A 114,690-nucleotide genomic window follows, 5' to 3' on the forward strand; every position below is an offset into this window, starting at 1 on the left:
TACGTGGCACGGCAGACTGCCGCCGGCCGCACCAAGAAGGAGACCATCCGGCTGCTGAAACGGGCCATCGCCCGGGAGATGTTCCGCTGCCTGACCACCACGGTCACCATCCCAGACATCGCCGACCTGCGCCCCCTGCGACAGTCGAAGAACATCACCCTCACCACAGCGGCCCGCCACTTCGGCGTCTGGCCCGCCACGATCTCCACCCTCGAACGAGGAATCCGCCGTGACGACCACCTCGCCAACACCTACCGCGACTGGCTCACCGGCGCTTGACAGCCAATAGGAGCATCATCGGTCCTGCCAATTTCCGCCGGGCCGGACCCTCTGCCGACGGCGGCGGTCGTACCCCGGGTCAACCGGTCGTACGCCGGGTCAACCGATCGGCTGATGCGCCGTCGAGCGTGACGGCGGATACCGCCCGCGCCCCTCCGCCGGAACCCTGGTGGACATGGCAATCATCGAAGTCAACGGGGTACGCAAGACCTATGCGGGCCGTGCCGTGGTCGACGGCGTCTCCTTCTCCGTCGAGGAGGGGGAGATCTTCGGCATCCTCGGCCCCAACGGGGCGGGCAAGACCACCACCGTCGAATGTGTGGAGGGCCTGCGCATCCCCGACGCGGGCACCATCAAGGTCGCCGGGCTCGACCCCGTCGCCGACCACGACCGGGTCACGCGGCTGCTCGGCGCCCAGCTCCAGGAGAGCGAGCTCCAGGCCAAACTGACCGTACGGGAGGCCCTGGAGCTGTACAGCGCGTTCTACCCGACCCCGGCCGACTGGCGTCCGCTCGCGGACCGGCTCGGCCTGGCGGACCGGCTCACCACCCGCTTCGCCAAGCTCTCCGGCGGCCAGAAGCAGCGCCTGTTCATCGCCCTCGCCCTGATCGGCAACCCGAAGGTCGTCGTGCTCGACGAGCTGACCACCGGCCTCGACCCACGAGCCCGCCGCGACACCTGGAAGCTCATCGAGGAGATCCGCGACGGCGGGGTGACCGTCCTGCTCGTCACCCACTTCATGGAGGAGGCCCAGCGCCTCTGCGACCGGATCGCCGTCATCGACCGGGGCAAGGTCGTCGCCCTGGACACCCCGACTGGGCTGATCCGGCGGGCCACGGGCTCCACCGTCGTCTCCTTCGTGCCCTCCCGGGCGCTCACCGGCCCCGACCTCACCCGGCTCACCGCGCTCCCCGGCGTCGAGACCGTGACCCCGCCCGACCGCGAGGGGGCGCTCACGCTGCACGGCACCGACGAGACGGTCACCCCGTTCGTCGCCCTGCTCGCCGAACTCGGCGTCACCGCCCAGCGGCTGCGGATCACCGAGACCAGCCTCGACGAAGCCTTCCTCGACCTCACCGGACAGGACATCTGACATGCCGACCGAGACCACCACCGCACCGGCCACCGCCCCCGGGCCCCGCGGCACCCGGCGACGCGGTCCCGCGGCCGCCGTCCTGATCGCCGAGACCCGACTCTTCCTCCGCGAACCGGGCAATCTGTTCTGGATCTTCGCCTTCCCCTCCGTTCTTCTGGTGATCCTCGGCTTCATCCCCGCCTTCAAGGAGACGCAGGACGACCTCGGCGGACGGCGCGTCATCGACCTGTACGTCCCCATCGCGATCCTGCTCGCCATGATCACGGCGGCGGTCCAGGCGATGCCGCCGGTCCTCACCGCCTACCGCGAGCGCGGAATCCTGCGCCGGATGTCCGCCACCCCGGTGCGGCCCGCCGCCCTGCTCGGTGCCCAGATCATGCTGCACGGCGCGGCCTGCCTCGCCTCCGCGCTCCTCGTCACCGTCGTCGGCCGGATCGCCTACGGGGTCGCGCTGCCCGAACAGCTCCCCGGCTACCTGCTGGCGCTGCTGCTCGCCGTCGCCGCCGTACTGTCCCTGGGCTCCATGATCTGCGCCCTGTCCCGGACGACGAAGGCGGCCACCGCGTTCGGCACGGGCGCCTACCTCGTGATGATGTTCAGCGCCGGGGTGTGGCTGCCCGTCCAGACGATGCCCGACACCCTGCGCCGCATCGTGGAGATCACCCCGTTGGGGGCCGCCTCCCAGGCGCTGGAGCAGGCCGCGTCCGGGAGCTGGCCGGGCTGGATCCACCTCCTGGTCCTCGCCCTGTGGACTGCGGCACTGGGCCTCGCGGCCGCTCGACTCTTCCGGTGGCAGTGACGGAGACTGCCGGAATGACGATGCCGCCCCACTCCTCGTACCCGTCGGGGGCGACCGGGCCCCGCACCATCGAGGACCGCTGGGAGCAGTTCTACCGGTACGGTCCCTACTCCGTCCTCACCCTGTCCGCCCTCGTCGGGGGCGTCGCCGCCGACCTGATCATGACCCGTACCGAGATGTACGTCGCCGGGGCCCTCGTCGTGGCGGCGTACGGGCTCCAGGGCTGGTGGGGCCGGGCCCGTCCGCGTACCGCTCCGGGCGCCCCGGCCGGGGTGGCCTACTACGCCGTGAGGACCGTCCTCGCCTTCGCCCTGTCGTGGCTCAACCCGTTCTTCGCGATCTACGCGGCGCTCAGCTACTTCGACGTCGAGCCCCTGCTGCCCAAGCGCTTCGTCCGCGTCGGGCTGCTCACCACCGCCGTGACCCTGGCCGGATCGCAGAGCGGAGGCCTGCCGCCCGCCTCGTTGATGAACTGGGTCGCCTTCTGCGTGCTCTACATCGTCAACGCCACCCTCGCCCTCTTCTTCTGGCACGTCGGGATGCGGGAGGAGGAGAAGGCCCGCGTCCAGGCCGCGACCATCGCCGAGCTGGAGCGCACCAACCTCCGGCTGGAGGAGGCCATGTCGGAGAACGCGGCCCTGCACGCCCAACTCCTCGTCCAGGCCCGCGAGGCAGGGGTCGACGACGAGCGGCGCCGGCTCGCCGCCGAGATCCACGACACCCTCGCCCAGGGACTCACCGGGATCATCGCCCAGCTCCAGGTCGTCACCTCCCTGACGGACCGCGATCCGGAGACCGCCCGCGTCCACCTGGAGCGGGCCGCCGCGCTCGCCCGCCACAGCCTCGGCGAGGCCCGCCGCTCCGTGCACAACCTCGCCCCCGTCGCCCTGGAGCACGACGAGCTGGCCGGAGCGCTGCAGAAGACCGTCGCCGACTGGGCCGAACAGCACCGCGTCCGGGTTGACTTCACCGTCACCGGCACCGTGGAGCCGGTCCACGACGAGATCGCCGCCACCCTGCTGCGCATCGCGGGCGAGGCCCTCGCCAACGCCGGGCGGCACTCCGGGGCCTCCCGGGTCGGGGTGACGCTGTCCTTCATGGACGACGAACTGACCCTGGACGTACGGGACGACGGGCGCGGCTTTGACCCCGCCGCCGCCACCCCGGCCGACAGCGCCGGCGGCTTCGGCCTCGGCGGGATGCGGGCCCGCGCCGAGCGCATCGCGGGCGCGGTCGAGGTGGAGTCGGAACCGGGCGGCGGCACGGCGGTGTCGGCCAGGGTCCCCCTGGTCAGGCACCCCGTGAACAGCACCGCGGCGGCCCCTGGCCAGACACCTCCGGCTCGCCGTACGGTGCGGTCATGACCGAGACCGCCGCCCGCACCATCAGTTTCGTCGTCGTCGACGACCACCCGGTCGTCCGGGACGGGCTGCGGGGCATGTTCGCCGCCGCTCCCGGATTCGAGGTCCTCGGCGAGGCGGCGAACGGCGTGGACGCCCTCGCGGTCGTCGAGGCCCTCGACCCCGACGTCGTCCTGATGGACCTGCGGATGCCGGGCGGCGGGGGAGTGGCGGCCATCGCGGAGCTGACCCGGCGCGGCGCCCGCTCGAAGGTCCTGGTGCTGACCACGTACGACACCGACTCCGACACCCTGCCCGCGATCGAGGCGGGCGCGACGGGCTACCTCCTCAAGGACGCCCCGCGCGAGGAGCTGTTCGCGGCCGTCCGGGCCGCCGCCGACGGGCGCAGCGTCCTGTCGCCCGCGGTCGCCTCCCGGCTGATGACCCGGGTCCGCACCCCCGCCGCCGATCCCGCCGGGGCCGCCCTGTCGGCCCGCGAGCGCGAGGTGCTGGTCCTGGTGGCGCGGGGCACCACCAACCGGGAGATCGCCACCGAACTGTTCATCAGCGAGGCGACCGTGAAGACCCACCTCACCCATGTCTTCGCCAAGCTGGGCGCCAAGGACCGGGCCGCGGCCGTCGCCGTCGGCTACGACCGGGGCATCCTCGGCTGACCCGGCCCCTTCCCTCCTACGCCGTCACCCGCAGCAGCAGTACCGAACGGGCCGGCACCGCCATCTCCGCACCGCCGTCCAGGACCGTGCCGGGAGCCTCGGCCTGTTCCTCCCGCGAGGTGTCCAGGACCAGTTCGTAGCGGGCCGCCCACGGTGCTCCCGGCAGCGCGAAGACCGTCGGCTCCGCGCCCGCGTGCAGGACCGCCAGGAAACTGTCGTCGGTGACCGGTTCGCCCCGCGCGTCCCGCCCCGGGATGTCCCGGCCCGAGAGGTACAGCCCGAGCGTGGCCGCTGGCGCGTACCAGTCGCCCTCCGTCATCTCCCGGCCGTCCCGGGCGAACCACGCCAGGTCCCGCAGCCCGTCCGGGGCCTGCGCCCGGCCGGAGAAGAACGCGCGGCGCCGCAGCACCGGATGGGTCCGGCGCAGCGTCAGCACCCGGGCCGTCAGCTCGGTCAGCTCCCGCCACGCGGGGTCCTCCAGGAGCGACCAGTCCAGCCAGCCGGTCTCGTTGTCCTGGCAGTAGGCGTTGTTGTTGCCGCCCTGCGTCCGGCCCATCTCGTCGCCCGCCACCAGCATCGGCACCCCGGTGGAGAGCAGCAGGGTGGTCAGCAGGTTACGGAGCTGACGGCGGCGCAGCGCGTTGATCCCCGGATCGTCACTCTCCCCCTCCGCCCCGCAGTTCCACGCCCGGTTGTCGTTCGTCCCGTCCCGGTTGCCCTCCCCGTTGGCCTCGTTGTGCTTCTGCTCGTAACTGACCAGGTCGCGGAGGGTGAAGCCGTCGTGCGCGGTGACGAAGTTGACCGAGGCGTACGGGCGGCGGCCGCCCCAGGCGTACAGATCGCTGGAGCCGGTCAGCCGGTAGCCGAGATCCCGTACGTCGGGGAGCGCGCCGCGCCAGAAGTCGCGCACCGCGTCGCGGTAGCGGTCGTTCCACTCGGTCCACAGAGGGGGGAAGGCCCCCACCTGATAGCCGCCGTTGCCGACGTCCCACGGTTCGGCGATGAGCTTGACCCGGCGCAGCACCGGGTCCTGGGCGATCACCGCGAGGAACGGCGAGAGCATGTCGACGTCGTGCATCGAGCGGGCCAGCGCCGCCGCCAGATCGAAGCGGAAGCCGTCGACGCCCATCTCGGTGACCCAGTAGCGCAGCGAGTCGGTGATGAGCCGCAGCACCTGCGGCTGCACCACGTGCAGGGTGTTGCCGCAGCCCGTGTAGTCGGCGTAGCGGCGCGGGTCGTCCCTCAGCCGGTAGTAGCCCCGGTTGTCGATGCCGCGCAGCGACAGCATCGGGCCCAGCTCGCCCGCCTCCGCCGTGTGGTTGTAGACGACGTCGAGGATCACCTCGATCCCGGCCTCGTGCAGCGCGTGCACCATCCGCTTGAACTCGCCGACCTGCTGGCCCGCCGTCCCGGAGGCGGAGTAGCCGGCGTGCGGGGCGAAGTAGCCGATGGAGTTGTAGCCCCAGTGGTTGCGCAGCCCGCGCCGCAGCAGATGGTCCTCGTGGGCGAACTGGTGGACCGGCAGCAGCTCGACGGCGCTCACCCCGAGCCGCGTCAGGTGCTCGATCGCGGCCGGGTGCGCGAGCCCCGCGTACGTGCCGCGCAGCTCGGGCGGGATGTCCGGGTGCAGTTTGGTGAAGCCGCGCACGTGCAGCTCGTAGATGACGGAGTCCGCCCACGGGGTCTTGGGGCGGCGGTCCTCCACCCAGTCGTCGTCGTCGCGGACGACCACGCCCTTGGGCACGAAGGGCGCCGAGTCCCGGTCGTCCCGCACGGTGTCGGCCACGTGCTGGTCCGGCCAGTCCCGTACGTGCCCGTAGACCTCGGGCGGCAGGGCGAAGGTCCCGTCGACCGCACGGGCGTACGGGTCCAGGAGCAGCTTCGCCGCGTTCCAGCGGGCGCCCGTCCACGGGTCCCAGCGGCCGTGCACCCGGTAGCCGTAACGCTGACCCGGCCGCACCCCGGGGACGAAGCCGTGCCAGATCTCATGGGTCAGCTCGGTCAGCGGACAGCGGGTCTCCGCGCCCCGCTCGTCGAACAGGCACAGCTCGACCGCCTCCGCCCCGCCCGCCCACAGCGCGAAGTTGGTCCCCGCCACCCCGTCCGGGCCGACCCGGAAGCGGGCCCCCAGCGGCATCGGGGCCCCGGGCCAGACGGCGGGGGACGGTGCGCCGTCCCGGGCGGCGTCGGCGCGGTGGGCCTCCGCGATCCCCGTACCGGCGCCGGCCACCGCTGCCGGGTCCTGTACTGCCTCCTGCTCTGCTGCGCTGGACACCGTGTCGCCTCCCGCGGCTCGTGGGACGGGCACCTACGAGTGGCGCGCGGCGTCCCGGCCACGGCCTCTTCGGGTAGTCCTCCCCTCTGTTCTGCCCACCGGACGGCCCGCACTCACGTTTCCCCCGACCGGCCCTTGTCGTTGGGGGGAGCGTGAACCAGACAGCGAAGAGCGCACGGGCCGGCTCGGCCGCCGTGCTGACATGGGCAGGACTGCTGACCGTGCTGGCCCTTCTGGCCGGCTGCACCGAGGCCCGGGAGGCCGTGTTCAACGGCAAGGGGCGATCCTCCGGCGACGCGATCAGCGTCTTCCCCGAGGACGGCGCCGAGGACGTCGACGAGAAGACCCGCATCGAGGTGAAGGTCCCCGACGGGCGGCTGGAGAGCGTGCAGGTCAGACGGATCGAGGACGCGCAGCAGCAGACGGTGGCCGGGCGCATCACCGACGACGGGAGGTCCTGGAAGCCGGAGCCCGCCGCGGGGCGGCTCGCCCTCGCCGCGAAGTACAGCATCGACGCGGTGGCCGTGGACGGGGCGGGCCGCCGCTCCGCCCGGCACTCCACGTTCACCACGCTCGTCCCCGACCACCGCTTCATCGGGTACTTCAAACCGGAGAACCGTTCCACCGTCGGCACCGGCATGATCGTCTCCTTCTCCTTCAACCGCCCGATCGCCGACCGGGCCGCGGTGGAGAAGGCCATCCGGGTGACGTCCGATCCGGTGGTGGAGGTCGCCGGCCACTGGTTCGGCAAGGACCGGCTCGACTTCCGCCCCAAGGCGTACTGGAAGCCCGGCACTGAAGTCACCGTCGACATCGGGCTGCGCGACGTCGAGGGCGCCCCGGGGGTCTACGGCAGCCAGGACAAGACCGTCGTCTTCACGGTCGGCCGCTCCCAGGTCTCCCGGGTCGACGCGGAGGAGAAGACCATGGAGGTGCGCCGGGACGGAGAGCTCGTGGACACGATCCCGATCACCGCGGGGGCCCCGAAGACGACCACGTACAACGGGAAGATGGTCGTCACCGAGATGCACGAGGTGACCCGGATGAACGGGGCCACGGTCGGCTTCACGGACAAGAAGGGCAGGGGCGAGTACGACATCAAGGACGTGCCGCACGCGATCCGGCTCACCGAGTCCGGCACCTTCCTCCACGGCAACTACTGGGCCGACGACTCCGTCTTCGGTGCGGAGAACGTCAGCCACGGCTGCGTCGGGCTGCGTGACGCCAAGGGCGGCAGCGGCGCCACGCCCGGCGGCTGGTTCTTCGACCGGACCCTGATCGGCGACGTGGTCGAGGTGGTCAACTCGAAGGACAAGAAGGTCGCCCCGGACAACGGGCTCAGCGGCTGGAACCTCGGCTGGAAGAAGTGGAAGGCCGGCTCGGCCCTGCGCTGAGCCCCCGGGCCCCGTCGCACTCTGCCCGGTGCTGAGACCCCGGCCCCCGTCACGGTTGCCCGCACCCCGCCGCTCCGCCGCGGCACCCCGCGCCACCTGCACGACTCCCCGGACCACTGGTACGGAACGGTGACATTCCGGAGGGAGTTCACCCCGCTCGCGATGTGATTATCTTGCGGCGGCGCGCATGTTCGGCGCGCGGGGGTGCGGGCCATGGCGGGAGCCGGGCCCTGCGAGGGGAGACGACCACAGTGAACGGGCAGCCGATATCGGGGGCATCGGCCGGGGCGAGCGGGAAGCGGCGCGGCGGACCGGGGCTTCTGGCCCTGGTTCTGGGAGCGCTGCTGTTGCTGGTGACGGCGTGCGGCGGCGGTGACACCGGCGCGGGGGACAAGAAGGGGCCGGCGGGCAGCGCGAAGAAGGAGGACACGACCGCCTCGCAGGCGGTGGTGACCATCGCGCCCGAGGACGGCGCGGAGTCCGTGGCGACCAGCGGCGCGCTGAAGATCGGCGCCACGCGGGGCAAGCTGGCCACGGTGAAGGTCTCCGACCCCAAGGGCAACGAGATCGAGGGCGAGATCGCGGCCGACGGCGCGAGCTGGACGCCCGAACGGCACCTCGCCGCCGCCACGAAGTACGCGGTGCACGCGGTGGCGAAGGACGCGGAGGGACGTGAGTCGGCGAAGGACACCACCTTCACCACGCTCGTCCCGGCGAACACCTTCATCGGCCACTACACGCCGGAGGACGGCTCGACCGTCGGGGTCGGCATGCCGGTCTCCATCAACTTCACCCGGGGCATCACCGACCCCGACGCGGTGGAGCGGGCGATCAAGGTGACGGCCGAGCCGGCCGTCGAGATCGAGGGCCACTGGTTCGGCAACGACCGTCTCGACTTCCGCCCGGAGAAGTACTGGGCGGCGGGCACCAAGGTGACCGTCGACCTCAACCTCGACGGTGTCGAGGGCCGCCCGGGCGTCTACGGCAAGCAGGCCAAGAAGGTGTCGTTCACCATCGGCCGCAGCCAGGTCTCCACCGTCGACGCGACCGCGAAGCGGATGAAGGTGGTCCGCGACGGCAAGCAGATCAAGGACATCCCGATCTCCGCGGGCGCCCCGGCGACGACCACGTACAACGGGCAGATGGTCATCAGCGAGAAGCTCAAGGTGACCCGGATGAACGGCGACACCGTCGGCTTCGGCGGCGAGTACGACATCAAGGACGTGCCGCACGCCATGCGGCTGTCCACGTCGGGCACCTTCCTGCACGGCAACTACTGGGGCGCGTCCTCCATCTTCGGCAACAGCAACACCAGCCACGGCTGCGTCGGTCTCCGGGATGTGCGGGGCGGCTACGACAACCAGACGCCCGCGGCCTGGTTCTACGACAAGTCGCTGATCGGCGACGTGGTCATCGTGAAGAACTCCCACGACAAGACCATCCAGCCCGACAACGGCCTCAACGGCTGGAACATGGACTGGGAGGCGTGGAAGAAGTAGCACTTCTCCTTCCGTTCCCCGATCGACCCAGCGGGCCTGGTGCTGTGACCAACGGCACCGGGCCCGCCGGCGTTAGCAGTGGTTGAGACCCCCCGGAAATTGGGGGGCGGCGTCGCGGGGCTGGGCACGCGCATCTGCCGCGTTGTCGTCAATCACCATGGCTCCTTCCCCAAGCTCTCGGCTCCGCTCGACCAGGGGAGACCCCATCTGCCTCAATCCTCCGCCTTGCAGCTGCACGCACCCAGCCCCGCTCCTTCTCCCACCCCCCAATTTCCGGGGGGTCTAACCTGCCTCCATGACTGTGACCCTCGAAGTACGCGACGGAGTCGGCACGATCCTCCTGGACCGGCCGCCCATGAACGCCCTGGACGTGGCGATCCAGGACCGGCTGCGGGAGCTGGCCGAGGAGGCGACCCGGCGCGAGGACGTGCGGTCGGTGATCCTCTACGGCGGCGAGAAGGTGTTCGCGGCGGGCGCGGACATCAAGGAGATGCAGGCGATGGACCACACGGCGATGGTCCTGAGGTCCAAGGACCTCCAGGACGCCTTCACCGCCGTCGCCCGCATCCCCAAGCCGGTCGTCGCCGCCGTCACCGGCTACGCGCTCGGCGGCGGCTGCGAACTGGCGCTCTGCGCCGACTTCCGGATCGCCGCGGACAACGCCAGGCTCGGCCAGCCGGAGATCCTCCTCGGCCTGATCCCGGGTGCGGGCGGCACCCAGCGCCTCGCCCGGCTGATCGGCCCCTCCCGGGCCAAGGACCTCATCTTCACCGGCCGTATGGTCAAGGCCGAGGAGGCCCTGACGCTGGGTCTGGTCGACCGGGTGGTCCCGGCCGCCGAGGTCCACGAGCAGGCGCACGCCTGGGCCGCCAAGCTGGCCAAGGGGCCCGCGCTGGCGCTGCGCGCGGCCAAGGAGTCGATCGACGCCGGGCTGGAGACGGACATCGACACCGGGCTCACGATCGAGCGGAACTGGTTCTCCGGTCTGTTCGCCACCGAGGACCGCGAGCGGGGCATGCGCAGCTTCGTCGAGGAAGGTCCGGGGAAGGCCACGTTCGGCTGACCGGTAGTCAGAACGGGTGGCCCGGTAGTCGGGTCGGGCGGTCCCGCGCGGGGAGTTCATCCGTCAGAGCGGATTATCCGGGCCTTAAGGCAACCTTAAGGCCCGGAGTCGCCCTCGGTCGGGCATTCCTCGTCGGGCTGGGCGTCGTCGCAGCTCAGCGGGGCTGTGCGGGGAATCGTTCTGCCAGAGGCATATGCCAAGTGCCTTCTGTGTCATGGGCTGTTCCGGGGTGCGGATTCCCCCGGAACGGCCCCGGAGGGCGATGCGTGCGGCCATGATGGTGGGCATGGCGGGCCTGGAGGGTGTGGATCAGCCGCGACCGCGCAGCAGCGCGACCGCGGCACGCTGGACGTCGACCATGGATGACGAACAGGCGTTCAAGGCGCTGGAGTTGTTCGGAAATCCGACCGAGGGGGAGGTTCGGCTGCCGTCCCGCCCGGAGTCGGCGGCGACGGCCCGGCGCATCACTTCCTGCGTCGTGCTCCGCCAGTGGGGCCTCTCGCCCCAGACCGCCGAGTACGCGGTGCTCCTCGTCTCCGAGCTCGTGGGGAACGCGGTACGCCACACCGGGGCCCGGGTCTTCGGGTTACGGATGGTCCGCCGCCGGGGCTGGATCCGCATCGAGGTGCGCGACCCCTCGCGCGGGCTGCCGTGTCTGATGCCGGTGCGCGAGACGGACATCAGCGGCCGCGGGCTCTTCCTCGTCGACAAGCTCTCCGACCGCTGGGGTGTGGATCTGCTGCCGCGCGGCAAGACCACCTGGTTCGAGATGCGCATCTCCGACCGCTGACCGCGCGGACCTCTGTCGCTCCGGATACGCAGAAGCCCCCGGTCGGCCGTGGTGCGGCGCTGCGGGGGCTTCTGGCGGGGGCCGTGGCATGGGGGGTGTGTCCACGGCCGCTCATGACGACCTGGGCCCGGGTCGATGGGGGTCGTGGCTCCGACTATGGCAGACGGGCGACCTCGGCGCCAAAGCGACTTGTCGAGATATTTATGGAACAAACGGGCATTCATCGGTTGAATCGCAGGTGTGCTCGATCACTCGCCTGGCATTCCATGCATCTTTATGGCGAGGCCTGAATGATTCATTGATCATCTGATGAATTGCTCAATCAGCTCATTTCGCCCATCGCGCCTCTACTGTGTCCCGGTAACCGAGGGAACCCGTGGAACGCGAGGTGGTCGGGCATGGATGGACACAGGGCCCCCATGGGCCGCCGGAACGCCCTGGGAGCGGGGGCCGGGGCGCTGGCCGCCGTCCTCACCGCGGGCTGCGCCCGGAGCGACGGGGCGGGCGGAGCCGCCGGGCCCGCCGCCATCACGCGCCCTCCCGGCACGGCCCCCGCCGCCTCCGGCACCCCGGCCCCCGACGCCACCGTGACTCCGCGCCCCGCCGCCTCCCGGGCCGCCGCCCCCGCCCCGCACCGTTTCCCCGGCATGCCCTTCCGGATCGCGCACGGTCCCCGCGACCGGCCCCGCGTCGCCCTCACCTTCGACGGGCGCGGCGACCCGGACCTCGCCCACGCCGCACTCGCCCGGTGCGAACAGGCCGGCGCACACGTCACGGTGCTCGCGGTCGGCGCCTGGCTCGCCGAACACCCCGGCCTGGCCCGCCGGATCCTCGACGGGGGCCACGAGATCGGCAACCACACCGAGCACCACCTCGACCTCGCGTCCCTGGACGAGCGCGCCGCGTACGAGGAGATCACCGCCTGCGCCCGGCGGCTGCGCCGGCTCACCGGGTCCATCGGCACCTGGTTCCGCCCCTCGCCCACCGCGTACGCCTCCCCGCTCCTCCAGCGCCTCGCGCAGCGGGCCGGCTACCCCCATGTCCTCGGCTGCGACGTGGAGTCGCTCGACCACGCGGCCACCCGCGTCGCCGCCGTCACCCGGAAGGTCGCGGGGGAGCTGCGCAACGGATCGGTGGTGGAGCTGAGCCTCGGCCGGCCGGTCACCGTCGACGCGTTGCCGCTGCTTCTCGCCGAGATCGGCCGCCGCGGGCTGCGCGCGGTGACGGCCACGGAGCTGCTGGGCCGACCGGCCGCCGAGGTCACCCGGACGGCCCGATAATCTGACCCCTGACATTCGGCATCACGAAGGGGCGGAACTGTGGCGGACATCGAGTCGGCGCGGACGGCATTCGAGCGGTTCGACAAAAACGGCGACGGGCTCATCACGGCCAACGAGTACAAGAGCGCGATGGCCCAGCTGGGCGACCCCTTCGTCACCGAGACGGTGGCGCAGGCGATCATCAACGCCCACGACGCCAACGGCGACGGCCTGCTCACCTTCGACGAGTTCTGGGCCTCGCAGAACAAGGCCTGATCCGCCGCGGCGGCCGGTCCCGCGTCCACCGGGGCCCGGCCGCCGCCGGACACGTCCGAAGAGCCCCCTTCCGGCCCTTTCCGGGCGCCTTCCGGCGGTCCAACCCACCGTGCGCGGCTTGCTGTGTCTTTGTCCACGGGCGAGGATCGGGCCGTGATGTTCTCCGGACCCCCCGCCGACCCGGCCGCGCCGACCGGGCCCGGCCTCCCGCCCGCGGCGGCGGCCGTACCGGCGCGGACGGACGACGCGCCCTTCGCCGACGGGATACCCGGGGGGCCGCCGGCCCGGCCGGCCGGACGCTCCTGGACCACCCCTCTCCTGCTGTGCGCCGCCGGCACCCTCGCGCTCCTGGTGGCCCTGCTCGGCCCCGGCCTCGTGGCCCGCGGCACCGGGGAGCTCCGGATACCCGGCGCGGGGCTCACCACCGTGCTCCGCACCGTCCTGTTCGCCGCGCTCGCCCTCCACCTCGGCGAGCTCATCGCCCCGCAGCTCATCCGGCCCGTGCGGGGCCGCCCCCGTACCGCCGTACGGAGCTGGGCGGTGTACGCCTCGCTCGCCGGGGCGGCCGCCGCGGCCGGGCAGATCGTCCGCCTCGCCGCCGTCAGCGATCTCGGGATCACCGAGACCTACGGCACCCGCGAGGGCGGACTGCTCCTCCTCATCGCCAACGGCCTGCTCCTCGCCGCCTTCTGCGCCGCGAGCCGGCGCCCGGCCCTCGCCCTCGCCCCGCTCGCCCTCGTCATCGGCGCGGAGGCCCTGCGCGCCCACCCGGAGGCGTACAGCCCCGAGTTCGGCGCCGCCCTCACCGTCGTCCACCTGACCGCCGCGTCGCTGTGGACCGGCGGCCTGCTGTACGTTCTGCGCACCATGTGGCTCTGGCGCGGCTCACCCGTCGCGGCCCGTGCCCTGCTCGGCCGGTACGCGCGCCTGGCGATCTGGCTGTACGTCGCCCTCGCCGCCACCGGCACGGCGTCGACCCTGCGCCGGCTGCCGCTGGACGTGGTGTTCACCTCCGCCTACGGGCGCACCCTGCTGGTCAAGCTGGCGCTGATGGCCGTGGTCAGCGTGCTGGCGGTGGCGGCCCGGCGGCGGATGCTCCGGGACACCGACCCGTCGGTCGCCCACCTGCTGGCCCGCCGGGAACAGGCCGTGCTGGGCCTGGTCGTGGTGGTCTCGGCGATCCTCACCGTGGTCCCCGACCCGCACTGGATCTCCCTGCGGCCCTGAGAAGGACGGATGCCTGACATCCGGCCGCGTACCGGGAGCGTGTCGCTGTGCCCCCGGGTAGCGTCGGACACGACCGAGGGAGGCGTCACGGCGATGCAGGAGCACGGGGAGAGCGGAGACCGCGGGGAGCAGGTGGTCCGGCGGCTCGTCGAGGCCGCCGGAGTCGTGATCGACCGGGCCGGGTACGCCGGAGCGTCGACCCCGGAGATCCTGCGCCGGGCCGGAGTCTCCCGCGGCGCCTTCTCCCACCATTTCGAGGGCAAGGAACAGCTCGGCAACGCGATCCTGGACCGCCAGCACGCGTTCTTCCGGCAGATTTCCGAGCGGGCGGATGAGGGCCCGGCGCCCAAGGTCTGGCTCCAGGCGCTGATCGACATCAGCCACCTCTACACCGCCGGCATCCTGGAGGACCCCGTCCTGCGGGCCGCCGTGCGCCTGTCGATCGAACCGGGCCCCTACCTGACCGCCGAGAGCTACGCGGGCCCGCTCGGGGCCGTGGCCGCCGTCCTCGAATCCGCCCGTGCCGCCGACGAGCTCCAGGACCACGTCACCCCGGAGGAGGCGTCCCGGACCATCGTCGGCTGCTACAGCGGAGTGCAGCTCCTGGCTCTCGCCCTCGACGAGCGCGACGCCCTGCACCAGCAGGTCAGCGCCATGTGGGCCCTGATCATGCCCGGCCTCGCCCGCCCCGCCGTCCTCACCCGCCTGCGCCTGAGCGCACCGCCCGCGGGCACGGCGCGGCAGCGCTGACCCCCCGCCCGATCCGTACGGGACCTCCGTGCGGCCTCAGCGCCCGTACGGCTGCCAGCCGCGCAACTCGTCGTCGCGCGGGGCCAGGACCAGCTCCGGTGCGCCCGGGCCGAAGACGGTCACGGGCCGCCGGGCGTCCCAGGACGGCCACCCCGGGTCCCCGTCCGTCGCGAAATCCACCCAGGCCCGGTGCATCGCGTCCGCCAGCTCCTGCGGGGCGTCCGGGCCGGTCAGGGCCATCGTGTCGGGGTGGGCGAGCGTGTCGAAGACGAAGCCCAGCTCCAGCGCGTGACAGGCGCCGAGGCGCTGTACGGGGGTGGGCCAGCCGAACTCGTACACGTACGTGGCGCCCGGCGCGTCCGTCCGGGCGTCGGCCAGCCGGTTGAGCGGGACCCGCAGCAGCCGGTCCGTCGCGAGCGCGCCGAGGATCTCACCGGGGGTGGCGTCCGGGCGGTTGGCGCGGTAGACGCGGGCCGTGGCGCCCGGCACCCTGAACTTCAGCAGGGCGAGGCGGAGCCGCAGCGCGCTGATCCTCTCGGTGAGCCCGCCGGGCACGAACCAGAGCCGGTACTCCTCGGTGTTCGTCCCCAGCAGCAGGTCGATCCCGGCGGACGCGCCCGCGTGCAGTGCCGCCACGGGGTCGTGCGGCAGCAGTTCGCCGTCCACGACCAGCTGGAAGGAGTCGCGGCCGGTCAGCGGGTCCCCGCCGCCGGTGACCTCGGTCTGCGCGGTGAGCAGCGCCTCCGGGTCCACCGCGGCCAGCGCGGCGGCCGTCGCGGGGACCCCGAGCCGCTTCGCGATCCGCTCGGTCGTCCCGCGCGCTGCGGCGGGCGGCAGCGCGGCGGGCGCCCCGCTCTGGAGCACCGCCCGCCGCAGCAGCCCCGCGGACCGGGGCGAGGCCAGCAGGGCGGCGATGCCGACCGCCCCCGCCGACTCCCCGGCCACCGTCACCCGGTCCGGGTCGCCGCCGAACGCCGCGATGTTGTCGCGCACCCACTCCAGGGCGGCCAGCTGGTCCAGGAGCCCCAGGTTGGCGGGCGCGTCCGGGAAGACGCCGAAGCCCTCGACGCCCAGGCGGTAGTTGGCCGAGACGAGGACCACCCCGTCCCGGGCGAACGCGGATCCGTCGTACACCGGCACCGCCGAGGAGCCGTGCAGCAGCGAGCCCCCGTGGATCCACACGAGCACCGGCAGCCCGGCCGTGCCCCGCTCCGGCGACGGCGTCCACACGTTCAGGTTCAGACAGTCGTCGCCCGGCACCGCCGGATCCGGCAGCAGCCGGTCCAGCGGCGGGGCGTAGGGCCGCTTCGGGGCCGTCGGACCGTACGCCACGGTCTCGCGCACCCCCGTCCACGGTTCGGGGGGACCGGGCGCGCGGAACCTGCGCGCGCCCACCGGCGGAGCCGCGTACGGGATGCCGCGGAAGACCGCGACGCCCCGCTCCACCGCACCGCGCACGGTGCCGTGCACGGTCCTCACCTGCGGGGGAGTCCCCGCCACGCTGTCGGACATGATGCGTGCCCACCCCTCTCGCGGTGCGGTGGTCCGGGCGGCTACCTCAGGTAGACCAACCCGTCCGTGGTCAGCGTCGGGCGGCCCTTCGTGCCGACGACCACGATCTTGACCGTGTGCTTGGCACTGGAGGACCAGGACTTCGTCCAGATCGCCTGCCGGTACTTGGTGGCCGAGGACTTCAGGTCCACCGTGGCGGCCTTCTTCCCGTCGACGTAGACGTATGCCTGCCCCGAAGTGGCGGCCCGCGACACCACCCAGGCGGCCGACCGGCCGGTGAACGTCCAGGTCAGACTCGCGCCCTTGGCGCTGCTGGAGTACGACTTGCCGCCCAGGTAGCTGCCGGAGGACTTCGTGGTCCACTTGCCGCCCTTCTTGGCGGCGGACTCCTTGAGGATCACCGGGGTGCCGGAGACCGAGGCGGCGGCCGTGTTGCCCGCCCGGTCGTATGCCGTCAGCTTCCAGGCGGTGGCCCTGGCGGGCTTCGCGGTGTGCGAGGCGCTGCTCGTGGTCGGGCCGTACGTCTTCGCGACGGGGGCGGTCAGCCGGACCTCCTTGAGGGAGGCGGCGTCGGTGGCCTTCCACTTCAGGGTGAGCGGGACCGAGGTGGCGTTCACCGTGCCGGTGCGCAGGGTGAGGGCCGGCTTGGTGGAGAAGACCGGCGGTGCGATGTCGGCGACCACGGTCGCGACCGGCGACAGGGAGGTCTTCCCCGACTGGTGGACGGCCCGGACCTGCACGAAGTGCTTGCCGGCGGCGAGGGTGGCCGTCGCAGAGGTGACGTTGCCCTTGACCGAGGCCACCGGCTTTCCGTCGACGAGCAGCTCGTATCCCTTGACGAAGGAGGAGGGAGTGGCCGCCTTCCAGCCGACGGTGATCTTCGACCGGGTGTAGTACGTGGAGCCGGAGGCGCTCGCCCCGGTCACCGAGGAGATGGTGAGACCGGTGACGGGTCCGGCGGCCAGGGAACGGATGGCCGGGAGCTGTTGGTAGAGGGAGAGTCCGGGGCACTCGGTGGCGAACCCGTCCCGGTGCCCGGAGATCCGGGGGAAGGCGTACTGCCGGTCGGCGACGAAGTTCTTGTGGGCCATGTTCTTGCCGTTCGCCCCCGCGGTGAGCTGGACGGAACCGGCCGGGTCGCCCTGGTACTGGCCGAGCTTCCACGCGGCGACGCGGGCGACGGAGGTGGTCGCGGCGGCGGCGGCCTTGGTGTCGGTGTACATGCCGATCACGGCGATACCGGTGGTGTCCCGGTTGAACCCGTAGGTGTGGGCTCCCATGACGGGCCGGTCCACACCGCCCTTGCGGCCCTCGAAGACCGTGCCGCACTTGTCGACGATGAAGTTGTAGCCGAGGTCCTTCCAGCCGTTCGACTTCACGTGGTACGTGTGCAGACCGCGCACGATGGCCGCAGAGTCGGCGCAGGAGTACGCGTTCGTCTGCGCCGTGTGGTGGACGAAGACGGCCTTGACCCGGTCCAGGTAGTCGGGCGCCTCGGTGCTGAGCGACTCGTCGGCCTTCCAGGCCGCCCGGGAGACGATCGGCGGCTGGGGAACGGTGGACGGCGGGACGGGCGGGAGCGTCGGGGACGGGGAGCCGGGGGGCGGCGTCGGCGAAGCGGACGGCGTCGGGGGCTCGGTGCTCGGGCTCGGCGTGGGGCTCGGCGGCGCCGGCGTCTGGGTGGTCGGGGTGGGCGAAGGCGCGTCCGTGGGCTCCTCGACCGGCTCCTCCGTGGGCGGGGTGACCGGAGGCTCCTCGCCGGGCGTGGGCTCCTCGGAGGGGGTCTCCTCGACGCTGAACGCGGCCGGTTCGGCGGCGAGCGAGGTGGTGTCGCCGCCCGGGTCGACCGTGTCGAGCCGCAGCCCGTCGGGCAGTCCGGCCCGGGCGCCGTCACCGGCGCGGACGCGGACCTCGACGCCGTTGGAGGGGCCGACCCAGCGGGGTTCGGTGGTGCCGCGGACGCCGGACCGGCCGGTCTCGGTGCGGCCGTCGATCTCGGTGTCCAGGGGCAGCCAGCCGGTCCATTCGCCGGTGGCGGCGGAGCGGGTACGGGCCTCGACGGTCCCGGTCACCCGGGCGGCGGGATCGGTCCAGGTGACGCCGAGCAGACTGAACGGTTCGGCGTCGCGCCGCGCGAGCGACGCCGAGCCGCCGTCGGGCGAGGTCTTCAGCGCGGTCCTGTGCACATCGGACTTCACCGGGGCGGACTTGGCGTCCGCCGCCCGCCCGTCGCGGTCGGCGTCGGAGCTGCCGGTCACGCCCTGGAAGACCAGGACGCCCGCCACGGCCGCCGTCGTGACGGCGGCCGTGGTCCAGATTCTTCGCTGTGCTCTCACGTGTGATTCCCCGGGGACGACGCTGGCTGGAAGGCAGGGCATTCCGGCCGGTCAGTCGCTGACCGGGGGCACGGCGTCTCCGTCGGCCCGGCCGGTGGGGCGACCCGGGACATGCTTGCGGGCCTCAGTCTTCCATGCGGTCGAACCGCGCCCCGCCCCGCCCCGCCGCCGTCCGGCGGGAGACGTCCGGGCCCCGTCCGGCGGGAGACGTCCGGGCCGTCCGGCGGGGCGGAGGCGGTCGTCGCGGGCCGGGGCGCTCAGGCGGCGAAGTGCTGGGACAGCGAGTCCCGTTCGTCCCGTTCCACCAGATCCGGGCGGGTGTAGCGCTCGGCGCGCGCGTGGTAGTCGAAGTCGCCCCGCACGAGTCCCCGGTAGTCCTGGACACAGCGCTCCAGAGCCGCCCGGGTCGGGCCGCCGATGCCCGCCGCCTCGATTTCCTCGGTCAGTTCCCTTTCCGCCCGCTGCACCCGCTCGGCGATCCGGGCCAGTTGGACACCGGCCTCGTCGACCGCTTCCTGGAGGGTGCAGCCCCGGTCGCGCTGAATCAGCCGTACGGCGTTGTGCTCGTACCCGAGAGCGGCTTCCTTCTCGAAGGAACAGATGTCGTTGCAGAGACCGGAATGATCGGTGACCGCGTTCCGCAGGGCGATATACGCGGGCAGACTCCGGGCGGAATCCGGGAGGTCGATTCCGGCGGTGATCTCGTGCAGGCAGAGAAAGGGCTGCATGGCGACCGAATCCCGCCGGTGTTTGGCGAATTCTGCCCGGCTCGGCACCTGCCCGGCCGCGCGCTCGACGGCCTCGGCGTAGTACGTCCACAGCCAGGCGGCCGTATCCCGCCGGAACTGCCGGTTCCACTGCGGCGACCGGCCACGGCAGGTGCGGTCCCGCAGCCCGGCGAGCGCCCGCTCCATCGGCCCGCTCGGCGCGGCCCCGTCGAGGACGTCCACCAGGCGGGTGATCGCCGTCTCGCACATCAGCGGATCGCGTCCGGCCGGGCCGTCGTCGAACTCGTCGTCCACGAGGAAGGCCCAGAAGAGCCATTGACAGAAGAGGTCGAGATGTTCCTGTGTGGCCTGCGGGAAAATGAGCGAAATCCATAGTTCCGGGCGCGTCCGGATCATTTTCTTCCGGGCCGGCAGGGACAGGTGGAGACCTTCGGATTCGGCCCATTCCCAGGCTGCCTCGCGGGTTTCCACCAGGCCTGGATGGCATCCAGCACTCTGGAACGGCATGTGAAACGCCGGTAACGTGATATGGCTCATTGCAGCCCCTCGACTGATGAATGCGGGCGGACGATGTGAACGACGCATTCCGGGTGATCGGGCAGGGGACGGGCCTGCCCGGAGGCGGCTGCCGCGAGCCCGGCGGCCGGGCGGCGGGGCGACATGCGAGGTCGGAGTGCCATTGCAGGCTTCCTTCCTCCGCCGGGAGCCCGGGGCGTCGGGGCAGGGGCGGCGAGCCGATGGGCGGGCGCGTCACCATGGGTGATGCCCAGTCAACCCCGGGTGGGGGTGCGGAGGGAAGCCATTTGTGACCGAAAATGTTTGATCGTCAATAACTCTCTGATCGCTACTGGGTAGTTGATGACCTCGCGGGGTCCTCGGTGCGGCCGTGTCGGGAGTGGGACCGGGAGTGTCATGCGATGGGCGGAGTGATGGATTCCGGGTCGGGGCGCGCCTGCTTCCGGCCCGGGCGCGCCTGCTCAGATGCGCTTGAAGAACTCGACCTCGCCGACCGCGATCGGCCGTCCCTCGCCCTGGCCGGCGGCCTCCCGCAGCACCAGCTCCACGGAGACGACGTCGCTGATGCCCATCCGTGTCTCCTGCTTGCCGGGCTTGTCGTTGAGGGTCACCGTCTTCTTGTGCACCTTGTCGTCCTTCGTGGTGACGATCAGCTCCGCCCGGGTCGGCCGCGCGCCCCGCCGGAACTCCTGCGGCTCCTTCGACACACCGGTGTACACCACGACGCCGACCAGCCGGAACGGCGTCCGGAACGAGGCGGTCAGCGACGCGCCGAGCGCGGGGGCGCCCCAGTACTTGTTCGTCAGGGTGTCGATCGCCGCGCTCGCCGGGTGACCGGGAGCCGAGGCGCTGGCGGTCACCCCGGTGGGGCTGATCTCCCGTGTGCCGCCGAGCTTGTCCCGGACGTCCTCGTAGACGTAGCGCCCGAGCGGGAAGAACAGGAAGCCCGCCACCAGCAGTCCGGCCACGACGAGGACCAGCAGCGTCCGCCGCAGCGCCCGGCCCGAACCGCCGCGTACCCGGCGGCGGAACGGCCACACGGTGCGCCACCACGGCAGGGCGGCGGGCTGTTCCCGGGTCCGGAGCGGAGCGGCGCACCGCCGGCAGAACTGCCGCCCCGGCAGGTTCGGCGTGCCGCAGGCCGGGCAGGGCGGCCCGTCCGGCGTCTCGTCCGCCTCCACCGGCCGCACGACGGGCCGCCGGGCCACGGGCTTGGCCGGCCGCACCGCCCCGATGGGTTCGTCTTCCCCGTCCCCATCGGGCGTGCTCCTGGAAGCCGGGGCGGCGACCGGTGCGGATGCCGGGATTCCGGGACGTACGGGGGCGGGGGCTGGCCGGACCGGAGGCACGCGGGGAGTCGCCGGAACGGGGTTCGCCGGGGGCGTGGCGGGCTGCGGCGGTACGGGGGTGGGCGCGGGAGCCGGAGGCGTCGCGGGAGGCCCTGGCGCGGGAGCGGACCGGGGTGGCGCCGGCGGTTGTTCGGGGCGCGCGGGGGCGGGGCGCGCGGGCGCCTCGGGGCGTTCCGAGGGCGCCGGTTCGGGGCGCGGCGGCCGTTCGGGCCGCTCCGGGGCGTCGGGGGCGGGCGAGGGGGAGGGCGGGCCCGGGTCCGTTGCGGGCGGCGGCGGCGTCGGCCCGGCCGGGGTAGGGGTCGTGGCCGGGATCGGCGCGGGGCCGGGGCGGGCCTCCGCCTCCGCCGCTTCCGCTTCCGCTTCCGCTTCCGCAGCCGCAGCCGCAGCCGCAGCCGCAGCCGCCGCAGCACCAGCCGGCTCCGGCTTCGGCTTCGGCTTCGGTTCCGGCTCAGGGTCCGGTTCCGGAGCCGCCGCTCGCTTCGGCCGCGCCGGCTGCGAGGACCAGCCCAGGTATCCGCCGCAGTTGCCGCAGAAGTCGTCACTCTCGCCGTTGGCCGTACCGCACGCCGGGCACGAACGCATCACGTCAGCTTCCTGTCTGTTCGGGCTCGCCGGGCGGGCCCGGCAGGACCTCCACCCGGCAGGTGAGGTGGACGGGGCACGAGGCGGTGGCGACGTCCAGGACGCGGCGGGCGTCCACCGCGACACCCTCGCGCACCGGCCAGACCCGGACGAGCAGTTCACCGGTGGGCGGCGGCGGGAGAGCCGCGCCCGGCTCGGCCGACCAGGAGGCGCCCCCGCCGTCCCGGACATCCGCGTGCACCCCGCAGCAGAGCCGCAGCCGCTCGACGAGACCCCGCCGCGTGCCGCGCCACCGGTGCAGCTCCACGGCGCGGGCGACGACCGCCCGGCGCAGCTCGACCGGCCACGCCGGATCGGCCTCGACGCCCACCCAGGAAGCCAGCCAGGGCAGGAAGTCGGCCGGGGCCAGCGACGGGTCGAAGTAGGCGGGCAGGTTGTCCAGGGTGGACAGGACCGGGGCCAGCACCGTGTCCAGGCCCGCCGTGAACCGCTGGGCCAGGTCGTCGTCCGCGTACAGGGCGGGCAGCAGTTCGCCGATCGGGTACCGGCTGGGCAGCCCGGGTATCGCGGCCCGCGTCATACGCCCTCACCGGCCCCGTTCGCGGTGACCACCACCTGGTGCTGGTGCGAGAAGACCAACGCCCCCGGCGCCACGTCGACATGGTCCACCGCCGCCCCGCGCCGCCCGGTGATCGGGTCCGCCGGGAAGAGCCGGACGTCCTCCACCAGACCGGCCCCCTCCACACGCTGGAGCACGGCGAAGACCTCCCCGTACTGCACGGGCCTGCCGAACGGCCACCCCTGGCCGTCCGCCCCGCCCCGCAACGGGTCGATGTGCCGAAACAGCGCCTCCAGCGCCTCCACCCGGACCCGGTCCACATCGCCGGGCGCGGCCACCAGCCGGGCGACGACCGTGACGCCCTGGTAGGCGGGGGGTTCCACGAGCAGCCGGGTGCCGACAAGACGCCGCTCGTCGAGCCGCTCGGTGACCGCCGCGAGCACCGGGTCCGAGGGGATCAGCTGCTCGAACCGCAGCCGGCCGTCCTCGTCGGGGGTCGCGTCGGGCACCACCAGCACCCGTACCGCACCGGCCTCGCCCGCCACGGCCGGCAGACACCGCACCCGGCGCAGCGACGGCGCGGCCTCCCGGGCGATGACCTCGTAGTCCTCGGCCGTCACCGCCCGCTCCTGCACCCGCAGGATGTTGGGCGCGCGGACCTTCGCGTTCTCCACGGTCTCCCCGTCGACGCCGCCGGTCGCCGCCTCACGGTTGTGCACGCCCGCGACGTACGGCACCGAACTGCGCAGCACGGAGATCGCACCCCGGGCGACGTTGCCCGCCGCGCCACCGCCGGTCCGGTAGCGCGGGACGCGGAGCTGGGCGCCCTTCTCCGGCACCGCGCCGTACGCGCGCATCGTGCCGTCCGGCTCCCGCACCTCCGGCGGGAACGCGAACTCCCCGGCGACGGCGTCGATCCGCACGTGCCGGTCACCGGGGCCGGACGCGCCGAAGTGCTCGACCGGGGTCCACACCTGCCAGCCCTCGTCCGTCGACACCTGGACGACCGGCGGCTCCCCGTCCAGCAGCAGCGGCGCCCGGCCCACCGAGAACCGCTGCCCGGCGACGCCCTCGGACACCCCGAGGGGCACGTCGAGGACGGTCTCCGCGTGCTCGGCCGCCGCCGTGCCGCCGACCGTGAACACCTCGGCCTCCCGGATCGTCGGCGACTCCGAGTAGAACGGCTGGCCCGGCTCCGGGGCGGTGACCCGGCAGCGCAGCCACCCCGCCCGGGTCCCCGCCACGACGGAGGGGGTGTGCCCGGCCGGGACGAACACGATGACCTCGCCGGGCCTGTTCAGCCCGCCGGTGCTGTCGGTGCCGGTCGCACACGTCACCCAGCGGGCTCCGTCCCACGCCTCCCACACCAGCGGCGGCTGACGCGGGTCCACGCCCACGCCCTCCACCCGGCTGTCGAGGCGGACGGCGACGATGCACCGGGGCACGGCCGTCGGCAGGCCGAACAGCAGGGCGTCGCCGGGTTCGGGCCGGGCCTGGAAGCACGGGATGTCCTTGCCCGCCCCGAGCGGTCCCGTCCGGTCCGTCTGTTCGCCGGACACCGGTGCGGTGACCAGCCGGACCAGCGAACTCGGCACGATCGGCAGGTCGTCGGAGGTGGAGAACACCACCGGCTCCTCGGCCTCCCCCCGCGCGGTGGCGACCTCGGTGCCCGCGAGGAGGTGCACGGTCTCCGGCTGCGGCGCGGACAGCCAGAAGTCGATCTCGGCCCGCGCCACGGCCGGCGGGAACAGGGTCACGCCCAGCAGGTCGAGGAAGGCCGCGTAGTTCTTGTCCGGCACCCGGTTCAGCCGGTACAGCAACTGGTCGACCAGGTAGGCGAACGTCTCGATCAGCGTGACTCCGGGGTCCGACACGTTGTGGTCGGTCCACTCGGGGGAGCGCTGCTGGACGTACCGTTTGGCCTCGTCGACGAGCTGCTGGAAGCGCCGGTCGTCCAGATTGGGCGAAGGCAGGGGCATCAGCGAACTCCCGCTTCCCGAGCGGCCCCGGACGAGCTCTCGGCAGAGCCTTCCGACGACGGGATCGTGTAGAAGGGAAAGACGAGGTTGCGCAGGTCGTTGGTGGCCCGCACGGTGTAGTGCACGTCGATGTAGAGCGTGCCGTCCTCGATGGCGTCGAACGCGATCACCACGTCCGTCACCTCGATGCGCGGCTCCCACCGCTCCAGCGAGGTGCGGACCTCCTGCGCGATCCGCCCGGCCGTCGCCCCGTCGCCGGGCGCGAAGACGTAGTCGTGGATGCCGCAGCCGAACTCCGGGCGCATCGGCCGCTCGCCCGGCGCGGTGCCGAGGACCAGGCGGATCGCCTCCTCGATCTCGCGGTCCCGCTCGACCAGCGCGATCCCGCCCGTCGGCCCGACCCGCAGCGGGAAGCCCCAGCCGCGCCCGATGAATCCGCCGCCGCTCACATCGGGCCCCCGATCAGGACGTTCGGCGCACCGCTGATGATGGGCGCGCCGCAGCTGGTCTTATCCATCATCCGGGCGGCGGGCAGCCCGCCGATGAGCACCTGACCGGTGAGCGCGCCGGCCGGGTTGGGCATGATCACGTTGCCCGGCCCGAGCAGGGCGTGCGGGGGGATGACGCACACATGGAGGCTCCCGGTGACGGCCGCCGGCCGGCCGCCGATGAACACGGTGGCCACGGCCACCGCACCCGGGGGCGGGGTGCCGATGAGACCGCCGTGGGCGGTGCTGTCGCCCGTGCGGGCTGCGGGGGGCATGGCCGGGGTTCTCCTAGCGGTGAAAGGGACTGCGGGGCAATCGGACGTCGGGACGGTAGGGGTTCGTGGCGGACGGATGGACGGACGGCCGGTCAGGTGTGGTGGGCGCGCGGGGGACGGACGGGCGCGCGGTGGGCGGGCGGTCAGTTGATCCTGATGAGCTTGGCCTTGAGGACCGCGAGCAGCCCGCCGTCGACCGTGACCCCCGTCCTGCCGTTGACGGTCACCGAGCGGCCCGTGATGTTCACGTCACCCGTGGCCCCCGCGTCGAGCGTGATGCCCGAGGCGGACAGCGTCACCGAGCTGAGGTCCCGGGTGCCGCCGCGCGCCTTCACCGTCAGCGTGATCTCGCCCTTCTTCTCGTCGAGCATCACGTCGAGCCGCTTGTCACCGCTGGCGATGCGCACCCCGGAAGGGCCGCGCGGAGCGTCGAGCAGCTCCAGCCGGTTGCCCGAACGGGACACCAGGGAACGGCGGTTGACCTTCCCGCTCGTCGGGTCGACCAGCGGGACGTCGTGCGGCGAGGGCTTGTCGACCCCGTTGTACAGACCGCCGAGCACGTACGGGCTGTCCAGCAGCCCCTGCTCGAACCCGACCAGCACCTCGTCGTTGACCTCGGGGCTGAACACCCCGCCGCCGCCCTGGCCGCCCCACTGCACCGTACGGACCCAGTCGGTGACGTACGTGTCGTCGAGCCACGGGAACTTCAGCCGCACCCAGCCGCGTTGGCCCCGGCCCTCCTCGCGGATGTCGGTGACCACCCCGATCGCCAGGCCCGGCATGCGGGGGCCGCGCGAGGGGGCGTTGCCGCCGGAGGCCAGGCCGGAGAGCGACCGGTCCGGCGAGGCGCTGACGATCACCGTCGTGCGGTAGCCGGTGTCCGGTTCGAGTACGTGGTGCGCGGCGGTCGCGGTGTAGCGGCCGGAGAAGGCGGGTCCCACGTTGCCGAGGGCCACCGGCATGCCCGCCCGCAGCTGCGGGTTCCCGTTGGCGACCGCCTCGATCTCCCCGAAGCCGGCGCTGACCGAGGCGGCGAGCGCACCGGCCACGGCACGGGTCTCCGCCTGGGTGCGGTACGGGGTGTCGGCGATCGTCGTCCGGGAGCCCGAGCCGAACATCTTGGCCGCCGTCGACGGGCTCATCCCCGGGGTGACGGTGGCGCTGCGGACGGACTGCTGCCGGGCCACCAGCCGGGTCTTGGTCTCCACGTTCCAGCCGCGCACCTCGACGCTGTCCGACCCGTCCGCACCCGTCAGCACCGCACGCAGGGCCAGCAGGTTGTTCCCGTACTCCAGGACCATCGGGTCGCGCGTGGCGGAGGTCGAGGGGGAGGGGGCCGAGGAGGCGGGGTCCGGCTTGGTGAACTGCAGCCGGCCCTTCTCGTCCACCCGTACGGTGGCCCCGCTCTCGGCCGCGAGGTGCTGGAGGAACTCCCAGTCCGACACGTTCGGCTGGGTCACCTGCTTGTACGTGACCGGCGCGGCCTCGACCCGCCCGCAGACCAGACCGGCGCCGGCGGCGACCTTGCGGACGATGTCCGCCGTCTTCATGTTCCGGTACGCCACGACCTTCCGGCCGCGCTGGAGCCGGTGTGCCTTGGAGAACGCCCGCACGACGGTGAACGAGCCGGTGGTGTCGGTGTCCAGCTCGACCGCTGTGACCTCCCCGGTGAACAGCCGCTCGCGCGCCCGGTCCCGCGCGGTGACGACCGAGACCTTCAGCGGGGTGCCCATGCCGATGCCGGTCTTGGCGAGGAAGGTGTGGTCGGGGTCCCGGTACATCAGTACGGCGGTGTCCGGCAGGCCCACGTTCTCGTCGACCACACAGCTCACCAGCTGGGTGGCCCAGGCGGCGGGCAGCTCGGCGGGCGCCTCGACGATCGGGTCGGCGGCGAAGGAGCGGCCGGGAGCTTCCTTCCCGCTCATCGGCTCTCCTCCGCCAGGTGGTCTTCCCGTCCGGGCACGAGGAGTTCCCTGCCCGGGGTCAACTGCATGGGGTCGTCGATGTCGTTGGCGTGCGCGATGGTCCGCCAGGCGGTGGCGTCGCCGTACTCCCGCCAGGCCAGCAGCGGCAGGCTGTCCCCGGCCACGACCCGGTGGGTGCGCCGTGCCTCCTTCGAACCCGAGGTGGGGTTCTGTCCGGCCGGGTCGACGCTCGCCTCCTCGATCGACAGGGAGCAGGTGGCGCGCAGCGGCTTCCCGTCGACGTCGAACAGGGTGTAGGACACCGAGAGGTTGGAGAGCACCCCGTCGAACGAGGTCGTCTTGGACGTCCCCCAGTCGAAGCGCACCCAGGGGCTGGCGGGCGTCTTGCGGGCCAGGCTCTTGGGGGTGGGGACACACGCGGTCATCAACTTCTCCACCGCCTTCTCCACGGAGTTGTCGTGCGTGGCGGTGGCGTCCAGGAAGACCTCCAGCGACAGGGCCCGCGGCCCGCTGCCGACGAACTCGGGCAGCGCGGACTGCCCGGCCATCCGGGACGGAGTGCGCCGCCACTCGGTGGTCTTGCTCAGCGACAGCTTCGACGGGTTGAACTGCAACGTGAGACGGGCGAGCGCCCCGCCGGGCTTGGCGCCGACCGTCGACGGCGGCTCCATGATGGTCAGCTGGGCGCGAGCGCGGCTCGCGCGGAGAGCGGGTGACATTGCGTTCCTCCTTCCTTCGTCCGGTTCCTGGCGGATGCGTTGGTGGCGTCGGTGCCGTTCAGGAGGGCTCCAGGCCCTCGTGCGCGATCTCCAGCGTCTCGATCGCAGCCTCGGAGTTGGCCGGATCGAAGGAGGGCCCCTGCCAGCGCACCGGCACGATGCCGTGCACCTGCCAGCTGATGATCCGGCTGAGGTCGGGCCGCAGCGCCACGATCTCGCCGTCCTTGGGCTCGACCCGCTGGATCGTCTCGTTCAGCCAGCGTGCGATCTTGAGGGTGTCGGCGGTCACCGGACGGGTCAGCGTGATGTTCGTCCAGCTGATCCGCCCCGGCAGCTGCCAGGTGAATCCGTTGTTCCCGCCCTCGGCGTACGTCTCCATCTCCACCTCGGCGCCCAGACCTGAGCAGGTGTGGAACGCGCCCAGGTCGCTGCCGCCGATCGCGAGCTTGAAGAACACGCTCGTCGCGAAGATGTTGTCCGTCATGCGTCTCTCGTCTTCTCTGCTGTCTCTCGTACGGGTCGTGCGGGGCGGTGCGGTTCTTCCCGGTGCGCCGGGCGGGCGCCGGGGCGGTCGGGCGGTCAGCGACGGCCGTCGTGCAGCCGCCCGCTGCGTTCCCTGCCCCGGCGCAGATCGGCGCGGATGAGCCGGCTCACCGGGTCGAGGAGCCGGCGGGCCAGCTCCTCGATCTCCGTTCCGCTCAACCGGTTCGCCGACGGAGCGTCGGAAGCGTCGTCGGAGCCGGTGGCCGCGCCCGTCGCCCCGGCCGCGGGCTTCGGCGGGGCGGCCTGCACCGGAACCCCGGTGATCCCGGCCTTCGCCGCCGCACGCTGGACCGCCTGCGCCCTGCTCTCCGGGCGGCCCGCTCCGGCGGCCTGTGCGGGCGCGCGGGGCGGGACCCGTACGGAGAGTCCGGGCGACGCGCCGGGAGCGGCGTCGCCCGCGGGGGCAGGCCCGGTGAGCGGCGGACCGGCGCCGTCCGGCGTCACCGGCATGGCCAGCCGCTGTACGGGTACGGCGGCTTCCGGACGCGCCGCTTCGGGCGGATGCGGCCGGACGACGGGAACGGGACGCGTGGCGGCGGCGGTGACGGACACCGGAGGCATCGGCGCGGCACCCTGCGTCCCCGGCCGGGAGGGCAGGGTGTGCGGGAGCGGTGCGGCGCGTTGAACAACAGGGGCGGCGGCGGGGGCAGGGGCAGGGGCAGGGGGAGTGACCGCCGGGACGGCGGCCCGGTCCGGGGCCGGGGCGGCGTGCCGTGCGGAAGCCCGCTGCGGACTCCGGGGGGACGCCGGCTCGGAAACCCGCTGCGGAGCCTGGCGGGGCGTCGGCCCGGAAGCCTGCGGCGGTGTGGCCGTGCCGGGCGGCGTCGGCGAGAGCGTTGACGCCCGCCCGGACCGTCGTACGAGTCGCTGGAGTACGCCACCGGCGGACGGACCGCGCCCGGCGTGGGCGGTCGTGGTCTCCGGCGCGCGACCCGGCGCGCTTCTGTCGTGGCGGTCGGCGGGTACGGCGCTCGGGTTCGCGGTGCCCCGGGCCCGGCCGGGGGAGGCGTCACCACCCCGGTGCGCCGTGCTCGCGGTCGCCGAGCGCTGGACCAGGGGCCCCGAAGCCGTACCGGAGGACGCAGGCCGCTGGGGGCCGGCGTTCGGCCCGCCACCGGTCCGCCCGTCGGTGGGGCTCGGTGAGGGAGCGTCGGCGCCCGGCTGCCGCACGTCGCGCCGCCAGGTGGCCGCCACGACCGGGCGCGCGGTGCCGCCGCCCGGCGTCGCCGTCGTCGGAGGCGCCGAAAACCCCTCGGTGGAACCGGTGTTCACCGTCAGGGCGCGGCCGGAAAGCAGCGTTCGTGACCGCTGGACCACGGGCGACGGCGTCGCGCCGGCGGAGCCCTGCGCCGTACGGCCCCGAGCGATCGGCCGGACGCGTACGGGCGGCGGGGGAGCCGTGGAGGCCGGACCGGTCCGGGCCCGGGCGGGGTCCGCCGCGCGCTGGACGGCCGCGGTTCCGGACGACGACCCGGCGGGTGTTGAGGATACGGCGGGCGGGACGGAAGCCGTCCGCACCGGCATCGCGGAGGGCGCGCCCGGCGGCCCCGGAGCGGGGGCGGGAACAGCGGGCCCGGTGTTCCGGGGCCGACCCGGATCCGGCCGCGCCCCGGCGGGTGCGCGGTCACCGAGCAGCGGCGCGTCGCCGCCGAGCCGGGCTGTGGGCGGCAACGAGGTGAGCGGCGTGCCGATCCCGCCCCGCGCACGGGCCCGTGCGCTGCCGGAAGCGTCGGCCCGCGGTGCCGGCTGCACCGAAGGGGAGGGCCCCGAGGCCGTCGGCGAACCGGACGGCCGGGTGCCCTGGGACGACTGAGGTGACGGGGACGACCGGGGCGACTGGGGCGTACGGGAACGGTTCTCCGGTGACGACGGCTGCTGCTGCGGTGCCGGCGACGGCGAAGGCGACGGCGCAGGTGTCGCTGCCTTGGCCGACCCGGTCGATCCGGTCGGACGGCGCGTGGGTGTCGCGGGTGTCGGGGCCGTCGTGGCCGGAAGGCTCTGCGGGCTCTGCGGGCTCTGCGGGTCCGAAGCCTGGCGCTGGAGCACCGGCATCTCCGCCGCGTGGGCCGCCGCCGGGGCGGACGGCACGACGCCCGCCGGTCCGTCGGCACCGGCCGGCCTGGCTCCGGCGGGCATCTCGCGCAGAGGCCGGCCCAGGGCCGGACGCACCACATCGGCGGCGGGCCGACCGGAGTCAGGGCCGGGAGACGGGGCGTCGCCTTCCGGAACCGCACGGTCCGGACCGCTGCGCCGCTCGGTCCCGGCCCGCTGGACGGCGGGGGCGGCGGCTTCGGCTGACGGCGCGGCTGCCGAGGAAGAAGCGGAGGACGCGGGGGATGCGGAGGAAGCGGATGAGGGGGAAGGGGCGGCGGGCGTGGCGGGCACGAGCCCGGCGATCTGCCGCAGTGGCATCGCCGGACCCCGGGCGACGATCAGCGGCGGGGCGATCCGCTGCGGACGTACGGCGGCGGGAGGGCGCGCACCGGAGGACACGGACGACCTGGATGGAGCCGTGGAGTCGGACGGGGCCGTGGAGGAGGACGGGTGGGACGCCCCCGGCGCAGCCGACGTACCCGACGTACCCGACGTACGGGAGATCCCCGACCCGCCCGACGTACTCGACCCGCCCGACGTACTCGACCCGCCCGACGTACTCGACCCGCCCGATGTACGCGACCCGGCCGCCGGCGACCGGTTGGCGGCGGACACGGACGGCGCCGGGGCGCGTGCCGCGCTCGCCCGCTGGACCTTCGGCGATCCGGGGCCCGGCTTCCCCGTCCCCGTACCGCCGTTCGTCCCGCTGTCCCTGGCCGCCGCCCGGGTCACCGAGGCGGGCGGCAGGTCCGTCGTGGAAGCGGCGGGGTCGTCGGCGCCCGGGGGCCGGACCGCGCGCAGCAGCAGCGGCCCCCCGGGGGACGTGGTCCTTGCGGCGCCCGGGCGGGCCACGCCGTGGATGAGGCCGACCGGGGCCGACGGCAGGACGGAGTGGCCGAGTTCCCCGCCGAGCGCCGGGTTCTGCCAGGAGGCCAGCCGCGAACGGAACCGCAGCCCGTCGCTCACGCCGATCGAGGACCGGGCGACGGTCACCGTCGGCGGGGCCACCCGCCGCCAGCCGCCGTCCCAGCCACCACCGTCCCCGCCGGAAGCCGCCGAGGAACCGGAATCCGAGCCGGAATCCGAGCCGGAAGCCGAACCGGAATCGGTTGCGGGGCCATGGTCCGGGCCGGAGTCCTGGACGGGTGTGGGTACGGCGGACACGCCGATGCGCCCGGCGTCCTCTCGCGAGGGTGCGCCGGAGCGCTGCCGGTCCGCCCGGCGCAGCCAGTCCCCGAGCCCCACACGATCACCCGCCTTCGTTGACGCGGGTGTTGATCCGCGCTATCTCCCGCACCCACTGCTGACGTTCGCCGTGGGTGAGGTCGAGAATGTCCTCACGCTGCCAATGGAAGTGGTAGGCGACGTACGCGATCTCCTCCCGCAGCCGGGGAAGCGCGTACGTCACGATTCCCCCAGGCGCCCACCCGAGAGGTCCACCTCGAACGACCCGTGGCACAGCGGGCAGGTCACCGCGGCATGCGTGTGGCCCTCGCTGTTGATCCGGCGGTAGAAGTCCTGGAGGAACGCCACGTCGGTCGCGTACATCCGCTCGACGACCCCGGCGTGCACATCGGTGACCGTGCCGAGCTGGGTGATCACCTGGCTCAGCAGCACCACGGACAGATACGCCGGGTTCTCCTTCACCCGCAGGTCGATCTGCGGGCGCAGCTCGTCCCGGGCCGTCGCGAGCCGCATGGTGCCGCTGCGGTGAACCCGGCCCTCGTCGTCGACGTACCCGCGCGGCAGCTCGAAGGCGAACTCCGTCTGGAGCGTGTCCCGTTCCCGTTCCCGTTCCCGGGGGCGGGCGGGGGCGGGAACGGCGGCCTCCTCGCGTGCGGCGGGCGCCGTGGCGAGGTTGTCCAGGACCTCTTCGAGGCCGCCGCCCGGCGTAACGGTCCGGCGCCTCATTCGACCACGATCTCCTCGAAGGTGATGGTCACCGTCTCGGTCGCCGCGCTGGACTCGCCGGCCTTGAGGGAGGGGCCCTCCCACTTGGAGGCCCAGCCCTGCATCAGCTGGATGCGGCGGACGGTCGCACCGGTCGAGTCCTTGATCTCGATCGTGAGGTTCTGCCGCGCGGTGTCGACGGCCCCGTTGTTGAGGGTCTCCTTGATCCAGGTGGTGAACTCGCTGCTCTGGTCGAGCCCGCGGGTGATCGTCACCTCGCCCGCCTGCCGGGCGCCCGGCTGCTTGCGGATGATCTGCTTGCCATCGGCCGTCACCTGACGGACCTCGACGACTTCTTCCTCGACGGTCATGCCGCTGATCTCCTGGATGGACTCCACGAGATAGCCACCGAGCTGTACGCCGAAGATATGGGTGGAAAGAGCGTCGCCCTCTGCCATGACTCTGTGTCACCTGTTCTGATCGATGGAGAAAGTGAAGGGGTGGGGGAGGACCGCGAGGGTCACTCGTCGACGAGGCTGGTGCTGTCGGAGAACTGCGAGAGACGGAAGATCACGAACTCCGCGGGCTTCACCGGGGCCACCCCGATCTCGCAGACGACCTGACCGAGGTCGATCGACTCCTGCGGGTTGTTGCTCCGGTCGCACCGGACGTAGAACGCCTCCTCGGCCGTGCGGCCGAACAGCGCCCCGCGGCGCCACTCCTCGGTGAGGAACGAGGTGACGTTGCGCCGGATGCTCGACCAGAGGCGGTCGTCGTTCGGCTCGAACACCACCCACTGGGTGCCCAGGAGGATGGACTCCTCCAGGTAGTTGAAGAGGCGGCGCACGTTGAGGTAGCGCCAGGCCGGGTCGGACGAGAGGGTGCGCGCGCCCCAGATACGGATGCCGCGGCCGGGGAAGGCGCGTACGCAGTTCACGCCGATCGGGTTGAGGAGGTCCTGCTCGCCCTTGCTGAGGCGGATCTCCAGGTCCACCGCACCCCGGATGACCTCGTTGGCGGGGGCCTTGTGGACACCGCGCTCGTTGTCGCTGCGCGCCCAGACGCCGGCCACGTGACCGCTCGGCGGGACCAGGGTGTTGCGGCCGCTCGCCGGGTCGAAGACCTTGACCCACGGGTAGTAGAGAGTCGCGTAGCGCGAGTCGTAACCGGCGTCCTCGTTGCGCCAGGTGCGCACCCGCTGGGCGTTCATGCCCGGCGGGGTGTCGAGGACGGCGACCCGGTCGCCCATCTGCTCGCAGTGCGAGATGACCGCCAGCTGCACGGTCTTGACGCCCTCGGCGTCGATGTCGCCGCGCTGGAAGGCGCTCATCAGGTCCGGGACGGCGACCATCGTGATCTCGTCGATCGCTTCGAGGCCGGAGAATCCGGTACGCGCGGAGGCGTCGCCCACGTACTCCGAGGCGTCGAGCCGTGCCACACCGGAGCCGGGGGCGCCCGCCGCGGCGGGGGCGAGGGCGACGGTCTGCTTCTCGGGGCGGCTCTGCGCCGTGCCGGGCTGCTCGGTGACCTGGACGAGCTTGGAGTCGCGGGCCTGGGTGACCAGGTAGCCCTTGACGTTCTTGCGGGTGGAGACGTCGTACGTCTCCACGGCCTTGCCGCCCTGGCGCACCAGCAGCCGGAAGCGGTCCTCCGGGGGGTTCTCGCCCTCGGCGTCGGCGATCTCCACGGAGAGGTCGGCACCCGTGCCGGGCTTCGCGGAGACCAGGAACCCGCCGAGCGCGACCGGGGCGGGGGTCTGGGCGACCGAGCCCTGAGCGGTGGCCTCCGCGCCCTGGGCGGGACCGCCGATGCGGACGACGTAGGCCGCGCCGCCGCCGTTGGCGAAGAAGCCGTAGACGGCGTGCGCCAGATAGGTGTCGGCGGTGAAGGCGCCGAACGTCTGCACGTACTGGTCCCAGTTGGTCACCAGCGTCGGCTGGTGGAAGGGGCCCGTCCCGGCGAAGCCGACGAAGGCTGCGACCGCGGTGCCGACACCTTCGATGGGCCGCGCTCCGGACTGCACCTCCTCCACGTAAACACCGGGGGTGAGGTACGACGGCATGCTCGCTCCTTCTGGACGGTCACTCGATCACTGGCCAGTCTTGACCGTCCGGCCGGGCGGGGAGTAGGCCCCAGAGTCCTGGACACGGGGCAATGCGGCTGCCTTTCCGGGCCCCCGTACGCCGGGTAACACTGCCCTTGGCGGGCCGGGCGGGTTGGTAGCCGTATTCGCGGAGCCGGCCCGCATTCCCCGGGCGACGTGAAGAGAACGAGAACATTGTGTTACGGAACGGCCCGAATCCGCCGCCCCTCGCTGGGGGGTGAGCGAAAAGGCGGACGCCGCGCCAGGGACCTGATGTGTTTGGTATCTCTTTTTCCCGGTAAACCCCGGAAGGCCGAGCGCCGTCCGGGGTCGCCGGGCGAGCCGACCGAGGTGACGCGATTCGGCCAGAATGCGCCGAGAAGGTGGGGGGATGCGGGCGTATACAGGAGCGGAAACCGGGCACGGGAACGCTCCGAACGGGCATCCGCCGTTCATCGCCGGGCCGTCAGAAACGTTTCTGAGCAGGCACGTTCGTGCCCGCGGCCATCGGGTGCGGATATTCTTCCGGTGCTGTCGTCGCCGCGGGCGACCGAACTGGCCGAGACCTCTGGTGTGCCGGGGAGGGCTAATCCGCCACCCCCCGGCACGCCGGGTTTCCTCTCGACCGGGTTTCTGCTGTTGTCTCGTCGACAGGCGAAGCAGAACGCCCGGCGTGGCTGTTTCTATCGTGCGAGATCGCTCAGTTCGCCGCTGACATTCAGAACCTGATGGCACCTGGAAGCCTGCGTACCGGTTGCCGGAGTGCCGGGCTTGGCACAGGTGACGGAGGCGGTGACGGTGGCGTTCTCCGGTACCTGAATGGGGGTGACCCAGTGATAGTCCTGGTTGCGGAAGGTTTCCAGCGCGATCGTCGTGATCTTGTTCTCTCCGAAGGAGATCGTCACGATGCCCTCGTCCCCCTGGAAGTTCGCCACCACGATGTCGGTGACGCCGAACACCTTCCCGGCAGGCACCTTGTAGACGCCCTCTGCCGAGCGTCCCGCCGAGGTCTTCACATCGATGGTCTTGGAGTGCTGCGCACCGCCACCGCCACCGCTCCCGCCGGTGCCCCCGCCTCCGCCGGAGCCGCCCGGGCCGGAACCACCCGGGCCGGAACCGCCCGTACCGGGGCCCGTTCCGTCCGGACCGGCGCCCTCTCCCTGACCGCCTGCCGGGTTCTCCGCGCCGCCGGGCGGCACCGACCCCTGCTCCTTGCCCCGCTCGGCCTCCTTCTGCGCGGCCTTCGTCCCCGCCTGCTCGGCCGTGCTCTTCACCGCGGGCCGCACCAGCGCGAACCACGCGAGCAGCAGGGCCAGCAGTGCCGCCAGCACGATCAGCAGCCACTTGGGCAGCACCGGTATCTGGGCGAACTCCCCGGGCAGCGGCTCGGGTGCACCAGGCTGCTCGTCCTCGGCCGCGCCCTCGGCGCCCTCGGTCGCCCGGACCTCGAACGGCCAGGTGACGGGCTCCCCGAACCAGATCAGCGTCCGGGCCCGGACCTTCAGCCTGACCTCCGCGGACTCTCCCGGCTCCAGTCGCTTCTTGTCCGGCGTGAAGGTGAGCCGCAGATCCTCTCCGGCCTGCTTGCCCGCGAGGGCCACATCGACCGGGGTGTTCCCCTTGTTCTGCACCGCGGCACCGAAGCGGGCGCCCAGCCAGCCCCGGCGGCGGCGCGGTTCCAGCTCCGTGCGCAGCTCGTGGAAGGGCTCCACGGTCACCGTGCCCTCGGGGACCACCACCGACTCGGGCCGCTCCACGGGCAGGACCCGTACGGCCAGGGGGGTTTCACCCGCCAGGACCTCGTGGGAGCGCGGCGGGGCGAAGGTCAGGGCCACCGTCTCGGAGGTGCCCGGGTACAGCGACACACGCGCCGGCTCGACGGTACTCCAGGCGGCGCAGTCGCCGACCACCTCAAGTGTGTAGGCCTCGACGATGTCGCCGTCGTTGCGCACGGTCAGGGTGGTCGTCGCGGTACCGCCAGGCGACACCGTCACCGTGGGGCTTTCGAGTTCGGCAGATGTGGTCACTCTGCGACGTTAGGCCGCCCGCACCGCTCGGCAGCAGAGACGCGAGGGCAACGAGCGGGCAGGGGTGGTGCCCCGCGGGCCCCTCGGCACAGTGTCCCCGCGCCCCCTCCGCGCGCCCGCGGGCCGTGTCCTGGGCCGGCGGGGGGCGACGTGAGGACGAGCAGGCATATCGGGCTGAAGTACCTGAGGAAGACGGGCACGGAACGATGACGACGATCACGGACACGACGAACAGCACGGTGAGCGCGACCGCGAACGGCGCGGCGGCGCGCGGGCACTACCGCAGGCCCGACGCGGCGCACCGCCGCACGGCCGGCCCCGGGGGAGCGCCCGGGGGCAGGGTCTCCGTGGCGGTGTACGCGGAGGATCTGATCCTGCAGACCGGCATGATCCACCAACTGCGCGTGCGGCCCGAGATAGAACTGCTGCCGGAGGCCGAGGCGGACCGGGCCCAGGTCTCGCTGGTCGTGGTGGACATGGTCGACGACCCCACCGTCCAGCTCCTGCACCGCCTCCAGCGCAACACCTCCACCCGCACAGGACTGGTCGTGGGGTTCTTCGAGTCGGGCGCCCTCCAGACCATGATCGAGTGCGGGGTCGCCGCCGTGCTCCGGCGCGGCGAGGCTGACCAGGACCGGCTCGTCCACCTGGTCCGGGCGATGGCCAACGGCGAGGGCGTCCTGCCCGGCGATCTGCTCGGCAAGCTCCTCGACCACGTCAGCTCCCTCCAGCGGACGGTCCTCGACCCCCGGGGGCTCACGCTCTCCACCCTCACCGCGCGCGAGGCGGAGATGATCCGGCTGGTCTCGGAGGGCTGCGACACCGCGGAGATCGCGCAGAAGACCTCGTACTCCGAACGCACCGTCAAGAACGTGCTGCACGAGGTCGCGACCCGGCTCGAACTGCGCAACCGGGCCCACGCGGTCGGATACGCGATGCGGCACGGGTTGATCTGAGGACCGTCGCCCCGCGTCCGGCCAGGTGTCCCGGCCGGGCGCGGGCGGGCACGGCGCCGGGAGGGCCGGGCGCCGGGAGGGACGACTCTGCTCGCGGAGACGGGAAACCCGGGCCCGGCGCCGGCTCGGCCGCTCCCGGCACCAGCTCGGCTGCTCCCGGCACACGGCGGGCGAGAGGAAACGAGGAGACCATGCAGGCCGTGCGAGAGACCGCCGCCGAGGCCCGCGCGCACCGGGACACGACGGAGCAGACCATCGCGGACATCGCGCGCTTCCTGCAGGACAACTTCAGCCAGCGCGTGACCGCGCACGTCGCCGGCATCGAGGACGCCAAGCAGGTCGGTAAATGGTGCAGGGCGCTCAACGCCCCGCGCCATGCAGCGGAGGTACGTCTGCGCACCGCCTACCGGATCGGCCGACCCCGTCCACCCCTGGGCCGACTCGGGCCCCACCGGCCGACTGCGGCCCCCACCGGCCGGATCCGCCACTCCGCCGGCCGGATCCGGCCCCTCACCGGCCCGGTGCACCGGGCGCGGTGCCCCCACCGCCGCAAAGGGCAGCGATCGCTTCCCCCGTCCCGGGTACTCGCGGCCTGTCCTTCGCCCCCGCGCGGGGGCGAAGCTGGCCGGTGGAGAGTCATCGACAGACTGTGAGGTGGGCCGTGACCGGCACCGCTGGCCCGGCAAAGCATTCCCGGCTGGGCCGACTGACCGGTGCGGTGGTGCTGTTGGCACCGCTGCTGCTGGTCGGCTCGGCCGCCGCCCCGCACGCGGCCGCCGAGGCCGTCGCCGCCGTGGCGGACGCGGAACCGCTCCAGGCGGGGCGCGTCGCCTTCGCCGGCACCGAACACCGCAGCCTTGGGTTGGCCAACGACAAGGACACCACCGACCCGCTGTTCGGCGACGGCCCCACCCACTATGACCAGGACCCCTCCGCCCGGGGAGACGTCCTGGTCTTCACCAGCCTGCGTGACAGCGCCCGGCCCCAGGTGTACCTGCGCGGCGCGGACGGATCGGTGCGCAGGCTCACCACCGACCGGGACGCGGCCCACCCCGAGCTCTCCCCGGACGGCCGGACCGTCGTCTTCGACTCGGCGGAGCGCGGACCGGGCGGCACGGTCCAGCGCGACCTGTGGTCGGTCGGCGTCGACGGCAAGGGCCTGCGCCGACTCAGTAACACCCCGGAGAACGAGGAGTCCCCGACCTGGTCCCCGGACGGCAAGCAGATCGCGTACGCCTGCGACGCCCTGGGCAGGTGGCACATATTCGAGCGGGACGTCGCCGGCGGCCCGCGCACCCGGATCAGCGACGCGCCGGCCGGTGACGCCACCGAGCCGTCCTGGAACCCGGTGGAGGACGACGCCCGCCGGGGCCTCGTCGCGTACACCCTCACCACGAACCCCGACCCGACCGTCGACGACGGCAGGAAACTGTGGGCCACCCGAGGCATCGGGACCGACCGGCAGCTGTTGGCCGGGGCGCAGGCCGAGTGGGGCACCCGCTCGGCCTCCTGGCTGCCCGACGGCAAGGACGTCGTCTTCCTCAGCCCGTACCACACCTGCGGCTGCGACAAGTTCGACCACGCCTACCGGGTGACCGCGTTCCAGGGCGACGTGCCGCCGGACCAACTGGTCAACGAGAACCGCGAGTTGGGTCCGCCCACCTGGTTCGCCCCGGCCGGGACCGTCGTCGTGCCCCGGATCACCCCGGAACCGGAGACCGTCAAGAAGCCTGACGAGCCGGGCAAGCCGGACAAGGACGAGCCGCTGCCCGCCGCGCAGGTCGTGACGCTCCAGGACGTCCGCCAGGACGGCTCCGACCCCCGCGACCTGGGCCTCACCATCCTGAAGGAGGACCCGGAGGCCCGCACCAGCACGGACCACACCCCCGCGAAGGACCCTCTCTTCAAACCGGGCACCGGCTACGACCCGTGGACCGAGCGGCAGACCTACACGCCCGACGGCCGGCGCATCGCCGTCACCCGTTTCGAGGACGGCGAGGCCGGGCGGATCGAACGGATCTGGATGGCCGACGCCGACGGCAGGAACGCGAAGGTGCTGGAGCTCGACGGGCGCGCCCCCACGGACTGGGACACCGACCCCACCTTCTCGCCCGACGGCACCAAGCTCGCGTTCACCCGCACCTCGCCCGGCGGTGTCGAGGGCGCGCCGGGCCGGAGCCGCATCCTCATCGCCGACGCCGCCACCGGCGCGATCCTCGACCGGATCCGGCCGCCCGAGGGCCGGCAGACGGACGACGACGCCCAGCCGACCTGGTCCTCCGACGGCGTGAACCTCGCCTTCACCCGCAGCCAGGTCATCAACGGCAACGGCGGCAACAAGCACATCTGGGTCGTGCCGGTGGCGGACCTCGACCGCCAGCGGGATCTGAGCGACACCATCTGCCCCGGCGACTGCGAGGTCATCGACGACAGCCCCGCGTTCTCCCCGGACGGCAAGAAGGTGGCCTTCAACCGCAAGGACGGCGGCGGCCGGAACAACCAGCAGGCCGGGGTCCTCATCAAGCCGCTGCGCGGCGGCGGCTGCCGGGTCGTGCTGCCCTCCGTCCAGAAGGACAATCCCGACGGCTGCGACCTGCCGATCCCCGACACCTCCGTGACCGGCCCCCACCAGCCCCGTGACGTGGCCTGGTCCCCCGACGGCAGCAAGCTTCTGTTCACCTCGCGCCGGGATCTCCCGCTGAACTCCATGGAGCAACTCGCCGTACTCGACATCGCCTCCGGCGACGTGGCCCCCCTCGACAACACGCACGACGGACGGCAGAAGGAGCCCGCCTTCCAGCAGTCGGTCGACCTGTCGCTGACCGCGCCGCCCACCGGAGACCCGGTGGAGGTCGGCTCGTCCACCGAAGTGGCGATCACCGTCTCCAACCAGGGTCCCTCACCCTCGCCCGGCACCCTCGTCACCGTCGACGCCCCGCCCGGCGTCCGGCTGGAGGAGCTGACCACCGACGCCGGGGCCTGTGCCGCCGGTACGCCCCAGTGCGACCTCGGTATCGTCCCGCCCGGGACCGACGTGACGATCACGGCCCGGTTGACCGGCGTGACCACCGGCGACCAGCGGATCAACTGGTCCGTCACCGGGGCGGTCCTCGACGCCAACCCCACGGACAACGCCGGCGGAACGATCGTCCCGGTCGAGGACGTCCCGCCGCCGACCCCGACCCCGACCCCGACGCCCACGCCCTCTCCCACTCCCACGACGCCGTCCCCGACCCCCACGACGCCGTCCCCGACCCCGACGACGCCCACCCCCGCCCCGCCGCCGACGACCACGCCGCCCCCGCCGCCGGCCCCCGCGCCGCCGCCGCCCGCGCCCGAGGCCGGGCCCGGCGTCACCGTGCGGGCCCAGCCCAGCCCCGGCTACGTCGGCGGCAAGGTCGTGGTGACGTACACCGTGCGCAACGGCAGGAACGCGCTCGCCACCGGACTCCGGCTGAAGTTGGGACTGCCCGGACGCATCCCCGCCGGACCGCTCCCCGCGGGCTGCACCGGCGGCGGCACGTGCACGCTCCCCGACCTCGCACCCGGCGCGTCCACGGTCCTCAGCGTCGTCCTGTCGCCCGACAAGGCCCTCCGTACGACGATCACGGCATCGCTCACCACCACGGGCACCGACTCCAGCCTCCGCGACAACGTCTCCCGGATCCCGCTGCGCATCCTCCAGCCCCGCATCGTCTCGGTGCCCGCCGTCGGCAAGCCCGGCTTCGTCACCTCCGTACGGGGCAAGGACTTCCCGCCCGGGGCGCCCGTCACCCTCGGCTGGAAGCCCGGGATCACCGCCGCCGCGGTCCCGACCCGGCCGCTGGGCGACGGCACGTTCATCGCCCAGCTCCTCATCGTGGCCAAGGACCGGACCGGGCCGCGCACGATCACCGCGAAGGGCCCCGGCTTCAGCCCGGTGAAGACCGACTTCCTCGTGGTGCTCGGCACCATCACCCCGCCGGACGAGGTGATCCGCCGATGATCCACGAGGTCGACGAGGGGCTGCGGCTGCTGCTGGCCGAGTCCGGGCTGGAGGACAGCGGCGTCGACCTGGTCTTCGACGCCCCGACCAAGGACTGGTCCGCCCGCCGCAACGCCCCGACCATCAGCGTCTTCCTGCACGGCATCCGCGAGGACGCGGGCAGGCGGCGCAGCGGCACGGCCGAGACGCACGACGAGGAGGGCATGGTCACCGGCTGGCGGACCCCGCCCCGCTGGTTCGAGCTGACCTATCTGGTCACCGCCTGGACCAACCGCCCGCAGGACGAACACCGGCTGCTCTCCGAGGTGTTGCGCACCCTCGTCCGCTCCGAGGTGCTGCCCGCCCGGATGCACACCGGAAGCCTCGCCGAACTCGGCCTGACCGTGGAGCTGGAGGCGGCGGGGCCGGGAGCCGGCGGCCCCTCCGCCTCGGACGTCTGGTCCGCGCTCGGCGGCGAGCTGAAGGCCGCGATCGATCTGCGGGTCGTCGCACCGCTGGCCGGCGAACGCACCCCCGCCGGCCCGCCCGTCACCGAAGGACTCGTGATGAAGACCGCACCCCGCCTGGACGGCGGCGACGACGGCCCCGGCCGGCGCCTGCGCTACGAGGGGGCGTCCGACCCCGGCGGGCAGGGCTTCGCCGCGCCTCGCGAGCGGCGGCTGCCGCCCGGCCGACGCAAGCGGGGGAACGCCGCCCGATGACCCTGGCACCACAACAGCTCCACGGCCGCGCCCCCCTGACCGGCGTCGAGGAACTCTGGGAGCGGCTCGGCCGCGTCGAGCAGCGGGTCCGGGAGGCCGTGGCGGCTCGCCGGGCCGTCGATCCGGACCCCGACGACCCCTACCGGGGGCAGTACCTCACCCCCGAGGGGGCGGCGCGGGTCCTGGAGACCCGCGACGCGTTCACGCCCGTACCGGCGTACGAGGACGGAGTCCTGCCGGACGCCGCCCCGGCCGGGAGCCGGCTCGGCCGACTGGCGGACCGCTTCGGCCTCGCCCCGCTGGACGTCGAACTCCTGCTGGTCGCCGTGGCCCCGGACATCGACACCCGGTTCGAGCGGCTGTACGGCTACCTCAACGACGACCTCACCCGCCGCCGGCCCACCATCGGCCTGGCCCTGGAACTCTGCGGGCTGCCCACCGCCGGGCCCGGCCGCTTCCGGTTCACGCCGTCCGCCCCGCTCGTCGCGGGCGGGCTGCTGGAGATCACGGACGGCGAGCGCCCCCTGCTCTCCCGGATCCTGCGGGTACCGGACCGGGTCACCGCGCATCTCCTCGGCGACGACGGGACCGACGGCCGGCTGCGCGGGGTCGTCCAGGAGGCCACGCCCTCCCGGGAGCCGGACGGGCGCCCCGAGGTCTCCCGGATCGCGGCGGCCCTCGGCACGGGCAGCGGCCTGGTGCACCTCCTCGACCGGGGCGGCGACCCGTGCGGCCTCGCGGTCGAGGCGCTGGCGGAGGCGGGTCGCCGCCCGCTGGTCGTCGACGTCGCGGCGCTCACCATCACCGCCGAACCGGCCCCGCTCGTACGGGCCCTGGCGACCGAGGCCCGCCTCGGCCGCGCCGGGGTCATCCTCGGCCCGCTCGAAACACTCGCCCCCGAACGCCCCGAAGGGGCCCGGCTGCTCGGCTCCCTGTGCGCGGCGCTCGGCTCCACGCCCCTGATCGCGTACGGGAAGAAGAACTGGGACCCGCTGTGGACGGCGGAGAGCCCGGTGCCCGTCACCGTCCCGCCCCCCGGCCCCGGTGGTGCCGGGCGCCAGTGGGCGCGCGCGCTCGCCGAAGCGGGCCGGTCGGTCGGCCTGCCCGCCGCGCCCGCGTCCGCCGACGAGGCTCTCATCGAGTCCGCCGCCGCCTACCGGCTCGACTCCGGCCAACTGCGCCGGGCGGCGACCGTCGCGTCCCGGCTGGCAGTCATCGGGCAGCGGCCGATGACCCCGGAGGACCTGCGGACGGCGGTCCGCGCCCAGAACGGCGCGGGCCTGGAACGGCTCGCCCGCCGTATCGACCCCGCGGTCGGCTGGGACGACCTGGTGCTGCCCCCGGCGACCCGCACCCAGCTCGGCGAACTCGCCCTGCGCGCCCGCCACCGCGAGACGGTCCTCGGAACGTGGCGGATGCGGCCGGGCGGCGGCCGGGGGAGGGGCGTCATCGCCCTGTTCGCCGGGGAGTCCGGCACCGGCAAGACCATGTCCGCCGAGGTGATCGCCGCCGAACTGGGCATGGAGCTCTACGTCGTGGACCTGTCCACGGTGGTCGACAAGTACATCGGGGAGACAGAGAAGAACCTGGAGCGGATCTTCGTCGAGGCGTCCGACGTCAACGGCATCCTCCTCTTCGACGAGGCCGACGCGATCTTCGGCAAGCGGTCCCAGGTCAAGGACGCGCACGACAAGCACGCCAACGTGGAGTCCGCCTACCTCTTGCAGCGCATGGAGTCCTTCGACGGCATCGCCGTGCTCACCACCAACCTCCGGGCCAACCTCGACGAGGCGTTCACCCGCCGCCTCGACGTGATCGCCGAGTTCCCGATGCCCGACGCCCGCCAGCGCCTGGCCCTGTGGGACCGCTGTCTGGGCCCCGCGATCCCGCGCGACGCCGCGCTCGACCTGGACTTCTGCGCGGACCGGTTCGAGCTGGCCGGCGGTTCGATCCGGGCCTGCGCGGTGACCGCCGCCTACCTCGCGGCCGAGTCGGGGAAGCCGCTGGACATGGACCAGCTCGTCACGGCGGTGCTCCAGGAGTACCGCAAGCTCGGACGGCTGGTCCTGGAGAGCGAGTTCGGGCCGTGGCTGGCGAAGGAACGGGGGCGCGGCCTGCGGTAGTGGACCTGGACCCGGCCGCGACTGGCAGGACGGTCGGAGAGGTGTACGTGACCGGCAGGACGGCCGAAGAGGTGCCGCGCTGAGCCGATCGGATGACGCCACGCGGGTGGCTACGGCCCCCGCCGACGCCCGGCTCCGATACTGATCCGATGATCACAGGGCTGCGCGCGTGGGTGCTTCCGGAGCGTCAACGGAGGTCGCAGGCCGAACTCGCCGAGGACCTGGACCTCACCTGCGGGGACGCCCGCGCCAAGCAGTCGGCCTTCTGGACCATGCTGTTCTTCTCCGCGGTGATCGCGGCCGGCGGCGTCCTGACCGATTCCACGGCCACCGTGATCGGCGCGATGATCATCGCGCCGCTGTCCACCCCGATCATGGGCATCGCCATCGGCGCCGTACAGGGCCGACACGGCTCGGCGGGCCGGTTCGTGCTCGCCGGGGTGCTCCTCGTGGTGGCGGTCGGCGCCGTGGGTTCGCTGGCCGTGCCGTCCCACTACGACCTGCTGTCGGACGGTCAGATCGCCGGCCGGACCTCGCCCGGCCTGCTGGACCTGGTGGCCGCCCTGGCGACCGGCTTCGCCGGGGCGCTCGCACTCTCCCGCAAGGACGTCGCCGCCGTGCTGCCCGGTGTCGCCATCGCCATCTCGCTGGTGCCGCCGCTGGTCGTCGTCGGCGTCTGCGCCGGGCAGGGCGCCTGGTGGCTCGCGCTCGGCGCACTGGTGCTCTTCGTCTCCAACCTGCTCGCCCTGGTCTTCGCCGGCATGGTGGTCTTCGCCGCGCTCGACCACACCCAGGAACGCCCGGCCCGCGCATCGCGCCGTGCCTACGCGACGCTCGGTCTGCTGTTCGCCGCGGTGGGCCTGGTCCTCGCGGCCAGCACCACGGTGACCGTACTGCTCCACGTATGGACCACGCGCACCTCCAAGGCCGCGACCGCCTGGCTCTCCGGTACGGACGGCGCGCAGGTCATCGACGTACAGACACGCTCCCGGACGCTGTACATCGCCGTGCGCACACCGGCCGACCTGCCACCGCTGGACCGGCTCCTCGCGGACCTCGGCGGGAAGGTGCCCGACGGGGTGCCGGTCGCGGTGGTGACGACCCAGGGCAGGCAGCTCCAGGTCGGCCGGGTCGGGGAGTGACCCGCACAGCCGTACCGGCGGAGCATCCCCCGCCGGTACGGCCTGGCCGGTGTCCGACGGCGCGGTCCCGTCGCGTCCGTGACCGACGGGCGTTCATCGAACACCGACACCGACACCGACACCGAGGCCTGCGTCGAGACCTGCGCCGACGCCGACGTACGGGCCGCTACTCAGGGCTGGTCGTGTACCCCGTCGCCCCGACCTCCGCGATCCAGGGCCACGCGTCGCCCGGGACGATCACCGCCCACGGCGTTGTGCACGAGCCTTCCCGGTAGAGCGTGATGACACGTCCGGAGTCCGCGAAGTTCTCCGCCGAGCGGGTGTCATCGACGGTCGTGCACGTACTGCCGACGTCCTTCAGGGGGTGAGACCTTCCCTGGAGGTTCGACCACGCGTACCCGATGCCGATCACCCGCTGGCTGCCATCGGGAGTGGCAGCACCGGAGACGCCGGCGATACCGGAGGGAGCCGCGGTGGCGGCGGGGGCGGAGACGACGGTCAGCGCGAGAGCTGCTGGAATCGCTGCGAGCGCGAAGCAGCGCCGGACGGTCCGTAACATGGGTTTCCCTTTCCTACGCGTTCGGTACGGTCCCCGGAAGCGGTGAACCATCTCCGCCGGACGGGACCGATCGTGCCCAACTACCGCCGGGGCACCTGTGTGCCAACAGGCCCGGCCCGGCCGGCGGCGGAACCTCTCAAGCGGTGCCTCGTACTGGGCGCGCCGCCCCGGGCGGCCCCGGGCGGCCCCCCTCGCCGTCGGATCGGTTCAGTTCCGACGGCTGCTCAGGTAGGCGTCGATCGCCCGTCCCGGTCCGCTCAGGCCGTACATTCCGTGGCCCACGGTGTCCACCGTGAGCAGGGACGCCCTCGGGAAGGCGTCCGCCATGCGCCGCGCGCCCGCGAGCGGAGTCGCCACGTCGTGCAGGGCGTTGACCACGAGCACCGGCGGCAGGACCCCCTTCGCCTGCTCGGACGGGCGTTTGGGCGGCGTCCAGCCCTGGCAGCCCAGCACCATGTCCAGGGCCTGGGAGTTGTAGCGGACATGTGGGGCGGCCTTCGCGGCGCGCTTCAGGAGGGCCCGGTACGCGGTGTGGTCGCGGATCCGGAAGTCGTTGTCCCGGCAGAGCACGAGCCGCCAGGCGAGTTCGGGGCCCGAGTCGCCCAGGTAGACATCGCCCCTGCCGCTGTGCAGCGCGGCGAGTTGCTCCGTGGCCTGTGGCGGCGAGTAACGGCTGAGGGCGGAGTAGAGGAAGCTCACGAGCCGGTCGGCGCTGACCTTCCGCCGGGTGGGCCCGTTCGGGCCCGGCTCGCGGAGCGTGCCCGCGTCGGCCCGGGCGAACAGCTCCTCGGTGACGGAGATCAGCTTCCGCCCCTTCAGTACACAGGAAGTGTCCTTCTCGCACACGGCCACGAGCCGTTCGAAGATGTCGTCGAGGGCGACGCTGCCGTCGGTGAGGTACCGCTCGGCGCTCGGCCGGGCCGGGTCCATCGCGCTGTCGAGCGCGAGCGCCCGGAGGCGGTGGGGGAAGAGACGGGCGTAGAGCTCGCCGATGGAGGTTCCGTACGAGATCCCCATGAAGCTGATCTTCCGCTCCCCGACGGCGGCGCGGATCGCGTCCATGTCGCGGGCGACGCTCTCGGTGTCCATATGGGCGGCGAGCGGGCCCGCCTGTCGCAGACAGCTCTTCGCCAGCTCACCGTTCAGGGTGCGCAGCCGTTCGAACTCCGCGGCGTCGCGCGGCCGGTGCGGGATCTTCGCGGCGATGGCCTCGTCGCAGTGGACCCCCTCGCTGCGGCCGATGCCGCGCGGGTCGAAGGAGATCACGTCGAAGCGCTTCAGCAGGTACGGCGAGAAATCCCGGTCCGCGTACATCGCGCTGTCGGCCCCGGGGTTCCCCGGCCCGCCCGGGTTGGTCATCAGGACCCCGATCCGCTTCGCGGGATCGGCGCCCCGGTACCGGGCGACGAAGACACTCGTCCGCGGGCCCTTCGGCTTCGACCAGTCCACCGGCACCTCGATCGTCCCGCACCGCACCCGTGGACCCGGCGCGGGCATGGGGTCGTTGGGCGGGCAGGCGCCCCAGCGGATCGCCGGAGCCACGGCAGCGGCAGCGGCGCCCGGGTGCCGGGCGCCGGTGGTCGCGACGGCCGCGGGCGCGACCGACACCGCGGAGACGGAAAGCGCGAGCAGGACGGAGAAGGCCCGGCCGCTCGTCCTCGGGCGGCGTCCCGGTAGCCCGCTCGCCTTCCTGCGCACCTGCGTGATCGGGTTGCTCATTTCCATGGGCGACACAGTGCCCGTCCTGTGTGATGACGCCTCTATGGGCAGTTGATGGGCACGTAACAGCGAGCCTTGCCGCGCCCCGGTCCGCTCAGGCGGTGTCCTCGGCGGGCCGGGGCCAGGCGGCCGCCCGCAGGAGGCGCAGGCCGTTGAGGGCGACGATGACGGTGGAGCCCTCATGCCCGGCGACGCCGAGCGGCAGGGGGAGGCTGCCGATCAGGTCCCAGGCGACCAGGGCGGCGATGAAGGCGCCGGCGATGGCCAGGTTCTGGACGACCAGCCGGCGGGCGGCCCGGGAGAGGGCCACGACGGCGGGGACGGCGGCGAGTTCGTCGCGGACGACGACGGCGTCGGCGGTCTCCAGGGCGAGGTCGGATCCGGCCCCGCCCATCGCGATGCCGGTGTGCGCGGCGGCCAGCGCGGGCGCGTCGTTGACCCCGTCGCCGACGACCAGCACCCGCAGGCCCTCGGCCTCCCACGCCCGCACGGCGGCGACCTTGTCCTGGGGGAGCAGCCCGGCACGGACGTCGCTGATCCCCACCTCGGCGGCCAGTCGGCGGGCGGCGCGTTCGTTGTCACCGGTGAGCAGCACCGGGGTGCGGCCGGTCAGTTCGGTGAGTGCGGCCACGGTCGCCCTCGCGTCCGGTCGCAGCCGGTCCGCGATCCCCAGCACGCCGACCGGGGCACCGTCGCGGAGTACGAGGACCGCGGTGCGGCCTCCGTCCTCCAGCGACCGGACCGTCTCGTCGAGGTCGGTGCCGGTGCCGTCGGCGGTGCCGGTGCCGTCGGCGGCGAGGCGGGCCGGGGACCCGACCCGGACGGTGCGGCCGTCGACGGTCGCGGTGACGCCGGCCCCGGGGGAGGAGGCGAAACCGGTCGCCTCGGCGAGGACGAGACCGCGGTCGCGGGCGGCCCGGACCACGGCGCGGGCGAGGGGGTGCTCGCTCGGGTGCTCGGCGGCCCCCGCCAGCGCCAGCAGCCGGTCCTCGTCCAGGCCCGACGAGGGCAGGGGGAGGACGTCGGTGACCCGGGGGGTGCCCTCGGTCAGGGTGCCGGTCTTGTCCAGCGCCACCGCGTCGACCTGGCCCAGCCGCTCCATCACGACCGCGGACTTCGCGAGCACGCCGTGGCGGCCCGCGTTGGCGATCGCGGACAGCAGCGGCGGCATGGTCGACAGGACCACCGCGCACGGCGAGGCGACGATCATGAACGTCATCGCGCGCAGCAGCGCCGACCGGAGATCGTCGCCGAAGACCAGCGGGATGGCGAAGACGGCCAGGGTGGCGATGACCATGCCGATCGAGTACCGCTGCTCGACCTTCTCGATGAACAACTGGGTCGGCGCCTTGGTCCCGGAAGCCTCCTCGACCATCTTCACGATCCGGGCGATCACCGAGTCCGCCGGATCCCGCTCGACGCGCACCCGCAGAGCACCGGTGCCGTTCACCGTGCCGGCGAACACCTCGTCCCCCGCCTGCTTGGCCACCGGCAGCGGCTCGCCGGTGATCGTGGCCTGATCGACGTCGCTCGCCCCGTCCAGGACCCGCCCGTCCGCGCCGACCCGCTCACCGGGGCGGACCAGGATGACGTCCCCCACCGCCAGCCGTTCGGCGTCCACCGTCTCCTCGGCGCCGTCCGCACGGAGCCGGGTAGCCGTATCGGGGGCGAGATCGAGCAGGCCGCGCACGGAATCCGCGGTGCGGGCGGTCGCGACCGCCTCCAGGGCGCCGGAGGTGGCGAAGATGACGATGAGCAGAGCCCCGTCCAGGACCTGCCCGATCGCGGCGGCGCCGAGCGCGGCGACGACCATCAGCAGGTCCACGTCCAGCGTCTTCTCCCGCAGGGCCTTGAGCCCCTCCCACCCCGGATCCCAGCCGCCGGTGACGTAACAGGCGGCGAACAACGGGCCCCAGGCCCACGCCGGAGCACCCAGCAGGTACACGGGGAGCGCCAGCAGGAACAGCACCAGGGAGGCCAGCGCCCACCTGGCTTCCGGCAGCGCCAGGAGACGCGTACGCCGCCTCGGCTCCACCGCGCGCGGAGTCCCTGCGATCGTCGGCTCGGGCCGTTGATCCACGACAGAAGACATGACAAATCAACCCTTCACGGGTGGACGACGGGCAACGCGCTCACCATACAGGAATACATGAATAGGTCTTCATGTGTCGCGCGTATGATGGCGGTATGGGCCACGGAGCAGACGCCAGGAGCAGCGCCACCACCCGCGAACGCCTCGACGCGGTCGGCGCCGCCGACGTCGCCGCCACCCTTCAGGCCCTCGCCACGCCCTCGCGACTGCACATCCTCGCCCGCCTCCAGGAAGGCCCCTGCTCGGTGAGCGACCTCGCCGACGCCGTGGGGATGGAGGCCTCTGCCTGCTCCCATCAGCTACGCCTGCTGCGTAACCTCGGCCTGGTCACCGGCGAACGGCATGGCCGTTCGATCATCTACGCCCTCTACGACAACCACGTCGCCGAACTCCTCGACCAGGCCCTCTACCACGTCGAACACCTGCGCCTGGGCGTCCGCGACCTCCCGGCCGAGGCCTCCGAGCCGGCCGTCGTCGACTGACCCCGTCCTGGGCGATGCGTGGGCTTTCGGACAATCCCGGCCGATTCCCTGTCTCTGCCTGCCGGGGCCGCCCTCCCCTCCTATGCTCTACATGTCTGTAGAGAGCGACGGGGTGGTGCGGAAGGCCGCGCGGCTCCGGCGTACGCGCGCGCTTCGTGGGGAGCGCGGAACGAGAAGAGGACGAGCGTGGCTTCGATCGATCTGGACAAGGTGCTGGACAAGGCATGGGCGGACAAGAGCGTGCCCGAGGTGCTGGCGGCCCCGGTGTCCGCGCTCAAGGGTGTCTCGGACCGGCAGGGCGACCTCCTCAAGGAGGCGTTCGGCATCAAGACCGTGGCCGACCTCGCGGACCTGAAGTACGTCGGCTGGGCACAGGCCCTGGCCGCGCTGGACGCGGCGAAGTAGCACCCCTGCGGGCGAGCGGTGCCGCGGACGGACGGGGCCCGGGGCACCGCGCTCGTACGGGGCCGGCTTCGGCCGGCGTTCAGCAGGGTGCGGTCTCACGCGGTCAGACTTTGATGATGCGGGCACCAGACCCCTTGAGGGGCGCTCGACGTCTCAATTCAGCGGCACAGTTGCCCCATCAGTCTCACAGCAGGTGCTGGTTAGGGGTCTGCGCGGCGCTCATGTACTCGGGCAGCGCAATGACCGTTGCCCCTGCGTCTTCGAGGAGCTCGGTGCCCTCGGCATCCGTGACGAAAATGTCAGGCTCACTCCACGCGGTTACGACGCGTCGGAGCCCGGCGTCCTTGATGAGCTGGGCGCAGGGGCGAGGGCGGGATGCCCGCTTGGAGCAAGGCTCCAAGGAGCTGTAAAGCGTGGCGGTGGTGAGCCGGACGTCATCAGCGGGAACTTTGGCGAGGGCCCCTTCCTCGGCGTGGTCGTGAGGATCGCCCTCGCGGGAGTAGCCGCGGGAGAGTTCGGTTCCGTCGGCCGCGACGATGACCGCTCCCACACTGAAGGCGGTCGTCGAGGGTGGGCAGAGGGCTGCCAACTCGCAGGCGAGTGCTAGCCAGTTCCGATCCGCAGTGTTGGGCGTGCGGCCAATGCCCGGTGCGCCGGCCGAGTGGGTATGGCTCATCGAGGCTCCGTCGAAGTGTCCTTAGGTGCGTACCTCAGGAGTACCACGTCACCGATCTGCCGAGCTTCCAGGAGCTGGAGCCGGGAGCTGGGTCCGCCAGGGTAGCCCGCTGGGCCAAGCATCCGCACCGCATCTGGCTGGCCGACCAGAAGCGGGGCGATGACGAGCTGAAGTTCGTCGGCGAGCGCCGCTTCGAGGAGTTGTGTGTGGATGGTGCCGCCGCCTTCGACCATGAGTCGCTTGACGGCATACGCGTTGCCGAGGACATCGAGAGCTGTCGGCCATGTGCGCTCGGTGGGGATGCTCTGCACGGTTGCCAGGGCACCGAGGTTGGCACGGGCCTTCGCCGTGGCCGCGTCGCCTACGGCCAGGACGAGCTTGTCCCCACCGTGGTGCCAGAACTTCCAGTCGGGGTCGAGGTCACCCGTACCGGTGATGGTGACCTTCAACGGGTACTCCGGTCGGCCGGCTTCGGTCCGGGCGGCCCTACGGTCTTCTGAGTTGACGAGGAGGCGGGGGTTGTCCGCGCGAAGAGTTCCGGCGCCGACAAGGATCGCGTCGACGTCGGCGCGTACGGAGTCGACCCGGTCGAAGTCCTCTTTGTTGGACAACATGAGCCGCGCCTCGCCCGGGCGGGTGTCGAGATAGCCGTCGATCGAGACGGCTGCGGACAGCAGGACGTACGGGCGAGACACGTGATCTCCAGATGGGTGTGAGCAGGTGAGTGTCAGGCGGGGTGCAGGACGATGCGGTCGAGCGAAGCTCGGAACTCGGCGACGCTGTCCTCGCCCGATACAGGGGCCAGCGCCTGGTCGAGACGGTCGAGCTGCTCAAAGATCCGTACGGATCCGGTTTCGGCCGCGATTCCGACGGCCTGGGTGCCGATTCGGGCAGCCAGGGGCATGTTGCCCGTACCCGCATGGGCGCGAGCGGCACGAGCTAGGTAGACGCCCCGATCTCGGCGGTATGCCGGTGGCAGCACCGCGATCGCCTTGTCGAAGCCGGCTGCGGCCTGCTCGTAGTCGCCGAGGGCAGCATGGGAACGGGCCTGGGCCGTGTTGACGTACGCGGAATCGAGCCAGGAGCCCCAGATGCCATCGGAATCCGCACGGCCGAGTAGGGCGAGGGCGGTTTCGTAAGCCCTCTGTGCTTCACCCCCTTCTCCGAGCACGGCGTGTGCGTGGGCCTCGTGCAGAATGGCGATGACTTCCAGACGACTTCCGGGCCGGGCGGTGCGCCGGGCAGCGGCGGCGAGTCCGAGAGCGTCGGCGGGATGCCCGGTGTCGACGGCGAGCTGGGCTTTACGGGCGAGAACGTACGCGGTGAGATCGGTGTCGCCAGTGATGTGGGAAGCGTCTAGTGCTTTCGCGGTATGACCGTGGGCAGTGCGTTCGTCACCAATGTCTTGGGCGAACCAGCCTGCGAGTTCCTCGTAGCGCGTCTCCAAAGAGAGGAGCTCAACGGCGTCTGCACCGCGAGCAGCTCGGCGCCTCGCGGCAAGGGAGGCGAGATGTTGCTGGAGGGCGGGTAATACATGCCGAGCGCCGATGAGGTTGTCGGTCTGGATTATTACCCGACGGAGCTGCGCAAAATGCTCAAAAGGTGATCCCATGTCCGCGAGCTCGATGTCGGGGGTCGCCGTCGTAGCCGGGAAGGCAGTCGCAGCCAGGCCAGCAAGGCCAGAGGCGAGAACGACACGGCGGGGCACGGGCACGAAATGAATCCTTCCGTTGACTCGGGCAGGAACGACGACCGTGTCCGTGTCGTCTCCGAGTGAGATTGCCTCCCCGAGCCTGCTCAATGCCAGTGGCCCCGGGCCACTGGCCCCATGGTTTCGTGTATTGGCCCCATGAAGCGTCGTCTCAGCTCTGGACGCGATGGCGGAGCTGCCCTGGGGAACCTCGCGGTCCGCCTCGTCCCAGCCGCGAACCAATGCGCCCGCGGCATCAAGGACCTCGTCGAGAGCGACGGCCGCATGCCGCGGCACGGGACGCTCAGCGCGCTCGAAGCGCCCGAGATGTGAACGGTCGATCAATGCCTTGCGAGCGACTGCCTGCTGTGACAGTCGACGGGCTTCGCGGAACTGACGGAGCTCGTGACCCCAGCGGTGCCAGGGGCCAGCACTCGGAGTCAGGTCGTTCGGCTGTTGCCCCACGCTTCCTCCCCTACCCGTGAACTCTGCACGTCCAGCGGACTGATGCCAACGGCACCGGCCAACTCTCGATGGGGCCTGTGGAGCCAGCAACCGAGGCTCCATCCAAGGGCTCCCGACCGGGGCCTCCAACCGTTTTGATCGTTGGTATGAGTTGGTCACACGCTAGCCGAACGACATGTGTGGCGGCTCTGAATCGCATCACGAAACGCGAGAGCCAGCGAATGCACCCCCGCGCTCCTCTCCCAACTCGGGAGGCACACCATGTCCCAAGCGCCACCTCCGTCCAACACTCTCGAACTGGCTGATACGCCCAATGCTGTGGGCTTGGCCAGGCTGCACACCGTTGACGTCCTCTCCCGATGGGGCGTGCCCACAGACGTTGTGGAGACGACGCGGCTCCTGGTTTCGGAGCTGGTCACCAATGCCGTGCGGCACCCCCAGGAGGGTTTGGAGGAGGTCTCGGCGTACTTCTCGCGGTACACGCTGCGGACCTTCGAGCTGACACTGGAAATGTTCTGGGACGGCGTCCGGATTTCGGTGCGGGACCACGACTCAAGGCCGCCCGTCCTCAAGGAGGTTGGAGTCGAGCCGGAGAACGGGCGTGGGATCTTCATCGTCGCGATGATGAGCAGGAACTGGGGCTTCCATCCGGCCGTGGGCGTACCCGGCAAGGTGGCCTGGGCCGAGGTCGGGCTCGCACCTGTGGGCGGAGTCGGTGAAAACGAGAGAATGGCGCGGTGTGCCGGCCGGCCTCCGTCGGCTGATGCCGAAGATTCGAGCGCTGTACCTCCGGATCCGAACCTGCTCGGCCGTGTGCTCGTCGGTGTCAGGGAATTTTGAGCCGTGGCCGTGGCCGTGGCCGTGGCCGTGGCAGACGGAGCGGGACCGGCGCCTGTAGGGACGAGGGACCTGTCCGCCGGAGCGAGGATGGCGAGCCCGGACGAGCAGGCAGTGATATCCGCTACGCCTCGCTGCCGGCCGGGAAAGTAAATCGCGTTCGTGCGGCCAGCGTCTGAGTGACACCGCCCTCGCTCGACACGACGAGGAGTAGCCGCCCGCCGCGGTCACCACGAACTTTCATCACCCACCAAAGACGGCGTCCTCGCCGTTGTTCCCGGACCTCCCCCAGGGTCCTGAGCCCGTCTCCGTTGGCGAGGGCCTGAGTTGGGGCCCAGACGTGCCACCTGGTGCCGAGTACCGCCCCGCCTCACGAGCGCGGAATCCTCCAAGACCTCCCGCCACGACCAACTCTCTGAAAGCCGGATCATCATGAAGCCGCTTCTGCTCGGCGAATACGTCACCGCGCCCGCCTACGGACAGCTCGCCGCCACCCCGTACGGGCGCCTGCACTCCTACGACCTGGCCGACTTTCTCGCCCGGTGGCCGGAGCTGCACGAAGAGGCACTCGCTCTGCTCGGCGATGACCGCATCCACCCGACGGCGTACGTGCACCCGCAGGCCATCGTCGGGGACGACGTCATCATCGGTCCGGACGTGAAGGTGTACGAGTTCTCCACCGTGCGCAAGAGCAGCGTGCTGTGCGCCGGAGCCTCGGTCGGCTTCAACTGCGAGGTCACCTCCGCGTTCGTCGGCGAGGGGGCGGTCCTGGGCCATCGCATCGGCATCAACCGCACGATCGTCGGCAACCGAGCGCACCTGTCGGCCGGGGTGACGGTGGCCGCCCTCGCGGTGAGCGCCGACATGTCCGCGCCGGAGCGCGAGATCAGCCTGCGCACCGAAGGCGGTGCATACCGATGCCGGACCACGCAGTTCGGCGCGGTCATCGGCGACAAGGTGCAAACCGGGAACAACATCAGCCTCGGCCCGGCATCCTCATCGGCCGCAGCAGCCAGATCGACAGCGGCGTCACCCTCGCCATCCGCGCCGTCCCCGAGAACTCCGTCGTCACGGCTCCGCACACCGCGCAGACGCGCATCCGCAGCCGCAACGCGGGCGTCGAAGAAATGCTCCCGTGACCCCGCTCCACCGCCTTCCCGGTGCCGGGCCCGACGCTCTGCCGACCCTGCGCTTGGCCATCGGGGCCGATCGTGCCGGCCAGGAGTACAAGGACGCGCTCGCCGAGCACCTGCGGAAGCAGCCCCTCGTCGCGTCCGTACTCGACGTCGGCGTACACCTCCGCCCCGAATGCGCCTACCCGCAGATCGCCGAGGAGGCTGCCCGGCGCGTCGCCGAGGCCACCGTCGACAGAGCCCTGCTCATCTGCCACACCGGCCTCGGAATGGCCGTCACGGCGAACAAAGTGTCCGGCGTCCGCGCCGTCACCGCCCACGACTCCCTGTCCGTGCGGGCCTCTGTGCTCTCCAACAATGCCCAGGTCCTCACCTTCGGCGCCGGGATCATCGACCTGGCCCTGGCCAAACAGCTCGCCGAGGAGTGGCTGACCTGGCGCTTCGACCCGACCGCGTCCGCCGCCCGCAAGGTCCAGATGATCCACGACCTGGAGCTCACCGGCCGCGTCATCCCCCCGCCCGTTCCCTGACCCGCACGAGGAGAACGCCGATGCCAACCAATCGCAGCACCGTTCCCCGCACCACCGCAGCGTTGACGATCCCGTTCGAGCCGGCCCAGGGCGGCTGGTACACGGGAGCCGAGCACGACGCCATCCGCATGGTCGTCTCCGGTTCGGAGAGCTGGCGTACGGGCTGGCGCGGCACCGAGTACGTCACCAGCTTCGAGGACGCCTTCGTCCAGTACACCGGGGCGAGTCACGCCCTGGCGTTCAACTCGGGCGGCACCGCGATGGAGATGGTGCTCCGAGCCCTGGAGCTGAAGCCGCGTGACGAGGTGATCTCCTGCGCGATCAACTTCGTCGGCCCGCACATCGCCGTCATCGGGCAGGGCGGGCGACTCGTCCTGGCCGAGCCGGACCCGATCACCCTCAACCTCGACCTCGCCGACACCGAGCAGCGGATCGGCCCACAGACGAGGGCGATCCTGGTCACCCACTGGAACGGCGCGAGCGCCGACATCGGCCGCTTCGTCGAGCTGGCCGTCCGCCACCCGCACCCGGTGCACGGGCCGCCGGTCGTGATCGTGGACGCCGCCCGCGCCTGCGGCGGCCGGGCCCCGTCCGGAGCCCGCGTCGGTGCTGAGGGCTGGGCGACGGTGTTCTCGTTCGAGTCGAAGAAGCTGATGACCACCTTCGGCCAGGGCGGCATGGTCACCACGGACGACCATGTCCTGGCCGAGCGGCTGCGCGGGCTGCAGACGTACGGCGGACGCGCGGGTTGGGGTACCAACCAGCTGCTGACCAAGGCCCAGGCCGCGGTCGGGCTGATCCAGCTCGCGCGCCTGGACGAGATGAACGCCGCCCGCGTCACCCGCGCGCACGACCGTACGGCGGCCCTCGCCGACATTCCCGAGTTGACCCTGCCTCCGACGCTCGACAAGGGCCTGCACCTCTACTACCGGCACAACCTCCTGGTGCCCGAAGCGTGGGCGGGCCGGGGCCGGGACGAGCTGATGGACGTGCTCGCCGACCGGTACGGGGTCGGCAGCATCGTCTCCGACCCGGTCACCTACCTCGGCCACGACCTCATCCGCGCCCACACCGCCGGCCAGCGCTGCCCGTGCGCCGAGCAGCTCGCCGCCCGCCTGCTGTGCCCCTGCCTCCACCCGCAGATGACCGAGGACGAGGAGGCCCAGGTCCGCGACGCCGTCCGCCGGGCCACCGCCGACATCGCCCAGCTCCAGCCCGCCACCGCCACCGCCAAGGAGAACGGCTGATGTCTCAGCTCCGAGCCGAAATCGACGGCATCCACGACCGCGAGATCCACCTAGTCGACCGGTACGAACCCAAGGATCCCGGCGGACTGCTGCGGATGGTCTTCATGATCCCTTACGGGCACGCCTTCAGCCTGATGGGCAACGGCCCCATGGGCTTGCACGACCTCATCAACCGTAAGAAGGACGTCCCCGCCGTCGCCGAGCGCGCCCTGCACGACGAGTGCCTGATCCACGAAGGAAACCGGGTGACGACGCCGGACGGGGAGGTCTACCGCAGCATCGAGTCGCCGTTACCCGTCGGCACGGCGGACGTGATCGGCGTCTCCGTCATCAACTCCGGCAGCCTGCACTCCGTCTTCCAGCAGCTCGACCTCGCCGGAGTGCCCCGCCGCAGCGCCGACCGGATCCCCAGCGAGCACCCGCTGATCGTCGGCGGCAACTCCGGTCTCGCCGACCCCGAGCCCATGGCCGACTACCTCGACGTCATCGCCCTCGGCGAAGCCGAAGAGTCCCTGCTCGAACTGCTGCGCGTCGCCCACGCCCACCGCGAGGAGCCCGGAACCGGCGTCACCCTGTACGAGAAGCTGGCCCGCATCCCCAGCCTGTACGTACCGTCGCTGTACACCTGCGAGTACCTGCCCGGCGGCGGCGTCGCCGGGGTCACCCCGAAGAAGCTCACCGTTCCCGCGAAGGTCAGCCCTGCCTACCTTCCCGTACGGGAGCTGCACCCCGCCCACTTCGTCTACCCCAAGAGCGACGGCACCGCCGCCGGCATCCACCCCACCCTCGGCTGCCGGCACTCCTGCGACTTCTGCAACCTCGGCGTCCCCCCGTTCCGCCACGCGCCCATCGGAATGCTCAAGGACTACGTCGACCGTCTCGAAGCGCGGAAGATCCGGCGGATCATCATCAGCTCGCCCACGTTCACCCAGTACCGACACCGCCGCGAACTCCTGGACCACATCAGCGCTTACGCCCGCCGGGCGGCAGCCGAAGGGGAGACGGTCACCACCATCATCGGCTCTATCCGGGCGGACGAACTCACTGCGGAATACCTGGAGTCGGTCACCGAACTCGAAGAGTTCGGGCACCTGTTCACCGAGCTGAACCTGGACCAGGCCCGGGGCATCATCACCATCGCCCCCGAGTGGGCCTCCCCGGACCTCGTCGCGATGTACGGCAAGACCCAGCGCCGCGAACGCGTCGACAACGCCATCGAACTGTGCCGCAAGAACAAGGACGTCAACACCGTCATGCTCTACTTCATCGTCGGCGCACCGGGCGAGCGCGACGCGGACCGCCTCGCGATCGCCGACTACGCCCAGGATGTTCTGTACCGGCTCGGCCACCCCGACGGCACAGTGATCGTCAAGCTCCACCAGTTCATGCCCAAGCCCGGCACCGCCAGCCAGCGCCTGCGGATGAGCGACCCCGACCTCGTCCACACCTACACCGCCCAGATCGAGGACCGCCTGCGCGACCTCGTCGGCGACGAGAAGTTCGAACAACACTTCCGGGTCCTGGACCTCGGCGCCAGCCACATGCACCTCGAAGTCATCTGCTCACGCGGAGACCGCCGGATCGGGCTGGTCCTGGAAGACCTCTACGACGCCAACGTCGACCTGCACACGGTGACCAAGGGCCAGCTCGTCGACGCCCTCGCCCGGCGCGGCTTGTCGTACGACCGCCACCTGCGGCACATGGACGAGCCCGTCCTGCCCTGGCACACCCTCAACCACGTCGACACCACCGCCGAGCAGCAACTGGCCACCGCCCTCTACGAGCGCGAGAGCACCCTCGGGTGAACGGCTTCCCCCTCCACCCTGGCAAGCACGCCCTGCCAGCCGTACCCGACCCGGCCGAGCACGCCGCGTACGTCCGGACCACCGACCCGGAAGCGGACCTCGCCCCGTTCGACGGGGTGGTCCTCCTCTACCAGGGGCGGCTCCTGGAACACGCTCTGCGTACGTACCGCACCAGCTCCCGCCCGGGGTGGGTGCGCGGCGGCCTGCACCTGGTCGAGGACCAGGGCCGCAGATTCGCCCTGTGCGGCGGCTTCGGCCTCGGCGCCCCGGCCGCCGCCCTCGTCGTCGAGCAGCTCGCCGCACTCGGCACCCGGCAGATCGTCACCGTCGGCACCGCCGCCTCCCTCCAGCAGGGTCTCAGCGCTGGCACCCTCGTCGTGGCCACGAGCGCGCTGCGCGACGAAGGGCTCTCCCACCACTACCTGCCGCCCGGCCGGACAGCCTCACCCTCGGCCGTCCTCACCCAGCACCTGACCGAAGCGCTGGCCCTGTACGACCTACCGGTCACTCGCGGGCCGATCTGGACCACGGACGCCCCGTACCGCGAGACAGCGGCAGAGGTCACCCGGTACGGAGCCGAAGGCGTCCTCGCCGCTGACATGGAAGCCGCCGCGGTCTTCGCCGTGGGCCACTGCCGTACGGTCGCCATCGCCACCGTGGCCGCCATCGCTGACTCCCTCGTCGACCGCCGCCCGCGCCGACACTCGCCGGACACCGAGCACGCCCTCCACGTCGCACTGGCGGCAGCGGCGCAAGCGCTCCACAGCTCGACAGCGTCACCGCCGACCCTCGGCGAACACTAGGGTTGAACTCCTCGCGAACAGAAGCAGAAGGGCACCCTTGTGAGCACCGGCGCCTCGCGTCCCACGGTCGGCGCGGTCGTCCTGACCATGAACGACCGGCCCGAAGAGTTCCCCCGGGCCATGGCCTCGCTCCTCGCGCAGGAAGGCATCGACCTCGACGTCGTCGTGGTCGGCAACGGCTGCGAACCCGAACAGATCCCCGCAGGCGTCCGCGCTGTCACGCTGCCCGAGAACGTCGGCATCCCCGAAGGCCGCAACGTAGGGGCCGACAACGTCAAGGGCGAGTACCTCTTCTTCTTCGACAACGACGCCCACCTGCCCGACACCGACACCCTCGCCCGCCTCGTCGCCGAACTCCACCGCGACCCCCAGCTCGCCTACGTCCAGCCGCGCATCAGCGACCCCGTGACCGGCGAGACCCTCCGCCGCTGGGTACCGCGCCTGCGGGCCTCGGACCCCACCCGGCCCGGCGTCGTTACCGTCATGGCCGAGGGTGTCGTCATGGTTCGTCGCGACGCCTACGACCGCGCCGGCGGCTGGCCCGGAGACTTCTTCCTCTTCCACGAAGGCGTCGAACTGGCCTGGCGGCTGTGGAACCTGGGCTGCACCGGCCGGTACGTCCCCGACATCGTCGTCCACCACCCCGCCACCAACCCGGCCCGGCACGAGACCTTCTACCGGCTCAACGCCCGCAACCGCGTCTGGGTCGCCCGCCGGAATCTGCCACGGCTCCTGGTCCCCCTCAACCTCGCCACCTGGTGCCTGATCACGCTGTGGCGTATCCGCGACCGACAAGCCCTCCGCGTCACGCTCGCCGGGTTCCGTGAGGGGCTCGCCGGTGGACAGGGCCCGAGGCAGCCCATGTCCTGGCGAACCGTGCTCCGGCTCACGACGGCCGGGCGACCGCCCGTCTTCTAACCTCTGGTGGTGAAGTCGGCCCGGGGCGACTTCACCAGCTGGCTGTCGAGGCACGTCAGGGCTACCTCGTCAGCAGACTAAACGCGCAGGTCAGGGCCCACATCCTCAGCACTCGATGATGTTCACCGCGAGCCCGCCCCGCGCCGTCTCCTTGTACTTGACGCTCATGTCGGCCCCGGTCTCCTTCATCGTCTTGATGACCTTGTCGAGGGAGACCTTGTGGCTGCCGTCGCCCCGCAGCGCCATCCGCGCCGCGGTGACCGCCTTCACCGCCGCCATGCCGTTGCGCTCGATGCAGGGAATCTGGACGAGGCCGCCGACCGGGTCGCAGGTCAGGCCCAGGTTGTGCTCCATGCCGATCTCGGCGGCGTTCTCCACCTGCTCGGGGGAGCCGCCGAGGACCTCGGCCAGGGCTCCGGCCGCCATCGAGCAGGCCGAGCCGACCTCGCCCTGGCAGCCGACCTCGGCGCCGGAGATCGAGGCGTTCTCCTTGAACAGCATGCCGATCGCGCCGGCCGCGAGGAGGAAGCGCACGACGCTGTCCTCCTTCTCCGTCTCGGTGCAGCCGCCGGCCGCGAAGTTCATGTAGTAGTGCAGAACGGCGGGGATGATGCCCGCCGCGCCGTTGGTGGGGGCGGTGACCACGCGGCCGCCCGCCGCGTTCTCCTCGTTGACCGCCATCGCGTACAGAGTGATCCACTCCATCGCGTGGGCCTGCGGGTCGCCCTCGGCGCGCAGCTGGCGGGCCGAGTTCGCGGCGCGGCGGCGGACCTTGAGGCCGCCGGGGAGGATGCCCTCGCGGGACATGCCGCGCGAGACGCAGGCCTGCATGACGCGCCAGATGTCCAGCAGCCCGGAGCGGATCTCCGCCTCGGTGCGCCAGGCCAGCTCGTTCTCCAGCATCATCGAGGAGATCGAGAGACCGGTCTCCCCGGAGAGCCGCAGCAGCTCGTCGCCGGTGCGGAAGGGGTGCTTGAGGACCGTGTCGTCCGGGACGATCGGGTTCTCCCCGGCCACCGCGTCCTCGTCGACGACGAAGCCGCCGCCGACCGAGTAGTACGTCTTCTCCAGGACCGGGGCGCCCTCGGCGTCGTACGCGAGGATCGTCATGCCGTTGGCGTGGTACGGGAGTGCCTTGCGGCGGTGCAGGACCAGGTCCTCGTCGAAGTCGAACGGGATCTCGTGCATGCCCAGCAGGTTGATCCTGCCGCTGCCGCGGATCTCCTCGACCCGGCCGTCGGCGGACTCCACGTCCACGGTCTGGGGCGACTCGCCCTCCAGGCCGAGCAGGACCGCCTTGGGCGTGCCGTGCCCGTGGCCGGTCGCGCCGAGGGAACCGTACAGCTCGGCCCGTATCGAGGCGGTGTGCGCGAGCAGGCCCTCGTTCTTGAGGCGGCGCGCGAACATCCGGGCGGCGCGCATCGGGCCCACCGTGTGGGAGCTGGACGGGCCGATGCCGACCGAGAAGAGGTCGAAGACCGAGATGGCCACGGGAGTACTCCTTGGGGTTGGAAGACGCCGTTGTCTGCCTGGGTGGTGCGGGAACGGGCCGGGGGGTGCGGAACGGGCCGGGGTGGGGCCCGCGGGTCAAGCGGTCGATCAGGTCGAGCAGGTCGAGCAGGTCGAACGGTTCAAGCGGGCCAAGCGGGTCGAGCAGGTCAAGCGGATCAAGAGCAGGTCACGCCGGCCAAGCGGATCAAGCGGGTCGAGCAGGGCAAGCAGGGCAAAAGGTGGAGCGAGGGACACAGGTCGGGGCACCGCGCTCACTCTCCTCAGTGTGCGCGGTGCCCCGTCCGAACGTGCGGAACCGCAGGCCAGGTGTTACTTGAGGCCCGGGTACAGCGGGAACTTCTCGGCCAGCGCGACCACGCGGGCCTTGAGGTCGTCCGCGTCGTAGGACGGCTTGAGGGCGGCGGCGATGATCTCCGCGACCTCCGTGAAGTCCTCGACGCCGAAGCCGCGGGTGGCCAGCGCCGGGGTGCCGATCCGCAGGCCCGAGGTGACCATCGGGGGGCGCGGGTCGTTCGGAATGGCGTTCCGGTTGACCGTGATGCCCAGCTCGTGGAGCCGGTCCTCGGCCTGCTGGCCGTCCAGCTCCGAGTTGCGCAGGTCGACCAGGACCAGGTGCACGTCGGTGCCGCCGGAGAGGACGGACACGCCCACCTCGGTGACGTCCGGCTGGACCAGGCGCTCGGCCAGGATGCGCGCGCCGTCCAGGGTGCGCTGCTGGCGCTCCTTGAACTCCTCGCCCGCCGCGATCTTGAACGAGACCGCCTTGGCCGCGATCACGTGCTCCAGCGGGCCGCCCTGCTGACCCGGGAAGACCGCGGAGTTGATCTTCTTGGCGAGCTCCTGGGTCGAGAGGATCACGCCGCCGCGCGGACCGCCGAGGGTCTTGTGCGTGGTGGTGGTCACGACATGGGCGTGCGGCACCGGGTTGGGGTGCAGACCGGCCGCGACCAGGCCCGCGAAGTGCGCCATGTCGACCATCAGGTACGCGCCGACCTCGTCCGCGATGCGGCGGAAGGCGGCGAAGTCCAGCTGGCGCGGGTAGGCGGACCAGCCGGCCACGATCAGCTTCGGCTGGGACTCCTTGGCGAGGCGCTCGACCTCCTCCATGTCCACGATGCCGCTCTCGTCGACGTGGTACGGGACCACGTTGTAGAGCTTGCCGGAGAAGTTGATCTTCATGCCGTGGGTCAGGTGACCGCCGTGGGCCAGGTTCAGGCCCATGATCGTGTCGCCCGGCTTCAGCAGCGCGAACATCGCGGCGGCGTTCGCCTGGGCGCCGGAGTGCGGCTGCACGTTCGCCGCCTCGGCGCCGAACAGGGCCTTGATCCGGTCGATCGCGATCTGCTCGACGACGTCGACGTGCTCACAGCCGCCGTAGTAGCGGCGGCCCGGGTAGCCCTCGGCGTACTTGTTGGTGAGGACGGAGCCCTGTGCCTCCATGACGGCGACCGGAGCGAAGTTCTCCGAGGCGATCATTTCGAGGGTGGACTGCTGACGGTGGAGCTCGGCGTCGACGGCGGCGGCGACGTCCGGGTCCAGCTCGTGGAGGGAGGAGTTCAGAAGCGACATCAGGGGGTCCCTTAAGGTCTCAGTTGCCGGAGAACGCGGTGTACTCGTCGGCGGAGAGCAGGTCGGCCGGCTCCTCCGCGACGCGCACCTTGAACAGCCAGCCGCCCTCGAAGGGAGCGGAGTTCACCAGCGAGGGGTCGTCCACGACGTCCTGGTTGGCCGCCGTCACCTCACCGGTCACCGGCGAGTACAGATCGCTGACGGACTTGGTCGACTCCAGTTCGCCGCAGGTCTCGCCCGCGGTCACCGTGTCGCCGACCTCCGGAAGCTGGGCGAAGACGACGTCACCGAGCGCGTTGGCCGCGTACTCCGTGATGCCGATGGTGGCCACGCCGTCCTCGAGGGCCGACAGCCACTCGTGCTCCTTGCTGTACCGCAGCTGCTGGGGGTTGCTCATGACCTGAATTCTCCTGTACGCGGGGAGTGCTGATGAACGGTGGTCTTACGGTGTGAGACGGAGGTACGTCACTTCTGTGACGTCCGCCTCTGTGACGTCCGCCTCTGTGACGTCCGCCTCTGTGGCGTGTGCTCTGTGGCGTGTGCTCTGTGACGTCTGCGCGCGCGTCGCTTCGGTGACGCCCGCCCGCGGTCGGGAAGGTCCGGTTACCGCCGGTCCTTCCGGAGGATCACTTCTCGCGCTTGTAGAACGGCAGCGCGACGACCTCGTACGGCTCGTGCGTGCCCCGGATGTCCACGCCCACGCCCTCGGTGCCCGGGGCGGCGAAGGCCGGGTCCACGTAGGCCATGGCGATCGGCTTGCCCAGCGTCGGCGACGGGGCGCCGGAGGTGACCTCGCCGATCACCTTGCCGTCGGCCACGACCGGGAAACCGGCGCGCGGGACCCGGCGGCCCTCGGCGATCAGGCCCACCAGCTTGCGCGGCGGGGCGGTCGCGGCGCGCTCGGCGGCGGCGGTCAGGGCCTCGCGCCCGACGAAGTCGCCCTCCTTCTCGAACTTCACGACCCGGCCCAGGCCCGCGTCGAACGGGGTGAGCGCGGTCGTCAGCTCGTGCCCGTACAGCGGCATGCCCGCCTCCAGGCGCAGCGTGTCCCGGCAGGAGAGCCCGCAGGGAATCAGGCCGTGCGGGGAGCCGGCCTCGGTCAGCGCCCGCCACAGCTGCTCGGCGTGCTCGGGCGCGACGAAGAGTTCAAAGCCGTCCTCGCCGGTGTAGCCGGTACGGGCGATGAGCGCCGGAACCCCGGCGACCGTGCCCGGCAGGCCCGCGTAGTACTTCAGCCCGTCCAGGTCGGCGTCGGTGACGGCCTTCATGATGGCGGGCGACTCGGGTCCCTGGACCGCGAGCAGCGCGTACGCGTCCCGGTCGTCGCGCACCTCGGCGTCGAACCCGCCGACGCGGGCGGTCAGCGCGTCCAGGACGACCTGCGCGTTGCCCGCGTTGGCGACCACCATGTATTCAACCTCGCCCAGGCGGTAGACGATCAGGTCGTCCACGATCCCGCCGTCCTCCTGGACGATCATCGTGTAGCGGGCCCGGCCGTTGCCGACGGTGGCGATGTTGCCCACCAGCGCGTAGCTCAGGAAGGCGGCGGCCTCGGGCCCGGTGACGGTGATCTCGCCCATGTGCGACAGGTCGAAGAGACCGGCCCGGGTGCGTACGGCGTTGTGCTCGTCGCGCTCACTGGCGTACCGCAGGGGCATGTCCCAGCCCGCGAAGTCGGTCATGGTGGCGCCGAGCGAGCGGTGCAGTGCGTCGAGGGCGGTGAGACGGGGGGCAGTGCTCATGGATACGGCTCCAGGGCATGACGACGTCAGGACGAATCCTCCCCATCTGTCATCGGAACCTGAGAGGTTCGCCGATAGCCCCCGACGGGGTATGCCCCTGGAGGGCGCCCCGGATCAGGGGGCTCGGCTTGCACCTTGGGTGGAGCCGCGGAACGGCTCGCTTTTCAGATCTGCCTCATCCACGCGGTACGGGGCCTGAGAGATTCAAGGGAGGATCTTGCTCCTTCGGCGCCCGGCTCACACTGTGGCCGGAACTCTCCCGCGCGGATTCGAACGGCCGGTATGCAGTTGGCGGGGTCATCATCGCATGCATGGGGGGAGAGTGGGGGGCCCGGCCCCCGAGAAGGTGAAGACGGCGACGACAGGCCCTGGGCCGCTTGTGCCGCATTGCCTTTTCTTTACACTTCAGGGGCAGGCGTGGGGGACACGACGGCAGGGGGATGGGCGATGACGTTGCAGCGGTCGGCACCGACCGCGGGGGTCGCGCACGGCGCGATGCCCGCACAGCCCGGCGCTCCCGCGCGGGAGCTGCTGACGGAGGGCGCGCCGGTGGTACGCGACCTGCGCGGGCGCACCGCCTGCGGCCGGTACAGCCTCGACCTCACCGCCGGTGACGTCGTCGTGGTCTCCGGGCTCCCCGGCAGCGGGAAGTCGACCCTCATCCGGCGGGCCGCGCAGGGCCGCGCCATCGACTCCCAGAACACCCGCGACAGCTGGGCCGCCGCCCTGCCCCGCTTACTGCCCTACGCCCTCTACCGCCCGCTGGTCCGCGCCGCGCACTACCTCGGCCTCTGGAAGGCCCTGCGCTCCGGTGAATCCGTCGTCGTGCACGACTGCGGCACCCAGACGTGGGTACGCCGCTGGCTCGCCCGGCACGCCGTGAGCCGGGGCCGCACCCTCCATCTGATCCTGCTCGACGTGACGCCCGAGGTGGCGCGGCGGGGGCAGCGCGAGCGGGGGCGCGGCGTCTCCGGCTATGCCTTCGCCCGCCACCGGCACGCGGTCGCCCGGCTGCTCCGCGACACCGAGCAGGGGCTGCTGCCCGCCGGCTGCACCTCGGCGGTGCTGCTGGACCGCGAGGCCGCGGGAGCGCTCGACCGGATCTCCTTCACGGCCGCCGAGGCCTCCACCGCCCGCTGACCGTTAAGGTGCTGGCCGGAGCAGAGGCCGCCGGGCGCGCGGCCGAGGCGGTGGAGAGAGGGCACAGAGGCAGTGGACATTCCGGCACCCGCACCGGCACACCCCCAGCAGGGGTGGCCCGCCAACGAGCTCGAAGAGGTGCTGACGGCCTCGCTCGGCGTCCCCGACGCGGGCGGCCGCCTCGTCGAAGTGCTCGGCCGCAGCTCCGTCTGGGTGCCGCTGCCGAACGGCGGCACCCCCGCCAGCGCGGACCTCGACCTGCCGATGATGGAGATCGACGGCGCGGCCTTCGTCCCCGTCTTCAGCTCCGAAGCCCAGTTCCTCAGCTGCGTCGGCGGCCACATGTCCTTCACCGTCGCCCCCGCCCGCGACTTCGCCCGGGGCCTGCCCCCCCAGGTCGGCATCGCCGTGAATCCGGGCGGCGCGGTCGGCATACCGCTTCCGCCGCCCGCCGTCGCCGAGCTCTGCCGGGCCGGCCGCACCGCCCTGGACGGGCCCGCCACCGGCGGCCGGGTCCGGCTGTTCGAGCCGGACTGGCAGCACGACCCGGTCGACTTCCTCACCGCGGTCTCCGAGGAGTTCGAGGCCTCCGGAGTGGTGAGCACCGCACGCCGGGCGCTGGCCAGCATCGAGGGCGGCGACCCGGTCCTCTTCGTCGGCGTCGAGTTCGCCACCTGGGACGGCGCGGGACAGAGCGCGCCCATGGACGCCATCGGCCGCGCGCTCGGCCGGGTCCAGGTGCCCTGGCCGGTCAACCTCGTCCTGCTGGACGTGGCGGAGGACCTCGTCGGCGACTGGATGCGGGAGAAGGTGCGCCCGTTCTACCGGCGCGAGGGTCACTGACCCACCGGTACGACGTCCACGGGCGACCACGGTAGGCGGCCGGGCGACGGCGCCGCCGGACCGTGGCGTCAAGTCGGTGTCAGAAGTGGCGCATAAGCTGGTTTGATGGCGTGGTCGCTCCCGTGCGCCCGGGAGCGCCTGCGCGAACGCGACGGATCGGCACGCGACGGATCGACGAGGGGCGGAACCCAGGGTGAGTGCGTCAGGCACTGCGGCGGCCGGGAAGGTCGAGCACATGCTGCGCCAGGTGACCCCCGGGCGTTACGACGCCTACGAGGCGCTGCTCGCCGCGGTCGCCGAGGGCCGGATCTGGATGCTGCTCTGGCACGGCACGGCCGGCTCACCGGACGCCCAGTACGGGAACATGGAGATCGACGGCCTGGGCTACGCCCCCTGCGTCACCTCCGCCCAGGAGCTCTCCGCCAGTGGCTGGAACCGGGCCCACGAGCTGGTCACCGGACGCGACATCGCCCGCGCCCTGTTCCCCGACCGCTGGGGCATCTGGCTCAATCCGCACGCCCCCGGCGGCGGCGTCGGCATTCCCTGGCTCGACCTGCGGCGCATCGCCACCGGCCTGGACCGGCTGCCCGCCGGTCCGCTCCGGCTCTCCGACCCCGCCATCGAACTCCCCCAGTTCTACGCCCTGCTCACCCAGAACGCCCACCGCACCCCCGCGATCCGCTCCCTGCGCCGCGCCTGGGTGCACCCCGCGGTCGGCGTCCCGTATCTCGCGATCGGCCTCGACCTCTACGACACCGGCCGGGCCTCCGTCGAATCGGTGCGGGAGATGATGCGGCAGTCGGTCGGCGCGGTCCCCGAGGGGCTGCCCGTCTCCACCGTCGCCCTGTCCGACGAGTACGACCCGGTCGGCATGTGGCTGCGCGCGAACGCCCGTCCGTTCTACGACCGCGAGGCCCACGCCCCCGCCGGCCCGCCGCCCCTCGCCGCCCCCGGATACGGCTACCCGCCCCAGCCCCGCTGACCGCTCCGAGCGGCACCCCGGCTTGTCGTCCGGAACAGGTCGTGCTCGTGGGGTCCTGGTCACCCTCCGTCGAACACCCCACGATGTCGGGCTTGTTACGTGCCCGCGTGAGGATGTCCCGGAACTGGACGGTTTGGTAACTGTCCGGGTCTCGACTAGGTCTCACCGCTATCCGGACTGTTCTCTTGCGGCAGGCACCGTCTGTAGTGTGCGGCCATCAAACCTCACCACATGGCGAACCAGGGGTGGACCCATGCGAATATTCAAGTCCCGGGCTGTCCGGGCGGTCACGACAGCGGTCGCTGTCGCTCTGATCGCCACGGGCTGTTCCAGCGAGCGGGACGAGGGCGGCTCCAAGGGGGGCGACAAGGACACCTTCGTCTTCGCCGGAGCCGGTGACCCCGGTTCCCTCGACCCGGCCCTCGCGAGCGACGGCGAGACGTTCCGCGTCACCCGTCAGGCCTTCGAGGCGCTCCTGGAGCACGAGCCCGGTGGGAGCAAGCTCGTCGGCGGCCTCGCCGAGAAGTGGTCGAGCGACCCGGCCGGCAAGGTCTGGACGTTCAACCTGCGCCAGGGCGTGAAGTTCCACGACGGCGAGGCGTTCAACGCCGCCGCGGTCTGCGCGAACTACGACCACTGGTTCAACTGGAAGGGCACGTACCAGTCCAGCGCGGTCTCCTACTACTGGCAGACCATCATGGGCGGGTTCGCGAAGAACGAGGACGCCGAGGCGCCCAAGCCCAACTACAAGTCCTGCACCGCCAAGGACGACAACACGGCTGTCATCGAGGTGAACGAGCCCTCGGCGAACCTGCCGGGCGGGTTCTCCCTCCAGGCGCTGGCGATCCACTCGCCGAAGGCCATCAAGGAGTACGAGAAGCAGGACGCGACCGCCAAGGGCGACGCGATCACGTACCCCAAGTACAGCCAGGAGGCCGGCACGGTCGCCGGCACCGGCCCGTACAAGATCACGAAGTGGAACAAGGGAAACAAGGAAGTCTCCCTCACGCGCTTCGACGGCTACTGGGGCGACAAGGCCAAGGTGAAGAACCTGGTCTTCCGCACCATCTCCACCGAGGAGACCCGCCGCCAGGCGCTCCAGGCGGGTGACATCGACGGCTACGACCTGGTCGCGCCGGCCGATGTGACGACGCTGGAGAAGGAGGGTTACGAGGTCCCGACCCGTGACGTCTTCAACATCTTCTACCTCGGCATGAGCCAGTCGGCGAACCCGGCGCTGAAGAAGCCCGAGGTCCGTCAGGCGATCACGCACGCCATCGACCGCGAGAACCTCGTCAACACCCAGCTGCCCGAGGGCGGCAAGGTCGCGACCCAGTTCATGCCCGACACGGTCGCCGGCTACTCGGACAAGGTGAAGACGTACCCGTTCGATACCGCCAAGGCGAAGGACCTCCTCAAGCAGGCCGGTGCGGAGAAGCTGAGCATCGACTTCTGCTACCCGACCGAGGTCACCCGCCCGTACATGCCTGCCCCGCAGGACATGTTCGAGCTGATGAAGGCCGACCTGGAGAAGGCCGGCATCACTGTCAAGCCGAAGGCCATGAAGTGGGCCCCGGACTACCTGGACGCCACCGAGGCGGGCTCCTGCGCCCTGCACATGCTCGGCTGGACCGGTGACTTCAACGACGGCTACAACTTCATCGGCACCTGGTTCGCCGGGCCCGACAAGCAGTGGGGCTTCAAGGACCGACAGGTCTTCGACGCCGTGAACGCCGCCTCCAAGGTCACCGACCCGGCCGCCCGCACCGCCGCGTACCAGAAGGCCAACGAGGCGATCGCGGAGTACGTCCCGGGCGTGCCGATCTCGTCGTCGCCGCCGGCCATCGCGTTCGCCAAGAACGTCAACCCGCCGAAGGTCTCCCCGCTGACGCAGGAGAACTTCGCCGAGGTCTCCTTCAAGTAATCGCACACCAGCGGGTCCGCCCGGCCACAGCAACCAGGTGGCCGGGCGGACCCGCATCGACGCACGTGAGAAAGGGGCATGCGGGGTGCTGCGACTCGTCGTCAGAAGACTTCTCCAGCTCATTCCCACCCTGCTCGGCCTGTCGGTCCTGCTGTTCCTCTGGCTGAACCGACTGCCCGGCGGACCCGCCTCAGCGATCCTGGGCGAGCGGGCCACCGAAGCCGAAGTAGCGAGGATCAACAGGGCACTCGGGCTCGACGAGCCGGTCCACGTCCAGTACTGGCGGTTCCTCAAGCGCATCTTCGAGCTCGACCTCGGAACCTCCACCCAGACCGGCCAGCCGGTGTGGGACGAATTCACCCTGCGCTTCCCGGCCACCGTGGAGCTCAGCGTCGCCGCGATCCTGATCGCCGTGGTCGTGGGCATCCCGATGGGCTACCTGGCGGCCAAGCACCGCGGCGGCTGGCTGGACGTCGCCTCCGTCTCCGGATCGCTGCTCGGCATCTGCATCCCGGTCTTCTTCCTGGCCATGCTGCTGCGCGGGATCTTCTCCGTGGAGCTGGGCTGGTTCCCGAGCCAGGGCCGGCTCGACACCGGCATCAACGCCACCGACGTCACCGGATTCGCCGTCCTGGACGGCTTGTTGACCGGAGAGTTCGACGCCAGCTGGGACGCGCTCATGCACCTGGTCCTGCCCGCCGTCGCCCTCGCCTCGATCCCGCTCGCCGTCATCGTCCGGATGACCCGCGCCAGCGTCCTGGAGGTGCTCGGCGAGGACTACATCCGCACCGCCGAGTCCAAGGGCCTCGACAAGAAGACCGTTCGCGGGCGCCACGTACTGCGCAACGCCCTGCTGCCCGTGATCACCGCGGTCGGCCTGCTGACCGGCAGCCTGCTCTCCGGTGCGGTGCTCACCGAGTCCGTCTTCGACTTCGGCGGCATCGGCTCCTTCATCCGTACCGCGATCGACGGCCGCGACTACCCGGTCCTCGTCGGGTTCATTCTCTTCATCGCGATGGTGTACGTGCTGATCAACCTGCTGGTCGACCTCGCGTACAGCATCATCGACCCGAGAGTGCGGGTGCACTGACGTGACGATCCTGACCAACAAAGCAGACAAGATCGACCGTCTCGCAGAGCTCACCCAGAGCTCCGAGACCGTCACCGGCACCAGCCTGTGGCGCGAGGCGTTCCGCCGGATGCGCTCCAGCAAGATGGCGATCATCGGCGCGGCGATCATCGCCGCGTTCGTTCTCGTCGCCGTCGTCGGACCGATGCTGGCCCCGCACGGAGCCACCGCGCAGAACTGGCGCAGCGAGGTCTTCCCCAACCAGGGCAAGTTCATCGGCATGCGCGGCGAGAACTGGTTCGGCCTGGACCACCTGGGCCGCGACATGTTCTCCCGCTGGCTCGTCGGGGCCCGGCAGACGCTGCTCGTCGGTGTCGTCTCCATGCTCATCGGACTGATCATCGGGGCGCTGGTCGGTGTGGGCTCCGGAGCCGCCGCCACCCTCGGCGGCAAGGTCGGCCAGCGCGTCGACACCGTGATCATGCGCTTCACCGACATCATGCTGTCGCTGCCCTCGCTGCTGCTCGCGGTCTCCATCGCCGCGGTCCTCGGCCAGTCGCTGACCACCGTGATGATCGCCGTGGGTGTCGTCCAGATCCCCATCTTCGCCCGCCTGCTGCGCGGTTCGATGCTGGTCCAGGGCGGTGCGGACTACGTGCTCGCCGCGAAGGCGGTCGGCATCCGGCGCAAGCGGATCGTGTTCACGCAGATCCTGCCGAACTCGCTGAGCCCGGTGATCGTCCAGGCCACGCTGAGCCTGGCCACCGCGATCATCGAGGCCGCGGCCCTCTCCTACCTGGGCCTCGGCAACCCCGACCCGGCCGTTCCCGAGTGGGGCGTGATGCTCTCGCAGGCGCAGCGCTTCTTCGACAACGAGCCGATGATGGCCGCCTACCCGGCCGTCGGGATCATCATCACCGCCCTCGGCTTCACCCTGCTCGGCGAGGCCATGCGCGAAGCCCTCGACCCGAAGTTGCGAGGCTGAAGTCCCATGTCACTGCTCTCCGTTGAGGAACTCAGCGTCACCTTCACCGCCCGCGGCCGCAAGGACGCCACGGCCGTGGACGGTGTCTCCTTCGAGGTCGACCAGGGCCAGGTCGTGGGCCTGGTCGGCGAGTCGGGCTGCGGCAAGTCCGTCACCTCGCTCGCCCTGATGGGGCTGCTGCCCCGCAAGGGCGTGCGCGTCGGCGGCCGTGCCGAGTTCGACGGCCAGAACCTGCTGACCATGAACGAGCGGAAACTGCGCGATCTGCGCGGCAGCCAGCTCGCGATGATCTTCCAGGACCCGCTCTCCTCGCTGAACCCGGTCGTCCCCATCGGGATCCAGGTCACCGAGATCCTCCAGCGCCACCGCGGGCTGAAGGGCGAGAAGGCCCGCAAGGAAGCCGTCTCCCTGCTCGACCGGGTCGGCATCCCCGACCCGGACCGGCGGCTCAAGGAGTACCCGCACCAGCTCTCCGGCGGTATGCGCCAGCGGGCGCTGATCGCCATGGCGGTCGCCTGCGCGCCCCGGCTGCTGATCGCCGACGAGCCGACGACGGCACTCGACGTGACCATCCAGGCGCAGATCCTGGAGCTCCTGAAGGAGCTGGTCGACCAGGAGGGCACCGCCCTGCTGATGATCACGCACGACCTCGGCGTCGTCGCCGGCCTCTGCGACGAGGTCAACGTCCTGTACGCGGGACGGGCGGTGGAATCGGCGGGCCGCCGCGAGCTGTTCGCCCACCCCACCCACCCGTACGCGCACGGGCTGCTCGGCTCCATCCCGCGGCTGGACGCGCCGCGCGGCGAGCCGTTGCACCCGATCCGCGGGTCCATCAACGACAAGATCGCCTGGGCCGACGGCTGCGCGTTCGCACCCCGGTGCGACCACTACACGATGGAGTGCCTCACCGGCACTCCCGAACTGACCGAACCACGCACGGCCGGACACCAGGTGCGCTGCGTCAACCCGGTCCTGCCCAAGGCGGAGGTCCCGGCATGAGCCTTCTCGAACTGGACGGCGTCAAAGTCCACTTCCCGGTCAAGAAGGGCCTCCTCTTCGACCGTACGGTGGGCCACGTCTACGCGGTCGACGGCGTCTCGCTGAGCGTCGAGGCCGGTCAGACGTACGGGCTGGTCGGCGAGTCGGGCTGCGGCAAGACGACGCTCGGCCGCGCGGTCCTGCGGCTGAACGACATCACCGAGGGCGCGGTCGTCTTCGACGGCACCGACCTGGCGAAGCTGCCCTCCGAGGAGATGCGGGCCTTCCGCCGCCGTCTCCAGATGGTCTTCCAGGACCCGCTGGGAAGCCTCAACCCCCGGCAGAACATCGAGTCCATCCTCGCCGAGGGCATGGCCGCCCACGGCATCGGGAAGGACGCGGCGGAGCGCCGGAAGAAGATCGAGTCCATCCTCGCCAAGGTCGGCCTGCCGTCCAACGCGATGTCCCGCTACCCGCACGAGTTCTCCGGCGGCCAGCGCCAGCGCATCGGCATCGCCCGCGCGTTGGTGCTGGAGCCGGACGTGATCATCTGCGACGAGCCGGTGTCCGCGCTGGACGTCTCGGTCCAGGCGCAGGTGATCAACCTGCTGGAGGAGCTCCAGGAGTCCCTCGGCCTGACCTACCTGGTCATCGCGCACGACCTCGCCGTGGTCCGGCACATCTCGGACGTCATCGGGGTGATGTACCTCGGCGGGCTCGTCGAGGAGGCCCCGAGCGACGCGCTGTACGCGGGGCCCCGGCACCCGTACACCAAGGCGCTGATGTCGGCGGTCCCGGTGCCCGACCCCGAGGTCGAGGACCGCCGCGAGCGGATCCTCCTCCACGGCGACCTGCCCTCCCCGGCGAACCCGCCGGCCGGCTGCCGGTTCCACACCCGCTGCCCGTGGGTCCAGGAGACCAAGTGCGCCACGGAGCGCCCGCCGCTGCTGGACACCGGCGACGGGCACAAGGTGGCCTGCCACTTCACGGCCGAGATCGAGGCCGGGACGGTGACACAGACCCTGGCCACGGGCATCGAGGCGGTCACCGGCACGGAGACGGTGGCTGCCGAAGCGGTGGAGACCGCGGAGGGCGAGGCCGAGGTTCCCGCGAAGGAGCCCGCGATCGTACCGGCCCAGGCCGACGCGGACGCCACGGAGAAGACCGCGGACGCCACGGAGAAGGCCGCGGACGCCACGGAACGGACGGAGGGCGGCCCGAAGGCCTAGGGAGCGCCCGACACCGGCACAATTGCCCGGTGCTCACCGAACTGTTCACGCCCTCCGTCCAGCATGCGCTCGACCTCGTCGGGATCTTCGTCTTCGCGATCTCGGGCGCCCTGCTCGCCGTCCGCAAGAACTTCGACGTCTTCGGCATCGCGGTTCTCGCGGAGGTGACAGCGCTGGGCGGAGGGCTGTTCCGTGACGTGATGATCGGCGCGATCCCACCCGCCGCCTTCACCGACCTCGGCTACTTCACCACCCCGCTGTTCGCCGCCGTCCTGGTCTTCTTCCTCCACCCGCACGTGGAGCGCATCCAGGTCGGCGTCAACGTCTTCGACGCGGCGGGGCTCGGCCTGTTCTGTGTGACCGGCACGGTCAAGGCGTACGAGTACGGCCTCGGGCTCACCGCGTCGGCGGCGCTGGGTCTGGCCACCGCGGTCGGCGGCGGTGTGCTGCGCGACGTGCTGGCCAACGAGGTGCCCTCCCTGCTGCGCTGGGACCGCGACCTGTACGCGGTGCCCGCGATCGTCGGCGCGACCATGGTCGCCCTGTGCATCCGCTTCGACACCCTCAACGCCCTGACCAGCGGAATGGCGGTGATCGCCGCGTTCTCCCTGCGGCTGCTGGCGCTGCGCTTCCACTGGCGGGCGCCCCGCGCGTACAACCGCTCCTCCGCCCGCGCCGAGAAGGGCTCGGCGGCCACCTAGCTGGCCGGAGTCTTTCGTGCGGTGATCCGGCCCGCAAAAAGCTACCGCTCAGTAGTGAGGTGCATGTACCGTGCATGCCATGGCACAGGCAGCGACAGAGGCGGCGCAGACCGCACGGGCAACCATCGGCGACAGCGAGTTCGACCGGGACACGGCGGTCACGCTGCGCGAGGAGGGCGTCTACGACGCCGAGCTCTCCGCGGGCTGGACGATCATCCACGCCGTCAACGGCGGCTATCTGCTGGCCCTGCTCGGCCGCGCCCTGGGCGAGGCCCTGCCGCACCCCGACCCGTTCTCCGTCTCGGCGCACTACCTCACCGCCTCCGTGCCCGGCCCCGCGGTGATCCGCACCCAGACCGTCCGGACCGGCCGCACCCTCTCCACGGGGCAGGCCTCCCTCTTCCAGTACGCGGAGGACGGCAGCGAGGTCGAGCGCATCCGGGTCCTGGCCACCTACGGCGACCTGGACACGCTCCCCGACGACGTCCGCACCACGGCCCTGCCGCCCGCCATGCCCGACCGGGACCACTGCCTCGGCCCGAGCGACGGCGCGCCCAGGATCCCCGGCAGCTCAGCCATCACCGACCGCCTCGACATCAAGCTCGACCCGGCCACCGTCGGCTGGGCGATCGGCGCCCCGTCCGGAAAGGGCGAGATGCGCGGCTGGTTCGGCCTGGCCGACGGCCGCGACGCGGACCCGCTGTCGCTGCTGCTCACCGTCGACGCCCTGCCGCCGACCTCGTTCGAGCTGGGCCTGACCGGCTGGACCCCCACGGTCGAGCTGACCACCCACATCCGCTGCCGCCCCGCGCCCGGCCCGCTGCGCGTCGCCATCACCACCCGCAATCTCGCGGGCGGCTTCCTGGAGGAGGACGCCGAGGTCTGGGACAGCGCCGACCGCCTCGTCGCCCAGTCCCGCCAGCTCGCCAAGGCTCCGCGCACCGCGTAGCCGCACCCCGGGGCACGGTCCCCACCGCCGAGCGCCTCGACGTTCCCGTACGCATCATCTGCCGGGATGTCGGGGCGCTTTCGGCTGTCCGGGTGGCCCGGAATCCAGGGTCGGCAAAGGGGCAAATCACCCGGCAGGGGACTAGTCCGCACCGGGTCGCGCCAGGCATTTGACGGGAGGGTGAGTGTTCACTCACCCTGGGGTGAGTGAACACTCACCCCAGACCGGGAAGGTGCACCATGACCCAACACGCCACGCAGGGCGAGGGCACGGCCCTGACGATTCCGCCGTCCCTGGTGGGCCTCTGGAAGGCCCGCGCCGTCGAGGAGGCCACGGGCGACGCGGAGCCGGTGGACGTGGAGATCGAGTTCGGTGCGGACCGGATCGTCCGGCTGGCCGGACCTCGCGACGAGCACGGCGAGCCGTACTTCACCGGGCGCGGCGAGTGGAGCCAGGACCCCGCCACCGAGGGCCTGTTCCGCTTCGCCCTACGGCACCCGCTGCCGGGCCCCGTGCCGGGCGAGGCGCGGGCCGAACTCGACGGCGCGTTCCTGCACGGCCGCGGGTTCCTGGCGAAGGGGCACACGTACTGCCACTACGAGGACGGTACGGTGACAGGGCCCAGCGTCATCACCGTCGAAGGGGCGGACGTCTCCACCCCCGTCGTCGTACTGCACCGCTGGACGACCTCCCCGGAGCGGCAGGACGCCGTGGCCGACGCCCTCCTCGATGCCTGGCGGCGTACCCCGGCGCCGGCCTCCCCGGGTGCGCTCACCGTCTTCGTCAGCACCAACGGAGACACGGTCTTCGGCTACGAACAGTGGTCTTCCAGCGCCGAGTTGAGAGACTTCGAGCAGCTCGGCCGTCAGGCGGCGGAGGGCGACGCGATCGAGGGCGCCGAGCGGTCCCCGGCGCTCGTGACCGTCCCGTACCGCAGCAGGACGGTGGACCCCGGCCCGGCGGGCTCCTCCGCCACGCCCGGCTGCGTGGTGATCACCACCTTCGGCTTCGGGAGCGCGGAATCCGCGCGGGCCTGGGCCGACGCGATCACGGTCGCCGAGACGGCCCAGCCCGAGCCCACCCCCGGCCTGCTCGCGCGGCACTTCCTGATCAGCGGTGCCGCGGCGGACGGCGGGGTGCAGGTGCTGAACTACTCGGAGTGGAGCGGCGAGGACGCCCACCGGGCCTTCCTGGAGAACCCGGTCGACACGCCCGAGTGGCGGCGCGTCGAGGAGTTCACCTCCGGCATCACCCACGGACCAGGCCGCCGCTGCGTTCCCCGCGGCACGCTCCCCACGGACTGAGGACATCTCGACATGACGACCGAAAGCGGCACGGGCGAGGGCGCGAACGGCGCCCTCGGCACCACCGGCCCCGAAGCGGTGACCGCCGACGGAGCCGCACCCCCGAAGGCCGGGCGGCGCGAATGGATCGGCCTCGCCGTCCTCGCCCTGCCCACCCTTCTGCTCTCCATGGACCTGAGCGTTCTCTACCTCGCCGTTCCCCACCTGAGCGCGGATCTGGCGCCCAGTGGGGCCCAGCTCCTGTGGATCATGGACATCTACGGGTTCCTGATGGCCGGTTTCCTGGTCATGATGGGCACCCTCGGCGACCGGATCGGGCGCAGGAGGCTCCTGCTGGTGGGCGCCTGCGCCTTCGGCGCGGCCTCGGCGCTCGCCGCGTTCTCCACCAGCCCGGAGATGCTCATCGCGACCCGGGCCCTGCTGGGCATCGCCGGGGCGACCCTCGCGCCGAGCACCCTCGCCCTGCTGCGGACCATGTTCCACGACCCGAAGCAGCGCACGGCGGCGATCGGTGTGTGGACCGTCTGCTTCTCCGCGGGCAGTGTGCTCGGCCCGCTCGCCGGAGGCGCGCTCCTCGCCCACTTCTGGTGGGGCTCGGTCTTCCTGCTCGGCATCCCGGTCATGCTGCTCCTGCTCGTCGCGGGCCCGATGCTGCTGCCCGAGCACCGCAACCCGGGCGCGGGGCGCATCGACTTCGTCAGCGCCGCGATGTCGGTCGTCGCGGTCCTCGCGGTGATCTACGGGATGAAGGACATCGCCACCCACGGCCTCGGCGCGGCCAACTCCCTGTCCATCGTCGGCGGACTCGCGGTCGGCGTGGCCTTCGTGGTGCGCCAGCGCAGGCTGGACGATCCCCTGCTGGACCTCGGCCTCTTCTCCACACCGCGCTTCGGACCGGCGCTCGGCATCATGGGCCTGGCCGTGCTGGTGATGTCGGGCACGCTGTTCTTCGTCGCCCAGTACCTCCAACTGGTGCGCGGGCTGAGCCCGTTGCAAGCAGGGCTGTGGATGGTGCCGATGGCGCTCGGCGTGGTCGCCGGCGCCATCACCACCGGCAACGTCATCAAGAAGGTCCGGCCGCCGGTCATCATGGGATCCGGCCTGCTGGTGTCCTGCGGGGCGTTCGTCCTGCTCTCCCAGATGAGCGTCGATTCGCCGATCGCCCTGTTCATCGGCGGCGTCTTCTGCATGTCCTTCGGGGTGTCCCCGGTGATGATCCTCGGCCTCGAACTGGCCGTCGGATCCGCACCGCCGGAGCGGGCCGGCGCCGCCTCCAGCGTCGCCGAGACGATCCAGGAGTTCGCCCTGGGCCTGGGCGTCGCCGTGATCGGCAGCATCGGAACCGCCGTCTACCGGAGCGAACTGAAAGGCGAACTCCCCGCGGACCTGCCCGCCGACGCGGCACGCGCCGCCGAGGACACTCTGGGCGGAGCCGTCCACAGTGCGGCCGACCTCGCGGGCGGCACCGGCGACACCGTGCTCTCCCTGGCCCGCTCCGCCTTCACCGAAGGGCTCCAGACCGCCGCGACGTTGTGCGCGGTCCTGGTGGTGCTCGGTTCCCTCGTCGCCTTCACGGTGCTGCGGGGCATGGGCGGGCCGGGTGGTCACCAGGACGGTGCGGAGAAGGCGGAGCCCGCCCCGTAGGCCCGCGGGCGCCCGTACGACGGTGACGGCCGCACGCCGAAGGCCGCGCCCCTCGTCCTGGAGGGGCGCGGCCTTCGATGGCTCCCAGAGAGTGTCCTAGATCTTTCCGCCCGCCGGGGGGTCGCCCGCGTTCCAGACGAGGTCGAAGGCCAGGGTGCGAAGACGCCAGCCGTCGGCGGTGCGGACCGCCTCCGCCTCGTAGTGGCCGCCGATGCTGAAGTGGCTGTTCGGCTCCGCACTGCGGCGGAGGTGCACGGCCATCAGGTGCGCGGTGACACGGGCGCTGTCGCCGTCGAGGCGTATGTCGTAGTTGGAGCTGAGGTGGTGCGTGCGCTCGAAGTTCTTCCGAGCCGTCTCCAGGAAGGCGACCTGCCCTTCCCGTCCCTTGAACTCTCCCATGGGGAAGGTGAGATGGGTGTCCGTGATGAAGACCGAATCCAGCCAGTGGTCGCTGTTCCGGTCCTGGTCGAGGTGGCGGACGAAGCGGTCGCACAGCTCCGTCAGCTCGACGCGGTCGGTCAGCGCCTGGAGGCGGCGGGAGAGGTCCGCGAGGTCGGGTGCGGTGGTGGTCATGTACGTGTCCCTTCTGGTGTGCGCGGCGCCGGCCGGGTCGGCCGGTGGGCTCGGGCGGCTTCTCGGTGGATGACGGTGCGGTGCGGTGCGGTCGAGCGGAGCGCCGTGGCGGCGAGATGCCCGGCATGCGGCAACGGGACGTTGTGGACGCTCCAGCCCTCCGGACGGGGTGGGGCGGCCGGCGCGGGCGCCCCGAGGAAGTCGGCGGCCACGCCGCGGCAGAGCCCGGTTCCGATCCCCTTCAGATACGCCTCCTTCCTGACCCACAACTCGCCGAATGCTGCCGCTAGTTGATGGCCGCTCAGCTCGGTCAGCTGCTGTCGCTCGTGGGGGTGCAGCGCGCCCAGGCACCGCAGCGCCGACTCCTCGCGCACCGTCCGCTGGACGTCCACCCCGACCGGCGAGGCGGCGAGGGCCACCACAGCGAGGCCGTGGCTGTGCGACAGGGAGAAGTGCGGCGCGTGCGCGGGCACGCTCCGCAGCACGGGTGGCCCGTGCCGGCCGCGGCAGCGGGGACAGGGGGCGCGGCCCAGGTCCAGTCGGTCCGGGGCGATGCCGGTGTACGCGGACAGCAGTGACCGCAGGGCGAGATGGGCGGCGATGTAGGTCTGCCGGTCTCGGGGGCGGCGGTACGCGGCGGCCCGGGCGGTCTCCTCCATCCCCAGCGCGCCTTCGCACCCCAGCCCTTCCACGAGGCCCGGCACTTCCGCGTGCAGCACCCACAGATGCACGACGCCGGGCATGAGCGGCGGTGCCGTCCGGATGTCGTCCCCGTGAGGCGCGCGGGGGTCTCTCATGGCGCCGCGGCCAGGATCCGGGGAGGGCGCCCTGCCGGCTCCGCCGCGTGCGCGAGCAGGCACTCCTCCAGGAAGGCCAGCGCCCGTAGGTGGTAGCTGCGGGCGGTCAGGCCCAGGCTGATGTTGTGGCCCGAATCCGGCAGCTTCTCCACGACCACGCGGGGCGCCGCCCGGAAACGGGAGGCGAGGTCGGTGAGGCTCTCCGGGTCGTGCCGCCACCACTGCTCGTACTCGGCGAACGTCAGCCGGACCGGTACCCGCACCCGGGCGGCCAGCGCGTCGAACGCGTCCGGCCACCGCGCGGCCTCGGCCAGGTCGAGGGCGGGCGGTGGCGTGACGAGTCCGGCCATGTCCCGGAACGTGCCGGGCGGGTAGAAGCGCAGGCGGCCCCAGTGGCGCAGCCATTCCCTGGAGTGGTCCTCCCCGAGCCCCACGGGGTCGGCCGCGTACCGGTGACCGCAGCCCGACACGTCCAGCCCGAGCAGGGGGGCGGGCAGCGGTTCGGCGGCGCAGGTCAGGGCGAGCTTGCCGCCGAAGGAGTGGGCGAGGAGGAACAGACCCGCCCCGGTGTCCATGCCCGTCACCAGGCGGGTGAGCCCGGAGTGCAGCGTCGTGCGCTGGTCGGTGAGGCTCTGGCCGTTCGGCAGGCGCTTCCCGGAGCGGCCGTAGCCGGGGCGGTCGACGGCGACGACGGTGTAGCCGAGCCGGGCCCCGAGGGCGAGCAGGGAGATGTCCGGATGGGAACGGCCGTCGAAGTAGCCCGCCCCCATGCCTGCCCCGTGCAGGGCCACGATCGTGGCCCGCGGGGGACCCTCGGGCTCGGCGACGAGCGCTGACAGGACGATGCCGTCCCCGCAGTCCAGGGCGGCGGGTGTGGCTCTCACACACCGCCCCTGTCCGTGGAGGCGTCCCCGCGCAGCCCGTCCAGCGTCGCCGCCCCCGCATGGAGGCAGGAGAGCAGGGTGCGGGCCTGCACGTTGACGTAGTGGGCGTGCTGCACCAGGTCGCCCAGCTGTCCGGGCGTGAGCCACTGGAAGCCCGGCGGCGGGTTCAGAGGAGCCTGCTGCTCGTCGGCCTCGACGAACAGGTAGCGGATCTCCGCGTTCAGGAAGCGGCCGCCCTCCTCGGAGTGCAGGCCCGCGTAGACGATCCGATCCGCTCCCGCCGCCAGCACCACGTCGAGGAACGGGGGAGGCGTCACCCCGCGCCAGTTGCCCGGATCGCACTGCACGGTCGGCCCCAGCTCGATCGTGTCCAGGAACCCGGCCTCCGCCCGGGCCGCGACCAGCAGGTGCGGCACCCCGGCGATCCGGCGCACCAGGAACGCCGCGACGGCCGGTCCGGTCGGCTCCAGCAGCGGCTGGGACCAGGCGGACACCTCCCGGCTGCCCGCCTCGACGCGCACCGCCACCAGCTGGAAGAACCGGCCGTCCGGCCGTCTCAGCGCGTCCGGACGCTGCTCCCAGCCCGCCAGACCCGCCAGCGGCACCCGGTCCACCACGACATCGTGCCGCGACCGCTCGACGGTCACCCAGGACCGTACGGCCGCGTCCGGCAGCAGCGCGTCCGGCTCCGCGGCGCCCATCGGGAAGCAGGCGACGACGGTCCGGGCGTCCATGTTCACCACGTTGTCGCGGCGGAGCAGCGCACCGATCTGGCCGAGGGTGAGCCAGCAGAAGTCGTCGTCGTGCGGCACCTCGTCGAGCGCCTCGACGAGCATGTTCCGGTTGGCCTTGCGGTAGAACCAGGAACCGTGCTCGGACTGGAGCACGTCGAACACCACCTGCCCCCGGTCCGGGTCGGTGAAGTACTCCAGATACTTCACATCGGCGCCCCGGTGGACCTTGGTGTAGTTGCTGCGGGTGGCCTGCACCGTCGGCGACAGCTGGAGCAGATTGCGGTTGCCCGGCTCCATCTTGGCCTGCATCAGAAAGTGCAGGACACCGTCGATCTCCTTGGCCAGCAGGCCCAGGATGCCGACCTCGGGCTGTCGGATGATCGGCTGCTCCCAGTGCCGGAACGGGCCTTCGGACATCGTCACCGAGAGGCCCTCGACGCTGAAGAACCGGCCCGAGCGGTGCACCAGGTTGCCGGTGTCCTCGGCGAAGGACCAGCCGTCGAGCTCCGCGAATGCGATGCGCTCGACCGAGAAGCGGTGGGCGCGCCGGCGGCCGTCGAGCCAGTCCGCGATGTCGGCGGTGGCGATCCACGCCCCGTCGACGGCCGCGGCGGACCTGGCCAGCCGCCCCGTCAGCGACGCGTCCGCGCGCGGCCGCAGGGCCGCCGTGCTCATGTCCGCTCCCCGGCCGGCGCGACACGGGGCTTGACGCCGATGAACAGCCCGTTGCCGGGGTAGTCGCCCGCGACGTGCTCCATCGAGAGACCGGCCCTGCTGAAGGCCCGGTCGAACTGCTCGTAGCCGTACAGCGAATTCACATGGGAGTCGGAGAAGTGCCGCACGCCCTTGCCCGGTTCGGCCACCAGGTAGTGGATATCCATGCGGCTGGCACTCTCGCTCTCGCGAACGGAGTGCGACACCCGCGCGATCGTCCGGCCGTCCCCCGTGGTCAGGGAACTGCCCACGTGGTCGGGGGTGAAGTTCTCCGGGAACCACCACGGTTCCACGACCACGACCCCGCCCGGTTCCAGATGGCGCTCGAACTCCGCTATGGCGGAATCGAGTTCGTCCTGCCCCAGCAGGTTGCCGATCGAGCAGAACAGGGAGACCACGGCGTCGTACCTGCGGCCGCGCTCGAAGGAGCGCATGTCGCCGTAGTGCACCGGGATGTGCGGCAGGGTGCGCCGGGCCACCGCGAGCATGCCCTCCGTGAGGTCCACCCCTTCGACGTGGGTGAAGTCCTCGGCGAAGTGGCGCAGATGGCCCCCGGTGCCGCACCCCACGTCCAGGAGGGAGGCCGCACCGGGGTGACGGTCGCGGATATGGCGGGTCACCGCCTCGGACTCGGCCCGGTAGTCCTTGCCCCGTCCGTCGTAGATGGCGTCATAGATGTCACCGGCGTCGTAGATCCCGGTGCTCTCCTCGTCGGGCATCAGGCTGCCTTTCTGGCGGAACGCGGTGTCGTCGCGGTCTCGTCGGGGATGGGGGCGCCGAGCGGGCGGTCCCGGCACGGGGTCACAGTGAGGCCAGCACCTCTCGCAGCGCGGCGATCACCCGGTCCTGCATCGCTTCCGGGAGCGAGGGGTACATCGGCAGCGAGAAGATCTCCTGGGACAGCCGCTCGGTGACCGGCAGCGAGCCCTTCGCGTATCCGAGGTGCGCGAAGCCGGACATGGTGTGGCAGGGCCACGGGTAGCTGATGTTCAGCGCGATGTCGTGCGCCTTCAGCGCCTCGATGATCCGGTCCCGCTCGGGGTGGCGGACGACGTAGACGTAATAGGAGTGCGTGTTGCCCTCGTTGGTGCCCGGCAGCTGGAGCCGGCCGGGGCCGGTCAGATCGCCGAGCCCGGCCTCGTAACGCCGGGCCACGGCATTGCGGCCCTCCAGATAGGTGTCGAGACGGGTCAGCTTGCGGCGCAGGATCTCCGCCTGCACCTCGTCCAGACGGGAGTTGTGCCCCGGAGTGCGGACGACGTAGTAGACCTTCTCCATGCCGTAGTAGCGCAGCTCGCGCAGGGCTTGGTCCGTCGCCCGATCGGAAGTGATCACCGCGCCGCCGTCGCCGTACGCGCCGAGCACCTTGGTCGGGTAGAAGGAGAACGCGGCCGCGTCGCCCAGGGTGCCCACGAGGTCGCCGTGGTGGCGGGCGCCGTGCGACTGCGCGCAGTCCTCCAGGATCTTCAGCCCGTACCGGTCGGCGAGCGCCCGCAGCGGGGCGAAGTCCACGCTCTGCCCGTACAGGTGCACCGGCAGCAGCACCTTGGTGCGCTCGGTGATCGCCGCCTCCACGAGGTCCGTGTCGATGAGGAAGTCCTCCTCGCGTACGTCCACGAAGACGGGGACCGCGCCGGCGCCGAGGATGGCCACGACGGTGGGAGCCGCCGTGTTCGACACGGTGATGACCTCGTCGCCGGGGCCCACGCCCAGGGCCTCCAGGGCCAGCTTCAGTGCGTTGGTGCCGTTGTCGACGCTCGTGCAGTGCGCCGCGCCGTGATACGCGGCGAACTCCTCCTCGAACCCCTTGACGCTCCCGCCGAGGATCAGCTGACCGGAGCCGAAGACCTGCTCCACGGCGTCCAGGATGTCGGCCTTCTCCTTCTCGTACTCCGGCAGGTAGTCCCACACACGCGTTGTCACTGTCGTACCTCCAGGTACTGGTCGTTCACGAGGGAAGGGAAGCGGTCCGCCGGACACGCCCTGGGTCCTGTCGTCGGACTCCCGTCGTCGCCCGGAGGGCGGCCGGGAGTCCGCCGACAGGGCCTAGGCCGCCGCCGGGGCGCCGAACCAGCGGCCCAGGGCGGACCGGAGACCCGCTTCGTCGGACCCGGCCCACGCCACGTAGCCGTCGGGCCGCACCAGTACGGCCCCGGCGTCGGCGAACGTGTCCACGTCCCTCTCCGTCGCGGGCGCCCCGGTCACGGTGACCACCCGGTCCTTGTGGCCGGCGGCCGTCCTGCCGAGCCCGGCGTCGCCGGACAGATCCAGCAGCACACCCTGGGCCGCGCGCAGCAGGCCCGTGGTGTCCCGGTCGCCCGAGGCGGTGCGCAGCACGCGGTGCGGCAGGCGGCGGCCCGTGAGGGGGTGGGCCTCGGCCGGCGGCCTGTCGCCCATGCCGTCGTAGCGCACGTCGAGGCCGGTGACGATGCCCGCCAGATGCCGCCTCACCTCGTCGTGGGCGAGCAGCTCGGTGAAGAGCTCCCGCATCGGGTCGGCCTCGGGGCCGCCGAGGAAGATCTGTCCCTGGGCACGGGTGTTCATCAGCAACCGCTCGCCCACCGGGTGGCGTTCGCCGTGGTAGGTGTCCAGCAGCCCGGCCGGCGCCCAGCCCGTCACGGTCGCCGCGAGCTTCCACCCGAGATTCACCGCGTCCTGGACACCGACGCTCAGCCCCTGCCCGCCCGCGGGCAGATGGACGTGGGCGGCGTCCCCCACGACCAGCACCCGACCGCGCCGGTACACCTCGGCCTGCCGTGTGGCGTCGGTGAACGAGCTGACCCAGTCCGCCTGTCCACCGGAGATGTCCTCACCGGTCAGCCGCTGCCAGGCGGCAGCCACCTCGGCGAACTCCACCTCCTGGTCGCGCCCGGCGGGCAGGGTGCCGTGCTCGCACACGATGATGCGGTCCACACCCTCGCCGAGCGGGGCGGCCATCACCATGCCTCCGTCGAGCAGTTCGCCAAGGAAGCGGGGGCGCAGCCCACAGCCGCGCACATCGGCGAGGTACATGCCCCGGGTGGCGGGGGTGCCGGGGAAGCCGATGCCGGCCGCCCGGCGCACCGGGCTGTTCCCGCCGTCCGCGCCCACCAGGTAGGCGGAGCTCAGCCGTTGTTCCCCGCCGGCCCCCCGGGCGGTGATCCGGACCCGGTCCGGGGCCTCGTCGAGTGCGGTGAACTCCCAGCCGCGCCGGATGTCGACGCCGAGCTCCACCGCCCACGCCTCCAGCACCGCTTCCGTCTGCGACTGGGGTATGCCGCGCGCCCCGAAGTGGCCGCCGTCCAGGACGGTGTAGTCGAACTGCACCCCGCCGAAGTGGCCGACGGGGCTGGTCTCCAGGCCGGGGAAGCGGGTGTCCAGGCCGCGCTGGGCGAACGACTCCAGCGCGCGTGCGGTGAATCCCAGCCCGCGCGACTGCCCGGTGGGCCGCTCCAGCTTCTCCAGTACGACGACGGAGGCGCCGCCGAGGCGCAGCTCGCCGGCGAGCATCAGCCCGCTGGGTCCTGCGCCGACGATGATCACGTCCGCGGTGAGCGGGTCTCGGTCCGTCTCGCTGTGCACGGTTGCTCCCTCGATGGGTGGGGCGGTCGGTTGGCCGTCGGGTGCCGTCACAGGGCACCGGCTGTCTCGGCGGTGCTGCCGTCCTTCGCGGACTTCCACCGGTTCGGATGGGAGCGGTACCAGTCGACGGTCGACGCGAGCCCGGCGTCGAAACCGATGCGCGGGGCGTAGCCCAACTCCTCGCGGATCTTGCGGTCGTCCAGGGCGTAGCGCAGATCGTGCCCCTTGCGGTCCTCGACGTACCGGATCATCGAGTCGTCGGCTCCGCAGAGCTCCAGGATCCGACGGGTCAGGGAGAGGTTGTCGAGCTCGTTGCCGCTGCCGATGTTGTAGATCCCGCCGGCCTCGCCGCGGGTGAGGACCAGGTGCAGTGCCCGGCAGTGGTCGTCGACGTGCAGCCACTCGCGCCGGTTGCGGCCGTCTCCGTAGACCGGGACGGGCATGCCTTCCAGCAGGTTGGTGACGAAGCGGGGGATGAGCTTCTCGGGGTGCTGGTGGGGGCCGTAGTTGTTGGAGCAGCGGGTGACGGAGACGTCCAGGCCGTGGGTGCGCCAGTAGGACCGGGCGATGAGGTCGGAGCCCGCTTTGGACGCCGCGTAGGGGGAGTTCGGCAGCAGCGGCTCCTCCTCCGTCCACGATCCGGCCGCCAGGGAGCCGTACACCTCGTCGGTGGAGACGTGCAGGACGCGTTCCACGCCGCTGTGCAGTGCGGCCTCCAGCACCGTCTGGGTGCCGAGGACGTTCGTACGGACGAACGCGGCGCCGCCCGCCACCGACCGGTCGACGTGGGACTCGGCGGCGAAGTGCACCACCGCGTCGTGGCCGGGCAGCAGCTCGCGGAGCAGAGGGCCGTCGCAGATGTCGCCCCGGACGAAATCCAGGCGGGGGTGCGCGGCGGGAAGATTCTCCCGGTTGCCGGCGTACGTAAGAGCGTCGACGACGGTGATACGCAGGTCGGCCGCGACACCGTAGGCGCCGTCGAGCAGGGAGCGCACATAATGGGAGCCGATGAATCCGGCCCCGCCGGTCACCAGAATTCTCATGCCAATTCCCGGTTCTCTGTGGACGTGCTCGAAGTTATTCCGTGCATGCGGCGGAGGGCTTCTCCCGGGTCAGGCGGCGGTGATCTCCATGACGTACTGGCCGTACGGGGAGCTGGCCAGGTTGCGGCCGAGCCGGTGGCAGGCGGCCCGGTCGATGTACCCCATCCGCCAGGCGATCTCCTCGATGCAGGCGATGCGCACGCCCTGACGGTGCTCCAGGAGCTGCACGTACTGGCCCGCCTCGGTGAGGGCGTCGTGGGTGCCGGTGTCCAGCCAGACGAAGCCCCGTCCGAGCTCCACCAGCCGGGCCGTACCGCGTTCCAGGTACGTCCGGTTGACGTCGGTGATCTCCAGCTCGCCACGCTCGGAGGGTTCGAGACCGCGCGCGATGTCGATCACGCTGTTGTCGTAGAAGTAGAGACCGGTGACGGCCAGGTTGGAGCGGGGCCGTGCGGGCTTCTCCTCCAGCGAGGTGAGCCTGCCGTCGGCGTCGATCACGCCCACGCCGTAGCGCTCCGGGTCGCGCACGGGGTAGCCGAACAGCACGCAGCCCTCCACGTCGCGTGCGTTGCCCTGGAGCACCTCACCGAAGCCGTAGCCGTGGAACAGGTTGTCGCCGAGCACCAGGGCCACCGAGTCGTCACCGATGTGGTCGGCCCCGATCAGGAAGGCGTCGGCGATCCCGCGCGGTTTGTCCTGTTCGGCGTACGTGAGGTTCAGACCCAGCTCCGAGCCGTCCCCGAGGAGCTTGCGGAAGCCGCCCAGGTCGTCGGGTGTGGAGATGATCTGGATATCGGTGACGCCCGTCAGCATCAGCACGGACAACGGGTAGTAGATCATCGGCTTGTCGTAGACCGGGAGCAGTTGTTTCGAGACGCCGAAGGTGATCGGCTGCAGCCTGGTGCCCAGGCCGCCGGCCAGGATAATTCCCTTCACTACTCTGTCTCCATTCAGTTCGCGCGATTTCCCGGTGCGCATTCCCGTGCAAGTGAAAGGAAACCGACTACAGGATCTTGGGGGTGCCGGAGAATGGCAAGGCAATTCAGGTCAGGGGATTGTCAATTCCCATGTCAGTTCCCCTGTCAGTTCGCGTGCCGATCGCCGCGGAGATCTCCTGGCCCCGCGCGGCGTCCGCCTTCCGGTGGGCCGCGGGCCCGAACCAGCGGCGCAGCGCGTCGTGCGCGCCCGCCCAGCGGTCGGCCGGGGTCCGGCCCCCCACCCAGGCGACGTGGCCGTCGGGCCGAACCAGCAGGGCCGTGGCCGACGACAGGGCGTCGCCGGGCCGGGGCCGGCCGCGGGCGAGGACGACCCGGTCCGTCCAGCCCGCCACCACGGCCGCCGAACCGGCGTCCGCCGTGACGGGGCCGGGCCCCAGGTCGAGGAACAGCCCGCGTCCGGACCGCAGGAGCGCAGGCGTCCACACCTCTCCGGAGCCGGTGTCCAGCACCGAGGGAGGCAGCCGCCGCCCGAGCAGCGAAGGCTCACCGGGTCCGTCCGCGTACCGTATGTCCAGCCCGGCGATCGCCGCGGCCAGGTCCTCCCGTACGGGCGCGAGCGCCAGCAGTTCGGCGCACAGAGCCCGCAGCGGCTCGGCCTCCGGACCGCCGAGCAGCAGGTCGGACTGGGCCCGGATGTTCGCCAGCACCCGCCGCCCGGTCGCGTGACGCTCCCGGTGGTAGCTGTCCAGCAGCCCCTCGGGCGCCCGCCCGCCGGCTTCGAGCGCCAGCTTCCAGCCCAGGTTGAAGGCGTCCTGGAGTCCGAGGTTGAGGGCCTGGCCGCCCACCGGCATCTGCTGATGGGCGGCGTCGCCCGCGAACAGCACCCGGCCGTGCCGATACCGCGTGAGCTGCCGGTTCGCGTCGCCGAAGGAGTTCAGCCACAGCGGTGTGCCGCCGCTGATGTCGTCCCCGGTGACCCGCTTCCAGGCGGCGGCGACCTCCTCGAAGCCGGGCGGGCCCGAACGGGGGCGGACCGTGCTGCCGAACTCGTGGACCATCACCCGCGTCACCCCCTCCCGGGTGGCGGCGACGGCGAGTCCGCCGGGCAGCCGCTGGAAACGCCGGTTCTCGATCCGGACGCCCCGCACATCGGCGCGCAGCATCTCGCGCCCCGCCTCCCGCCCGGCGAGTTCGGCGCCCACCAGCTCCCGTACGGTGCTGAGTTCGCCGTCGCAGCCCACCAGCAGGCAGCCGCGCAGCCGCACCACGGACCCGTCGGCGGCTTCGGCCTCCACGCTCACGCCGGTGGCGTCCTGGGCCAGGGCGCGCACGCGCAGACCGCGCCGCACGTCGGCCCCGAGATCGCGTGCCCACCGTTGGAGAAGCTCCTCGGTACGGGTCTGCGACACCTTCCACTGGCCCGGGTGGCTGCTGGGCAGGGTCAGGTCCAGGGGCAGCCCGCCGTAGTGCCCGCGGGGCTCGTTCGCGGGGATGCCCAGCTCCGCCAGCAGCCCGCGGGAGTCGAGGATCTCCATGGTGCGCGCGTGCAGGGTGGAGGCCCTCGACTCGGTGGTGGGTCCCGGCCGGTCGTCCACGACCACCACGCCGGCCCCGCCGAGCCGCAGTTCGCCGGCGAGCAGCAGTCCGACGGGGCCCGCGCCGACGACGATGACCGGAGCGGCGGGGGCCGTGGCCGCCCCCGGCTGCGTACCGTTGCCCGTCGTCATACCCGGCGCTTCTGCTCCGCGTAGTCCTTGGCATGGCCCAGCGTCGCCCTGCTGTTGGTGCTCAGGGCGCTCTGGACGTACGCCTTGGCGTCGGCGACCGTGGCGTCGTCGCCGAGCACACGCGCGATGTTGTCGGTGTTCAGCACCACGGTGTGCTGCGAGGTCGCCGCGACCGTGTCGCCCTCCTGGGAGAACGTCCACACCCCCGTGTGCAGGGTCATCAGAGCCGGCAGCGTGACCTGCTTGTACGCGATGGTGCTCGCCGGGAGGCACACCCGGTACGACTTCGTCGTGTGCGTGGAGCCGTCCTTGGCCCGGGTGTCCATCTCCAGGATCTGCAGTCCCGGCGACACCTCCTCCAGCCGGACGCTCGCCACATGCGGCAGGCGCTCCTCCCAGCGGTCGCCTTCGTTGATGAAGTCGTAGAGGTCCTTGGCCGCGCCGTCGACGCGCACCGTGTCCTCGAAGGAGAAGGTGATCTCCTCGGCGGCTTGTGCGAACTCCACGTTCTTCTTCAACGCGGCTAGTTCAGAACGGGAGTTGCGGTCCACGGCCTCGTCGATCCAGGCCAGCGACTCGGGATCGTCGTCGATCGCACGGTAGTCGTGCAGCAGCCGGACGCGCGACTCCCGCTCCGACAGCGGCTCGATGATCCACGTGCCGCCCATGGCCGCCACCGGCGGGCTCGTCACCTCCTGGCGGAAGGTGATGCGCAGGGCCTCGGGATCCAGGGTGCGGCGGGAGACCCAGTGCTTGGCGGCGCCGTTGGCCGTCGCCCAGATCTGGATACGCTCCTCACGGTCACCGCGTTCGACGTGATCGACGTAGATGGTCGGCGGGAAGATCCGGGGCCAGTTCTCGACCTCGGCGATCAGCCGGTAGACGTCGGCGGCCGCGGCGAGCACGGTGATATCGTGCTCGACCTCTCGGGTGGTCATCGTCGGCTCTCCAAGTCGCTTGTGCGGAGGGGGCAGTGGGGTGTCATCAGAAGTTGCCGAGGCCGCCGCAGACGTTCAGGGCCTGTGCGGTGATCGAAGCGGCCGTGTCCGAGGCCAGGTAGCCGACCAGGCCGGCGACCTCCTCGGGGGTGGAGTAGCGGCCGAGCGGGATCTTCGCCTGGAACTTGTCGAGGATCGCTTCCTCGGTGGTGTCGTACGCGGCCGCGTAGCCCGCCCGCACCCGCTGTGCCATCGGGGTCTCGACGTAGCCGGGACACACCGCGTTGACGGTGATGCCGGTGGGCGCGAGCTCGTTGCCGAGGGCCTTGGTGAATCCGACGACGCCGTGCTTCGAGGCGGAGTACGGGGCGCCGAGCACCACGCCCTGCTTGCCCGCCGTGGAGGCGATGTTGATGATCCGGCCCCGGCTCTTCTCCCGCAGGCCGCCGGTGGTGAGGACCTCGCGGGTGAGCCGGAAGACGCTGTTGAGGTTGGTGTCGATGACGTCGTGCCACAGCTCGTCGCTGATGTCGGCGGTGACTCCGCCGCCGGAGCGGCCCGCGTTGTTCACCAGGACGTCCACACCGCCGAACTCCGCGACCGCCGCCCGCACGAACGCCTTCACGTCCTCGTCGGAGCGGACGTCGAGCGTGGTGCCCGCGGCCTGGTGGCCTTCCTCGCGCAGCTGCTTGACGGTGGACGCGACGTTCTCGTCGTTGCGGGCGCCGATGAAGACGCGATGCCCCTGGGCGGCCAGGAGGCGGGCGACAGCCAGACCGATTCCGCTGGTGGCTCCGGTGATCAGGGCGACGGGCCGGTACTGCGACATGGTCACTTCTTTCCTGCGGAGGGAAGGGGACGTTGCTGCGGAGGGGGCTTTCCTGCCGAGGGAGGCGGGGGAGAGGCGGAGTGCCCGGTGGGTCCCTGCGCTGCCGCCCCGTGCCGCCGTACGGAAGCCTCAGGCGGCGATGCCGGTCTGCGCGTTGACCGCCTCGATCAGCGCCCGTGGCGTGCTCGCCGTGGCGAGGGCGTCCTCGTCGAGCGTGATGCCGTACTCGCGCTCGATCCGGCTGCCGGTCTCCAGAAGGGCGAGGGACTCGTAGCCCAGCGCCTCGAAGTCGACGTCGAGGATGTCGTCGTCGAGGTCCACGCTCTCGTCGGCGCCCGCGCCCTCACGGAGGATGCGGCGCAGTGCGTCGAGGGTGAATCCGGTGGTTGCCATGGTCTGCTCCCTTAGCTTCTCGTCCGAACTGTTCTTGTGGTGCTGCGCCGTGGTGCTCTGCCCCGGGCGGATCGCCCGTCCGGCGGTCATGCCGCCGCGCGGACCACCACCGCGGAGTTGAACCCGCCGTGGCCGCGCGCCAGGACCAGCGCCGTCCTCACCTCGGCGGTGCGGGACTGCCCGACCACCAGGTCCAGGCCCAAGGAGGCGACGGGCTCGACGTTGACCGTCGGCGGGATCAGCCCCTCCTCCATGGCGAGCAGCGCCGCGGCCAGATCCAGCGGCGCGGCCCCCGAGCACAGGCGGCCGGTCATGGTCTTGGGCGCGGTGACGGGCACCCCCCGCGTGCCGAACACGGCGGTCAGTGCCTCCGCCTCGACGCGGTCGAGTTCGGGTACGGCCGCCGCGTCCGCGAAGACCACGTCCACCTCGTCCGGTCCGGTGCCCGCGTCCGCCAGCGCCAGCTCCACGGCCTTCCTCAGCCCCGGCGGGCGACCGCTGCCGGGAGCGGGGTCCGTCGTGGCCCCGTACCCGGCGATCTCGCCGTACACCTTCGCCCCGCGAGCCCGGGCCGCCGCCGCCGACTCCATGATCAGGATGGCCCCGCCCTCGCCCGCCACATGGCCCGAGGCGTCCGCGTCGAACGGCAGATAGGCGCGCGCGGGCTCGCTGCGCGTGCTCAGGCGGCCGCTGGTGAGCTGGGCGACCCAGCCCCACGGGCAGAGCGACGCGTCGACGGCGCCGGAGACGATCAGCGGGGTTCCCTTGCGGATCTGCCGGCGCGCCTGCGCCACGGCGTCCAAACCGCCCGCCTGGTCGCTGACGACGACCCCGCAGGGGCCCTTCATGCCGTTGCGGATGGAGATCTGGCCGCTGTTGACCGCGTAGAACCAGGCGAAGGACTGATAGGCGCTGACGTACTGACTGCCCTGGCTCCACAGCTTCTGCAACTCGCCCTGGCCGAACTCGAATCCGCCCGACGAGCTGGCCGTGACCACGCCCATGTCGAAGGAGTCCCGCTCCCCGGGGGCCACACCCGCGTCGGCGAGCGCCCAGTCGGTGGCCACCAGCGCCATCCGGGTCATCCGGTCGGTCTGCGGGAGCAGCCGGCCCGGCAGCAGGTCCTCGGCGACGAATCCAGGTACCTCGCCCCCCAGTTGGGCGGGATAGCCGGAGACGTCGAAGCGTGTCAGGCGGGCGATGCCGCTCTTGCCGCTGCGGGTCGCCGCCCAGAAGTCCTCGACGCCGAGTCCGTTGGGGGCGGCGACGCCGAGCCCCGTCACCACTACGGGTGCGTTCATGCCGCGCTCCTCTCCGGGCGGGCCAGGACCATCGCGCTCTGGAAGCCGCCGAACCCGCTGCCCACCGTCAGGACCGCGTCGGTGAGCTGCTCGCGCGCCTCCAGCGGCACGTAGTCGAGGTCGCACTCGGGGTCGGGGGTGTGCAGGTTCGCCGTGGGCGGTACCACGTGGTGCTCCATCGCGAGCGCCGACGCGGCGATCTCGATGGACCCGATCGCGCCCAGCGAGTGGCCCACCATCGACTTGATGGAACTGACCGGCGTCCGGTAGGCGTGGTCACCCAGGGTCCGCTTGAACGCGGCGGTCTCGTGGCGGTCGTTCTGCTTGGTGCCCGAACCGTGCGCGTTGACGTAGTCGATCTCGGTGGGGTTCATCCGTGCCTCGTCCAGCGCGAGCCGGATGGCCTCCGCCATCTCCGCCCCGTCCGGCCGCAGCCCGGTCATGTGGTACGCGTTGGAGCGCGTCGCGTATCCGGCGATCTCCGCGTAGATGTGCGCCCCGCGCTTCCTCGCACTCTCCAGCTCCTCCAGTACGAAGATCGCGGCCCCTTCACCGAGGACGAATCCGTTGCGGGTGCCGTCGAAGGGGCGGGAAGCGCGCTCCGGGTCGTCGTGCCGCGGCGTGGTGGCCTTGATCGCGTCGAAGCAGGCCATGGTGATCGGCGAGATGGGGGCGTCGGACGACCCGGCGACCATCACGTCGGCGGAGCCCTCACGGATCAGCTCCACGGCGTACCCGACGGAGTCGATGCCGGAGGTGCAGCCGGTGGAGACCACGGTGCTCGGCCCCTCGGCGCCGACCGCGTGGGCCACTTCGACCGCGAACGAGCTGGGCACCAGGTAGTTGTAGAGGTGCGGTACGGCGTATTCGTGGTCGACCAGATGCAGCTTCCCGCCGTCACTGACGACGTTGTACTCCTCGTCCAGTCCCATCGTGGCTCCCACGGCGCTGCCGACCGTCACCCCGACCCGGTGCGGATCCAGGTCCGCGAGGCCGATGCCGCTGTCGGCGACCGCCCCCCTGGCGGCGACCACCGCGAACTGCGCGGCCCGGTCCATGCGGCGGATCTCCTGGGCGCTCAGACCGTGGAGACGCGGATCGAAGTCGATCTCCGCGGCCACCCGGGAGCGGTACGGCGACGGGTCGAAGAAGGTGATCCCCCTGGTGGCGGTACGGCCGTTGCTCAGGAGCTCCCAGAAGTCGCGTGTGCCGACGCCTCCCGGAGCCAGCACCTCGATACCGGTGATGACCACGCGTCGGGCGGTCATGCGGAAGCCTCCCAGCGGTAGAAGCGCCCCGCCATCGCGTCGGCCGGCGAGCGCCAGGTGGCGGGGTCGTAGGCCTGGATGAACGGCTTCAGCTCCTCGCTGATCCGCACGAAGCGGGGGTCCGTCTTGGCCTCCTCGATCAGGTCGCCGCCGTTGTCGCCGTCGAAGTCCTGGAGGTGGAAGTAGAGGCCGCGGTAGGCGAAGAGCTGTCGCCTGCGGGTGCCCATCCGGTGCGGCATGTCCGTGCGGTCGAACTCGGCGAAGCGCCCGGCGACGTCGATGCTGGAGTCGGGATCCATCCGGGCGACTATCAGGGTGCTGTGCATGGGGCGGTCTCTCCTAGAGCAAAGTGACAGGAAAGCGAAAGATCACTTTCGAACAGGTGTTCGATCATGCGCGCGGAGTCGGCGCCGGCCCGAGCGGTGCCCGGGAGAAGGAAGTGCGGCAGGACGCCGTCGGAGCGGGGTGCGCCGGGGCGGGGCGGCCGGGTCCGGAGCGGCCGGGGCGGGGCCCGTGGCAGCTCCGGGGCAACGTCCTCAACCCTGTCCGACGGTCCGGCCCCCGGGCAAGGAAAGCCTGTTCAGGAGTTGGTCAGGTTTCACAAGTGCTGCTGCGCGCTGGTGCACCGGGTCAAGCCGGCGTCAAGTTTGTGTCCACCATCGGCAGAGCCCCTTGGGATCCCGTTGACATGGATCCCAAGGGGCTCGGGGTGGGGCTGGAGTGTCTGCGCTCCTGCCGGATCAGGCGTGGCCGAGGCGGAAGCCGACGCCGCGCACGGTGATCACCCAGGTGCTGGCGCCGAGCTTGTTGCGCAGGGTGCTGACGTGGGTGTCGACGGTCCGCCGGGACCAGGAGTCGCCCCAGACCTGCTGCATCACGTGCTTGCGGGGGATGACACTGTCGGGGTTCGCGGCGAGGAGGTGCAGGAGGTCGAACTCCTTGCGTGTGAGGGTGATGCGCCGGCCGTCCAGGGTCACTTCACGCGAACCGGTGTCGATGACGAGCGCCCCGTGCCGGATGGTGGTGGGAGGCGGGCCTGCGGCGGGCGCCGGCGCCGCCCGCGCTCGCCGCCGGGGGTGGCGGGCCCTCCGCATCACCGCGTCCATCCGGGCCATCAGTTCCTGGAACCCGTACGGCTTGGTCAAGTAGTCGTCGGCCCCGGCCTGAAGCCCCAGCACCCGGTCCAGCTCGGTGCCGCGCGCGGTGACCGCGATGATCGGGACGTCGCACGCCGCGCGGACGGTGCGGCAGACCTCCAAGCCGTCCAGATCGGGCAGGTCGAGGTCCAGCAGGATCAGGTCGGCGTCCTCGTACGCCCGGAGAGCGGCGCCGCCCGTGGCGACGCTGACCGCCTCGTGGCCGTGTCTGCGCAGCCCCCGGGTGAGGCACTCTGCTTCCTTCGTATCGTTCTCCACTACCAGTAGGCGCCAGGAATCTGACGCGGTATGCCCCCCGTGTACGGCACGGCCGTCACCCGGTTCCTGCGGATGAGATCCCCCGGAACCGTGAGGAGCAGGTACGAAAGACGCCAGCATATTGCTGGAACGCTGGTTCATTTTCTCCCCTAGCTCGTCAGCTGAGTACCACTCCAGCGTTCGAACCTACAAACCACTCCTTCGGTTTGTCAAAGATTAACTTGAGGGGAGGCTGGTGAGTGGAATACGGAAAGAGATGTCAAGGAACGGGGGGTTAAGTATGCGTCCAGGAGTGCATGGAGCCTGTGCCGGAGAAGCGACATTACGGCTCAATCCGCAAGACTCTCCACTCTCCGGATGGGTGGAATTCAATATTCCGATTGCTGGGGGAGCCGCTTTCTCTTTCGTTCTCGCACGGCCCCGTGCCGGTGGACGGGGTGCCGGTCGGTGCAAAGTGGCCGAATCATGAGGGTGTCGATAGTCGAACGTCCTGCTGTGCGCCACTCTGTGCTGTTGCTCTTGGGTGATTTGACCCGCTCTGCCCGTAATGGATTCGATGATTTTCGGTCATTCTGAGGGGCGGGGTGTGCGGCCGGATTGCCGCTTCTGTGGATGGCGGAGTGTTCTCCCTCACTTTCTTCGGTGCCGACGGCCGGGCTATCGCTCCGGATGTGAGAATAGTTGTCGGCGCCTCCGGTGGCAGTGTTGCGGGCCGGACTTTCGGTCGGAAAAGTGAAGATCGATAATTTTTGTTTACGCTCTGCATTATCCGACCCCCGGTGCAGGGGAAAAAGTTCGTGTAATTCGGGCACTTTTCCCGGGTGTGTTCGGGGCCCCGTGGGCAAATGAGCCGCTACGGTCCTTCACCAGGTGCGCGCCCGGGTCCGGCCCGGGAGGGGAGCTGCCAGTACCCCGTACGGGCGGCAACGGCGGGCGGGGCCGGGGGTGATCCCGGCCGTAGGTGTGCCGCACCGGCGTTCGTATCCGTTTTCCAGGAATTCCGCGTGAGCGTGAGCGCCTGTCCATTCCGCGTAGTCCAGGAGCCGGACGCCGCCGCCCCCGGCGCCGGTGCCGATCAGGAAATGCCGGGCGAGCAGCCCCGGGGTGGGGCCGGCTCTGCGCTCCTCGGCCGACGCGAGGACCCGGGACCAGGCGCGGGCGGCCCCCAGGCTCTCGAAGCCGTACGTACTGATCACCAGGCACTCCGCCCGTGCGGACACCGGGTGGGCCGCAGTTCTCCGGTGCGGGGCGCACACCAGCGGATCGAACTCCTCGACGGCCGGGACCGAGGTCGTGATCTCCTTGGTGATGGTGTCCCGCTCGTGGCCCTGGAAGGTGGTCAGCTCCCTGACGCCCGCCCACTGCTCGTACGTGAGCACGGTGTCGCCGTTCGTGCTGACGAGGACGTGTACCGCGATGAGTCCCGCAGGCCAGGGAATGTTCGCCCACGTCTCCAGTGAGGCGTCGGCCAGAGTCAGTTGGTCTTGCGGTGCGGTCACCCATCGGTACAACACGGAGACACCGGCATCGGCGCGGGCAATGTCGGGCAGCGGAACACGCGGGGCGCGCATCGGACGAATCCTCCGGAGGGTCGGGTGCCGGATCGAGCGGAGAGCCGGAAGAGGCCGGCGACGGGACGACCCCCGAAGCCGGCCCCTCCGGTCCGCCGTGCCACGGCGCCCGCGCGGGCGCCGCCACGAGTCCGCGGGGAAGTGGGTCAGGAACAGGCCGCGCGCGTACCGGTGATGGTGATGGAGCTCGGGCCGCCGGTCGTGCCGTCGTCGTAGAAGTAGTACGTCTCACCCTTCGCGGCGAACGCCTTCGACGAGGACAGCTTGCCGTTCAGCGCGGAACGGGCCTCGCCGGGCGGACCGCCCGGCAGCGGGTGCTCGACGGTGAAGCGGAAGGATCCGGACCAGCCGGGCGTCCAGGCGCCGTGCCCGACGAAGTACGGGGTGCCGTTCTCGTCCGGCGGTCCGATCAGCTTGACGCTCCGGTCTGTGCGGAACTCCAGCTTCACGTCCGCCGGCGGCATGCCGCCCTCCGACGCCTGGGCGTTCCAGCAGCCGGCGGGCGAGAGCGAGCCCGCCGGGGCCGGTGCGGGCGACGTGGCGAGTGCGGTCGGCGCGGTCGCCAGGGAGGCGGTGAGCAGGGCGCCTGCGAGGACGGTTCCGGCGAGGCGTGTGCGAGGGTGCATGAAGAGTCTCCTTCGGTGGGAGGTGCGGCACATGAGGTGGTCAGGCGGTGCGGGCTACCAGGTCCTCCAGGAGGCCGAGCACCGTGGAGGGCGGCGGCATCGTCGCCATCTCCGCGGCGATGGCCTGCGCCCGCGCGGTGGAGGACGGGTCGCCCAGCAACTGCTCGCAGGCGGCGCCGATCCGCTCTGCGGTCCGCTCGTGCGGCTGGAGGGCCAGCCCGGCGCCGAAGTCGGCGATGCGGTCCAGGGCGGCGCCGTGCGAGGCGTTGTCCCGGTTCTCCATGACGGACAGCTGCGGCACCCCGAAGTGCAGGGCGGTCAGGCTCGTCACCCCGCCGGAGTGGTGGACGATCAGGTCACTCGTGGGGGCCACCACGTCGAGCGGGATCCAGCCGGCGCGGATGCCGTCGGCCTCGGCGCGCAGCTTCGCGGCCAGCTCCTCCGGCGCGGCCACCACGACCTCGACGCCCAGCGCGCCGACCTTGCCGACGACATCCCGCAGGAACTCCAGGTTCAGCCCGCGGCTGCCGCCCGTGACGACCACCCGGCGGCGCTCGCCGCGCCGGAGCATCCACGGCTCGGGCTCGCGCTGCTGGTTGACCGGGGTCCACCGCATCGGCTGGGCGGGCAGCGCGTGGGCGTGGCGGAGGCTCGGCGGGGTGACGTCGACCAGGAGCTGCGGCTCCGGCAGTGCGTCCAGGCCCAGTTGCGCGAGCTCGGGGCGGAGTTCGGCGGTGGCACCGGGGTCGATGCCGTCGAAGTCCTTGCCGTCCCAGGTCTGGCGCACGTACGGGACGCCCAGCCGGTGGGCGAGGAGGGGGGCGGCATACGTGAGGGTGCCGCCGACGACCAGGTCGGGACGCCAGTCCTCGGCCAGCCCGAGCAGCGGATCCATGCTGGCGGCGGCGAGCCTGCCGAACCAGCCGCCGGTGAAGAGCCTTCCCTCGACGGGATTGTCCGGCACGGTGACGGGATTGCCCGCGCGGTCCTTGGTGCGGAAGTGGGGGATGGGGGTGGAGGTCACCGAGAACGGGGTCAGGCCCATGGCGGCGATGTCCGGCAGCACGTTGCGGGGCGCGGCCATGATGACCTGGTGTCCCGCGCTGCGGGCGGCGGTGGCCAGGGGGGTCATGCCGTAGACGGTGGCGGCACTGCCTGCGGCGAGAAAGAGGATCTTCATGGGTGCCTTTCCGGGCGGGATCGGTTGGGTGCGGGCCCTGGGCGGGCGCCCGGGGGTACCAGGGGAGTGCGGCCCGTGGAGGCGCGGCACCGGGCCGGATCCGCGGGCCGGAGACCGGGCGAGCAGGCCACGGGCCACCCGCTCCGAACGCCCGCGGGGTCCCCGGGCCTCGCCACCGGGACGGGCCGCGGGCAGGAGCAGGGGACGGAGTCAGGGCCCCGCAGGCAGCGGAGAGCGCTGGGCTTCGGTCCAGAAGGCCCGGAGCGCCGACTCCAGGGAACGCCCTGCCCGCCATCCCAGAAGTCCCCGCGCCGGACCGGTGTCCACCTGGATCCAGTCGTTCGCCCCGGGGGCCGTCGTCGGAGCCTCCCGTTCCACGACCCGCGCCGGAACCCCGCTGACCCGGATCAGCTCGGTCACCAGGGACCGCACCGGCACGGCCTCGCCCCGTCCGATGCCGACGATCTGCCCCCGCGCCGACGACATCGCGGCGGCGACGACCGCGTCCGCCACGTCCCGTACGTCGACGTAATCCCGGTGTGCGAGCAGGGCGTTCAGCTCCACGACCGCCTCCCTGCCCTCGGCGGCGGCCTCCCGGAGCCGGGCGGCGACCTGCCCGAGCAGGCTGACGTCGGGGGTTCCGGGACCGGCCGCGTTGGCGATGCGCAGCACCAGGGCCCGCACCTCGCCGCGGGCGTCCGCCTCCAGCACCGCCCGGGCGGCGGCGAGCTTGGCCCGTCCGTACGCGGTGGCGGGCGGATCCCCGTACTCCAGCACGGAACCGAGCTGGACGAGCCGCGGCGGCTCGGACAGCAGTCTCATGGCTTCCAGGAGCCTGAGCGTGGGGGCCGTACAGCGCTCCGTCATCTCCTCGGGGGGCGCGCCCCAGATACTGCCGATGGAGTTCACGACGACATCGACCCGCTCCTCACGCAGAACCCGGGCGACCTCGTCGGCGGGGGTGCGCGCCAGGTCGAAGGAGAGGAACCGGTGCGCGGCCAGGCCCGGCAGCGGGCTCCGGGCCACCGCGAGAACCTGATGGCCTGCGGCTGCCGACGCCGCGCACACGTGTCGTCCCACGAAGCCGGTGGCTCCCAGGACGAGAAGGGTGGGCGGGCTCGCGGGCCGAGAGGGCATGAGCTGTCTCCTGGTGCTGGTGGGCAGGAAGGCACAGGAAGGCGGAAGGGCGAGGATGCGCAGGAGCCCCGCCGGATCCGTGCCGACCGGGGCTCAACCACCCTCTGACGTGCCGGGTTTGGGGTCAATACGGCAGATCTTTGGGCACCGGCAACTCATGTCAAGAAGCGTCAAGGGAAGGTGAAGTCGGCCCCGCGCGACGCCGGCGGCGGGCGGGGGGCCGCGCCGACGCCCCGCATCAGGCGGCGGCGACCGCCGGCCGCACCCGGGCGAACACCCGCCAGAACCACCACTGGACCACCACCACCGCGACCAGCACCGGAAGCACCGTCACCGAGAGCAGCCACAGCGACTCCCCGTCCGCGACGGCCTCGCCCAGTGTCAGGTCGCCCGCGCCGGAGCGGGTCGCCAGCACCGTCGTCCCGTGCGCGACACCCACCAGCAGCGGCAGCGCCCAGAGCGGCGCAGACCCGAGCACCAGTGCGGGTACCGCCCGACCGGCCCTCGCCAGCAGGATCGATCCGGCCACGCACAGGCCGGCGCCACCCGCTGCCGCCGCCACCCGCTCCGGGGCGTCGACGACTGCCGCTGCCACACCGCCCACAAGGACCACCAACCCCAGCACCACCGGCGAGGCGACCCGGTTCAGCCGGGCCGCGCGGCGGGCGGCGGTCCCGTCCGCGGGCAGCCCGCGGGCCGCGAACAACGCCCCCTGGCACAGACAGGCCGCCACCGCCAACGCGGCGCACACCAGCGGGAGCGGGTGCACCAGATCGATCGGGTCCGCCACCGGATGACCGCCGGCGCGCGTGGACAGTCCCCGCACCATCGCGCCGAGCACCGCACCCCAACCAGCGGCCAGAACAAGGCTGCTGACGGGCAGTACGGTGTCCCAGACCCTCCGCCAGCCGGAGCCGGGGTGCGCCTGGCGGAACCACAGCGCCGCGTCCCGCAGCAGCCACGCGCACACCAGGGCGAGCACCGGCAGTCGCAGTGCTTGGAGCAACGCGCCCTCCAGCACGGGCAACGCCCCGAACAGCAGGCCCACGCAGGCCACCAACCAGACCTCGTTCGCCAGGAACAGAGGAACCACGAGGCGTCGCATCCGGGCCCGTGAGGCCTCGTCGCCGGAGAACGGCAGCAGCATGCCCACGCCGAAGTCGATGCTTTCCAGCGCCAGATACCCGGCGAGGAGCACTCCCACCAAGGAGTACCAGAAGACGTCCACGGTCGATTCCCGTCAGGAGTGCGAAGGCGTGTGCGGAGAGAGAGAAGGGGCGGGCTCGGGGATTCAGTACGAGGTGACGCGGGCCGCCTCGTCCGGGGCCGGATCTCCGCCGGGGCGGGTCTCGTCCCGGGCGCCCGCGTCCGGGAACAGGTCGTCGTCCCCGAGCAGTCCGCCGTCCGGGCCCAGCCGTGCGTAGTGGGCGATCAGGGAGAAGTTCACGACGGACAGGGCGCCCAGCACCAGGGTGAAGGCGATCAGAGACGCCAGCATCCCGCCGGCGGACACGTCGCCGATCGCGTCCCGCACCGTCAGCTCGCCGGTCACCATCCACGGCTGACGGCCGACCTCCCGGCTGAGCCAGCCGCAGACCAGAGCCACGATGCTCATCGGCAGCAGGACCATCGGCAGCCTCAGCCGGAAGCGTCCCGTGGACGCCCCTTCGGCCCGTCCCGCCTTCGCGGGGAGCCACACCAGTACGAGGAGGACCAGGCCGATCACCAGCATCAGCACGGACGCCACCCCCACCCAGGCGGGCGGCAGCCAGTCGCCCGGCCCGTAGGCGGCCCGCGCCGCCTCCCGGGCCCGCTCCAGACCGGCGCCGCTCTCGCCCATCACCACGGCGTACTTCTCGGGCTGGTACTCCTCGAGCGTCACCAGGTGAACCACGCCCGCACCCGCGGTCACCACCGCGCCGACCCCCGCGAGCCGGGACCCGTGGACCAGCGCCGGGCGGAAGAAGTCGAGATCACGGCCGTGCCGCAGGTGGTAGGAGCTGACGGCGCACATCACGACTCCGGCGAGCAGGGCCACCACACCCGTCAGGTGCAGCAGCGCGTACCAGGTCGCCCCGTTGGTGAGCAGCGCACTCCAGTCGGTGACCCGGGCGACACCGTCGTGCATCGCGTATCCCACCGGCTTCTGCAGGAAGCCGTTCACCACCATGATCCAGAAGGTGGAGGCGTAGGCGGTGAGCGCCACGCCCCAGATGAGCAGCAGGTGGGTGCGCGCGGACACCCGTCCGAAACCGAAGGCCCACAGGCCGAGGAACGTGGATTCCAGGAAGAAGGCGACGACGGTCTCGACGGCCATCGGCGCCCCCACGACGTTGCCGAGGACGTGCGAGAGCCCCGACCAGTTCATCCCGAACTGGAACTCCTGGGTGAGGCCGCTGACGATGCCGAGTGCGTAGTTGATGACGTACAGGCCGCCCCAGAACCGCACCTGGCGCATCCGCCCGGCCCGTTCGGTGAGGTCGCTCGTGCGCAGTGCCCGGGTCTGGAGCACGGCGACGACCGTGACCATCCCGAGGGTGAAGGCGACGAACAGGAAGTGCAGGGTCGCCGTGACGGCGAACTGGAGGCGGGCGAGGTCGACGACGTCCACGTGTGCGTTTCCAGACGGCAGGGAGGGGTGGGTGGCTTGCGGAGAGACCGGGCGGGGATCAGCCGAGGAGGGCGCGGGCGTGGCTGTGGAAGGCGCCCGCGGCCGGATTCAGCCTGCTGCCCGCGCGCTGGGCGAGCCCCAGCCCGGCCCGCAGTTTCGGGCCGGCGATCTCCACCGGGCGCAGTGCCTGCGGGCGGGCCCGGACATACTGCTCGGGCAGGACCGCCACGCCTAGGCCGCGCGCCGCGAGCTCCACGAGCACACCCGGCGCCCCGGCCTCGAAGGCGACCCGCGGGGCGATCCCGGCGGACCTCCAGGCGGCGTCGGCGGCGGCGCGCAGGGCGCTGCCCTCCGGCAGGCAGATCAGGCTGTGCTTCTCCAGCTCCTCCGCGGGGATCGTCCCGGCGCCGGCCAGCGGGTGTTCGTGTCCCACCGCGCAGATCAGCGGCTCGTCGGTGAGCATCACCACGTCCAGCCCGGCGGGCGGGTCCGAGCCGACACCGACGATCGCGACATCGATGCGGCCCGAGCGCACCGCCTCGGTCAACTGCTCAGTGCTGCCCTCGGTGAGGGATATCTCCACCGCCGGGTACCGCTCGCTGAACCCCGCCACCACGCGCGGGAGCTGACGGGAGAGCGAGGACGCGACGGAGCCCACCCTGACCTGCCCGCGGACCAGGCCGGTGACGTCGTCCACGGCGCCCCGGATCTCCTTCATCGAGGACAGGGCGGCGCGGACGTGCGGCAGGACCGCGGCCCCCACCTCGGTCAGTTCCACCCGGCGCCCGCTGCGGTCCAACAGGTCCTGTCCGAGCTCGCGTTCCAGTCTGCGGATCTGCGCGCTCACGCACGGCTGGGTCACGAAGACCCGTGCCGCGGCCTTGGTGAAACTCGCTTCCTCGACCACCGCGAGGAAGTACTCCAACTGGCGCAGCTCCATGCCGGCCAGTTTAAGGACCGGTGCGTCACGTCTCTTCGAAGACCGCGTCAACTTCGGAACAGACGTGCGACGTTGTGTCAGATCAGGGTCAGGTGCGTGTCAGATCGACGTCAAGTGGTCCTTCCCCGCGGCCGGTTCAGGAGCGGGGCGACGGTGCGACGAGCCGGGCGAGGGTGCCCGCCTCGTACCGTTCCCGGCAGGGACGTCGCCGCACCTTCCCGCTGGTCGTCTTGGGCAGCGTGCCGCGCCTGATCAGCACCACGTCGGCGGGCTCGATCCGGTGACGGCGCAGCAGTGCCTCGCCGATCGCACCGACCACCTCGTCCTCGCTCGCGTAACCGAAGATCCGGCTGTCGCCCTCGACCACCACGACGACCGACTCCCGCTCGCCGTCGTCCACCGCGAACGCGGCGGCCGACGCGGGGCGGAGCAGGGGGTGGCTGTTCTCGACGGTGTGCTCCAGGTCCTGCGGGTAGTGGTTGCGGCCCTTGACGATGATGAGGTCCTTGAACCGGCCGGTGACGTGGACCTCCCCGTCGTGCACGAATCCCATGTCGCCGGTGCGCAGGTACGTCCCCTCCTCCTCGGCGCCCACGACGCGGGCCCGGAAGGTCCGCTCGCTCTCCTCGGGCCGTCCGGTGTACCCGGCCGCCACACACGGCCCGGCAGCCCAGATCTCACCGACCCGGCCGGGCCCGGCCGCCCGCAGGGTGTGGGGGTCCACGATCCGCACGCGCGTCCCGCCGACCGTGCGCCCGCAGCTCATCACCGTGGCGGTGGCCGGGGTCCCCGCCGGTACCGGCGCCACCGTGCCCAGGCTCAGCGCCGCCGCGTCGAGGACCAGGGGCCGCGGCTCGTCGTCGGGCGAACTTCCGCTGACCTTCAGGGTGAACTCGGCCAGTCCGTATCCCGGGCACATCGCCCGCGCGTCGAAGCCGTGCGCGGCGTACTTGCCGGTGAACTCCTGCACGGTGTGCGCCCGGACCGGTTCGGCGCCGTTGATGGCGACCCGCCAGCGCGACAGGTCCAGCGGGCCGCGCGCGGTGTCGCTGCGGACGCACAGGTCGTACGCGAAGTTCGGCGCGGCGGCGTGTGTGGCGCCGAACCGGGAGAGCGCCTCCAGCCAGCGCCCGGGCCGGCGTATGAACGCCTCCGGGCCCATCAGGTAGGACGGGCGGCCCGACCACAGCGGCAGCACGATGCCCAGCAGCAGTCCCATGTCGTGGAAGAAGGGCAGCCAGGACACCACCGCCCCGTCGCCGCGGATCGGCCACAGCAGGTCCATCTCGCGGGCATTGGCCCAGAAGTTGGCATGGGTCACCATCACGCCCTTGGGGGTGCCGGTGGAGCCGGACGTGTACTGGAGCAGCGCGACGTCCGACAGCGCGCCTTCATCGAGGGCGGACGCGGCGTCGGACGACGGCAGTTCGTCGGTCGCCAGCAGTTCCAGCCCGTCGAGTTCGGGCAGGTCGCCGAAGTCGGCGAGGATCTGGTCGCGGACCTCCGCGGTGGTGAGGACCAGGGTGGTGCGCGCGTCGTCGGCGACGGTGCGCAGTCGCTCCACGGCCTGGGCGCGCGTCGGCACCTGCAGGGGCGCGCCCTGGATGCCGGCCGTCGTGCAGGCCAGCCAGCTCCGGATGAACTCCAGGCCGTTGGGGTACAGCAGGACGGCGGTCCGCCGGCCGTCCGCCGCGGCCGCCAGCGCGGCCGCACGCGAACGGACGGCGGCGTACAGCTCGGCGTAGGTGGTCTGCTCGCCGATCTCCTCGCCGTTGCGGAGATAGGTGTAGGCGAGAGTGTCGGGTGAGTGCGCGGCCCGGCGGGCCAGCACGACGGGGAGCGGCAGCGGGCCGGCCGCGAGCACGGGGTCCGTCTCCGGTGCGACGGTGTGGCCCGTGACCGTCGTCGTCGTCGTCCGTCCCGTCGCCGACGTGGTCATGCCTGCTCCAGCGTGGTCAGGCCCGGGCGGGTCGCGTTCACGAGGGCGGCCATGTTGCCCGGCGGCTGCCGGTTCTCGTGCATCATCTGGTGGGCCTCACCGATCTGCTCGAAGTCGAACAGCCCGGACAGGCACGGGTCGATACGGCCCGAGCCGACCAGGTGGATCATCGCCCGGCACTGTGCCTGGTTGAAGCCGTGCGAGCCCTGCAGCCGCTTCTGGCGCATCCACAGGAACCGCAGGTCCACATCGGCCGCGTAGCCGGAGGTGCCGCCGCAGATGGTGACCATGCCGCCGTTGTCGCACAGGTACATGGAGGTCGGGATGGTGTCCTGGCCGCTGTGCTCCAGCACCACCTTCGGGGCGCGTCGCTCGCCCAGCGCCTCCCAGAACGCCCGGCCGAAGGCGCGCACCTCCTTCATCCAGCTGCCGAACGCCGCACGGTCGTCCAGGTCGGGCATCCGGCCCCAGTGCTGGAAGTCCCGCCGGTTGACGGTGCCCACCGCACCCAGCTCACGGCAGTACGCGGCGCGCTCCTCGCTGGAGACCACCGCGACGGGCAGCCCTCCCGCGTGCCGTACCAGCTGGATGGCCATGGAGCCCAGGCCCCCGGCGCCGCCCCAGACGAGCACCGGGTCGCCGGGCTGCACGGTGTGCGGGGCCCAGCCGAAGAGCTGCCGGTAGGCGGTCGCCCCGGTCAGGATGAACGCGGCCGCCGCCTCCCAGCTGAGTGCGGCCGGCTTGGGGTGGCACTGGTAGTCCCGCACCAGGGCGACCTGCGCGAAGGAGCCGTAGTTGGACTCGTAGCCCCAGGCCGTCATGGAGGCGGACAGAGTGGGGTCGCCGCCCAGGCGTACGTCGGGGGCCTTCTCGTCCCACTGCGCGCCCGAGAGCATCACCTCGTCCCCGACCGCGACGCCGGCGGCGCCCTCGCCCACGGCGATGACGACCCCCGCGCCCTCGGAGCCGCCGATGTGGAAGTCCTCCGGCTCCCCGGCCTTGTTCCGGGCGGCGATGACGTCGATGGGCTTGCCGAGCCCGGCCCACACGTTGTTGTAGTTGATGCCCGCGGCCATCACCCAGATGAGCACCTCGCCGGGGCCTGGCTTCGGCGTGTCGACGACCTCGGTCGCGAACGCCTTCAGCGGCTCGCCGAAACGGTTCTGGCGGATGAGTGACGCGTACATGGTGTCCGGGACGGTGCCGAGAGGCGGCATCTCGCCCAGCTCGTACAGGCTCTTGCCCATGGGTCTTCACTCCTGGTCTCGGTAGATGCGGTGCAAGGGAATGGCGCGGAGCCGGTTCAGCCGCGCGCGGCGGTGGGCGACGCGCTCATCGCACGCCGGGCGGCGGGAAGGAGGTGCGCTCGAAGGGGTAGCCGGGCAGTCCGGTACGGCGCGGTGCGCTCCCGCCCTCGTGCAGTGCGGGCCAGCGCACCTCCACCCCGGCCGTCCACAGCGCGCCGAGCGCGCTCAGCAGCACCTTCACGTCGGGCGCCGGGTCCTTGGGGTGCGGCAGGCTCTGCACGGTGAGGTGCTGGGCGCGCAGCTCCGCGTGCCGTCGGGCCAGCGACGTCAGTGTGGCCCCCGGCCCGACCTCCAGCAGGACGCTGCCCTTCAGGGCGTGCAGAGTCTCCAGAACGTCGTGGTAGCGCACGGCGTGCCGCATGTGACGGCACCAGTAGCCGGGCGTGACGATCTCCTCGGGATTCGCCCAGGTGCCCGTGGTGTCCGAGACCACCGGTATCACCGGCGCCCGGAAAGTGACGGAGGAGAGGAAGTCCGCATACGCGTCCACCACCGGGTCGACCAGCGAGGAGTGGCCCGCCCCCGGGATCTCCAGCAGCCGGGTCTCCAGGCCCTTCGCCGCGTGCTCCTCGACGAAGGCGGCGACCGCGTCGCGCGGCCCGGACACGGTCATCTGCTCGGGACCGCTGAACGCGGCGATGCCCACGCCGTGCGGCAGCAGGGGCAGCAGCTCCGCCTCGGACAGCCGGACCGCGGCCATCGCGCCGGGCGCCAGGCTCAGCAGCAGCTCGATGCGGCGCACCACCATCCGGACGCCGTCGGCGAAGGAGAACACCCCGGCGACGCAGGCGGCCGCATAGGCTCCGAGGCTGTGCCCGACGACGGCCGCAGGCCGGACGCCGTGCCGCTGATACGCGCGCGCCAGGCAGAACTCCAGGACGAAAACCGCGAGCTGGGCGACCGCCCCGTTCTCCAGAGCCAGCTGGGCGGCCCCCTCCGCTTCGGGGCCCTCGGGGTCGAGCACGGCGAGCAGGTCGACGTCCGCCTGGCCGTGCACCCGCTCCGCGCACTCCCGCAGATCCCTCCGGAAGCGGGCGTCGGCGCGCAGCAGCCCGCGCGCCATGCCGAGATGCTGGCCGCCGTGCCCCGGGAAGGTGAACACGACCTGCGGTGTGCCGCCGGAACTCCGCCGCTCCGTACGGGCGTTGCCGCTCGTGAGCGCCTCCGCCGCCTCGGCGGCGTCCTGCGCCACGACGAAATCCCGGTACGGATGGGCGCCGCGCCCGCTCTGCAGAGTCCACGCCGCGTCCCGCAGCTCCACGCCGCGCCCGGAACCCCGGACCTCGCCGTCCTGTTCGAAGTGGAGCCCCAGCCCGGCGCGTACGGCTGCGAGCGCGTTCGGTGTCCGGGCCGAGAAGGGCAGCAACTGCCACGAGGGCGCGTCGGGTTCGGCGACGCCACTGCCGAGGAGAGCCGGGCCGGGGCCGAGGAGCACATGGGCGTGGACGCCGAACGTCCCCGCCACGTCGACGGCGGCGAACCCCTGGTCCGCGGCGGTCGGCCCGAGGGCGCCGGTGCGCGCCTGCTCACCGAGTCCGAGCAGCGCCTCGACCAGCGCGGCCGCGGCGGGCGCGGTGTCCGTGACATCGTGGCCCCCGGGCGCGCGCACCGCCGCCACCGCGTCCGGAGCCAGGCCGGCGAGGCGGAGCGAGGCGGAGGCCAGGCGGGCGGCGCAGTCCTCGGTGGATTCGAGGGCGCCCCGGGTGCCGAGCGCGGTACCGGCGACCACCGCGTGGATCCGGTCGCCGTCCTCCACGGCCGCCGCGAGCGGCTTCAGTACGAGTACGGCGCTCCCGGCCCCCGGGGCGCCGGGAGCGCCGGGCACCGCCACCGAGCCCGCGAGCGCCACGTCGCACTCGCCGCCCAGCAGCGCCTGTACCGCCGTGTGCAACGCCACCACCACGGTCGCGGCGCCCGCCTGCGTGGACACCGCGGGCCCGTTCAGGCCGAGCTTGTAGGCGACGCGCGAGGCCAGGAAGTCGGCTCCGGTGGCGGCCCGCACCTGCCGGTCGTCGACGTGCGGCAGCAGGTCCGCGTGGCGGCGCAGCAGGGCCGCGTGGCCGGTCGTGGAGCCGCCCGCGTACACCCCGATCACCGCCTCCTTGTCGGCCGGGTCCGCCCCCGCGTCCTCCAGCGCGTGATGGGCGCACTCCAGCAGGACCCGCTGCTGCGGATCGAGCACGACGGCCTCGCGCGGGGAGACGCCGAAGAAGCGGTGGTCGAAGGCGTGCGCGTCCAACGGCCGGCCGTCCGCGGCGCCGGCGGGCCACCGGGGGCCGGGGCCCCCGTGCGGGCGTTCGCCGAAGCGCGCCGCCACACCGATCACGGCGATCACGCTGTCGGTGTCCGGCCGCGTCGCGTCCTGCGCGGAGCCCGACGCCGTGTCGGTCCCGGGGACCGCGGCGCCGCCGGTCTGGGACTCGGTCATGCCGGGCCGCCCTTCGTGCTGTCGGGAGTCATCTGCCGATCCGTCCGTCGCCATGTCACGCCACGGGGACGACGGGGCCCGCGAAGCGGTCCGCGCTGCCGCCCAGGGCCGCGTTCCGGTGCCCCGCGATCAACTCGTACGGCTGACCGGGCCGGATCGCGCTCGCCCTCTCCAGCCTCTCCAGCTGCGCCGCGTCCAGCTCGACGTCCAGCGCGGCCAGGTACTCCTCCAACTGCTCGCCGGTCCGCGGCCCGATGACCGGCACCAGCGCGGTCGAGGAGCGGGCCGCCCGTGCCCGCAGCCAGGCCATCGACACCTGCGCGGCCGGGATCCCCAGCTCTTCGGCCACCGCCAGCACGGTGTCGAGGACCTCGGTGCGCTGCGCCGAGTCCTCGACGCGGATGGCCTGGCCCTCCCAGTTGCTGAGGCGGCCCCGGCGGCTCTCCCGGTACTTGCCGGTGAGCAGGCCGCCGCCCAGCGGGGACCAGAGGGTGGCGCCCAGCCCCAGGGCCTCCGCCATCGGCAGCAGCTCCCGCTCGGCGCTCCGCTCGGCGAGGCTGTACTCGCACTGGATGCCCACCAGGCGGTTCAGTCCGCGCACCTCCGCCAGGGTGGCGGCGCGGGACACCCGCCACGCGGGGAAGTTGGATAGCCCGGCGTGCAGGATCTTGCCCGCCCGTACGAGATCGTCCAGGGCCGCGAGGATCTCCTCGACGGGCGTGACGGTGTCGGGCAGGTGGGCCCAGTACACATCGATGTAGTCGGTTCCCAGGCGCTTGAGGCTGGCTTCGAGGGCGGTACGGATGGCCTTGCGGCTGTTGCCGGTGTTCGACACCCGTGACCGTCCCGCGCCCAGACCGAACTTGGTGGTCAGCACGAAGTGGTCGCGGTCGGTGCCCAGGAAGTCGCCGAGCATCAGCTCCGACTCGCCGATCTGGTAGTTGTCGGCCGAGTCGATGAGGGTGCCGCCCGCCTCCGCGAACCGGTCGAAGATCTTGCGGGCCTCCTCCCGGCTGGCGCCGCCGCCCCACAGCGTCCCGAAGTTGGCGGTGCCCAGCGCGTATTCGGAGACGCGCAGACCGGTGTGGCGGCCGAAGGTGGTGTAACGCATGCGGAGTCGTCTCCAGTCGTTCCGGGGTGCGGGGAGCGCCCGCGGCGTGTCGCGGGCGGGGTGGGCTCAGGCGCTCGTCGGGGCGGGCCGTCCCACGGCCCGGCTCATCAGGCCGAGCAGGACGTCCTGCTGGCCCGGGTCGCGGAAGTAGAAGTGGCCGCCGGCCAGGACATGGGGGGTGCAGCCCCGCAGGGTGTGCTCCGCCCAGTCGAGCTGGCCCGGGTCCTCCTGGTCGCCGGCGAACGTGGTCACCGGAATGTCCAGTGGGTCCTCGGCCACGTAGGTGTGCGTCTCGGCGAGCAGGGCGTCCGCCCGGAGCTGACGCACCGCGACGTGGCGCAGTTCGGGCTCGTCCCGGACCACCTGGGGGAGCCCGCCCCATCGGCGTTCCACCTCGGCGAGCAGTTCCTCGTCGGGCAACAGGTGGGTCCCGCCGCTCAGACGGAGCGGCGGCGGCTGCATCGACGACAGCAGCAGATGACGCGGCTGCCGCAGACCGGCGCGGCGCAGCGCGCGCGCCGTCTCGAACGCGACGAGCGCTCCGAGGCTGTGCCCGAAGAAGGCGAACGCGCGGGGTGCGGAGCCCTCCTGCCCGAAGTCCACCTGCGCGACCAGGTCGTCGACCAGGTCATCGATCCGGGAGTACGGGGTCTCCGCCTCGCGCGGCGCCCGGCCGGGCAGTTTGACCGCCCACAGCCGTACGCCCGGCAGGCCCGGACCCCACCGCAGGAACTCTCCGGCGGAGCCGCCCGCGTGGGCGAAGCAGTACAGGTCGAGCTCGGTCGCCGAGCGGGGCCTGCGGCTGGAGAACCAGCGCGCCCGCGCCTCATCGACGGCGGAGGTGTCCGGGGCGGCGCTCATGACGCTTCTCCTTCCGTGGACGCGGCGAGCTGTTCCTCGACGACCGCGGCGAGATCCGCCGCGGTGGAGGCCGTGAACAGCGAACTCATCTTGATCTCCACGGGGTACGCCTCCCTGATCCGGGCGAGCAGTTTGATGCCCACCAGGGAGTCCCCGCCCAGCTCGAAGAAGCTCTCGTCCGGTTCGATGTCGGGCAGCCCCAGCGCCTCCCCGAACAGGCCCAGCACGAACGACAACGGGGTGCCGTCGTCGGGCCGGGCAGCGTCCGGCTCTGCGGCCACCGGAGCCGCGCCCGGGATCTCCTCCTCCGGCGCGGTCGGGGGGACGGCCGACGGCACGGCCGGTGCGGCCCCGGCCGCCTCGGTCTCCTGGTCGGGATGGCGCACCAGGTACGGCAGGCGTTCGAACGGATACGTCGGCAGCGGCACGCGCGTCCGGCGCTCACCGTCGTGCACGCCCGCCCAGTCGACCTGCGCACCGGCCAGCCAGAGCCGGCCGAGCGTGCGGTACATCGCCGCCAACGCGTCCCCACCGTCGGTGAGTTCCGCCAGCGAGGGCAGCAGCAGGCGGTCCGCCGAGTGCGACGGGAGCTGTCCGGCGAGGGCGACCGGAGGGGCCCCCGCCCCGACCTGGAGCAGGATCGGCCCGGTGTCGGCGAGCAGGGCGGCCGACGCGGTGTCCGCGGGGTCTCCGGCGACCCGTTCGGCGGCCCAGCGCGCGGTGTCGAGCGTGCCGCCGGCCACGTGCCGGGTGCCGTCGGCGAACAGCACGTCGACACGGTGGGAACGGGGCGGCCCCTGCGGTGCGCCGGGCACGGACCCGATCAGGCGCAGGGCGTCGGCCGGAGTGAGCGAACCCGCCACCGCCGCCGCCACCGCCGCTCCGGTGCCGGTGCCGAACACCGCGCTGGGCGTGATGCCCCACCGCTGCCAGAGGGCGGCGAGGGCGTACTCGAAGGCGAAGACGTACGTGTCGCGGACCTCCGCCCGCTCCGGCCAGTCGAGTCCCCTGGCCACGGACCGCACCGACGCCGCCAGCCGGTCGTCCACCAGGCCGAGAACCGTGTCGAACGCGGTGCGGAACGCGGGTTCCGTCGCGTGCAGCCGCCACGCCTCGGCCGGGCCGACGCGGCCGGGGAACAGGAACACCGTCGGCCGGGCCCGGGTGGGAGCGACGGCCCGCTCGACGTCCCGGGTGCTGTCCGCCGAGCCGGTGGTGACACCGAACGCACGGTGGGCATGAGCGCGGCGACCCGTCTGGAGGGTCCAGGCCACATCGGCGGGATCGGCCGACTGCACCGGCGCGGCCTGCGCGAACCGGTCCAGCCGGGCCTGGAGAGCGGAGGCGGTACGGGCCGAGTGGACCAGCAGCCGCGCCCGCCGCTCGGAGGGCGCGGCTGCTCGGCGCGGCGCCTCCTCCAGGACGAGGTGGGCGTTCACCCCGCCGACCGCGAAGGAACTGACTCCGGCCCGCAAGGTCTCCCCGTACGGCTTCCAGTCCTCAAGGGCGGTCGCGACGCGGAACGGGCTCGACGCGAAGTCGATCTGCGGGTTGGGCTCCTCGAAGTGCAGGCTCGGCGGGATCTGCCGGTGGCCCAGCGCGAGGACGGTCTTGAGCAGGCCCGCCGCTCCGGCCGCCGCGTCGGCGTGCCCGATGTTGGTCTTCACCGAGCCCAGCGCGCAGAACCCGCTCTCGTCGGTCTCCTCGCGGAAGGCCCGGGTCAGGGCGGCCACTTCGATCGGGTCGCCCAGCGGGGTGGCCGTACCGTGCGCCTCGACACAGGTGACGCTGCGGGCTTCGACGCCCGCGGCGAGTTGGGCCTCGCGCACGGCCGCCGCCTGGCCGGAGACGGTCGGGGCGGTGAAACCGACGCGGTCCGCGCCGTCGTTGGTGACGGCGGACCCCCGCAGCACGGCCCGGATCGGATCGCCGGCGGCCAGCGCGTCCCCGAGCCGTTTGAGGACGACGACCCCGACACCGTTGGAGGCGACGGTCCCGGCCCCGCGGGCGTCGAAGGCGCGGCACACCCCGTCGGGAGCGAGCGTGCCGTCCGGGCCGTTCCACGGCAGATGCTTGGGCGGTACGTGGACGGCGACGCCGCCCGCGAGCGCCACGTCGCAGTCGCCCGCCAACAGGGCCCGGCCCGCGGTATGAACGGCGACCAGCGCGGTGGCGCAGGCCGCCTGCACGGCGACGGCCGGTCCGCGCAGCCCCAGCCGTTCGGCGGTGCGCGCGACGAGGAAGTCCGGTGCGGTACCCAGCAGTACGTCGTCCTCGCTGACGCCGGGGAGCCGGCCGGCGTGTGCCCGCAGCGCCTGCGCGTACCCGGTTTCGGTCGCGCCGCCGTACACGCCGACCGCACCCGCGACCCGGTCCGGGTCCAGTCCGGCGTCCTCCAGGGCGGTCACCGCGCACTCGAGGAACACCCGGTGCTGCGGGTCGATCAGCAGCGCCTCCTTCGCGGAGTAGCCGAAGTAGTCGGCGTCGAACCACTCCGCACCGTCCAGCGTGCCCCGCGAGGGGGTGAGGACGAGGTCGCCCCCGTCGGCCGCGCCGCCCGGCAGGAGCCGCGGGGCTCCCCGGGTGACGGAGTCGACCCCCGCGGCCAGGTTCGCCCAGAACTCCTCCAGGTCCCCGGCTCCGGGGAACCGCCCAGCCATGCCGACCACGGCCAGGAAGTCGTCCTCCCGGTCCGCGGA

Annotated in this window: 97 protein-coding genes, 3 pseudogenes and 1 riboswitch (1 of these 101 only partly in view); of the genes and pseudogenes, 42 read left to right on the forward strand and 58 right to left on the reverse strand. The window is 72.1% G+C overall.

Going from position 1 to position 114,690, the window contains the following annotated elements; translation table 11 throughout:
* The 5 genes from D581_RS0124995 to D581_RS0125015 all read left to right on the forward strand — a co-directional run.
* Positions 1-279 (forward strand): hypothetical protein (locus D581_RS0124995; protein WP_486585881.1); only part of this gene is annotated, 279 nt, incomplete at its 5' end.
* 175 nt (positions 280-454) lie between these two features.
* On the forward strand, positions 455-1,372 hold the full coding sequence (locus D581_RS0125000; RefSeq protein WP_026290885.1) for an ABC transporter ATP-binding protein: 918 nt from the start codon (positions 455-457) through the stop codon (positions 1,370-1,372).
* Between the two features lies 1 nt (position 1,373).
* Positions 1,374-2,174: an ABC transporter permease gene (locus tag D581_RS0125005; protein WP_018959926.1), complete on the forward strand. Its 801-nt coding sequence runs from the start codon at positions 1,374-1,376 to the stop codon at positions 2,172-2,174.
* A 14-nt stretch (positions 2,175-2,188) separates the two neighbouring features.
* Positions 2,189-3,538 (forward strand): sensor histidine kinase, encoded by a 1,350-nt coding sequence (locus D581_RS01000000137675; protein ID WP_018959927.1) that lies wholly within the window; start codon positions 2,189-2,191, stop codon positions 3,536-3,538.
* Positions 3,535-4,188 (forward strand): response regulator transcription factor, encoded by a 654-nt coding sequence (locus D581_RS0125015; protein ID WP_018959928.1) that lies wholly within the window; start codon positions 3,535-3,537, stop codon positions 4,186-4,188. The genes D581_RS01000000137675 and D581_RS0125015 overlap by 4 nt, the downstream gene beginning before the upstream one ends.
* 16 nt (positions 4,189-4,204) lie before the next feature.
* Here D581_RS0125015 and glgX read toward each other — a convergent pair whose 3' ends face one another.
* Entirely contained in the window at positions 4,205-6,463 is a 2,259-nt protein-coding gene (gene glgX, locus D581_RS0125020) for a glycogen debranching protein GlgX (protein ID WP_026290886.1), read from the reverse strand.
* Positions 6,464-6,615: 152 nt separating this feature from the next.
* Here glgX and D581_RS0125025 point away from each other — a divergent pair, with 152 nt between their 5' ends.
* From D581_RS0125025 to D581_RS0125060, 8 genes are all read left to right on the forward strand, one after another.
* A complete protein-coding gene (locus tag D581_RS0125025) occupies positions 6,616-7,857 on the forward strand; it encodes a L,D-transpeptidase (protein ID WP_018959930.1) in 1,242 nt (413 codons plus the stop codon).
* A 251-nt stretch (positions 7,858-8,108) separates the two neighbouring features.
* Positions 8,109-9,356 (forward strand): L,D-transpeptidase, encoded by a 1,248-nt coding sequence (locus D581_RS0125030; protein ID WP_018959931.1) that lies wholly within the window; start codon positions 8,109-8,111, stop codon positions 9,354-9,356.
* A gap of 295 nt (positions 9,357-9,651) precedes the next feature.
* Positions 9,652-10,419: an enoyl-CoA hydratase-related protein gene (locus D581_RS0125035; protein ID WP_026290887.1), complete on the forward strand. Its 768-nt coding sequence runs from the start codon at positions 9,652-9,654 to the stop codon at positions 10,417-10,419.
* Between the two features lie 274 nt (positions 10,420-10,693).
* Positions 10,694-11,209, forward strand: coding sequence for an ATP-binding protein (locus D581_RS0125040; RefSeq protein WP_026290888.1), 516 nt, complete (start codon positions 10,694-10,696; stop codon positions 11,207-11,209).
* A 398-nt stretch (positions 11,210-11,607) separates the two neighbouring features.
* Positions 11,608-12,489 carry a polysaccharide deacetylase family protein gene (locus D581_RS0125045; RefSeq protein WP_026290889.1) on the forward strand — a complete coding sequence of 294 codons (882 nt, stop codon included), beginning with the start codon at positions 11,608-11,610 and terminating at the stop codon, positions 12,487-12,489.
* 39 nt (positions 12,490-12,528) lie between these two features.
* Entirely contained in the window at positions 12,529-12,744 is a 216-nt protein-coding gene (locus D581_RS0125050; RefSeq protein WP_007457219.1) for an EF-hand domain-containing protein, read from the forward strand.
* Positions 12,745-12,900: 156 nt separating this feature from the next.
* Positions 12,901-13,971 carry a CopD family protein gene (locus tag D581_RS0125055; protein WP_018959935.1) on the forward strand — a complete coding sequence of 357 codons (1,071 nt, stop codon included), beginning with the start codon at positions 12,901-12,903 and terminating at the stop codon, positions 13,969-13,971.
* A 93-nt stretch (positions 13,972-14,064) separates the two neighbouring features.
* Positions 14,065-14,721 (forward strand): TetR family transcriptional regulator, encoded by a 657-nt coding sequence (locus tag D581_RS0125060; protein WP_018959936.1) that lies wholly within the window; start codon positions 14,065-14,067, stop codon positions 14,719-14,721.
* Positions 14,722-14,757: 36 nt separating this feature from the next.
* Here the strand turns inward: D581_RS0125060 and D581_RS0125065 are convergent, their stop codons facing one another.
* From D581_RS0125065 to D581_RS1000000142235, 12 genes are all read right to left on the reverse strand, one after another.
* A complete protein-coding gene (locus tag D581_RS0125065; protein WP_026290890.1) occupies positions 14,758-16,233 on the reverse strand; it encodes a carboxylesterase family protein in 1,476 nt (491 codons plus the stop codon).
* Positions 16,234-16,274: 41 nt separating this feature from the next.
* The gene (locus tag D581_RS0125070; protein ID WP_026290891.1) at positions 16,275-18,569 is read right to left on the reverse strand and encodes a peptidoglycan recognition protein family protein; all 2,295 of its coding nucleotides are present in this window, start codon (positions 18,567-18,569) and stop codon (positions 16,275-16,277) included.
* Between the two features lie 257 nt (positions 18,570-18,826).
* On the reverse strand, positions 18,827-19,693 hold the full coding sequence (locus D581_RS0125075; RefSeq protein WP_018959939.1) for a terpene synthase family protein: 867 nt from the start codon (positions 19,691-19,693) through the stop codon (positions 18,827-18,829).
* Between the two features lie 581 nt (positions 19,694-20,274).
* Complete coding sequence (locus D581_RS1000000141695; protein ID WP_199787836.1) at positions 20,275-21,744, reverse strand: zinc ribbon domain-containing protein; 1,470 nt, start codon at positions 21,742-21,744, stop codon at positions 20,275-20,277.
* Positions 21,745-21,748: 4 nt separating this feature from the next.
* Positions 21,749-22,324 (reverse strand): phage tail protein I, encoded by a 576-nt coding sequence (locus tag D581_RS0125085; protein ID WP_018959941.1) that lies wholly within the window; start codon positions 22,322-22,324, stop codon positions 21,749-21,751.
* Complete coding sequence (locus tag D581_RS0125090) at positions 22,321-24,282, reverse strand: putative baseplate assembly protein (protein WP_018959942.1); 1,962 nt, start codon at positions 24,280-24,282, stop codon at positions 22,321-22,323. The genes D581_RS0125085 and D581_RS0125090 overlap by 4 nt, the downstream gene beginning before the upstream one ends.
* Complete coding sequence (locus D581_RS0125095; RefSeq protein WP_018959943.1) at positions 24,282-24,731, reverse strand: GPW/gp25 family protein; 450 nt, start codon at positions 24,729-24,731, stop codon at positions 24,282-24,284. Before D581_RS0125095 ends, D581_RS0125090 begins: the two co-directional genes overlap by 1 nt.
* Positions 24,728-25,045 carry a PAAR domain-containing protein gene (locus D581_RS0125100; protein ID WP_018959944.1) on the reverse strand — a complete coding sequence of 106 codons (318 nt, stop codon included), beginning with the start codon at positions 25,043-25,045 and terminating at the stop codon, positions 24,728-24,730. Before D581_RS0125100 ends, D581_RS0125095 begins: the two co-directional genes overlap by 4 nt.
* 143 nt (positions 25,046-25,188) lie before the next feature.
* Positions 25,189-26,970, reverse strand: a complete 1,782-nt coding sequence (locus D581_RS0125105; protein ID WP_018959945.1) for a VgrG-related protein — start codon at positions 26,968-26,970, stop codon at positions 25,189-25,191.
* On the reverse strand, positions 26,967-27,689 hold the full coding sequence (locus tag D581_RS0125110) for a CIS tube protein (RefSeq protein WP_018959946.1): 723 nt from the start codon (positions 27,687-27,689) through the stop codon (positions 26,967-26,969). Before D581_RS0125110 ends, D581_RS0125105 begins: the two co-directional genes overlap by 4 nt.
* Before the next feature lie 58 nt (positions 27,690-27,747).
* Complete coding sequence (locus tag D581_RS0125115; RefSeq protein ID WP_018959947.1) at positions 27,748-28,173, reverse strand: phage tail protein; 426 nt, start codon at positions 28,171-28,173, stop codon at positions 27,748-27,750.
* A gap of 95 nt (positions 28,174-28,268) precedes the next feature.
* Positions 28,269-28,793, reverse strand: a complete 525-nt coding sequence (locus tag D581_RS1000000142235) for a hypothetical protein (RefSeq protein WP_018959948.1) — start codon at positions 28,791-28,793, stop codon at positions 28,269-28,271.
* 466 nt (positions 28,794-29,259) lie between these two features.
* On the opposite strand from D581_RS1000000142235, the gene D581_RS1000000142240 reads away from it, so the two are divergent.
* Positions 29,260-30,045: a hypothetical protein gene (locus D581_RS1000000142240; protein ID WP_018959949.1), complete on the forward strand. Its 786-nt coding sequence runs from the start codon at positions 29,260-29,262 to the stop codon at positions 30,043-30,045.
* A gap of 1,530 nt (positions 30,046-31,575) precedes the next feature.
* On the opposite strand, the gene D581_RS1000000141700 is transcribed toward D581_RS1000000142240, so the two are convergent.
* The 5 genes from D581_RS1000000141700 to D581_RS0125155 all read right to left on the reverse strand — a co-directional run bounded on the left by D581_RS1000000141700 (position 31,576) and on the right by D581_RS0125155 (position 36,293).
* Positions 31,576-31,734 (reverse strand): DUF6760 family protein, encoded by a 159-nt coding sequence (locus tag D581_RS1000000141700; RefSeq protein WP_003966147.1) that lies wholly within the window; start codon positions 31,732-31,734, stop codon positions 31,576-31,578.
* Positions 31,731-32,237: a hypothetical protein gene (locus D581_RS0125140; RefSeq protein WP_018959951.1), complete on the reverse strand. Its 507-nt coding sequence runs from the start codon at positions 32,235-32,237 to the stop codon at positions 31,731-31,733. Before D581_RS0125140 ends, D581_RS1000000141700 begins: the two co-directional genes overlap by 4 nt.
* The gene (locus tag D581_RS0125145) at positions 32,234-32,674 is read right to left on the reverse strand and encodes a phage tail protein (RefSeq protein ID WP_018959952.1); all 441 of its coding nucleotides are present in this window, start codon (positions 32,672-32,674) and stop codon (positions 32,234-32,236) included. Before D581_RS0125145 ends, D581_RS0125140 begins: the two co-directional genes overlap by 4 nt.
* 62 nt (positions 32,675-32,736) lie before the next feature.
* On the reverse strand, positions 32,737-34,278 hold the full coding sequence (locus D581_RS0125150; protein ID WP_018959953.1) for a phage tail sheath family protein: 1,542 nt from the start codon (positions 34,276-34,278) through the stop codon (positions 32,737-32,739).
* A 704-nt stretch (positions 34,279-34,982) separates the two neighbouring features.
* The gene (locus tag D581_RS0125155; RefSeq protein ID WP_018959954.1) at positions 34,983-36,293 is read right to left on the reverse strand and encodes a hypothetical protein; all 1,311 of its coding nucleotides are present in this window, start codon (positions 36,291-36,293) and stop codon (positions 34,983-34,985) included.
* Between the two features lie 239 nt (positions 36,294-36,532).
* Here D581_RS0125155 and D581_RS0125160 point away from each other — a divergent pair, with 239 nt between their 5' ends.
* The 6 genes from D581_RS0125160 (at position 36,533) to D581_RS0125190 (ending at position 45,233) form a co-directional block, all read left to right on the forward strand.
* Complete coding sequence (locus tag D581_RS0125160; protein ID WP_018959955.1) at positions 36,533-37,282, forward strand: LuxR C-terminal-related transcriptional regulator; 750 nt, start codon at positions 36,533-36,535, stop codon at positions 37,280-37,282.
* A 191-nt stretch (positions 37,283-37,473) separates the two neighbouring features.
* Positions 37,474-37,935: a hypothetical protein gene (locus tag D581_RS1000000142245; RefSeq protein ID WP_018959956.1), complete on the forward strand. Its 462-nt coding sequence runs from the start codon at positions 37,474-37,476 to the stop codon at positions 37,933-37,935.
* An 8-nt stretch (positions 37,936-37,943) separates the two neighbouring features.
* The gene (locus D581_RS0125170; RefSeq protein ID WP_032753005.1) at positions 37,944-41,267 is read left to right on the forward strand and encodes a DUF11 domain-containing protein; all 3,324 of its coding nucleotides are present in this window, start codon (positions 37,944-37,946) and stop codon (positions 41,265-41,267) included.
* Positions 41,264-41,968, forward strand: coding sequence for a Pvc16 family protein (locus D581_RS0125175; protein WP_018959958.1), 705 nt, complete (start codon positions 41,264-41,266; stop codon positions 41,966-41,968). The genes D581_RS0125170 and D581_RS0125175 overlap by 4 nt, the downstream gene beginning before the upstream one ends.
* Positions 41,965-44,091, forward strand: a complete 2,127-nt coding sequence (locus tag D581_RS0125180; protein ID WP_018959959.1) for an AAA family ATPase — start codon at positions 41,965-41,967, stop codon at positions 44,089-44,091. Before D581_RS0125175 ends, D581_RS0125180 begins: the two co-directional genes overlap by 4 nt.
* Positions 44,092-44,240: 149 nt before the next feature.
* Positions 44,241-45,233 (forward strand): DUF389 domain-containing protein, encoded by a 993-nt coding sequence (locus D581_RS0125190; RefSeq protein ID WP_018959960.1) that lies wholly within the window; start codon positions 44,241-44,243, stop codon positions 45,231-45,233.
* A gap of 166 nt (positions 45,234-45,399) precedes the next feature.
* Here D581_RS0125190 and D581_RS0125195 read toward each other — a convergent pair whose 3' ends face one another.
* From D581_RS0125195 to D581_RS0125210, 3 genes are all read right to left on the reverse strand, one after another.
* Entirely contained in the window at positions 45,400-45,792 is a 393-nt protein-coding gene (locus tag D581_RS0125195; RefSeq protein ID WP_018959961.1) for a hypothetical protein, read from the reverse strand.
* Between the two features lie 207 nt (positions 45,793-45,999).
* Positions 46,000-47,517, reverse strand: a complete 1,518-nt coding sequence (locus tag D581_RS0125200; RefSeq protein ID WP_078625920.1) for an alpha/beta hydrolase — start codon at positions 47,515-47,517, stop codon at positions 46,000-46,002.
* 88 nt (positions 47,518-47,605) lie between these two features.
* Positions 47,606-49,603, reverse strand: coding sequence for a heavy metal translocating P-type ATPase (locus D581_RS0125210; protein ID WP_026290893.1), 1,998 nt, complete (start codon positions 49,601-49,603; stop codon positions 47,606-47,608).
* A 95-nt stretch (positions 49,604-49,698) separates the two neighbouring features.
* Here D581_RS0125210 and D581_RS0125215 point away from each other — a divergent pair, with 95 nt between their 5' ends.
* Both D581_RS0125215 and D581_RS0125220 read left to right on the forward strand, forming a co-directional pair.
* Complete coding sequence (locus D581_RS0125215; protein ID WP_018959965.1) at positions 49,699-50,085, forward strand: ArsR/SmtB family transcription factor; 387 nt, start codon at positions 49,699-49,701, stop codon at positions 50,083-50,085.
* Positions 50,086-50,271: 186 nt separating this feature from the next.
* Positions 50,272-50,490, forward strand: a complete 219-nt coding sequence (locus D581_RS0125220; protein WP_018959966.1) for a hypothetical protein — start codon at positions 50,272-50,274, stop codon at positions 50,488-50,490.
* A gap of 184 nt (positions 50,491-50,674) precedes the next feature.
* Here D581_RS0125220 and D581_RS1000000139165 read toward each other — a convergent pair.
* The 3 genes and pseudogenes from D581_RS1000000139165 to D581_RS1000000142250 all read right to left on the reverse strand — a co-directional run.
* A pseudogene (locus D581_RS1000000139165) lies at positions 50,675-51,861 on the reverse strand (dihydrofolate reductase family protein).
* Between the two features lie 32 nt (positions 51,862-51,893).
* Positions 51,894-52,880, reverse strand: coding sequence for an NsdA family TPR-like regulatory protein (locus tag D581_RS1000000140035; RefSeq protein WP_018959967.1), 987 nt, complete (start codon positions 52,878-52,880; stop codon positions 51,894-51,896).
* Positions 52,881-53,102: 222 nt separating this feature from the next.
* Positions 53,103-53,423: pseudogene (locus D581_RS1000000142250) on the reverse strand (helix-turn-helix domain-containing protein); the annotation flags it as partial.
* Between the two features lie 159 nt (positions 53,424-53,582).
* Here D581_RS1000000142250 and D581_RS0125240 point away from each other — a divergent pair.
* From D581_RS0125240 to D581_RS0125275, 8 genes and pseudogenes are all read left to right on the forward strand, one after another.
* Positions 53,583-54,161, forward strand: coding sequence for an ATP-binding protein (locus D581_RS0125240; RefSeq protein ID WP_026290897.1), 579 nt, complete (start codon positions 53,583-53,585; stop codon positions 54,159-54,161).
* Between the two features lie 429 nt (positions 54,162-54,590).
* A pseudogene (locus D581_RS1000000142255) lies at positions 54,591-54,953 on the forward strand (transferase); the annotation flags it as partial.
* Positions 54,954-55,075: 122 nt separating this feature from the next.
* A complete protein-coding gene (locus D581_RS1000000142260; protein WP_486585884.1) occupies positions 55,076-55,297 on the forward strand; it encodes a hypothetical protein in 222 nt (73 codons plus the stop codon).
* Positions 55,294-55,821, forward strand: coding sequence for an RpiB/LacA/LacB family sugar-phosphate isomerase (locus D581_RS0125255; RefSeq protein WP_018959971.1), 528 nt, complete (start codon positions 55,294-55,296; stop codon positions 55,819-55,821). The genes D581_RS1000000142260 and D581_RS0125255 overlap by 4 nt, the downstream gene beginning before the upstream one ends.
* A 20-nt stretch (positions 55,822-55,841) precedes the next feature.
* Positions 55,842-57,068 (forward strand): DegT/DnrJ/EryC1/StrS family aminotransferase, encoded by a 1,227-nt coding sequence (locus D581_RS0125260; protein ID WP_018959972.1) that lies wholly within the window; start codon positions 55,842-55,844, stop codon positions 57,066-57,068.
* Positions 57,068-58,873 carry a radical SAM protein gene (locus D581_RS0125265; protein WP_018959973.1) on the forward strand — a complete coding sequence of 602 codons (1,806 nt, stop codon included), beginning with the start codon at positions 57,068-57,070 and terminating at the stop codon, positions 58,871-58,873. Before D581_RS0125260 ends, D581_RS0125265 begins: the two co-directional genes overlap by 1 nt.
* A complete protein-coding gene (locus D581_RS0125270; RefSeq protein ID WP_018959974.1) occupies positions 58,870-59,676 on the forward strand; it encodes a nucleoside phosphorylase in 807 nt (268 codons plus the stop codon). The genes D581_RS0125265 and D581_RS0125270 overlap by 4 nt, the downstream gene beginning before the upstream one ends.
* A 39-nt stretch (positions 59,677-59,715) precedes the next feature.
* Complete coding sequence (locus D581_RS0125275; RefSeq protein ID WP_018959975.1) at positions 59,716-60,594, forward strand: glycosyltransferase family 2 protein; 879 nt, start codon at positions 59,716-59,718, stop codon at positions 60,592-60,594.
* A 105-nt stretch (positions 60,595-60,699) separates the two neighbouring features.
* Here D581_RS0125275 and D581_RS0125280 read toward each other — a convergent pair whose 3' ends face one another.
* The 4 genes from D581_RS0125280 to gcvT all read right to left on the reverse strand — a co-directional run bounded on the left by D581_RS0125280 (position 60,700) and on the right by gcvT (position 65,417).
* The gene (locus tag D581_RS0125280) at positions 60,700-62,085 is read right to left on the reverse strand and encodes an L-serine ammonia-lyase (RefSeq protein WP_018959976.1); all 1,386 of its coding nucleotides are present in this window, start codon (positions 62,083-62,085) and stop codon (positions 60,700-60,702) included.
* Positions 62,086-62,415: 330 nt separating this feature from the next.
* On the reverse strand, positions 62,416-63,675 hold the full coding sequence (gene glyA, locus D581_RS0125285) for a serine hydroxymethyltransferase (protein ID WP_018959977.1): 1,260 nt from the start codon (positions 63,673-63,675) through the stop codon (positions 62,416-62,418).
* A gap of 19 nt (positions 63,676-63,694) precedes the next feature.
* Complete coding sequence (gene gcvH / locus D581_RS0125290) at positions 63,695-64,072, reverse strand: glycine cleavage system protein GcvH (protein ID WP_007457159.1); 378 nt, start codon at positions 64,070-64,072, stop codon at positions 63,695-63,697.
* A 229-nt stretch (positions 64,073-64,301) separates the two neighbouring features.
* Positions 64,302-65,417 (reverse strand): glycine cleavage system aminomethyltransferase GcvT, encoded by a 1,116-nt coding sequence (gene gcvT, locus D581_RS0125295; protein ID WP_018959978.1) that lies wholly within the window; start codon positions 65,415-65,417, stop codon positions 64,302-64,304.
* 174 nt (positions 65,418-65,591) lie between these two features.
* Positions 65,592-65,689, reverse strand: a riboswitch (glycine riboswitch).
* Between the two features lie 175 nt (positions 65,690-65,864).
* Between gcvT and D581_RS0125300 the strand changes: the two genes are divergently transcribed.
* The 12 genes from D581_RS0125300 (at position 65,865) to D581_RS0125355 (ending at position 79,165) form a co-directional block, all read left to right on the forward strand.
* Positions 65,865-66,557 carry an AAA family ATPase gene (locus D581_RS0125300; protein ID WP_018959979.1) on the forward strand — a complete coding sequence of 231 codons (693 nt, stop codon included), beginning with the start codon at positions 65,865-65,867 and terminating at the stop codon, positions 66,555-66,557.
* A gap of 72 nt (positions 66,558-66,629) precedes the next feature.
* Complete coding sequence (locus tag D581_RS0125305; RefSeq protein WP_026290898.1) at positions 66,630-67,400, forward strand: enhanced serine sensitivity protein SseB; 771 nt, start codon at positions 66,630-66,632, stop codon at positions 67,398-67,400.
* 235 nt (positions 67,401-67,635) lie between these two features.
* Positions 67,636-68,382, forward strand: a complete 747-nt coding sequence (locus D581_RS0125310; RefSeq protein ID WP_018959981.1) for an enhanced serine sensitivity protein SseB C-terminal domain-containing protein — start codon at positions 67,636-67,638, stop codon at positions 68,380-68,382.
* A gap of 253 nt (positions 68,383-68,635) precedes the next feature.
* Positions 68,636-70,306 carry an ABC transporter substrate-binding protein gene (locus tag D581_RS0125315; RefSeq protein ID WP_018959982.1) on the forward strand — a complete coding sequence of 557 codons (1,671 nt, stop codon included), beginning with the start codon at positions 68,636-68,638 and terminating at the stop codon, positions 70,304-70,306.
* An 85-nt stretch (positions 70,307-70,391) separates the two neighbouring features.
* The gene (locus D581_RS0125320) at positions 70,392-71,396 is read left to right on the forward strand and encodes an ABC transporter permease (RefSeq protein WP_018959983.1); all 1,005 of its coding nucleotides are present in this window, start codon (positions 70,392-70,394) and stop codon (positions 71,394-71,396) included.
* A gap of 1 nt (position 71,397) precedes the next feature.
* Complete coding sequence (locus tag D581_RS0125325) at positions 71,398-72,360, forward strand: ABC transporter permease (RefSeq protein WP_018959984.1); 963 nt, start codon at positions 71,398-71,400, stop codon at positions 72,358-72,360.
* A 6-nt stretch (positions 72,361-72,366) separates the two neighbouring features.
* Entirely contained in the window at positions 72,367-73,359 is a 993-nt protein-coding gene (locus D581_RS0125330; RefSeq protein WP_018959985.1) for an ABC transporter ATP-binding protein, read from the forward strand.
* Positions 73,356-74,567, forward strand: coding sequence for an oligopeptide/dipeptide ABC transporter ATP-binding protein (locus tag D581_RS0125335; protein ID WP_018959986.1), 1,212 nt, complete (start codon positions 73,356-73,358; stop codon positions 74,565-74,567). Before D581_RS0125330 ends, D581_RS0125335 begins: the two co-directional genes overlap by 4 nt.
* Positions 74,568-74,596: 29 nt before the next feature.
* Positions 74,597-75,268 (forward strand): trimeric intracellular cation channel family protein, encoded by a 672-nt coding sequence (locus D581_RS0125340; protein ID WP_018959987.1) that lies wholly within the window; start codon positions 74,597-74,599, stop codon positions 75,266-75,268.
* 79 nt (positions 75,269-75,347) lie between these two features.
* The gene (locus D581_RS0125345) at positions 75,348-76,217 is read left to right on the forward strand and encodes a thioesterase family protein (protein ID WP_018959988.1); all 870 of its coding nucleotides are present in this window, start codon (positions 75,348-75,350) and stop codon (positions 76,215-76,217) included.
* A gap of 239 nt (positions 76,218-76,456) precedes the next feature.
* A complete protein-coding gene (locus D581_RS1000000139050) occupies positions 76,457-77,521 on the forward strand; it encodes a hypothetical protein (RefSeq protein ID WP_018959989.1) in 1,065 nt (354 codons plus the stop codon).
* 12 nt (positions 77,522-77,533) lie between these two features.
* Positions 77,534-79,165 (forward strand): MFS transporter, encoded by a 1,632-nt coding sequence (locus D581_RS0125355; protein ID WP_018959990.1) that lies wholly within the window; start codon positions 77,534-77,536, stop codon positions 79,163-79,165.
* A 96-nt stretch (positions 79,166-79,261) separates the two neighbouring features.
* Here the strand turns inward: D581_RS0125355 and D581_RS0125360 are convergent, their stop codons facing one another.
* The 30 genes from D581_RS0125360 to D581_RS01000000137725 form a co-directional block, all read right to left on the reverse strand.
* Positions 79,262-79,738, reverse strand: coding sequence for a nuclear transport factor 2 family protein (locus tag D581_RS0125360; protein WP_018959991.1), 477 nt, complete (start codon positions 79,736-79,738; stop codon positions 79,262-79,264).
* Complete coding sequence (locus D581_RS01000000137700; RefSeq protein ID WP_078625922.1) at positions 79,735-80,535, reverse strand: 4'-phosphopantetheinyl transferase superfamily protein; 801 nt, start codon at positions 80,533-80,535, stop codon at positions 79,735-79,737. Before D581_RS01000000137700 ends, D581_RS0125360 begins: the two co-directional genes overlap by 4 nt.
* Positions 80,532-81,419 (reverse strand): alpha/beta fold hydrolase, encoded by an 888-nt coding sequence (locus tag D581_RS0125370; protein ID WP_018959993.1) that lies wholly within the window; start codon positions 81,417-81,419, stop codon positions 80,532-80,534. The genes D581_RS01000000137700 and D581_RS0125370 overlap by 4 nt, the downstream gene beginning before the upstream one ends.
* Positions 81,416-82,828, reverse strand: a complete 1,413-nt coding sequence (locus tag D581_RS0125375; RefSeq protein ID WP_018959994.1) for an NDP-hexose 2,3-dehydratase family protein — start codon at positions 82,826-82,828, stop codon at positions 81,416-81,418. The genes D581_RS0125370 and D581_RS0125375 overlap by 4 nt, the downstream gene beginning before the upstream one ends.
* A complete protein-coding gene (locus D581_RS0125380) occupies positions 82,825-83,586 on the reverse strand; it encodes a class I SAM-dependent DNA methyltransferase (protein WP_018959995.1) in 762 nt (253 codons plus the stop codon). The genes D581_RS0125375 and D581_RS0125380 overlap by 4 nt, the downstream gene beginning before the upstream one ends.
* An 82-nt stretch (positions 83,587-83,668) precedes the next feature.
* Positions 83,669-84,790 (reverse strand): DegT/DnrJ/EryC1/StrS family aminotransferase, encoded by a 1,122-nt coding sequence (locus tag D581_RS0125385; protein WP_026290901.1) that lies wholly within the window; start codon positions 84,788-84,790, stop codon positions 83,669-83,671.
* 123 nt (positions 84,791-84,913) lie between these two features.
* A complete protein-coding gene (locus D581_RS0125390) occupies positions 84,914-86,428 on the reverse strand; it encodes an FAD-dependent monooxygenase (RefSeq protein ID WP_018959997.1) in 1,515 nt (504 codons plus the stop codon).
* Between the two features lie 47 nt (positions 86,429-86,475).
* Positions 86,476-87,471 carry a dTDP-glucose 4,6-dehydratase gene (rfbB, locus tag D581_RS01000000137705; RefSeq protein WP_032753010.1) on the reverse strand — a complete coding sequence of 332 codons (996 nt, stop codon included), beginning with the start codon at positions 87,469-87,471 and terminating at the stop codon, positions 86,476-86,478.
* 69 nt (positions 87,472-87,540) lie between these two features.
* Positions 87,541-88,407, reverse strand: a complete 867-nt coding sequence (rfbA, locus tag D581_RS0125400; RefSeq protein ID WP_018959999.1) for a glucose-1-phosphate thymidylyltransferase RfbA — start codon at positions 88,405-88,407, stop codon at positions 87,541-87,543.
* Positions 88,408-88,513: 106 nt separating this feature from the next.
* Positions 88,514-90,136: an FAD-dependent monooxygenase gene (locus tag D581_RS0125405; protein ID WP_018960000.1), complete on the reverse strand. Its 1,623-nt coding sequence runs from the start codon at positions 90,134-90,136 to the stop codon at positions 88,514-88,516.
* Positions 90,133-91,074, reverse strand: a complete 942-nt coding sequence (locus tag D581_RS0125410; RefSeq protein ID WP_018960001.1) for an aromatase/cyclase — start codon at positions 91,072-91,074, stop codon at positions 90,133-90,135. Before D581_RS0125410 ends, D581_RS0125405 begins: the two co-directional genes overlap by 4 nt.
* A 46-nt stretch (positions 91,075-91,120) precedes the next feature.
* Positions 91,121-91,903 carry a 3-oxoacyl-ACP reductase FabG gene (fabG, locus tag D581_RS0125415; protein ID WP_018960002.1) on the reverse strand — a complete coding sequence of 261 codons (783 nt, stop codon included), beginning with the start codon at positions 91,901-91,903 and terminating at the stop codon, positions 91,121-91,123.
* Between the two features lie 129 nt (positions 91,904-92,032).
* Positions 92,033-92,296, reverse strand: a complete 264-nt coding sequence (locus D581_RS0125420) for an acyl carrier protein (RefSeq protein WP_018960003.1) — start codon at positions 92,294-92,296, stop codon at positions 92,033-92,035.
* A gap of 86 nt (positions 92,297-92,382) precedes the next feature.
* Positions 92,383-93,597, reverse strand: a complete 1,215-nt coding sequence (locus tag D581_RS0125425; RefSeq protein WP_018960004.1) for a ketosynthase chain-length factor — start codon at positions 93,595-93,597, stop codon at positions 92,383-92,385.
* A complete protein-coding gene (locus tag D581_RS0125430; protein WP_018960005.1) occupies positions 93,594-94,865 on the reverse strand; it encodes a beta-ketoacyl-[acyl-carrier-protein] synthase family protein in 1,272 nt (423 codons plus the stop codon). Before D581_RS0125430 ends, D581_RS0125425 begins: the two co-directional genes overlap by 4 nt.
* On the reverse strand, positions 94,862-95,191 hold the full coding sequence (locus D581_RS0125435) for a TcmI family type II polyketide cyclase (protein WP_018960006.1): 330 nt from the start codon (positions 95,189-95,191) through the stop codon (positions 94,862-94,864). The genes D581_RS0125430 and D581_RS0125435 overlap by 4 nt, the downstream gene beginning before the upstream one ends.
* A gap of 414 nt (positions 95,192-95,605) precedes the next feature.
* A complete protein-coding gene (locus D581_RS0125440; protein WP_018960007.1) occupies positions 95,606-96,280 on the reverse strand; it encodes a response regulator transcription factor in 675 nt (224 codons plus the stop codon).
* Between the two features lie 863 nt (positions 96,281-97,143).
* Entirely contained in the window at positions 97,144-97,851 is a 708-nt protein-coding gene (locus D581_RS0125445) for a hypothetical protein (protein ID WP_018960008.1), read from the reverse strand.
* 146 nt (positions 97,852-97,997) lie between these two features.
* Complete coding sequence (locus D581_RS0125450) at positions 97,998-98,477, reverse strand: hypothetical protein (RefSeq protein ID WP_018960009.1); 480 nt, start codon at positions 98,475-98,477, stop codon at positions 97,998-98,000.
* A gap of 40 nt (positions 98,478-98,517) precedes the next feature.
* Entirely contained in the window at positions 98,518-99,657 is a 1,140-nt protein-coding gene (locus tag D581_RS0125455; RefSeq protein ID WP_018960010.1) for a glycosyltransferase, read from the reverse strand.
* Between the two features lie 210 nt (positions 99,658-99,867).
* The gene (locus D581_RS0125460) at positions 99,868-100,794 is read right to left on the reverse strand and encodes an SDR family oxidoreductase (RefSeq protein ID WP_026290903.1); all 927 of its coding nucleotides are present in this window, start codon (positions 100,792-100,794) and stop codon (positions 99,868-99,870) included.
* A 238-nt stretch (positions 100,795-101,032) separates the two neighbouring features.
* Complete coding sequence (locus D581_RS0125465) at positions 101,033-102,022, reverse strand: cytochrome d ubiquinol oxidase subunit II (RefSeq protein ID WP_018960012.1); 990 nt, start codon at positions 102,020-102,022, stop codon at positions 101,033-101,035.
* A 63-nt stretch (positions 102,023-102,085) separates the two neighbouring features.
* On the reverse strand, positions 102,086-103,405 hold the full coding sequence (locus D581_RS01000000137710; RefSeq protein ID WP_018960013.1) for a cytochrome ubiquinol oxidase subunit I: 1,320 nt from the start codon (positions 103,403-103,405) through the stop codon (positions 102,086-102,088).
* 58 nt (positions 103,406-103,463) lie between these two features.
* Complete coding sequence (locus tag D581_RS0125475; protein WP_018960014.1) at positions 103,464-104,345, reverse strand: LysR family transcriptional regulator; 882 nt, start codon at positions 104,343-104,345, stop codon at positions 103,464-103,466.
* Positions 104,346-104,481: 136 nt separating this feature from the next.
* Positions 104,482-106,284 carry a fatty acyl-AMP ligase gene (locus D581_RS0125480; protein WP_018960015.1) on the reverse strand — a complete coding sequence of 601 codons (1,803 nt, stop codon included), beginning with the start codon at positions 106,282-106,284 and terminating at the stop codon, positions 104,482-104,484.
* Positions 106,281-107,531 (reverse strand): crotonyl-CoA carboxylase/reductase, encoded by a 1,251-nt coding sequence (gene ccrA / locus D581_RS0125485; RefSeq protein ID WP_018960016.1) that lies wholly within the window; start codon positions 107,529-107,531, stop codon positions 106,281-106,283. Before ccrA ends, D581_RS0125480 begins: the two co-directional genes overlap by 4 nt.
* Positions 107,532-107,616: 85 nt before the next feature.
* Positions 107,617-110,019 (reverse strand): type I polyketide synthase, encoded by a 2,403-nt coding sequence (locus D581_RS01000000137715; RefSeq protein ID WP_018960017.1) that lies wholly within the window; start codon positions 110,017-110,019, stop codon positions 107,617-107,619.
* A gap of 55 nt (positions 110,020-110,074) precedes the next feature.
* The gene (locus D581_RS0125495) at positions 110,075-111,130 is read right to left on the reverse strand and encodes an aldo/keto reductase (protein ID WP_018960018.1); all 1,056 of its coding nucleotides are present in this window, start codon (positions 111,128-111,130) and stop codon (positions 110,075-110,077) included.
* Positions 111,131-111,196: 66 nt separating this feature from the next.
* Positions 111,197-111,991 carry a thioesterase II family protein gene (locus D581_RS01000000137720; RefSeq protein WP_018960019.1) on the reverse strand — a complete coding sequence of 265 codons (795 nt, stop codon included), beginning with the start codon at positions 111,989-111,991 and terminating at the stop codon, positions 111,197-111,199.
* Positions 111,988-114,690, reverse strand: the 3' portion of a protein-coding gene (locus D581_RS01000000137725) for a type I polyketide synthase (RefSeq protein WP_018960020.1). 39 nt of this gene lie beyond the right edge of the window; 2,703 of the gene's 2,742 nt are visible here — the last part of the coding sequence; its start codon lies beyond the right edge, outside the window — the gene reads right to left on this strand; the stop codon is at positions 111,988-111,990. The genes D581_RS01000000137720 and D581_RS01000000137725 overlap by 4 nt, the downstream gene beginning before the upstream one ends.

Source organism: Streptomyces sp. CNB091, assembly GCF_000377965.1.

What these genes read in the sequence shown, in the direction of transcription:
- D581_RS0125000 (WP_026290885.1), top strand. Translation starts at nt 455, where the DNA reads ATGGCAATCATCGAAGTCAACGGGGTACGCAAGACCTATGCGGGCCGT.
- D581_RS0125005 (WP_018959926.1), top strand. Translation starts at nt 1,374, where the DNA reads ATGCCGACCGAGACCACCACCGCACCGGCCACCGCCCCCGGGCCCCGC.
- D581_RS01000000137675 (WP_018959927.1), top strand. Translation starts at nt 2,189, where the DNA reads ATGACGATGCCGCCCCACTCCTCGTACCCGTCGGGGGCGACCGGGCCC.
- D581_RS0125015 (WP_018959928.1), top strand. Translation starts at nt 3,535, where the DNA reads ATGACCGAGACCGCCGCCCGCACCATCAGTTTCGTCGTCGTCGACGAC.
- D581_RS0125035 (WP_026290887.1), top strand. Translation starts at nt 9,652, where the DNA reads ATGACTGTGACCCTCGAAGTACGCGACGGAGTCGGCACGATCCTCCTG.
- D581_RS0125040 (WP_026290888.1), top strand. Translation starts at nt 10,694, where the DNA reads ATGATGGTGGGCATGGCGGGCCTGGAGGGTGTGGATCAGCCGCGACCG.
- D581_RS0125045 (WP_026290889.1), top strand. Translation starts at nt 11,608, where the DNA reads ATGGATGGACACAGGGCCCCCATGGGCCGCCGGAACGCCCTGGGAGCG.
- D581_RS0125055 (WP_018959935.1), top strand. Translation starts at nt 12,901, where the DNA reads ATGTTCTCCGGACCCCCCGCCGACCCGGCCGCGCCGACCGGGCCCGGC.
- D581_RS0125060 (WP_018959936.1), top strand. Translation starts at nt 14,065, where the DNA reads ATGCAGGAGCACGGGGAGAGCGGAGACCGCGGGGAGCAGGTGGTCCGG.
- D581_RS0125065 (WP_026290890.1), bottom strand. Translation starts at nt 16,233, where the DNA reads ATGTCCGACAGCGTGGCGGGGACTCCCCCGCAGGTGAGGACCGTGCAC.
- D581_RS0125075 (WP_018959939.1), bottom strand. Translation starts at nt 19,693, where the DNA reads ATGATCCGGACGCGCCCGGAACTATGGATTTCGCTCATTTTCCCGCAG.
- D581_RS1000000141695 (WP_199787836.1), bottom strand. Translation starts at nt 21,744, where the DNA reads ATGCGTTCGTGCCCGGCGTGCGGTACGGCCAACGGCGAGAGTGACGAC.
- D581_RS0125085 (WP_018959941.1), bottom strand. Translation starts at nt 22,324, where the DNA reads ATGACGCGGGCCGCGATACCCGGGCTGCCCAGCCGGTACCCGATCGGC.
- D581_RS0125090 (WP_018959942.1), bottom strand. Translation starts at nt 24,282, where the DNA reads ATGCCCCTGCCTTCGCCCAATCTGGACGACCGGCGCTTCCAGCAGCTC.
- D581_RS0125100 (WP_018959944.1), bottom strand. Translation starts at nt 25,045, where the DNA reads ATGCCCCCCGCAGCCCGCACGGGCGACAGCACCGCCCACGGCGGTCTC.
- D581_RS0125105 (WP_018959945.1), bottom strand. Translation starts at nt 26,970, where the DNA reads ATGAGCGGGAAGGAAGCTCCCGGCCGCTCCTTCGCCGCCGACCCGATC.
- D581_RS0125110 (WP_018959946.1), bottom strand. Translation starts at nt 27,689, where the DNA reads ATGTCACCCGCTCTCCGCGCGAGCCGCGCTCGCGCCCAGCTGACCATC.
- D581_RS0125115 (WP_018959947.1), bottom strand. Translation starts at nt 28,173, where the DNA reads ATGACGGACAACATCTTCGCGACGAGCGTGTTCTTCAAGCTCGCGATC.
- D581_RS1000000142235 (WP_018959948.1), bottom strand. Translation starts at nt 28,793, where the DNA reads ATGCCTCCGGTGTCCGTCACCGCCGCCGCCACGCGTCCCGTTCCCGTC.
- D581_RS0125140 (WP_018959951.1), bottom strand. Translation starts at nt 32,237, where the DNA reads ATGAGGCGCCGGACCGTTACGCCGGGCGGCGGCCTCGAAGAGGTCCTG.
- D581_RS0125145 (WP_018959952.1), bottom strand. Translation starts at nt 32,674, where the DNA reads ATGGCAGAGGGCGACGCTCTTTCCACCCATATCTTCGGCGTACAGCTC.
- D581_RS0125150 (WP_018959953.1), bottom strand. Translation starts at nt 34,278, where the DNA reads ATGCCGTCGTACCTCACCCCCGGTGTTTACGTGGAGGAGGTGCAGTCC.
- D581_RS0125160 (WP_018959955.1), top strand. Translation starts at nt 36,533, where the DNA reads ATGACGACGATCACGGACACGACGAACAGCACGGTGAGCGCGACCGCG.
- D581_RS1000000142245 (WP_018959956.1), top strand. Translation starts at nt 37,474, where the DNA reads ATGCAGGCCGTGCGAGAGACCGCCGCCGAGGCCCGCGCGCACCGGGAC.
- D581_RS0125175 (WP_018959958.1), top strand. Translation starts at nt 41,264, where the DNA reads ATGATCCACGAGGTCGACGAGGGGCTGCGGCTGCTGCTGGCCGAGTCC.
- D581_RS0125180 (WP_018959959.1), top strand. Translation starts at nt 41,965, where the DNA reads ATGACCCTGGCACCACAACAGCTCCACGGCCGCGCCCCCCTGACCGGC.
- D581_RS0125190 (WP_018959960.1), top strand. Translation starts at nt 44,241, where the DNA reads ATGATCACAGGGCTGCGCGCGTGGGTGCTTCCGGAGCGTCAACGGAGG.
- D581_RS0125195 (WP_018959961.1), bottom strand. Translation starts at nt 45,792, where the DNA reads ATGTTACGGACCGTCCGGCGCTGCTTCGCGCTCGCAGCGATTCCAGCA.
- D581_RS0125200 (WP_078625920.1), bottom strand. Translation starts at nt 47,517, where the DNA reads ATGGAAATGAGCAACCCGATCACGCAGGTGCGCAGGAAGGCGAGCGGG.
- D581_RS0125210 (WP_026290893.1), bottom strand. Translation starts at nt 49,603, where the DNA reads ATGTCTTCTGTCGTGGATCAACGGCCCGAGCCGACGATCGCAGGGACT.
- D581_RS0125215 (WP_018959965.1), top strand. Translation starts at nt 49,699, where the DNA reads ATGGGCCACGGAGCAGACGCCAGGAGCAGCGCCACCACCCGCGAACGC.
- D581_RS0125240 (WP_026290897.1), top strand. Translation starts at nt 53,583, where the DNA reads ATGTCCCAAGCGCCACCTCCGTCCAACACTCTCGAACTGGCTGATACG.
- D581_RS1000000142260 (WP_486585884.1), top strand. Translation starts at nt 55,076, where the DNA reads ATGCCGGACCACGCAGTTCGGCGCGGTCATCGGCGACAAGGTGCAAAC.
- D581_RS0125260 (WP_018959972.1), top strand. Translation starts at nt 55,842, where the DNA reads ATGCCAACCAATCGCAGCACCGTTCCCCGCACCACCGCAGCGTTGACG.
- D581_RS0125265 (WP_018959973.1), top strand. Translation starts at nt 57,068, where the DNA reads ATGTCTCAGCTCCGAGCCGAAATCGACGGCATCCACGACCGCGAGATC.
- glyA (WP_018959977.1), bottom strand. Translation starts at nt 63,675, where the DNA reads ATGTCGCTTCTGAACTCCTCCCTCCACGAGCTGGACCCGGACGTCGCC.
- gcvH (WP_007457159.1), bottom strand. Translation starts at nt 64,072, where the DNA reads ATGAGCAACCCCCAGCAGCTGCGGTACAGCAAGGAGCACGAGTGGCTG.
- gcvT (WP_018959978.1), bottom strand. Translation starts at nt 65,417, where the DNA reads ATGAGCACTGCCCCCCGTCTCACCGCCCTCGACGCACTGCACCGCTCG.
- D581_RS0125300 (WP_018959979.1), top strand. Translation starts at nt 65,865, where the DNA reads ATGACGTTGCAGCGGTCGGCACCGACCGCGGGGGTCGCGCACGGCGCG.
- D581_RS0125310 (WP_018959981.1), top strand. Translation starts at nt 67,636, where the DNA reads ATGCTGCGCCAGGTGACCCCCGGGCGTTACGACGCCTACGAGGCGCTG.
- D581_RS0125315 (WP_018959982.1), top strand. Translation starts at nt 68,636, where the DNA reads ATGCGAATATTCAAGTCCCGGGCTGTCCGGGCGGTCACGACAGCGGTC.
- D581_RS0125330 (WP_018959985.1), top strand. Translation starts at nt 72,367, where the DNA reads ATGTCACTGCTCTCCGTTGAGGAACTCAGCGTCACCTTCACCGCCCGC.
- D581_RS0125335 (WP_018959986.1), top strand. Translation starts at nt 73,356, where the DNA reads ATGAGCCTTCTCGAACTGGACGGCGTCAAAGTCCACTTCCCGGTCAAG.
- D581_RS0125345 (WP_018959988.1), top strand. Translation starts at nt 75,348, where the DNA reads ATGGCACAGGCAGCGACAGAGGCGGCGCAGACCGCACGGGCAACCATC.
- D581_RS1000000139050 (WP_018959989.1), top strand. Translation starts at nt 76,457, where the DNA reads ATGACCCAACACGCCACGCAGGGCGAGGGCACGGCCCTGACGATTCCG.
- D581_RS0125355 (WP_018959990.1), top strand. Translation starts at nt 77,534, where the DNA reads ATGACGACCGAAAGCGGCACGGGCGAGGGCGCGAACGGCGCCCTCGGC.
- D581_RS0125360 (WP_018959991.1), bottom strand. Translation starts at nt 79,738, where the DNA reads ATGACCACCACCGCACCCGACCTCGCGGACCTCTCCCGCCGCCTCCAG.
- D581_RS01000000137700 (WP_078625922.1), bottom strand. Translation starts at nt 80,535, where the DNA reads ATGAGAGACCCCCGCGCGCCTCACGGGGACGACATCCGGACGGCACCG.
- D581_RS0125375 (WP_018959994.1), bottom strand. Translation starts at nt 82,828, where the DNA reads ATGAGCACGGCGGCCCTGCGGCCGCGCGCGGACGCGTCGCTGACGGGG.
- D581_RS0125380 (WP_018959995.1), bottom strand. Translation starts at nt 83,586, where the DNA reads ATGCCCGACGAGGAGAGCACCGGGATCTACGACGCCGGTGACATCTAT.
- rfbB (WP_032753010.1), bottom strand. Translation starts at nt 87,471, where the DNA reads ATGAGAATTCTGGTGACCGGCGGGGCCGGATTCATCGGCTCCCATTAT.
- D581_RS0125405 (WP_018960000.1), bottom strand. Translation starts at nt 90,136, where the DNA reads ATGACGACGGGCAACGGTACGCAGCCGGGGGCGGCCACGGCCCCCGCC.
- D581_RS0125410 (WP_018960001.1), bottom strand. Translation starts at nt 91,074, where the DNA reads ATGACCACCCGAGAGGTCGAGCACGATATCACCGTGCTCGCCGCGGCC.
- fabG (WP_018960002.1), bottom strand. Translation starts at nt 91,903, where the DNA reads ATGTCGCAGTACCGGCCCGTCGCCCTGATCACCGGAGCCACCAGCGGA.
- D581_RS0125420 (WP_018960003.1), bottom strand. Translation starts at nt 92,296, where the DNA reads ATGGCAACCACCGGATTCACCCTCGACGCACTGCGCCGCATCCTCCGT.
- D581_RS0125425 (WP_018960004.1), bottom strand. Translation starts at nt 93,597, where the DNA reads ATGAACGCACCCGTAGTGGTGACGGGGCTCGGCGTCGCCGCCCCCAAC.
- D581_RS0125430 (WP_018960005.1), bottom strand. Translation starts at nt 94,865, where the DNA reads ATGACCGCCCGACGCGTGGTCATCACCGGTATCGAGGTGCTGGCTCCG.
- D581_RS0125435 (WP_018960006.1), bottom strand. Translation starts at nt 95,191, where the DNA reads ATGCACAGCACCCTGATAGTCGCCCGGATGGATCCCGACTCCAGCATC.
- D581_RS0125445 (WP_018960008.1), bottom strand. Translation starts at nt 97,851, where the DNA reads ATGCGCGCCCCGCGTGTTCCGCTGCCCGACATTGCCCGCGCCGATGCC.
- D581_RS0125450 (WP_018960009.1), bottom strand. Translation starts at nt 98,477, where the DNA reads ATGCACCCTCGCACACGCCTCGCCGGAACCGTCCTCGCAGGCGCCCTG.
- D581_RS0125455 (WP_018960010.1), bottom strand. Translation starts at nt 99,657, where the DNA reads ATGAAGATCCTCTTTCTCGCCGCAGGCAGTGCCGCCACCGTCTACGGC.
- D581_RS0125460 (WP_026290903.1), bottom strand. Translation starts at nt 100,794, where the DNA reads ATGCCCTCTCGGCCCGCGAGCCCGCCCACCCTTCTCGTCCTGGGAGCC.
- D581_RS0125475 (WP_018960014.1), bottom strand. Translation starts at nt 104,345, where the DNA reads ATGGAGCTGCGCCAGTTGGAGTACTTCCTCGCGGTGGTCGAGGAAGCG.
- D581_RS0125480 (WP_018960015.1), bottom strand. Translation starts at nt 106,284, where the DNA reads ATGACCACGTCGGCGACGGGACGGACGACGACGACGACGGTCACGGGC.
- ccrA (WP_018960016.1), bottom strand. Translation starts at nt 107,531, where the DNA reads ATGGGCAAGAGCCTGTACGAGCTGGGCGAGATGCCGCCTCTCGGCACC.
- D581_RS01000000137715 (WP_018960017.1), bottom strand. Translation starts at nt 110,019, where the DNA reads ATGACCGAGTCCCAGACCGGCGGCGCCGCGGTCCCCGGGACCGACACG.
- D581_RS0125495 (WP_018960018.1), bottom strand. Translation starts at nt 111,130, where the DNA reads ATGCGTTACACCACCTTCGGCCGCCACACCGGTCTGCGCGTCTCCGAA.
- D581_RS01000000137720 (WP_018960019.1), bottom strand. Translation starts at nt 111,991, where the DNA reads ATGAGCGCCGCCCCGGACACCTCCGCCGTCGATGAGGCGCGGGCGCGC.